Source organism: Enterocloster sp. OA13 (assembly GCF_022440595.1).
Classification (GTDB): Bacteria; Bacillota; Clostridia; order Lachnospirales; family Lachnospiraceae; genus Enterocloster; species Enterocloster hominis.
On the sequence record NZ_JAKNTF010000001.1, the window covers coordinates 1557132 to 1672474 of the forward strand.

A 115343-nucleotide genomic window follows, 5' to 3' on the forward strand; every position below is an offset into this window, starting at 1 on the left:
AATGGAAAAAGGAAGAAGGAGTCCGGCAGCCATCCAGGTATCATGAAGGCCGTCCAGCTTTTTCAGAGGTGGAAGCCATTCAGAGGGCCGTTCTGTTTTCCAAGGTATATGGAACGGATTTGCTGATCTGCCATATGAGCGCTGCGGAGGGAGTGGATGCAACCCTGGAGGCCAGAAGGCAGGGGCAGCATGTATATACAGAAACATGCCCTCATTATCTTGCATATGACAATACCCGTATGGATGAGTGCGGTGCATTTGCAAAATGCAATCCGCCAATCAGGCCGAGGGATAATCTGGAGCGGTTATGGGAACATGTACTGAACGGTAATATTGATGTGATTGGAACAGATCATGGGCCGTATTCTAAGGAAGAAAAACTGGAGGCGGATAATATCTGGGATGCATTGCCGGGATTTGGCGGTGTTGAACTTATGCTCACCATCATGATTACAGAAGGATATGTAAAACGCGGCCTGCCTTTGCACCAAATTGCCAGGATGACATCGATTAATGCAGCCAGGATTTTCGGCCTGCAGCAAAAAGGGGCAATAGAAGTGGGAAAGGATGCAGATTTTGCTATTGTGGACTTAAACAGGAAGTGGGTTTATGAAGGAATGAAATCATTTTCCAAAACATTACTGGATTGCGGGATATTTGAGGGGTATCATTCTGAAGCAGCTGTCTGCGAGACCATTGTACGAGGTTCCACTGTTTATAAGGATGACACAATTACCGTGGATTCAGGCTATGGTATGTTCATACCACGCCAAATTTAATATATTCCAAGGAGGAAAAAGAATATGAAGAAAACAAAGAAGTGGCTCACGTTAGTTATGTGTATGGCAATGCTGGCAGCATCCATGGGCGGATGTGGAGGATCAGGTACAGCCGCTACCCAGGCACCGGCATCAGCCGCGGGTACGGAAGCAAAACCAGACAACCAGGAAAAAGAAACTGAGAAGAAAACAGAGGATAAAAAGAGCATGAAGGCTGCTTTGGTAACCGCTCAGAAATTGGGGGACCAGGGTGTTACGGACCTTTGCCACAGTGGATTCATGAAGGCGGCAGATGAATATGGTATGGAGACCCAGATAGTGGAGGTACAGAAGGGCGAATATGAGGAAAGTATAAGGGCACTTTGTGAAGATGGATATGACATCGTTGTTGCATTGAATGTGGAACTGGTAGATGCAACTTCAAAGGTGGCGCCGGATTATCCGGATGTGGATTTTGTACTGACCTTAGGTGAGGTAGAACTGGATAATTTAAAGTGTCTGTTAGGACAGGAACATGAAGGCTCTTATCTGGCAGGAGTAGAAGCGGGTATGATTACCAAGACAAACCATATCGGTTTTATAGGCGGACAGGATAACGCTGAGATTAACCGTTTCCTGGCAGGTTATGAGCAGGGAGCCAAATCCGTGAATCCTGATATCGTTGTGGATCCTGTGTATGTAGGTTCCTTTGAAGATCCCACAAAGGGGAAGGATCTGGCATTAATGCTGTATAACCAGGGATGTGATATTGTATATGCTGCGGCGGCTAAATCCGGTCTCGGGATGTTTGACGCTGCAAAGGAAACAGGAGGACTGTGCATCGGTGTTGATGTTAACCAGAATGATGTGCTTCCCGGACAGGTCATCGGTTCAATGGCAATTGCATATGACCAATGGATATACAATGCCATGAAGGAAATTGCAGAAGATAAATTTGAAGTTGGCGTGTTCTGGTATGGATTGGAAAATGATAATGTGTATCTGGCGCTTCCTACCAAAGAGCAGTATGATTTGCCAGAAGATGTGCTGAAAGCAGTTGAGGATGCCAAAGAAAAGGTGGTATCAGGAGAAATAACAGTAGACCCTGTTGCTGAAAAAGATAAATAGAACCTGGATGACGTTTTGCGGCAATGAAAAACAGCATTGCCGCAAAAATGACACTATGGTGAAAGGGGAGCAAAAAAGTGGCATTAGCAGTTGAAATGCAGGATATTACCAAAAAGTTTGGTAATTTCACTGCCAATGATAAAGTGAACCTCCAGTTGAAGTGGGCTGAAATCCATGGCATTTGTGGTGAGAACGGGGCAGGAAAGACCACGCTTATGAACACTCTTTACGGTCTGCATCAGCCTACTGCCGGGGATATATATATTGATGGGAAACGGGTAATTATCCACAGTCCCAAGGACTCGATTGCCCTGGGGATTGGGATGGTACAGCAGCACTTTAGCCTTGTCCCGTCAATGACAGTGGCAGAAAACATAGTAATGGGAAAACCTCCTCACGCAAAAAATGGTTTGATTGATAAAAAGAAAAGCATTGAAATCGTAGAAGAAATCAGCAAGAAGTACAATCTGATAGTAAATCCGTCCGCTTTAGTCAAAGAATTGCCGGTAGGCCTGCAGCAGAGGGTAGAGATTTTAAAAGCATTATATCTGGGAGCAAATATATTGATTATGGATGAGCCCACGGCAGTATTGACGCCACAGGAAATCAATCAGCTGTTTATTACCCTGGATGAATTAAGAAATCAGGGAAAATCCATTATTTTAATCACACATAAGCTTTCGGAAGTCACAGCCATTACAGACAGGATAACTGTTATGCGGCTGGGCAAAACAGTGGGGACCATAGATACAAAGGAAACCACGGAACATGAAATCGCCCGGATGATGGTGGGGCGTGAAGTGTTGATGAACGTTGAAAAAGACATATCTGAGCCAAAGGAAATCGTATTAGATGTGAATCATATATCCTGTAGTAATGACCAGGGCATTCCTGCTGTGAATGATGTCTCCTTTTGTGTGCGGCAGGGGGAAATAGTAGGCATAGCCGGGGTTCAGGGGAACGGCCAGACCGAACTGATAGAAGCAATCACAGGGTTGCGGAAAATACGCAGTGGCAAAATCAGCATAGGCGGCAATATCCTGGGTGGAAAGAACACATCCAGACAGTGCAGGGACCTTCATGTGGGGCATATCCCAGAGGACAGGCAGGAGGTGGGGGCTGCCAGATATGCAAGCATAAGGGATAACTATCTTCTGTATCTGCACACACTGAGACGGTTCCATAAAGGGATATTCCTGAACTATAAGGAATTTGACAAGGCTTGTATAGAGGGGTTGGCTGAGTATGATGTGAGATACAATAAGATTCAGGATAATGCCAGCTCACTGTCAGGAGGTAATCTCCAGAAACTGATTATTGCAAGGGAAATGTATACCAAGCCTCATTTACTGGTTGCGGCACAGCCCACTAGGGGAGTTGACATAGGAGCCACGGAATTCATCCATAAACAGATTGTGGCTCAGAGGGATGCGGGAAGCGGGGTTTTGCTGTTTTCCAATGAACTATCAGAGATAATCAGCCTTAGTGACCGGATTCTTGTTATGTACAGGGGACAGATAATAGGTGAAGTGGACCAGATCCATGCAACGGAAGAAAAACTGGGTCTGTGGATGGCTGGAATAAAAGATGAAAGATGATAGGAGGATAATGATTTGAGCTTGGAGTTTAAATTAAGACCGGTTAATATAAAGACAATCATATCAGCCATCATAATCTCTTTTCTGGTAGGCGGTTTGATTGTGCTGGGCAGCGGATATAATCCTGCGGAGGTGTATTATAAACTATTTAAAGGAGCTTTGGGGAGTAAATTTGCGATTGCATCCACTTTAAGATGGATCACGCCCCTGTTGTTTACTTCTGTTGCATCCGCTATTGCGTTTAGAGGCGGTATGTTTAACATGGGAGTTGAGGGCCAGCTGTATATAGGGGCACTGGCTGGAACCATTGTGGGGGTTTCCTGCAAGGGCCTTCCGCATCTGGCACATGTTGCCCTTTGTTTTTTGGCTGCCATGACGGCTGGTATGTTTTATGCCATGATACCTGCATTGATGAGGGTCTATCTGAATGCCAGTGAGGTAGTTACAACCCTGATGTTGAATTATATGATAATAAATTTAAACAATTTTATCATTCAGGAGTATTTCCTTGCAACAGACAGCATGGTTTCGACCATTGCCACCAATGAGATTGAGGCGAGTGCAAAGCTGACGTCTATCATGCCGCCTTACTCAGTCAATACCGGACTTATAATCGGAGCGTTCATGATTGTCCTGTTTTATATACTGTTCAATAAGAGTAAACTGGGATATGAGTTCCATATATCTGGCGTAAATCCACAATTTGCAAGATATGGGGGAATCCAGGTGGACCGGGTAAGGATAGGTGTCATGCTGATTAGCGGATGTATTGCCGGATTAGGCGGAGCTGTTGAAATCATGGGGGTTCAGGAACGTCTGATGGCAAGCTTTTCTCCAAATTTCGGATTTGACGGGATGCTGGCCGCCTTGCTTGGTAATAGCACTCCTCTTGGGGTAACATTATCTTCCGTATTCTTTGGGACGCTGAAAGCAGGGGCATTATCCATTGAAAGAACTACAGATGTATCCAGGGCTTTGGCTGATGTGATTAAGGGTATCATTATCTGTTTTGTTTCTGTCAGGACGCTGGGGTTACTGGACAGGATTTCGTTTAGATGGCCGGGAAACCGCGTATTGCGAAATAAGGGGGAAGGAACAAAGGAGGTAAAAAATGTTTATTAATGCTACACTTTTAGCGGTAGTTGCACGAGTTACAACCCCTATTGTTCTTTGTGCTTCCGGCGGATTGTATTGCCAGCTGGCAGGGACTCCGAATATAACGTTGGAAGGGGCCATGTTGATGGCTGCATTTGCTGGAGTGGCAGGCAGCTATTATACAGGCAGTGCCCTGGTGGGGTTGTTATGTGCTATATTAGGTTCGCTTTTAATTAATCTTTTATTTGGCTTCCTGCATCTTAGGCTGGGCGGAGAAGGAACCATTACAGGATTCGCTATTAATTCCCTGTGTCTTGGCCTTACCACATTCCTTTTACGGTCCATGTTTAATGTTACAGGAACACTGGTGGATGACCGCATCGTAGGATTACCAAAGTATAGTATCCCTATCCTGAAGGATATCCCCATCCTGCAGCAGCTGTTCACCAACCATACCCTGTGTACCTACTTTTCCTGGATATTTATTATATTGACATATATCATTTTTTACAGGACAAAATATGGTATGAATATAAGGGCCTGCGGTGAAAATCCCACAGCAGCCTCATCTGTTGGTGTGTCTGTTACAACCATAAGGTGGAGTACTATCATGATTTCAGGCATTATGAGCGGGCTTGCAGGCGCACAGATATCCCTGGGGTATCTAAGCATGTTTTCTGAGAATATGACATCAGGCAGGGGATTTATTGCTTTGGCTGCCATCATGCTTTCTGGCGGAAGGCCCATTGCCATGTTTGTAGCTGCCTTGCTGTTTGGCGTGGCGGAAGGTCTATCTAACCAGGCACAGCTGACAGCGATATCTTCGCACTTAATCCTGACATTGCCATATCTCATGGTAATTGTTGTGCTGTTGCTGCAGCCGGAGCAGATGAAGGCTTTAAAAATGCGGATCAGACAGATGAAAGGATAAGGGAAGGATATGCGTTTAGATGGGAAATGTATCATAATAACAGGGGCAACAGGAGGGATTGGCAGGGCGGCAGCAGAGTTGTTCCATGAAGAGGGGGCAAGGCTGGTCCTGTCAGATATAGATGTGGATAAGGGGGAAGCGCTGGCATCACAGTTATCTGGAAGCCATTTTGTTCCCGCTGATATCTGCGATTCGGGACAGGTGAACCGACTGTTCGAGGAAGCGGTGGACTTTATGGGTAAGATAGATGGCCTGTTTCACACTGCCGGAATTGTTTCTTCCTCTGACCTTTTTTCCTGCACAGAGGAGCATTTTGAGAAAATCATGAATGTTCATCTTAAGGGGACGTTTCTTTGTCTGCAAAAAGCAGCGCTGAATATGATGGAACAGGGCGGTTCCATCGTGCTTACGGCATCGCAGCGTGGAATCCTGGGTGCCACTGGCTCCATTGCATATAATGCGGCTAAAGGAGGTATTGTAATTATGGGAAAGAGTGCGGCAATGGAACTGGGAAAATATAATATACGGGTAAATGTCCTTTGTCCAGGTGCGACAGAAACTCCGATGCTCAGGCAGGATATTGCAAACAGCCCGAATCCGGAGGAATTGGAGCAACGCATGCTCAGTACATATCCTTTAGGGCGTTTTGGGACATCAGAGGAATCCGCTTATGGTGCTCTTTATTTAATCAGTGATGAGGCGGCATTCACGACGGGTACGACATTAGTGGTTGACGGAGGCAATACTGCAGGATAATCAGGAGGTTGAAATCATGAGGATTTTATTGGTAGGGGGAAGCGGGCTGGTTGGCACCAGACTCGCATCCTATCTGGCAGAACAGGGGAATGATGTGATATGTTTTAACCGCACCATACCGCGCGGCGTATCGGAACAGTGTATATATGAGACAGGTGACCTGGGTGAATATGGCCTCTTGTATCAAATCATGAAAAAATACAGGATAGAACAGGTCATACATAATGCGGCTATTTCCCATCCCATGCTGTATAGGGACAATCCTTATAAGGTTTACCGTGTAAATGTGACAGGAACCTTAAATGTATTAGAGGCAGCAAAACTCTTTGATGTCAGCCGTTTTATCTACATTAGTTCCGGTGCTGTATATGGAAACACGGATGCCCCTGTGGTGTATGAAGAACAGAAGCTTCATGGGGAAAGTCCTTATGGCGCTTCCAAAGTGGCTTGTGAGGAGATTGTGAGGAACTATGGGGTGCAGTCAGCTTCTCTAAGGGTAGCCTTTGTATACGGTCCTGGAAGGAGTATGTCATGTCCGGTTGAACAGGCTTTGCGCCATGCTGTAAAGGGAGAGGAAATGCTGCTGGATAAAGGCGCTGACCAGAAGATGGATTACATTTATATTGATGACTGTGTGGAGGCAATCGCCCGGATTGTCAGCAGCCGTACATTACACTATGATGCCTATAATATAGGCGGAGGACAGCTGGTACCTTATAGCCGGGTGATTGATAAAGTAAAGGCACTGTATCCCCGGTCCCGGATTGAAGTGGGGGCCGGCGGCCTTGGTTATGATGATTTGGGAGCAATGTCAATCCGGCGTATAGAAGAGGATACGGGTTGGAAACCTGGCATATCAATTGAGGAAGGGATAGAAAGATATGCTTTATGGATGGAGAAGAATATATAAACTGACGGATGACAAGAATGTGATATGACCGAACAAAAAGAAAGGGTTGGATTTTGGCAGTGCGGCCAAACATCCAACCTTTTTAAATCCTTATTTATCCTCCACCAAAGGAATCGGAGTCTCATCCTTCTCATCCAGATGCGCCAGATAATACTTCGTATCCTTCACAATCACGCCGGACAGCAGCAGCACGGCAATCAGGTTAGGAATCGCCATCAGTGCATTAAGCGTATCCGCAATACTCCATACAAGCTCCAGCTGGATTACAGGGGCAGCCACCAGCACCACGGCCCAGGCCACGCGGTAAGGAATCAGCCCTTTCTTGCCCATCAGGTATTCCAGGCACCGTTCGCCGTAATAGGACCAGCCCAGGATGGTGGAATATGCAAATGTGATGATACCCACGATGAGGATGGGCTGCCCGATATAAGGAATCAGGGCAAATGCCGCATTGGTCAGTTCTCCGCCGGACAGGTTGGTGACGCTGATGGAATCATAGCCAATGATGCTGCTGACCAGGACAAGGCCGGTCATGAGACAGACCACGACGGTATCCCAGAAGGTTCCGGTTGCAGATACAAGGGCCTGGCGCACCGGATTGCGGGTCTGGGCAGCGGCGGCCACGATGGGGGCGGAACCCATACCGGATTCATTGGAAAAAAGCCCGCGGGCAATTCCGTACCGGGCCGACATCATGATACCCGAGCCAACCAGACCGCCTGCGATGGAGCGCATTTCCGTAAAGGCGCTGCGGAATATGATGGAAAATGTCTCACCCAGGAATGCCCGGTTGATGAAGAGGATGAAAATGCAACCCACAACATAGAAAAACGCCATGAAAGGCACCAGCTTTTCGCACACCCTTGCAATGGATTTCACCCCGCCGAAGATAACCAGGCAGGTAACCCCGCTTGTGATAAGGCCCACTGCAAGGCTGATGATCCAAGGATATGTATCCAGCAGGGCCTTAAGGCCGCCGGATGTCATAAGCGGTTTCACATTGCTGTTTACAATACTGGAAATGGCGTTGACCTGGACGCCGCATCCGATTCCAAAGGATGTAAGGGTGCCCAGCACTGCAAAGATGATGCCCAGCCACTTCATGCCCAGTCCGCGCTCCAGGGCATACATGGCGCCTCCCAGCATGGTGCCGTCCTTGGTGCGCACGCGGTACTTGACGGCTATGAGGGATTCACCGTACTTGGTGGCAATCCCGAACACGCCGGTGAGCCAGCACCACAGTACGGCGCCTGGACCGCCAAGGGCAATGGCGGTCCCCACGCCAATGATGTTGCCGGTTCCTATAGTGGAGGCAAGGGCGGTTGTAAGGGCTGCAAACTGGCTGATGTCGCCGCTGGAGTCGGGATCTTTTGTGACAGAGAGCCGGATGCCGGTCAATGTTTTCCTCTGGATGAATCCCGTACGGATCGTGAGAAAAAGATGTGTTCCAAAAAGAAGTGCAATCATGGGAATCCCCCAAAGATAGTTATTGATGGTTTCCACAATGGTGCTAAACAGTTCCATATCAAATCCCCCGTTTTCTGAGTCAATAATATTAATAATTTAGCACAGTAAAATGGAAAAAGCAAGAAAATATGTTTTCAGGCCAAAATAGAAGGGTAAAACAGAAAATATTTTGAAAAAATATAAGGTAAACAGAAAAAGTTACGGAAGGATACGAAAACACGGATACATGGCTACCTTGCAGGGAAATGGAAAATCATAGAACGGGAGGGGAGGGAAAAGATAAAAAAGTAAGAAACTGACCGAAACAAGCAAGAAACTGACCAAAAAAATCAATTGGCATAATGCGGCAGGGCATTATATAATAAAGGCAGTGTATGAATCCGGAAAAGAATGGGGAGTGATAAGCATGATGCTTTTTTACAGAATGTGTCTGTTCTAGGTATGGAGTAAGTACCCGAAAGGGTAAATCTAAAGCCCATACCAGGGATAAGAATGGACAGAAGTTTACAAAAGGAGTTTAACGGACAGGTCAGCGAATGGGAATGGGAGCTGTACAGGCGCAATATGAAGCGGATGTACAAGACTGCCAGGAACTGCCGTGACCCCAGGGAAAAGGCCCTGGAAGACTACCGCCACCGCCGCGGCACCAAATGGTTTTATAAACATGAGTGCAAGGAAGTAAGAAGGCAGACCAGGAGAAGCCTGCGCACAAAACTGAAACGGGAACTGTATAACGAGGCATATTACAGGGTTGTCCCTCATGACTATAAGACATATGGATGGCTTACCTGGTGATGGAAAAGCGCTTGTAATGAAGGAGGGAAATCATGAGACTGAAAAAAGCAGCATTAACGGCATCCGTCATGATTTCCTGCCTGTCCTTCCTCCAGCCGCCGGAAACAAAAATCTATGAGGAAGACCTGGCGCTCCGTTATGGGCGGCAGCTGACAGCGGTTTTCGGGGAGGACAGCCGGATTTCTCCCGGGGAAACCATCACAGGGTATTTCTGGAATAAGGATACGGATAAACCGGATTGGAACAAGCCATACAGATATACCAGGTGGGAACTGGATTACACGGATGCCTACGGATGTCCGGCCGCTTTTGTGTTCAGCAATTCTGCGGAAAATATCACAGGGGCTGTCCGCAGCCACCTTAAGGCCAGGGTAGAAGCCTACTATGATGAGAATTTCCTTCAGCCATATATCGTACCATATGTGGATGAGGACAGTGTTTCAATGTACTGCAGCTTTTATTCGCTGTTTTCCGACCGGAAACGTCCGGAGACAAGTATAATGTTTGAGGAACGGCTTCAATATGAAATGGATATACTGGAACATGCCAGACTGGATGAAATGCGGTATGAAACCGTATTTGATGAGTATCCGGTAACCCTTTCCATGTACGGCTATGTCCGCTACGGGGACCTGTCCGCGGCAGAACGGCAGGAGAAAGTGGATTTCCTTGAGGCGCAGCTTAATAAAATGACGGATGCCATGGTCCGGTATACCGGCGGCTGCTTAAACGGCAGCGTCGGCATCACGTTTCTGGATGGGGATGGGCCTGATGCCGTCATCGGTTACCAGATTCTTAAAGGAGAGATTTATACAGGTGAAGATTTTGAGGTGGACCTGCACCAGGCATTTTTCGGCCCTATTGACCTGGATGGGGCATGAGGGATGCGGATCATGGTGGCAGCGGATTATGGTGACAGTGAATCATGGTGACAGCGTATCATAATGGTACCGTACAAATCAAAAGCCGGTCCCCTGAAGGGAATCCAGCCAGGGCATTTTAAGACATGCCCTGACGGTTACCCGTTTTCAGGGGACCGGCTTTGATATTGGTCTTATACATTAAAACGGAAGAGAACCACATCCCCGTCCCTCATCACATATTCCTTGCCTTCTGAGCGGACCAGGCCTTTTTCCTTAGCAGCGCCCATGCTGCCGCAGTTCATCAGGTCGTCGTAGTTCACCACCTCGGCGCGGATGAAGCCGCGCTCAAAGTCGCTGTGGATCTTGCCTGCTGCCTGGGGCGCCTTGGTGCCCACCTTGATGGTCCATGCGCGGCTTTCCTGAGGACCGGCCGTCAGGTAGCTCATAAGGCCCAGGATACGGTAGCTGGCGGCAATCAGCTTCTCCAGTCCGGATTCGGTAAGGCCAAGGTCATCTAAGAACATTTTCTTCTCATCCTCATCCAACTCTGCGATTTCCTGCTCAATCTCAGCACAGATGACAAATACCTCACATCCATTTTCGGCAGCAAAACCGCGTACGGACTGTACGTAGCTGTTGTCAGCGCCGTCATTTGCCAGGTCGCCTTCCGCAACATTGGCAGCGAATATGACGGGCTTCCAGGTGAGCAGGTTCAATGTTCCGATGAATTCGCGTTCATCCTCATCCTCTGTCTCGTAGCTGCGGGCCAGCCTGCCTTCTTCCAGGTGGGCTTTCATGGCCTTTAACAGTTCCACTTCCTTGGCCAGATCCTTATTGTTGAAAGCGCCCTTGGACTGCTTTGCAATGCGGCGTTCCAGAATCTCGATATCAGAGAAAATCAGCTCCAGGTTAATGGTTTCAATATCCCTTAAGGGGTCGATACAGCCGTCCACGTGGATGACATTGGGGTCGTCGAAGCAACGGACCACATGGACAATGGCGTCCACCTCGCGGATATTGGACAGGAACTGGTTGCCCAGGCCCTCGCCTTTGGATGCCCCCTTTACAAGTCCTGCAATGTCCACGAATTCGATGACGGCGGGAGTGGTTTTTTCAGAGTTATACATTTCAGTGAGCCTGTCCAGACGCACGTCAGGAACAGGCACCACGCCTACATTGGGGTCAATGGTACAGAACGGATAGTTGGCTGATTCCGCGCCTGCCTTGGTCAATGAATTAAAAAGAGTACTTTTTCCGACATTGGGAAGTCCTACGATACCTAATTTCATATGATTACCTTCCTATTATAATAAGTAATTACAGCCTTATTATCATATCATAAAACATGGGGGAATGAAAGCAGAAAATGTTTAACTGCCAAATGTCAATAAAATCAGGTTTGGCGGGAAGAATATAAGCACAGGCACATGAAGGACATGAAGCAATCCAAAACAGTTTAAGGAGATACAAGATGGGAGAGACAATCGTAGTAATCGGAGCCAACCACGCGGGAACAGCCGCCATCAATACAATACTGGACCAGTTTCCGGGCAACCGCGTCATTGCATTTGACATGAACTCAAATATCAGTTTCCTGGGGTGCGGCATGGCCCTTTGGATTGGGAAACAGATCCAAGGCCCGGACGGCCTGTTCTATTCCAGCAAGGAAATATTCGAGGAAAAGGGCGCGGCCATCCACATGGAGACCAGGATTACCCACATTGACTATGACAGGAAGATCGTGCATGCGCGGGACAGCGCCGGAAAGGACTTTGAACAGTCCTATGATAAGCTGATACTGGCCACAGGATCCATACCCATCCGCCCGGAGATAAAAGGCATGGACCTGGAAAATGTCCAGTTCGTAAAGCTGTTCCAGAATGCCCAGGACGTGATTGAGAAGTTAAAGGATGGATCCATCCGCAGGATTGCCGTTGTGGGGGCAGGATACATCGGGGTGGAACTGGCCGAGGCTTTCAGGCGGAATGGGCGTGAGGTGGTGCTGATTGACTGTGCGGATACCTGTTTATCCGGATACTATGACAGGGAGTTTTCCGATATCATGGCAAAGAACCTTGAGAGCCACGGCGTAAAGCTGGCATTCGGGGAAACAGTAACGGGACTGGAAGGCGGCGGGAAGGTCCAGAACGTCATCACGGACAAGGGAAGCCATGAGGCTGACATGGTGGTTTTCGGCATTGGATTTAAACCAAATACAGTGCTGGGGCAGGGACAGCTCAGGCTTTATAAGAATCATGCCTTTTTGGTGGACCGGAAGCAGGAAACCAGTATTCCGGGAGTCTATGCCATCGGTGACTGCGCCACGGTCTACAATAATGCCATCCAGGCCACGGACTATATTGCGCTGGCAACCAATGCGGTCCGCTCGGGTATCATTGCGGCCCACAATGCCTGCGGCCGGCTGCTGGAATCCCCGGGCGTGCAGGGATCCAACGGCATCAGCATATGGGGGCTTCACATGCTCAGCACGGGAATCAGCCTGGCCAGGGCAGGACGGATGGGATATGCGGCTGCCGTGACGGATTACGAGGACTGGCAGAAGGCGGAGTTCATGGAGGATGGGAACAACCGTGTGAAGATACGCATTGTCTATGACAAAGATACCAGGATCATACTGGGGGCACAGATGTGTTCAGACTATGATATTTCCATGGGCATCCACCTGTTCTCCATGGCCATAGAAGAGCAGGTGGACATTGATAAACTGAAGCTCTTCGACCTGTTTTTCCTGCCTCATTTTAATAAACCCTATAATTATATCACCATGGCAGCCCTGGCAGCCAGATAAAAGGCAGATGAAAGGTTGATGAAGGGCAGATGGAACGCGGATGAGAGGCAGGGAAATCCCTTCTTGCATTTTAGGTTACTTCGGGGTAAAATGGGAAAGTATAGCATCAGGTGTCCCAAGGACAGACATGCCCTGGTGCAGGATGTAAGGAAGGAGATTTTTCTATGGAAGCAGTGACAGGAGCAGATTTAAGCTTTGTGAACCTGGGCATTACCATACAGCACCTGCCGAACAGTATCACGGTGTTTGGTTTCAGGATTGCATATTACGGGATCATCATCGGGCTGGGGATGCTGGCCGGGATGGCCGTTGCATTTAGGGACGCAAGGCGCAGGGGCCAGGATCCGGATGTCTATCTGGATTTTGCCTTGTACGGCATCATATTTTCCATTATCGGCGCCAGGGCTTATTATGTGATTTTTGACTGGGATAACTATAAGAATAACCTGCTGCAGATATTTAACACCCGGGGAGGCGGACTGGCAATCTACGGCGGCGTCATCGGCGCGGTCATTACCCTTATCGTGTTTACCAGGGTCAGGAAGATGTCCTTTTTCTCCATGGCGGACAGCGGCGTGCTGGGGCTGATAACGGGCCAGATCATCGGCCGGTGGGGGAATTTCTTTAACTGCGAGGCGTTCGGGGGATTTACCAACAACCTTTTTGCCATGCGCATTAAGAAGAGCCTGGTGAACCCGTCCATGATCTCACAGCAGCTGATTGACCATGAGATTGTGGAGAATGGGATTGCCTACATCCAGGTCCATCCCACCTTCCTCTATGAGTCGGTATGGAACCTGTGTGTCCTTGGTTTCATGCTGTGGTACAGGAAACACAAGAAGTTTGAAGGGGAAATGCTCTGGATTTATTTCCTGGGTTACGGCCTTGGCCGGGTCTGGATTGAGGGCCTGCGCACGGACCAGCTATTGATTCCCGGCACAGGATTCGCGGTGTCCCAGCTGCTCTCGGCCGCCCTGGTACTGATATCGGCCGGAATTATCATTTATAAACACCAAAACCTGAAAAAGGGGAGGAAAGTGGGGGATATTCCAGGGGGGATTAAGTAAAAAAATCAATATTTAGTACTTGTAAGTGGGGGTATCCCACATGTAGAGGCAGTTGCGAAAAACCACGCAGCTGCCTTGTTTTTTTGAAATTTTTTTATAAGAAATTCGTAAAAACTCCTTGCCATTTCCCAATTTCTGTACTATGATGGACATACAAGTGGTAGAAAGTGGTGCAAAGTGGTAGAGGATGGTTGTTATGTGGATGAAGTGGGGGTTTCGGATTCCCCCATGGGCATCCACGGGACATCACTGACGTACGGCAGGTGATAAGTTATGTTCATGGGTGAATACAATCATACAGTAGATGCGAAGGGACGCCTGATCGTGCCTTCCAAGTTCAGAGAGCAGTTAGGCGACGAATTCGTTGTTACGAAGGGCCTTGATAACTGCCTTTTTGTGTATGAGAATTCCGAATGGACTGCCCTTGAAGAGAAACTGCGCACACTGCCCCTTACCAATGCCGCCGGACGTAAGTTTTCACGTTTCCTCCTGGCAGGCGCTACCACCTGTGAAGTGGACAAGCAGGGAAGAATCCTTCTTCCGGCCATCCTTAGGGAGTTTGCCGGAATTGAGAAAGACGCAGTACTGGTAGGTGTGGGAAGCCGTATTGAAATCTGGAGCAAGGATAAGTGGATTGAGGCGAACACCTTTGATGATATGGAAGAGATTGCAGAACACATGGAAGGTTTGGGAATTTAATGGAGGAACAAGCATTTGTACACAAGTCCGTACTTTTATATGAAACAGTGGGCAGCCTGAATATAAAGCCCGGAGGAATCTATGTGGACGGCACGCTGGGCGGAGGCGGACATGCCTATGAGGTATGCAAGCGTCTGGGAAGCGGACGGCTCATTGGGATTGACCAGGACGCGGACGCCATAGAGGCGGCAGGCAGGCGGCTGGAGCATTTTAAGGATAAGGTTACCATTGTAAGAAGCAATTATGAGAATATCAGGACAGTGCTGAATGAACTGGGGCTATTAAAGGTGGACGGGATTTACCTGGATCTGGGGGTTTCCTCCTACCAGCTGGACACGGCTTCCAGGGGATTCACCTACAGGGAGGACGCGCCTCTTGATATGAGGATGGACCAGAGGAATACCACCACGGCCGCAGACATTGTCAATACCTACACCGAGATGGAGCTGTACCGGATCATCCGGGATTATGGTGAGGACAATTTTGCGAAGAACATAGCAAAGCACATTGTAAGGGCAAGGGGGGAACACCCCATTGAGACAACAGGAGAGCTGGCGGAGATAATCAAGGCGGCCATTCCGGCCAGGGTAAGGGCCACGGGCGGACATCCGGCCAAGCGTACCTTCCAGGCCATAAGGATTGAGTGCAACCATGAACTGGATGTGCTGGAACAGTCCATTGATACCATGATTGAACTCTTAAACCCGGGAGGACGGCTCAGTATCATCACCTTCCATTCGCTGGAAGACCGGATTGTGAAGAACCGGTTCAGGACCAATGAAAATCCCTGTATCTGCCCCCATGAGTTTCCTGTATGCGTGTGCGGCAGGAAGAGTAAGGGGAAGGTGGTTTCAAGGAAACCCATATTGCCGTCCAAAGAAGAACTGGAAGAGAACAGCCGTTCAAAGAGCGCAAAGCTGCGCGTGTTTGAGCGGGGTGAGATGTAGATACCATGATTTTAAGCGTCTAAAATACAGACGCTAAGTGCCCAATGCGTACAAAGGATGACAAGACTAAGACAGAAGGGAGGAATAAGGCCATGGCTGCAAGAAGACAGGCGTCAGCAGGACGCACACACACACAGACAAACCGCAGGCCGGCACAGAGGCATGATTATGTGTATGGTTCGGCGGCACCACAGCTTAAACCACAGGAAGCTCCAAGACCGGAGCGGCCGGCAAGGAAACCGGCAGGCAGCCAATCCGTCCGGCATAACCACCGGATACGCCGCAATCAGGAACGTGCATTGTATATGGACCTTCCATATGTGATCATGCTTACCATTGCGTCAGTGTTTACCTTATACCTCTGTATCAATTACCTCCATGTGCAGTCATCCATTACGGCAAGAATGCATCATATCGAGACCATGGAGGCCCATTTAGAGAAGCTTAAGGCGGAGAATGATGCCCTGGAAACCAGTATCAACACCAGCATTGACCTGAATAAGATTTATGAGATTGCAACAAAGGAGCTGGGCATGGTATACGCCAAGAAGAACCAGGTGCTGCTGTATGATAAGACAGAAAGTGAGTATGTAAGACAATATGAAGACATCCCGGAACACTAATGGAAACGGCCGTTCCCAGAACAAGGGAAGTGGAAACGGCCGCGACGGACATAACCAGAAAGGCAAATATTTTTACCCCAAGTACCTGCAGGAAAAGCTGGCAATCACCGTATTGGTGATTACGCTGGCTTTATTTGCATTAATAATGGTGCTTTACAGAATCATCAGGGACAACAACGAGCAATATAATAAGATCGTGCTGACCCAGAGACAGCAGGAATACGAGAGCCGTGTCATACCCTACAGGCGGGGGGATATCGTGGACAGGAACGGGACCTATCTGGCTACCAGCGAGAAGGTCTATAACCTGATCATTGACCCAAGGCAGATCATGTCGGCCCCGGAGCGCTATCTGGAACCCACGGTGGATGCCCTTGTGACCACGTTTGGCTTTGACGCAGGGGAACTGCGCGCCATGATTGAGGAAAAGAAGGATTCCGCCTATCTCAGGTACAGCAAGGGGCGACAGCTCAGCTATGACCAGAGGACTGCGTTTGAACAGCTGGCAAAGGAAAAGAACGATGCCTACATCAAAGATAAGGATGAGGTGGAGGGCAAGAAGCGGGTTAAGGGAATCTGGTTTGAGGATGAATATAAGCGGATTTACCCCTATAACTCAATGGCCTGCAGCGTGATTGGGTTTACCAGCAGTGACGGAAGCGTTGGCAACGGCGGTATCGAGCAGTACTATAACAGCAGCCTGATTGGGGTGAATGGACGCGAGTACGGTTATCTGGACGAGAACTCCAATCTGGAGGGCGTGGTGAAATCCGCAACCAACGGCAAGACCGTGGTAAGCACCATTGACGTGAACATCCAGAACATCGTACAGAAATATATCAATGAGTGGCAGACAACCGTGGGCAGCAAGGTCACGGCTGCCATTGTCATGAATCCCAATAACGGTGAGATACTGGCCATGGGCACCAGCAGTGTGTTCGACCTTAATAACCCCAGGGATGTAAGCGGATACACCCAGGAAGACCTGATGGCCCTGGGCAAAAAGGAAGCCGCCCATGTATACAGAAGGGAAAACAACGGGGAAACCATCACGGAAGACCAGGTCCTTGACCATTACAGCCGCGAGGAGGTGCTGTCCTACGGCCAGCAGGTCGCATGGAACCAGATTTGGAGGAACTTCTGCGTCAGCGATACGTATGAACCGGGATCCCCGTCCAAGATATTCACGGTTGCAGCCGGTTTGGAGGAAGGGGTAATAAAGCCCACCGACAGTTTTGAATGTACCGGTTTCCTTCATGTGGGGGATTGGGACATTAAGTGTACGGCATACCGCAGGGGCGGGCATGGGTGGCTGAATGTCCAGGAATCGCTGATGCAGTCCTGTAACGTGGCCATGATGCGCATCGGAGCCATGATAGGAAGGGAACGGTTTACGAAATACCAGTCCATCTTCGGCTTTGGCGACAAGACCGGCATAGACCTGCCGGGCGAGGCAGATACCAGCAGCCTTGTGCACACGGCGGATGATATAGGGCCTACGGATCTGGCCACCAATGCCTTTGGACAGAACTATAACTGTACCATGGTACAGATGGCGGCTGCATTTTGCTCCGTACTCAACGGGGGATCCTATTATGAGCCTCATGTGGTAAAACAGATACTGAATGAGCAGGGCTCCGTGGTGGAGAAGAAGGAACCGGTCCTGGTGCGGGAAACCGTATCCCGGTCCACGTCCGACTTCCTTAAGGAGGCCATGTTCCAGACCGTTGAGGTGGGAACCGGAAAAGCGGCCCAGGTAGCGGGGTACGATGTGGGCGGCAAGACGGGAACAGCGGAAAAACAGCCGCGTTCCGCCAAGAATTATCTGGTATCCTTTGCAGGCTTTGCGCCGATTGAGGATCCCCAGATATTTGTCTATGTGGTGATTGATACGCCCAACTATCCTCCCGGGGAACAGCAGGCCCACAGCTCCTATGCAAGTACGGTTTTTTCAAAGATCATGACAGAAACACTTCCTTATTTAAATATATTCCCAACCAATGATCTGGATGAGGATGAATCCATCCAGGAGAACCTGCCATCCTCCGAGGGCATCAATGAAGCCGGTACAGAGGAAAGCGGCGAGGGCCAGGGGGATTTGGTGGAAGAAACAGAAAAACAATATGAGACAGACGAGTACGTGCCGGATGACGGCGGTGCCGGAAGCGGCGTACCGGACGCGGTCCCGAAAGACCCGTCGGGGCCGGAAGAAGCGCCTGCGCAGACTGGCCGGACCCAGCCAGTAAAGACGTCCGATGGCAGTAATCAAGGCCGGGACGGCCAGGATGCGGCCTTGGACAGCACAGCCGCCAGCACGGAAGAAACGCAGTAAATGGTACAGACCATATAGAAAGATTCATAAAATGACACCGGCTCCAATATATTATTAACAATGATGGACGCTGGAGACAATCATGAATTCAAATCTTACAAAGCACAGAAAGAATATAGCCGTCCTTGCACTGCTCATTGCCATTGTCATGGCGAGTCTCTCAGGGCGGCTTGCTTATCTTATGATATTCCGTTCCGGGCATTACAGCGCAATGGCAGAGGACCTGCACCAGAGGGAGCGTACGATTAAGGCTGCCAGGGGCCGCATCATAGATGCCAACGGGGTGGTTATTGCTGACAACCACACGGTGTGTACGATTTCCGTCATCTACAACCAGGTGACGGACCGGGAGCATGTGATCCAGGTCCTTTGCAGTGAGCTGGGGATGGATGAGGAACCGGTGCGTAAGCGGGTGGAGAAGCGCAGTTCCAGGGAAATCATAAAGACTAACGTGGATAAGGAGATGGGCGACAGGATCCGCGCCTACCGGCTGGACGGGGTAAAAGTGGACGAAGATTACAAGCGTTATTATCCTTACGACAGCCTGGCGTCCAAGGTGCTGGGATTCACCGGAGGTGACAACCAGGGCATCATCGGCCTGGAGGTAAAGTACGAGAAGTACCTGAAGGGAATGAACGGCAAGATCCTTACCATGTCGGATGCAAAGGGAGTGGAGATTGAGAATGCCGCCGAGGACAGGATTGAGCCTATTGCGGGCAATGACCTGCACATCAGCCTGGATGTCAATATACAGAAATACGCGGAGCAGCTGGCCTACCAGGTGCTGGAAAAGAAAAATGCAAAAAAGGTGTCCATCATTGTCATGAACCCCCAGAACGGCGAGCTGATGGCCATGGTCAACGTGCCGGAGTTCAACCTGAACGACCCGTTTACCCTGAACCAGAACCTGCGCAGCCAGAGCCTTCAGGAGATGGCTACCCAGGCAGACGGCCTGCCTGCGTCCAAGAAGCAGGAGCAGCTGAACCAGATGTGGAGGAACACCTGCATCAATGATACTTATGAACCTGGTTCCACCTTTAAGATCATCACGGCCGCGGCCGGGCTGGAATCCGGCGTGGTAAAACTTACGGATCAGTTTTCCTGCCCCGGATTCAGGGTTGTGGAGGACCGGAAGATACGGTGCCATAAGGTGGGGGGACACGGCGCGGAGACATTCCTCCAGGGCGCCATGAATTCCTGCAACCCAGTGTTCATCGATGTGGGCCAGAGGCTGGGCGTGGATGGATATTATAAATATTTCACCCAGTTCGGACTGAAGGGAAAGACGGGAATCGACCTGCCGGGCGAGGCGGCCACCATCATGCACAAAAAAGAGAACATGGGTCTTGTGGAGCTGGCCACGGTATCCTTTGGCCAGTCCTTCCAGATCACGCCGGTCCAGCTGATCACGACGGCTGCTTCCATTGTCAACGGAGGGAACCGCGTCACGCCCCATTTCGGCGTGGAGGCTGTCAGCGCGGACCAGTCCTCGGTCCATGGGTTCAAATATCCCAGCAAGGGGCGTATCCTTTCTGAGGAGACCAGCGCCACCATGCGGTATGTGCTGGAACAGGTGGTATCGGAAGGAAGCGGTAAAAAAGCAAAACTGGAAGGATATAAGATTGGGGGAAAGACAGCTACCTCTGAAAAGCTTCCAAGAAGCCTTAAAAAATACATTTCGTCCTTTATCGGCTTTGCCCCGGCGGACAATCCGCAGGTCATGGCCCTGATAACAATCGATGAACCGGAGGGCATTTATTACGGCGGGACCATCGCTGCTCCGGTAATAGGAGATTTATTTAAGAATATACTTCCTTATCTGGGAATTCAGGCAACAGAGGAAGAAACTGCTGTGCACGTTTCTAATCCATAGTTGATTATTCCCGGAAAAAGACGTATACTAATTACCAAATAAGACATACATATGAGATTGAGGTGCCCTTATGATTCATGAAACCATACTAGCTATCATTATTGCATTTGCCATCAGCGCACTGCTATGTCCCATCATCATCCCTTTTCTGCACAAGCTGAAATTCGGCCAGCAGGTAAGGGATGACGGACCGCAGACACATCTGAAGAAGCAGGGAACGCCCACCATGGGCGGACTGATCATCCTGTGCAGCATCATCATTACATCCATCTTTTATATCCCCAGTTATCCCAAGATCATCCCGGTCCTGTTTGTGACCGTGGGATTCGGCATCATCGGTTTCCTGGATGATTATATCAAGATTGTGATGAAGCGCTCCGAAGGCCTGAAGCCGATGCAGAAGTTAGTTGGACAGTTTGTTATTACAGGCATATTTGCCTGGTACCTGTTAAACAGCGGGGAAGTGGGGACGGATATGCTCATCCCTTTTACCGGCGGGTTTGACGGGGGCAAGTTCCTTTCACTGGGAATCCTTTTTATCCCGGCCCTGTTCTTCATCGTGCTGGGTACGGATAACGGGGTGAATTTTACGGACGGACTGGACGGACTCTGCACCAGCGTCACCATCCTGGTTGCCACCTTCCTTACCATTGTGGCAATCGGCGAGGATATGGGCATCAGTCCCATGACGGGAGCCGTGGTCGGAAGCCTTCTGGGATTCCTTCTGTTCAATGTGTATCCCGCCAAGGTGTTCATGGGGGACACGGGTTCCCTGGCGCTGGGCGGTTTTGTGGCGGCGTCGGCCTATATGATGCGCATGCCCCTGTTCATCCCGATCATCGGCCTGATTTACCTTGTGGAGGTATTGTCTGTAATCATTCAGGTAACATACTTTAAACGCACCGGAGGAAAGCGCATATTTAAGATGGCGCCAATCCATCATCACTTTGAATTGTGCGGATGGTCGGAGACCAGGGTGGTGGCTGTATTTGCCATTGTGACTGCCATATTATGCATGGTCGCCTATCTTGGACTGTAGCCGGGCGTATTTACGCAAGGTTGTACCAGTGTTCGTCCAGTACGGTTTCTGGCTGGATGGAGCATTAGACGTGTACCGTATTGGAGATGTAAGGAGGTTAATTGACAAATGAACCAAAGTCAGAAAGTATTAGTTGCAGGAACAGGCTTAAGCGGAACCGCGGCGGCCAGGCTCGTGCTTGACAGAGGCGGGGAGGTAGTGCTCTATGACGGCAATGCCTCGTTAAAGGAAGAAGAGATTAAGGCTAAGTTTGATAAGGAGGCAAAGGTCAGCGTGGTGCTTGGCGAGATGAAGCGCTCCGACCTTCTGGGGGTGGAGCTTTGCATCATCAGCCCCGGCATACCCCTTGACAGTCCCTTCGTGGCCGTGGTGGACGATGCCAAGATCCCCATCCTTGGGGAGATAGAGCTGGCGTACCAGTGCTCCCTTGGAAGGCTGGCAGCCATCACGGGAACCAACGGCAAGACGACAACAACAGCCCTGACAGGGGAAATCCTCAAGGCAAAGTATGAGGAGACCTTCGTGGTGGGCAATATCGGCGACCCATACACCTCCAAGGTGCTGGAGATGACGGAGGATTCCGTCACCGTGGCAGAGGTATCCAGTTTCCAGCTGGAGACCATCATGGATTTCCGCCCGGATGTAAGCGCCATACTGAACATCACCCCGGACCATCTGAACCGCCACGGCACCATGGAGAACTATATACGCATCAAGGAATGCATCACCCTGAACCAGACGGAAAAGGATGCGGTGGTGCTCAATTACGATGACCCGGTGTTAAGGGAGTTTGGACAGGACCCGGAGCTTAAGCCAAGGGTAATCTGGTTCTCCAGCCGGGAAAAGCTGGCTGACGGCTTCTGCATGAGCGGGGATAACATTGTATACTGCCAGAAGGGGCGCGAGACCATCCTGGTGAATGTCCGGGACATGAAGCTTCTGGGCCGCCATAATTACGAGAATGTAATGGCCGCGGCTGCCATTGGTCTTGAAATGGGCGTTGCCCTGGCGGATATCGGCCGGGCGGTGGAAAGCTTTAATCCGGTTGAGCACAGGATTGAATTCGTCCGTGAGAGGACTGGGGTCAGGTATTACAATGACTCCAAGGGAACCAACCCGGATGCAGCCATACAGGCGCTTCGGGCCATGCCGGGACCGACCCTTCTGATTGCGGGCGGTTATGATAAGAACAGCGAGTACGATGACTGGGTGGCTGAGTTTGAAGGCAAGGTGCGCTATCTTGTCCTTATCGGGCAGACCAGGGATAAGATTGCCGAGTGTGCCAAGAAGCATGGATTCACGGAAATCATGTATGCGGAAGATATGCAGGAGGCGGTGCAGGTGTGCGCGGTTTATGCGGACATCGGGGATTATGTGCTGCTCAGCCCGGCCTGTGCAAGCTGGGGAATGTTTAAGGATTATGAAGAGCGCGGGCGCGTCTTTAAGGAGTGCGTCATGGCGCTGTAGGAGGTAATTGCGTATGGCGGGAAAGGTGCAGACGGCGGCCCGGCCTGAAAGACAGGCGGGCCGCCCGGCCGGGACACAGGACATAAGAGAACAGCAGATGCCAAAGAAGAAAAAGAAGGCGAAACATTTCTATGATTACAGCCTTTTATTCTGCATCATTTTCCTGACATCCTTTGGATTGGTCATGATTTACAGTGCCAGCTCCTATTCGGCCCAGCTGAACTATAAGGGGAACGGCGCATACTTCATGGAACGTCAGGCCATGATTGCGGCAGCCGGGTTTGTGGGCATGCTCATCATTTCCAAGATAGACTACCATATCTTTGCCCGGTTTTCCGTCGCAGCCTATCTGATGTCTTACATACTCATGATAGCGGTAAGCTTTGTGGGCAAGGAGGTAAACGGCAAGAAGCGCTGGCTTCCGCTGGGACCCTTCAGCTTCCAGCCCACGGAGTTCGTCAAGATTGCCCTAATCGTGCTTCTGGCGGCCATGATTACCACCATGGGTATGAAAATCAACAAATGGAAGAACATGGGCTATATCGTAGCCCTGACCCTTCCCATTGCAGGCCTGGTTGCCATGAACAACCTGAGCTCCGGCATCATTGTCTGCGGTATTGCCTTTGTCATGCTCTTTGTGGCATGTAAGGTCAAATGGCCCTTTTTCACCATCGGTGCGCTGGGCCTTGGTACCCTGGCCTTTGCCGGTCCCATCGGTAAGTTCCTGATGACCATCAAGCTTCTTCAGCCATATCAGTTCCGCCGGATTGAGGCGTGGCTGAATCCTGAGTCAGACCCCACGGACAAGGGGTTCCAGGTGCTTCAGGGGCTGTATGCCATTGGCTCCGGCGGCCTGGTGGGACAGGGGCTGGGGGAGAGCATCCAGAAGCTTGGCTTCCTCCCCGAGTCACAGAATGATATGATATTTGCCATCATATGCGAGGAACTGGGGCTGTTCGGGGCGGTATCCATCATCCTGATATTCCTGTTCATGATATACAGGTTCATGCTCATTGCCAATAATGCCCCCGACCTCTTTGGAGCGCTTTTAGTGGTCGGTGTCATGGGACACATTGCAATCCAGGTCATCCTGAACATTGCGGTTGTCACCAATACCATTCCCAATACAGGAATCACACTGCCCTTTATCAGTTACGGGGGCACGTCGGTCCTGTTCCTGCTCATGGAGATGGGGATTGTCCTGAGCGTGTCCAATCAGATTAAATTGGAAAAGTGACGCACAAGCGGGCGCGTCCCGGCATATGCTTTAAGTAGATCGTGTTTTCTGCGGAAGGCATATATACCAGGAGGTGCCCCTATTGTCTGTTATTCAGGTTTTTGGTCTTACTCCCTTGGAAGGGGAGATATCCATACAAGGTTCTAAAAATGCAGTCCTGCCCATGGCGGCAGCATCGCTGCTTCACAGAGGTATCACGGTGCTGACCAATGTCCCGGTCATCCGGGACGTGGCCTGTATGGTGGACATACTGGAGTATCTGGGAGCCAGATGCTGCCACAAAGGCGACTGCCTTGTCATCGACGCCCGTCATATCACCGGGACCAGTATCCCGGAAAAGTATGTGACGGCCATGCGTTCCTCCATCGTGGTACTCAGCGCGCTGCTGGGACGGATGGGCGAAGGCAGGAGCTGTTATCCGGGCGGATGCCTCATCGGCGCGCGCCCCATCGACCTGCATCTGATGGCCCTGGAAGCCCTGGGAGCCGAGATAAAGGAACATGACGGGCTGATTGAAGCCAGGTGCAGGAATAAAGAAGGGCTTAGGGGAACGGAAATCCATCTGCCATATCCAAGCGTGGGCGCAACGGAACAGGCCATCCTGGCCTCCGTGCTGGCAAAGGAGGTTACGGTCATCCATGGAGCTGCAAAGGAGCCGGAAATCAGCCAGCTGTGCCGTTTCCTTAATAATATGGGGGCGGTCATCTGCGGCATGGGCACGGACCATGTGATGATACAGGGAGTGGAGGAGCTCCATGACAGCAGCTTCCGCGTCGAAGGGGACCGGATCGTGGCAGGAACCTATGCAGCGGCAGTCATGGCCGCCACGGGAAGCATTACCCTGAAAGAGGTGAGGGCAGCGGAACTGGAGCTTCCATTGGAGCTGCTTAAGCGTTCAGGCGCATCGGTCCGGAAGGACAGCTGCTGCAGGCAGATCCGCATTGAGATGAAAAAGCGTCCCCAGCCCCTGGATATAAGGACTGGTCCATATCCTGAATTCCCCACGGACCTTCAGTCACCCTATATGGCCTTCCTGGCATCGGGCCAGGGAACCAGCACCATTGTGGAGCAGGTGTTTGAGGGAAGGTTTGCCACTGCAAAAGCCCTGGGACAGATGGGGGCCGTGGTGGAGACAGAGGGGCAGCGGGCCGTGATAAAGGGCAGCTATCCTTTAAAGGGTGCAGACGTATATGCCTCTGATTTAAGAGGCGGGGCAGCCCTGGCAGTGGCGGCCCTAGCAGCAGAGGGGGAAACCCTTATTAATGACTGCCGGCATATTGAGCGGGGGTATGAGGATATATGCCGGGATATGGCGGCTCTTGGCGCTGATATCCGGTGGCTGGATAAATAAATTCATAACCAGGTGAGGTACTGCATGAGGAATTTTTGGAGAAAACATCACACGGGAGCGGGAATTGCCGTGACAATCATACTGCTTGCGGCAATCCTGCTTCTGTCTGTGCACATACAGAATGTCTCGGTCACGGGAAGCAGCCGGTATAACGCGGAACAGATGGAGGAATTCCTGTTTTCCGGCAGATGGGGGAAGAACTCGGCTTACGCATATTTTGCGGACAGGTTCCGCCCGCACCGCCAGATTCCTTTCGTGGAGGATTATAAGGTGGTGTTCCACGGCCCCTTTGACGTGGAGGTCATCATATATGAAAAGAGCATTGTGGGATACGTTTCGTATATGAGCAGCTACATGTATTTTGACAAGGACGGAATCGTGGTGGAGAGTTCCAGCAGCCAGCTGGAGGGGGTGCCATGGGTTACGGGGCTTAATTTTGGACAGATTGTACTCCACAAGGCCCTTCCGGTGGAGGATAAGAATATTTTCGAGGAAATCCTCAACCTGACCCAGCAGCTGTCCTCCTATGAGATTGCAGTGGACAGGATACAGTATGATGCCCGTGGACAGGCTTCCCTTTTCATCGGCCAGATGGAGGTTACCCTGGGAAGCAATACGGATATTGACGGCAAGATTTCCACACTCAGCGACATCCTCACGGCCCAGCCCCAGCTTACCCAGATAAGCGGGACCATGCGGCTGGAAAATTATTCAGAGGCGGACAGCAGGGCAGGAATTACCTTTAAAAGAAAGTGATGTTGTGTTTATAAAAATATTACGGAAATGTGAAAAAAGCTATTGATATTTTTTGTAAAATCAAATATAGTATTAGTTAGACCAGAAATCAAAGAGAAATTGATATGATAATAGAAGTACAGGCATGGCTTAAAGTGGCAGTATGGGAATAAAAGGAGGATATGAATCTTGTTAGAGATTAAGATAAATGAGTCGGACAACGCCGCCAGGATCATAGTAGTAGGAGTGGGTGGCGCAGGCAACAACGCAGTGAACCGTATGATTGATGAGAACATTGCAGGGGTAGAGTTTATTGGTGTGAATACCGATAAGCAGGCCCTTCAGTTTTGTAAGGCGCCTACTGCCATGCAGATTGGCGAGAAGCTGACCAAGGGATTAGGCGCAGGTGCCAGACCTGACATCGGCGAGAAGGCGGCTGAGGAAAGCTCAGAAGAGATTTCACAGGCCCTTAAGGGTGCGGACATGGTGTTCGTGACCTGCGGCATGGGAGGCGGTACCGGTACGGGCGCGGCTCCTGTGGTTGCCAAGATTGCAAAGGATATGGGTATCCTTACGGTAGGCGTTGTTACCAAACCGTTCCGTTTTGAAGCTAAGACGCGTATGAGCAATGCTCTTGAAGGTATCGAGAATCTGAAGAACAGTGTCGATACCTTAATTGTGATTCCCAACGACAGGCTGCTTGAGATTGTGGACAGGCGTACCACCATGCCGGATGCCCTTAAGAAGGCAGACGAAGTGCTTCAGCAGGCAGTACAGGGAATTACCGACCTGATTAACGTTCCCGGCTTAATCAACCTGGATTTTGCCGATGTACAGACCGTCATGATTGACAAGGGTATCGCCCACATCGGTATCGGTAAGGCCAAGGGAGACGACAAGGCCATCGAGGCTGTTAAGCAGGCTGTGTCCAGTCCTCTGTTAGAAACCACCATTGAAGGTGCAAGCCATGTCATCATCAATATATCCGGCGATATCAGCCTGATTGAAGCCAATGAGGCTGCAAGCTATGTCCAGGAGCTGTCAGGGGATGAGGCCAACATCATCTTTGGCGCCATGTATGATGAGAATGCCCAGGATGAGGCGACCATTACCGTGATTGCAACCGGTCTGGACGAGCACGGCGCCAATGCGTCCGTGTCCAATGCCATGAAGGGCTTTACCAGCTTCAAGGGCAAGACAAGCCCGGCGGCTTCCGTTGCCCAGGTTCCTCACGCAGCAGCGCCTGAGGCTGCAGCAACCGCCTCCACACCATACAACAGACCGGTCCAGGGATATACACCAAGCTACAATCCAGCTGGTTCCGCAAGCCAGGGCGGATATACCGCGCCTAAATATAACCCAAACCAGGGGTATTCTGCCGGTAATACACAGGGCCAGGGCCAGAATCCGAATCCGGCACCCACACATTCCTTTAGGCCGGCGGCCAATAAGGAGATGCAGATTAATATACCGGATTTCCTGAAGAATAAGAGATAATAGAGAATGATTGTGTACAGGGGCATGTAGGGATACATGCCCTTTTTTCAGTTGTCATAAAAAGCTTGTAAACCACATAAAAACCTTATAAACAAAAGAATCCGGGCATGGTTCCATCACAGGGAGCAGGCTGTCATTACACTGACAGCCTGCTCCCTGCCGATTTTTGTCGATAAATTTTCCCCTCTTCCTCTGTTCTTTCGACACCATTCGTACTTCAGAATAGCTATAATGGCTTTCAGAAAGTTTTTCAAGGAGGTGAGGCCGGACTGAGTGGTTTATACAGTATACATAGACGTGGTATTTGCGGTCAATACCATCATGGACATGGTGGTGCTGGCCATATTGAACAGGGTGTTGTCATACAGGACTACCAAGAGCAGGCTGTTTGCAGGCGCTGTAATCGGCGGGATATGGTCCTGTGTGGTGAGTGTGGTTCCCGGTCTTCCTCCCGCAGTGGAGATACTGGGAACCTACGTGGCAGTGAGCAGTCTTATGGCGGTGGCTGCCTATCATCTCAAAAGTTTTAGGGAAGTAGTTAAATCCGTGGCAGGCATTTATCTTGTATCCGTGGTGCTTGGGGGTGTGATGCTTGTGCTGTATGAGCATACACGGGCCGGATATTATGCATGGAGGATCATGGAGGCGGGAAGGGATACAGGAATCCCGGTCATGGCCTGGATTTTGATGATGATAGGGGCTGCACTGGCCTGCTATGGCTTTTCAGGAGGTATAAAGGGGCTTATCTGTTCCATGGCCCGGAGAAAAGACCTTTGCAGGGTCATATTAAAATACGGGGAAAGAGAAGAAACAGTTACTGGATTAATTGACACAGGCAACCGCCTGAGGGAACCAGCCAGCGGACAGCCGGTACACGTTGCCACAGCCGGGCTCATGACCCGGCTGTGTCCGGCGGTAAAGGGTGTGGTATATGTGCCGTACCAGTCCGTGGGAACCAGCCATGGAGTACTTCCGGCTGTGTTCATTGACCGGATGGAGGTGGAACAGGAGGGAAGGGCATATTGCCTGGAAAAACCTTTGGTGGCCATCACGAAACAGAGTTTGTCTCCCTCAGGAGAGTATCAGATATTGATACAGAAAACCGATGAAGGAACCTAAATAACACGCAGCTTACAACGTACAGGAGGACATTTCCATGATTATAAAAGTATCCATACCAAACCGCTTTCAGTTAAAGACCGTGCCCAGCTTCAGGACCGTCCTGATGCCCAAGCAGGGCGAGGTCCACTATATCGGAGGCGCCGATATACTCCCTCCTCCTCTTGAATCAGAGGAAGAGAGCAGGATGATAGGGCTTCTGGGAGGAGAAGACGACAAAGGCGCCAGGTCAACCCTGATTGAGCACAACCTGAGGCTGGTGGTTTACATAGCAAAGAAATTTGATAATACCAGCGTGGGCGTGGAGGACCTGATATCCATCGGTACCATTGGCCTTATCAAGGCAATCAATACCTTTAAGCCGGATAAGAACATCAAGCTGGCCACCTACGCATCCAGGTGTATTGAAAACGAGATACTCATGTATCTGAGAAGGAATAACAAGACACGGCTGGAGGTATCAATCGATGAACCGTTGAATGTGGATTGGGATGGAAATGAACTTCTGCTTTCGGATATTCTTGGGACGGATGAGGACGTGATATACCATGATATTGAGGATGAGATAGAGAAAAACCTGCTGAACAATGCAATCAGCCGGCTGAACCCGCGGGAGCGCAAGATTGTGGAACTCAGGTATGGCCTTACCAATGAGGACGGGGAGGAGATGACGCAGAAGGAAGTGGCTGATTTGCTGGGAATTTCCCAATCCTACATTTCCAGACTGGAAAAGAAAATCATGAAACGTCTTAAAAAAGAAATTGTAAGATTTGAATAGGGTGGAAAAGTCAGCCGCGGCGCTGGCTTTTTCTTTTGCCTTTTTCACTGATTTTATGACCGGGTACTTGCCATGGGGAGGAAAATGGACTAAATTATAGATATAGAAATATCTGACCGGCATTGCAGTGCGCTTTGGGACATCAGGGTTTGGAAGTCAGATAGGGGCAGGGGGGAAGGTAAATGTCAGGAGATATGGAACAGACAGTGGAGGCCGCAGTATCTTACCGTCTGGATAACAGGGAACAGAAGGAGTTTAACCAATGGTTCAGCCGGTCGTTCCTCAAAAGGAAAAAGGTGCGTACTGCCAGGCCGGATGTGTCGAACCTGCAGGAGGATACAAAAATCCGGATGGAACCCGGGTGTATTCATATATGGTCAGGACAAAAGGAACTGACACTTTTGTATTCCGCCTTGACGGAGCTGGAAGAGACAGGGACATTGATTATATTCTTTGCCCAGAAGGAATTCTGGGCAATACCCAAACGCGTATTTGGGGATGAGGTTGGCGCAGGGAGGTGGTTTGGGCAGTTAAAGGCAGCCTGTGGCCAGGGGATATCTGACCGGACGGATTTTGATGTAATAAGGGAGCGGTGCACCAGGAATGGAAGCTGCTGCTTTTATTATACCAGGACCGTGGACCAGGTTTTGGAAGCATACGTGGACCTTGGCAGGAAAGAAAAGGATTTGCAGAACCTGAGGAACCTGGCAGTATTTCCCTACCGCTATACAGGTGTCCAGGCCCTTACCCTGGAACCGGACGGGATCCATGAATATGGGGAGCGCTCCATGGCAAGGCATCTGTACGGGGATTTGGAATCCGTGGTTTATACCCGGGACTTCCTGTATCTGATAAAGGGGGACGGGGAAGAAATCATACTGCCTGTGGAATGTCTGGACGCTCTGGAGGAAGCAGGGCAGGAGCGGACGGAAGGCTGGAAGGAAGCAGGGCCGGAGTGGCCGGAAGGCCGGAAGGAAGCGGATCAGGAGCTGCTTTGGCGTATCAATCAGTTCCTGGCGGCATGTAATGGACGGCGTCCGTCTGGCCTTCCAAAACTGCATCCTGAAAAGCTTGACACACCAGAGGCACAGGCGCGGTCCAGGCAGCGCGTACGGATGCAGTCCAAGCAGAATACGGATAAACTGATTGTGATGAACCCTTACAGAAAGCACAGGAAATCCGGCGCGGGCAGGTTTTCAAAACATGGAAAAGGAGAACAATCCGGCCGTCGTTGGTGGAAACAACAGAAAAAGCGGAATAAACAAAAGGGGTTCAGGGGGATTGGCAATCCGGTCAGCGGATACATACTGATTGGAACGGCGGCCCTCATCACACTGGCCATTGCAATCTGGGGACGGAGCATGGCGGTGAGTCTCAGGGCTGGCGGTCATCTGGATTATTTCTATAACCCCGGAGTATTTTTAAGTGGTGCTGAGTATGCCGATATGATAGCGGAAGTGTCTGCTGAAGCAGAGCGTATGCGGGCGGAAATCCTGCAGATAGATGGGAAGGACGCGGACAGCGGTGGGATGGATGATTCCTGGAAGGAACAGTATATGGTGACTGTGCCGGATGATACGGTCTTTGACCAGGTGGGCAGGGATGGAACCTATGTGTCCTCCAAACAGTATTTTACCATCCAGCTTCCGCCGGGAGATTGGGAAGACCGCAGCCTGTCAAGTGATGATGACCGTCTGGCTTCCTCCTGGGGACAGGTCATGGTCAGCGGTTACCGCACCGAGGGCAGGCCTCATAAGATGGCGGGAACAGGAATCCCAAAGACAAAGGATGAATATGTGAAGCAGATGAAAGCCAATATAACAGGCAGCGGAAATCTGTTTAAGCGTGAGGTGCCCATACCCCAGGTGGAAGGATATGCATACCAGGAAAAGGATGGCTGTATCCTTATCAGGAAGGAAATCCGCAGTACGGAGGGCGATGGGGGCTATAGCCTGGATTTAAGCCTGATGGCCCCTGAGTATTCCTACACGGTAAATATCTGGCTGGAAGAGGAGACGCAGGAAAATATCGAAAAAGCCAGGACGGCCCTGGATACCTTCCGTCTCCTGGACATTTCCACGGGAATCTGTAAGCAGATGGAGGATGAGGTGTTCCACGGTTATTATGGAAGGAACACGGTCATGACCAGCTGTCTGGTACTTATGGAAGAGGACATGGAGGAGGATGATATCAGGGAATGCCTGGACAAGGTAAAGGAGATAGATAAGGGGCTTTTCGGGTCAAGGGAGGGACAGGCCCTGGCTGTCCGGAGTGAAAACAGCAGATGGCTGGGAATCGACTGTCCCAGCCTGCAGCAAAACTGTTTTGAACCAAATGCAAGGAAGGTGTCAGAAATCTTTCAGGCGGATGTGATCCTGTATGATGAATTTGACGGGGACCTGCTCATGGTGGCTTATTGCAGTAAGGACCAGAAGGACTCCTGCCAGAGGGCCACGTCGTTTAGTAAAGGAATGCTGGAGCAGGAGTTCCAGTGCTATGGCGAGGAACAGAAATTCCCGGAGGGACTGCTGCAATATATGGACCTGACCAGGGAAGAGGCTTCTGCCATATGGGAGGGGATGGATGTGGTATTCCAGATAGAGAAATGGGAGGCGCTGACCAGTCATATGACCAGGATGCCGATACCACAGGAGTTCGTCGGTATGTGGGATATTGCTGTGTTTGGGGATGGTTTTGAGGTGATACGGCAATAGCGGTGAAAGATGTGGTATGCAAAGATGTGGTATGCAAAGATGTGTATGCAAAGGTATGTATGGAAAGACATGTATGCAAAGATATGTATTGGAAGATATATGGAAAGAAAGGGGCATGTGTGATGGAAAAGCAAAGAAACGGATTATCAAAAGCGGCGGGTGGAAAACGGACCACGGAGGATGGAAAATGGATTATGACGGGTGGAAAACGGACCACCGCCGTAGTGAAGCGTACCGCGGCGTTTGCGGTGGCAATTGTATTGGCAGCCGCGCCGGTTACTTCCTATGGGTTTCAGATGAAGGGGGAGTACTATGAAATCAGCTGCCAGGAAGCCAATGCGTTCATGTTTGACGGCACCACGGCAGAGGCAGGAACCACAGGACAGCTGGTGCTGTCCAAGCTGGAAAGCAGCTGGGCGTCTGAAAGTTCCATAAGGACCACGGATATAAGCGTCATAACCGCGAAAGTGGTACCGGGAGATAACGGGCTTAATGTAATCGAGTACACGGCCAAATCACCGGGAACGGCCCAGCTCATTGTGGTGGTTGAGAGCGGGGCAGCGGTGAATATGGGGAATTTTTATGTGACAGCTGCTTCTGGCGGACAAGGTACGGACATTGGCTGGATTCAGGAGAATGGCCAATGGAAATATAAAATGGGCGATGGTACCTATAAGGACAATGGATGGTTTGCGGATAACGGCAAATGGTATTACCTGGGACCGGATGGGACCATGTATGCCAGCCAATGGCTTCAGGATGGGGAATGGTGGTATTACCTGGGGGCGGACGGCGCCATGCTTAAGGATACAGTGACGCCGGACGGATACCAGGTGAATGATTATGGGGTCTGGGAACCGTGAGGCCGGGAAGGATTGGGGTATCCAGGCGGACGATATCAGGGCCTGTTTGAAAATTCATTCCCGCCATCTGCCCTAAGGAATCCACCAGAGGTACCACCTTAGGACTAAGCACGCCCCACTTTGCGGCATATTTGGATAAAAAGACAAAAAACACCCGCAGGACATGGATTGCTTTGAATCCCCTGTCCGCGGGTGTCGCTGCGTTACCGCATCTGTATCATATTATCCTTAATCTTAAATGTGCCGAAGCTGCGGATGAAGCTGGATATACGGCTGAATCCATACTGCTTGACATCGAAGGACGGGAATGCCTTTTTAAGCTCGTCATGGACAATGCTCAGGTTGTCCACATGTCCCTTATTCTCCCGTATCATACGGATGATTTCCTTTTCAATCTCAGCCTTGGAGATGCTGGCGCTTTTCTCCTGAACAAAGTAACCGCCGTGGAGTTTCACCACCTGGAAATCATTGTTGTCCAAGCTTTCCAGGAAGGTGGAAAGCTTGGAATAACCGTAGTTGCGCACGTCAAAATCCGAGAAACGCTTGGTCAGGAAATTGCCTACGCGGGCCAGGATGATGGGCTGGTTCTGGCTGTTATTCTCTATCAGCAGCTTGGTGATGGCTTTCTGTATCTCATCGATACTTGTAATGGTCTTCTGGTTCTCAATCACGGTGGCCTCAGGCGCATCATCGGAAGAGATGATTTCCAGAAGCTTGAAGGTGTCACAGGCAGCCCTGAACGGCTTGGGGGTCTTCTGTTCGCCGATTCCCATTACAAACATCCCGGCCTCCCTGAGGCGCTGGGCAAGCTTGGTAAAGTCCGAGTCACTGGATACCAGGCAGAAGCCGTCCACATTGCCGGAATAGAGGATGTCCATGGCATCGATGATCATGGCTGAATCCGTGGCATTCTTTCCCGTGGTATAGCTGTACTGCTGGATGGGATTCACGGACCAGTCCAGTAAAACGTTCTTCCAGCTGCGTTTCTCATTGTCCGTCCAGTCCCCGTATATTCGCTTGTAGGTGGCGATTCCCTGGTCTGAGACCTCGTCCAGGATATACTTGATATACTTAGGTGATACGTTGTCCGCATCAATTAATACTGCAAATCTTCTTTCACTCTGCTCCATAGATATGTTCACTTTCTTATTTATTTCTTAACATATCCAGTTTAACACATCACGGGAGGGGCTTCAAGGAGAAGTGAGCGACAAACGTATATATTTTGTACATGCTCAGCTCAAATAGGTCTTCATGCTCTTTAACGCGTTTTTTTCCAGGCGGCTGACCTGGGCTTGGCTGATGTGGATTTCCTCGGCCACCTCAGTCTGGGTCTTTCCTTCGAAAAAACGCATATCGATGATATGGCGTTCCCGCTCCGGCAGGCGTTTCATGGCTTCCACCAATGACAGGTCCTCCACCCAGTTTTCCTCCAGGTTTTTCTTGTCACTGATCTGATCCATTACATAAAGCGGGTCCCCGCCGTCCGTGTACACAGGCTCGTAGAGGCTGACGGGTGTCTGTATGGCATCCAATGCATAGGTGATATCTTCTTTGGATACACCGATTTCCTGGGCTATTTCCACGAGGGTGGGTTCCTTGGAATTGACCCTGGTCAGCTGCTCCCTTGCGTAGAGGGCTTTATAGGCCGTGTCCCTTAAGGAACGGCTTACGCGGATGGAGTTGTTGTCACGCAGATACCTGCGGACCTCGCCCAGTATCATTGGGACTGCATAAGTAGAAAACTTGACATTCTGGGTGATATCAAAATTGTCAATGGCTTTGATAAGGCCGATGCAGCCAATCTGAAACAGGTCGTCTATGTTCTCCTGGCTGTTTGAAAAACGCTGTATCACGCTGAGTACCAGGCGCAGGTTCCCTTTGATGTACTGCTCCCTGGCATCTTTATCCCCGTTCAGTATCCTCTTGAATAGTTCCTCTTTTTCTTCATTACTCAGTAAAGGCAGCTTGGCGGTATTGACTCCGCAAATCTCAACTTTGTAGCCCGACATAATCCTTACCTCCGTTATATTGCCATACATCCTGACATAAAAAAATGGCAGGACTGCACTGGATGAATCTGCTATAACGAAATGATGTACTGATTCGGATGGTTTTATACGATTTGGGGGCAGAAAAAGATTTCCATTTTTTGTATTTTGAGATTTTAAAACTATTATTGCTGATTTCCTCGTTGAATTTATATCCAATCAGAATACAGATGGTCATATATTCCTATTTAGGGGGATAAAGAGGTATATGGTAGATACTGTGAATACAGGGAGGGAACTGAGAGATATCCCTCCTTCCGCGGTCCACAAAAGAGAGGGACTTGATGTTTGAAATCAAGTCCCTCTCTTTTTGACTGGTAGTATATATCTTATAACTTCATTTAAATCTGCTGTTCCCTGTCCTTATTGCAGCATGTCAGATAAATCTTGATGCATTCTGGTGTGGAATTCATGGCATATCTTGCCATATCCCTGGGTAGGACCGTCATACCGTCACAGGCCCATTTGACATACATATTAGAAGCACCATGTGCATTAAAAGCCAGGGCATACAGACATTCATCTGTAAGCACATGTTCTCCAAAATGGTTGGATATATAGTCTTTATAGTAATTATAGGTCTGGTTGTATATTGCTTCCAGAAGACAGTTCTGGCCTTCCAGATGGCATGCCTGAGTAAAAAAAGGCTGATTTAGTTTGGCATTTTCATAGATGCTTAAAAGATAGGTGTAAAAACCACTGGATTCAATTATTTTCTTTTCGCCTCTCAGTGTTCTGAGGAAAATCCAGAATATCAAATCATTTTTATCTAAAAAATGGTTGTAGAATGTCTGGCGCCCTGTGCCAACATGTTTGACAATGTCGGTAACGGTTACTTTGCTTAATGGTTTTTCATTACTCAATTCAATGATTGCATCAGCAAATAATTTTTTTACATCAATAGCCATAAAAATCCCCTTTGTGTAAGTTGTTATTGTACCCATAAAGATAAAATAATCATTCGGAATCGTCATGAAATTCAAGATTAGTAAATCAGAATAAACGGGTTTTAAGATACTCTTACCCACCATGATAATCTATATTTAGAAAATGTCAATATGTGCATTATTACATATTAGTAAAGGTGATTTTGGGTGCAGGGAGGGGGATTAAACGACAATAAATTCACAATAATGATAAAAATATTAATATTTTAGTACATGAAAATAGATTTCCAGTCCAAAGTACAGTCAAAATAGAATGTCCATATTTAGACAAATATATAAAAAAGTCCATATTTGTACACTATTAACTGATTATAAATTTAAATAATGCTATTTTTAGTATATAATTCAATTAATAAAAAATTAACAAGGCGAGATATACGAAATTATAATGGAATAATGGATAAAAATATAGTTTTTCAGTAAAACAGGAGGGAGATAATGGGGAAGCTAGTAGTTGAAATTGACAAAAGACAGGTAGAAAAGTACCGAAAACAGGGACTATGGGGGGATGCAACCTTACTGGACTACTGGTTATTGTCAGTTAAATCATATGCTGACAAAACCATGGTCGTAGATGACCAGGATTCGTCCTATACATACCGTGAACTGGACAGGGCGTCTGATTGTCTGGCCGTCTATTTAAAGGAAGAATGTAATCTGGAAGAAGGGGATATTGTCTCTGTCCAGCTGCCTAACTGGGCTGAGTTCACCCTGATCCTGATTGCCTGCCTGAAAATTGGTGTTGTGGTCAATCCATTATTGACAGGATTCAGGGAAAGCGAACTGATTCACCGGTTATCAAAATGTTCTGCCAAAGTCATGTTTGTTCCGGGGGAATTCAGAAATTGCAATCATGTGGTGCTGGCTGAAAAAGTTGCTGAAAGTGTTCCCAGCCTGCAGAAGATTGTGATTGTGGACAAACATTCTCCTTACAATGGACAAGGTAAGGGATGGGACCATCTTTCAGATATTCTGGAGAACGGAGGTCTGGTTAAGGAATACTGTCAGGGCAAAGCAGAGGATGTGGCAATTGTATTATTTACATCAGGTACGGAGAGTGTTGGAAAGGGTGTCATGCTGACCCACAATAATCTCATTGCCAATATGAAGGGCTATATTTCCATGACTGATCTGCACAGCTTTGATTCCATGATAATGCCTGTTCCACTGGCTCATGCCACAGGGTTGATGTACGGAGTCATAGTTCCGTTCATCAACGGAATGACCAGTGTTCTTTTGGAACGGTATACAGTGGACCGGTGTCTTGATATGATTCAGCAGGAAAAGTGCACTGTGATAGAAGGGCCAACAGTAATTGCTTATGATGTAATACGCCGGATTGAAGAGCGCCCTGAAGTAGATATCTCATCACTCAGGTTCTTTTACTGCGGTGGAGCGCCTGTGCCGCGTACCCTGGTGGAAAAAGCTTTAAAAAAGGGAATCAAGGTATTGGGGGTTTACGGCTCCACAGAGAGCGCTCCCCACTGCGTTGTATCCCCTTGGTTCCCTACTGAAAAGGTACTGACAACGGATGGACTTCCCGTTCCTGGTACAGAAGTAAAGGTGGTGGATGAACGGGGAGATACGGTAGGACCTTGGATTGAGGGGGAGGAATTATCAAGAGGCCCCGGCGTTTTCATGGGATATATTGATGAGCCGGAAATGACGAAAACAGCAATTGATAAAGATGGATGGTACCATAGCGGGGATTTATGCATCATGGATGATGACGGTTTCATACGTATCACAGGGCGGAAGAAGAACATCATCATAAGAGGTGGGGAGAATATCAGCAGTGTGGAAATAGAAGGTATCCTTATGCTTCATGAGAATATCATTGAGGCAGCTGTGGTGTCTTATCCTGATGAACGCATGGGAGAAAAGGCCTGTGCGTACCTGGTATTGAAGGATAAGGGTCAGACCATGAGTCTGGCAGAGGTTCAGGCCCATATGGAAAAGAATGGAACAGCAAAGTACAAATGGCCGGAGAGGATAGAGCTGATTGACCATCTGCCCAGAACAGAAACCGGAAAGGTACAGAAGTTCAAACTTAGGGAGGATATCAGACGGAAAATAAAATGTCAAGCAAAGGGGATGGAGGTGAAATGATTCCGGAAAGGCAGAATTATACAACAGCCTGTATGGTAAGCCGCTGCCCGGCAATGAACAATGACCGTCCGGTATTTTTCCGGTGCGGAATCTGTGGCAGCATCAGTATAGTGTATGGGGATTGTTCTCTTACTGAATTCAAGTGTGGGTGTAATGGAACACGCCAGCGCTTGGAGACGCCTGGTTCAGAAGAGAAGGATGGAATCCATGCGCTGTCCTATGTATTTTTTGGGGGAGCGGAACATAATGCAGTGCAGATTTCAGTTGGGGACGGAAACCATCCTATGACAGAGGAACATCGTATCCAATGGATTTATCTGCTTACCTATGAAGGCGGGCAGCTAAAATACCTGGATACATCCTTAAAGGCGCGGACTACGTTTGCCATGGCTGGAATGGATGCCTATTCATACTGTAATCGCCATATATGCCATATGGGACATAAACACTGCCAGTTTCAGTGCAAGAGAGGCTGGGAAATTTACGCATACTGTAGCCTGCATGGTCTAAGCCGTCTGATATTATGACCATGCGGGGTTAACAGGAGAAGGAGGGTGAGAATCCATGAAGAAACTTTACACCCCGGGTACGATAGGAACCCTTGAGATTAAAAACAGGATAGTTATGGCTCCTATGGTAGACGGATATAGTGAAAAGGGGGCGCCTACTGAACGAAGCCTGGAATATTACCGGGTCAGGGCGGCCGGGGGAGTAGGTCTTATTATTGTTGGTAATATACATGTAGATCCTGCCCATAGGCATGTGATGCCTGGATTTAATTTATATGAGGATAGTTTTACAGAAAAACTTCGTCCCCTAGTGAATGTAATCCACGAGGGTGGGGCAAAAGCCTTTGCCCAGCTGATTCATCAGGGAAGATATGCAAAAACCCGTGATTACATAGACGGGGTACAGGCAGTAGCGCCTTCTGCCATTTTCACGCGCATGACGGGAGAAACACCCAGGGAGCTCACTGTCGGGGAAATCCTGTACTTGGAGAATGCCTTTGCAGAGGCTGCCAGACGGGCAGTAGAGGCAGGGTTTGATGGTATAGAGATATGTGCCAATTCAGGATATCTCTTTGGACAATTCCTATCACCCCTGACTAATATACGGGCAGACCAGTATGGGGGGAATCTGGAGAACCGTACACGTTTTCTTGCAGAAACCATTGCAGATGTACGGGAAAAGGTGGGTAAGGATGTTCCTGTTACTGTACGTATTGGGGGCAGTGACTTTGTTGCAGGAAGCAACACCAACAAAGAGGCATGTCAGATATCAGTCATGATGGAACAGGCGGGAGTGGATGCAATCAGTGTTACAGGAGGATGGCATGAAAGCGGTGTGCCGCAGGTGACCATGGATTTGCCTCATGGTATATACAGCTATCTGGGAAGGAACATACGCAGGTATGTCAATGTTCCGGTCATGATGAGTAACCGTATGGATGTGAAGACGGCAGAAGAGTTGATTGAACGGAAAGATGTGGATTTTGCAGTATTTGGCCGGCCTATGCTGGCAGACCCGGAATTTCCGCGCAAGGCTTCGGAGGGGAGACTGGAAGATATCAGGCCCTGCCTGGGATGCAATCAGGGATGTCTGGACCACTCCATGAGCGGAAAAAGTATTCAGTGCCTATGTAATGCGGAGTGTGGCCGGGAAAGCAGTCTGATGGACGACGAAGGACGGCTTCCCACTGAGAAAAAAGCGGGACATGTAAAGAAAATCCTTGTCATTGGAGCTGGTGTGGCGGGAATGGAGTTTTCCAGAACAGCAGCTATGAGGGGACACTCCGTGGTTATATGGGAAAAGGAAACCTGTTGCGGAGGGCAGTTAAACCTGGCTGCGGCTCCTCCGGCCCGGCATGATTTCATATATCTGACAGAATACCTAAGGACAGCCTGTATAAAAGCAGGCGTGGAATTCTGCTTTGGGAAACAGGCAGATGCTCAGTCCATTTTAAAAGAGGTAAAGCAGAATCACTTTGATCATGTGGTAATAGCCACGGGAGCGGCGCCTCAAGTTCCCAGGATTCCTTCAGATGCAGGAGCTTATGTTGTGCAGGCATGGGACGTGCTTAAGGGGAATGTACAGACCGGTACAGAGGTAGTGGTCGTTGGCGGCGGGGCAGTGGGGATTGAGACTGCCATCCTTTTAGGTGAAGATGGAACCTTGACTCCCGAGGCTCTTAGGTTTCTTACTTTATATCAGGCAGAATCACAGGAAACCTTGTGTGGGATGCTTAACAGCGGCAGCAGGAACATAACTATTGTGGAGATGCTTGATAAAGCCGGAAAGGATATAGGAAAGACTACCCGATGGATCATGATGGACCGTCTGAGAAAACTGGGAATCAGAATCTATACCAGTACATGTCTGGAAGAGATAAAAAAAGACAGGGTAGTGGTGAATGGTCCTGATGGAATAAGGGAACTTCCTGCTGATACTGTAGTTCTGGCCATTGGTTCAAAATCAGAGAGCGGCCTGTATGGGCAGATAAAAAATGAATTTCATGAGGTTTCTGTTATCGGTGATGCCGTTACGCCCAGAAAAGCCATGGATGCTGTCAGGGAGGCGTACGACTTGGGGATTTCAATTGGCTAAAATTGAATCCTCCGGCAGATGTGTTACAGAACGGAACCCTATAATAAAAGGAATGCATAATTATGACAGAAAATGTTTTTTCCGGTTTGACAATACTTGATCATACGCGCTATCTGTTGGGCGGTTATGCGACTCAGGTTTTTGCAGACCTTGGTGCAGAGGTTATTAAAATTGAAGAAATATCAAAAGGAGATTTATGCCGGGATGATATCCCAAGGATAAACGGAGTCAGTCATTACTTCTCAGCGCTGAACCGGAATAAAAAGAGCCTTTCCCTTAATCTGAAAGACCAGGGGGGAAGGGAAGCCTATATCAAATTATTAGAGAGGGCGGATGTGGTCATTGAAAATTTCCGGCCCGGAGTCATGAAGCGTCTGGAACTTGATTATAGCATTGAAAAAAAAATCAAACCCGATATCATACACTGTTCATTGACTGGTTTTGGGCAGGATGACCCCAGAAGCTTAAAAGCTTTTCATGATATAAATTTTCAGGCTCTCAGCGGATATCTATCCCTGAACGGAGGGAAGACAAGTCCTATTCACTTTGTGGATATTTCCACAGCCATGGTAGCGGTGCAAAGTATTATGGCGGCCCTGCTACAGCGTAAGGAGACCGGTCAGGGAGCGTTTTGCGACATCAGGATGTTTGATTCCTTTGTGTGGTGGAATTCCATCCTGGATGCCAGGTATCAGTTTTCTGGAAATAAGTTGACAGAGGACACTTTGGACTTCCCGGTCCTGGCATACAATGTGTATGAAACAGCAGACCATGGAAGCATATCCGTGGGTATGCTGGAAGATAAATTCTGGAATCAGTTTCTTTCGCTGAACGGTCTTGATGAATTGAAACCTTTTAAGTTAAGCCGTCCTAAAGAAGCCCCAAAAGCATTTGATACATTGAAGAAACTTTTTAAAAGCCGGACCATGGACCAGTGGAAGAAATGGCTTAAGGATAAAGACATCTGCGCCATGTGGGTCATGGACAAAAAAGAGGCAGTAAACTACATAATATCAAAGGATACAGGCCTGATGGAATATTGTGATTTTCCATGTACGGGGGAGACTCTTCAGACTAGGATACCACAGCTTATAAGTTCCATCCCTGTTTCCCTGAAAACTGCAATACCAGCCCCAAAACTAGGTGAGCACAATCACAAGATCCTTAAAAGCTTGGGGTACTCGGAAGTGGAAATAATAAAAATGTCTGAAACAGGAGCTTGTGGAACACTCTGGCCCTGTATATCAGCAGATAAAAAGGAGGAAGAAAAAGAATGTTAAACAATCAGAGAATCAGTGAGAAAGAACTCTATGACCTGAGAATGAAAATTCGAAATGTGGTTGAAAACGATTTGGAAGCCCTTTCGGCAGAAATGGAAAAAAGTAACGTTTATCCGCCTGAGATGTGGGAAATTGGAAAGAAAAATGATATGTTCCGCCTTTCTCTTCCAACGGAGTACGGCGGTATGGGATTATGTCTGGAACAATATTTTACAGTTCTTGAAGAAATTGGAAGAGGAAATCAGGCTATCCGAATGTTTTTCCATGTGGCCAATGGACTTAGCTGGGAAATCATGGCAGAGCATGGCAGGGAAGAGATGAAGCAGGAGTATCTTCCTAAGATGGGAACCGGAGATTATTTTGTAGCATTTGCCCTGACTGAGCCTGACTGTGGTTCTGGCGTTGATATCCGCAGCACTGCTGTGAAAAAGGGGGATAAGTGGGTTCTCAATGGACGTAAGACGTTGATTTCCTTTACAGATATCTGTGATGCATACTATATCATTGCTGTATCAGATGAAGCTAAACGCAAAAAAGGCGGACATACTGCCTTTTATGTCCCGGCGGGAACTCCTGGAATGAGGATTGAAAATATGCCTCATATGATGGGATGCAGGGGGACCGGGCATGGGGATGTGGTAATGGAAGACATGGAGATTCCTGATGAATACCGCCTGGGGAAAGAAGGCGAAGGGCTGACAGTATTCCTTCATGCACTTGCCATATCACGCGCTTCCATAGGTGTCTGCCTTCTGGGACTTTCACAGCGTATGTTGGAATTAGCCATTGCCAGGGCAAAGGACAGGGTGACATTTGGAAAATCGTTGATTCAGCGTCAGGCAGTCCAGCAGATGCTGGCAGATATGGCCACACAGGTTCACGCACTGCGTCTGCTGGTACGTGACTGTGCCCAGAAAGCGGACAGGGGAGAGGACATTGAGATGATTTCCTCCATGCTCAAGCTTCACGGGATTGATACGGTCCGCACTGTATCGGATGGATGTCTTGAGATTTTTGGTGGTATTGGATATTTTGAAGATAATCCATATGGTCCGGTGGAACGCCTTTACCGCGACGCCCGCGCCATGTGGTTTGAGGAAGGTCCACGGACAGTACAGCGCCTTACATTGGTCCGTAGGGTGATTGATGCGGATGGGGAGATTAGGACATCCAATTATTGCTGACGAAATTAAGCTGACAAAGAGAGGTATCCAGACTATGAAACCATTAGAAGGCATAAAAGTGATTGAACTTGCAGAATATGTTGCTGTTCCGGGAGCCCCCCGGCTTCTGGCGGACTGGGGGGCAACCGTATACAAGATTGAGAGGCCCCAGGGAGATCCCAGCAGACACTTGGGTCCGTCTTTCAAAATGATTGATTTTATGAAAGAGGATTATAATCATTGCGTGGATATGATGGTAGGAGGAAACCGCCAGTATATCTGCCTGGATTTGAAAAAACCGGATGGGATGGAGGCTCTTCACAAGCTGTTAGAGACAGCGGATGTGTTCGCCACCAGCTGGCGTCAAAAGGCACTGGACAAGCTGCACCTGGATTATGATTCCTTAAAAGAAAAATATCCCGGGCTTATCTATGCCCAGGTTACGGGCTATGGAGACTATGGACCGGAAAAAGACAGTCCGGGCTATGATACCATATGCTATGCGGCAAGGGGCGGATGGTTCCGCTCCCTGCCCCAGGAAGGCGATGCTCCTATGAACTGGCCTAATGCCCTTGGTGACCTTCCGACATCAGTGGCCCTGGCTGCGGGAATCTGCGGAGCGTTGGTTAAAAAAGCAAAAACAGGACTGGGTGACCGTGTATTCATCAGCTTGTACCACACGGCGCTGTATTTCCTGACCGTGGGTATTGTGACCAGCACATATGACAACCACTATCCCAGTTCCAGAAAGAATCCTCCAAGCCCATTGAATAACACCTATCCTACCAGGGATGGAGGATGGATTTATCTTTGTATGCCGGTATATGATGCCGAATTTAACAAATGTATGGATTTGATTGGGCGGAATGACCTGATAGATTCTCCTGAATACAGCAATTATAGTAAGGTGCTGGCAGAGGGTCGTGTTGCGGAAGTGGTAAATATTATTGAAGAAGGCTTTATGGAAAAGGATGCAGATGAATGGGTACGTATTTTCAAGGAAAAAGATATCCCGGCAGGAAAATGTTTTACTGTGGATGATATACTGGAAGATCCTCAGGCCTGGGAAAATGATTTCCTCAGGAAAATCCACTATGATAATGGCGTTGACGGTATTGTAACAGATACGCCGGTACGGTTCCAGAGCATGGGACTTCCGCCGCTGGAGCAGTCAAAACCAATCGGTTATCATACAGAAGAGGTCTTAAGCCAGTACGGTTATACTAAAGAGCAGCTGGATGAGATGAAAAAAAACGGTGTAATCACAGTAAATAAACGTAACTGTGAATGATTAAGTGAAAACTTGTGAGGTGAACGGATATGACAATGATTTATACGGAAGACCAACTGGCCATCAGGGATTTGGTCCGTGACTTTATGGCAAGGAGAGTGAAACCCCACCTGAGAGAGCTGGATGATAAAGGGGAATTTCCACAGGATATATACAAAGAGGCGTTTGAAATGGGGCTTCACTGCCTTCAGATACCGGAGGAGTTTGGGGGGGCAGGTCTTGATTATGTGACTATGGCAGTGGCCTTGGAAGAAATGGGAAGGTGCGATCCTGGTTTTGCCATTACCATGCTCAGCACATCCATGACCCTTAAATGTATCCTTTTGGGCGGCAATGAGGAACAGAAGCAAAGGGCGGCTGATATCCTTATTCCAGGCGCACATGGCAGTTTCAGCATGACAGAGCCAAATGCGGGTTCTGATACACTCAGCCTCCGTACCACAGCCAGGAAGGATGGCGATGATTACATTTTAAACGGTACTAAGTGCTTTGCAACCAATGGGGCATACAGCGATTTATATGTGATTATTGCAACTGTGGACAGGTCCCTGGGATCAAAGGGAACGGTTGCATTTATGGTAGAAGGAAAAACACCTGGTCTCAGTGTGGGCAAGCATGAGAATAAGATGGGACTTCGTCTTTCCAATACCTGCGATCTGTTCCTGGAGGATGTGAGGGTGCCTGCTGCCAACATGCTTGGTTCTGTGGGGGATGGTATTAAGATTGCCCTGGGCGGTTTAGATACAGGACGTATCTATAATGCAGCGGTAGCAGTGGGAATTGCCCAGAATGCATTGGAAGAAAGCGTGGCTTATGCAAAAACCAGGGAGCAGTTTGGTAAACCCATCATAGAAAACCAGGCGATTAAGATGATGTTGGCAGATATGCAGATTGGCACAGAGGCAGGACGGCAGCTGGTATTCGGTGCCATGCGTCTTTTGGATGCAGGGGTGAAGAAAGTCAGCATGGAAGCATCCTGTGCAAAAACTTTCTGTAGCGATAACGCGGTGAAGGTGACAACAGACGCGGTACAGATATTTGGGGGTTATGGTTACAGCAAAGAGTATCCGGTGGAGAAGATGATGCGCGATTCAAAGATATTCCAGATATTTGAAGGAACGAATCAGATTCAGCGTCTGGTGGTGTCCAGGGAACTGGCCAAACTTTACTAAGTTTCTTTCTTGATTAAACAATAGGAGGGTTTCAATATGGCAATGAAGAGACCATATGGTGGGGAGCAGCCATATATAAAAGTGGGGATGTTTAAAGTACGTATTCCGTTTATTCATTGTAATCCTACATTTCCTGAGGCAATTCAGGGTATGTGTAATGGCGTGCTGTGTTTTGGGGCAATAGCAACCGTCATGCTATGTACAGGAGTAAGTGAGGAGGCTGCCTATGGGGCCGCTTTTCTCAGCACCTTTCTCTATATCATCAATTCCCTGGCAGGGGATCCGACTGTCTGTGGCTGGATTATGCCGGCAGTACCGCTTGTTGTTGCATTCTGCCAGGGCTATCCGCCGGAACAGCAGGTTCAGGCTATGGCTGCGCTGCAGTTGATGCTGGCGGCAATCTTCCTGTTCTTAGGAGGAACCGGACTTGCAAAGAAGGTAATTACCTTTGTTCCCCCAAGCATCAAGGGCGGGATTGTCCTGGGGGCTGCCATTGCTTCGATTTTTGGCGAGTACAAAACCGGTGGACGTGTGGGGACCTACCCCATTACAATCATGGTTTCGACCGTCGCAATGATCTTCCTTCTGTACAGCCCGGTTTTCAAAGGGTGGGTTAAGAAAGGGAATCCTGTGGCAAAGATGCTGGCCAGCCTGGGGCTGGTGCCGGCAGTCATACTTGCCATGATTCTGGCGGCTATCACAGGAGAGAGCCCCATGGAGTTTTCCATATTCCCAATCATTACCCTTCCTAATTTTGCTACGATGTTTAGGGAATTATCACCATTCTCTGTAGGATTTCCAAGTCCGGCCATATTGATATCCGCTATTCCCACTGCATTTGCCATTTATATTGTTGCATTTGGGGATACCCTGGTACTGAAGGAAATCGTCAGGGACGGAACAGCATCCAGAAAAGATGAGTATTGCGAACTGAATGTAAACCGTGTAAGTATCACTGCTGGTTTGAGAAACCTGATTCTGGGCTGCATCTGTCCTTTTGGACCACTTGCATCTCCGCTGGGAGCAGCCTTTACCATCTCCATGCTGCAGGGGTATGAGGACCGTGGGGAAAAAGGATTCTATAGTGTACACGGCGGCGCCATGTCAGGTAACTATATGCCATTCATTACCATGATTTTCACACCGATTGTAAGCCTTGTGCGTCCAATCGCACCTATCTGTATGAGCCTTTGCCTTGTCTCACAAGGCTTCACCTGCACCGCCAGCGGTATTGGCCTGTGCCGGGAAAAAACTGATTTGGCCATTGCCGGGGCAATTGCGGCAGTTATGGTTGCCAGAGGCGCTGCATGGGGATTTGCAGTGGGCATTGTATGCTACATATTTATTGCATCCAGGGATAAGCGTAAGGACGATCTGGCATATAACAGATCCGTTATTGCAGCTGAGGATGAAGAAGAGCGTAAGGCGCGGGAATTAAGGGAAAAAGAGCGTAATGCAGCCGCATAGGCAGGAGTGGGCTGTCACTATATAATATTGAAAATGAGGGATGAATCATGAATATTTTAGTATGTATCAAGCAGGTGCCGGATACTACGGAAATAAAAATAGACCCGGTTACCAATACATTGATTCGGGACGGTGTTCCCAGTATCGTTAATCCATATGACGGATATGCACTGGAAGCAGCCGCGCGCATCAAGGACGCGGATCCGGATACAAAGATAGTAGTTGTGTCCATGGGCCCTAATCAGGCAATAAAGGCATTAAAGGAATGTCTTGCAATTGCAGCGGATAAGGCATATCTTGTATCGGACCGGGCGTTTGGCGGCTCTGATACGCTGGCTACCAGTTATATTCTGTCGAATACCATTAAAAAGCTTGAAGAAACAGAGGGAAGATTTGACGCGGTTTTCTGTGGCAAGCAGGCTATCGATGGAGACACGGCCCAGGTTGGACCTGAGATTGCAGAGCATTTGGGACTGCCGCAGGTAACCTATGCACTGGAAGCAGAAACAGATGGGGATTCCTTCCGGGTCCTGAAAGAAGGGGCGGATTACAATATGATGATAGGAATTGCCATGCCCTGCCTTATTACGTTTACGAAACCAGGCTTTGAACCACGCTTTCCTTCCATTAAAAGGAAGATGGCGGCCAACCGCGCCGTTATTCCTGTATTGACTGCGGCTGATCTGCCGGATATTGATCTTACGCGTGCAGGGCTTAAAGGTTCGCCTACCAAGGTAAAGAAATCCTTCTGCCCGGAGCAGAAAAAGGGCGGAATTATCATTATGGAGGACAGTGAACATGCATCGGCAGCAAAGCTGGTTAAGATGCTTAGCGCTGCCTGCCTGATATAAGAAGGAGGGGAGACCGCAGATGGACGCAAAGACAAAGGATTTATGGGTATTTATTGAAACAAAGGAGGACGGAACCCCTAGAAAGGTGGGACTGGAACTGTTGAATCCGGGCCGTGACCTGGCTTACAAGCAGGGAGGGAAGCTGGTAGCTGTCGTAATCGGATACCATACAGATGAGTCAGTTAAGGCAGCAGGGGAATATGGAGCAGATGAAATCATTGTTGTGGATGCAGAGGAGTTTAAAGAATATTCCACTGATGCATATACAGCAGCCCTGACATTTCTCATAGAGAAATATGGTCCTACTACCATGCTTATTGGTGCAACACCCACGGGCCGTGACCTGGGACCAAGGCTTTCATGCCGGTTAAAGACAGGCTTGACTGCTGACTGCACCAGACTGGATGTGGACATGGAAACCGGCAATATGGCATGGACACGCCCTGCTTTTGGCGGAAACCTGATGGCAACCATTCTCTGTCCGGATTGCAGGCCGCAGTTAGGTACGGTGCGCCCTGGTGTCTTTAAAAAACCTACAGCTGGAATATCAAGAGCAGGCATTATTAAAGAGGAGTATTCCTTCCCCAAGGAAAAAATACGTACAAAAATTCTGGAAGTGATTCAGGAAGCAGCCAGTGAGCTGGTTGATTTGGAAGGGGCAGAAATCATTGTGTCCGGTGGACGTGGAGTAGGGGGACCGGATGGTTTTAAGCTGATTGGTACCCTTGCGGATTCACTGGGAGCTACTGTGGGCGCATCCAGGGCCGCAGTGGATGCGGGCTGGATTAGCCATTCCCACCAGGTGGGTCAGACAGGTAAGACCGTTGCTCCTAAGATTTATATTGCCTGTGGTATATCAGGAGCTATACAGCACTTAGCAGGTATGAGCGGTGCTGACTGTATTATTGCCATTAATAAGGATTCAGATGCGCCTATATTTGGGATTGCAGACTATGGCATAATAGGTAACCTGTTTGAGGTTGTGCCTGCCATGGTGGAGGAAATCAAAAAGGCCAAAGGGTAATAAGGAAAGAGTGCCGTTCATATATTATAAAAAACATATATGAGGTTTCCATGCAGACCATAACACAATACACGTTGACGGACCAGATGGATTACCAGGGGACCCCGGTCTTGAACTGTCAGATCCGCTATCCACGGTTTGACACTGCCTGCGGCCAGGATGCCCAATGGCAGGTGAATGAATTCTATCGTTCCATGTCAGAGGAAAAGGGGGCGTACTGCCGCAGCAGCCTGTATCCTGAGGCGGTCAGCGGATTAGAATACAGCCGCGCCGGGAATTTCCCCTTTTTCCCTTATGAGTTTGATGTGGGTTATAACGTGACCTTTAATGAGGAATGTTTTGCCAGCCTGTATTTTGACCAGTATGAGTTCACAGGAGGCGCACACGGCTCGACCATACGCACCTCCCAGACCTGGGATTTTGAAACCGGCAGGCAGCTTACGCTGGGTGATTTTTATCCGGATGACCCAGACTACATTAAAGAAATCCAGGAATGGATTGAGTATGAGATTGCTGGGAGGTTAAAGGCAGGGCCTTCCACGTACTTTGATGATTACCCCGAGCTGCTGCGAAGCACATTCCAGGCAGGGAATTTCTATCTTACGCCGGAGGGGATAGTGATTTATTACCAGCAATATGACATAGCCCCTTATTCCAGCGGCATAACGGAATTCCTCCTGCCCTTTTCAGGGACAGACTCATAAAAAGGCTTTAGACAGGGAAACAGCGCCGGGATTGAATTCCTGGCGCTGTTTCCCTGTCTAAAGCCTTTTATGACGTACTGTTACGCATGTATCCTTCTGGTATCCTACCTTTCTGGTATCTACCCTTCCGGCATCCTACTGCGCGTTCTTCCGGTATAATATCAATAATCCCTTCAGCAGAAGCGCATCATCCACGATGATCCTGTGGCGGCACAGGGGAGTGATGAACTTGGCCAGACCGCCTGTGGCGATAATCGTTGGCTCCTCGCCCAATTCCAGGGCCATGCGGTCCAGGATGCCGTCTATCATGTCCACGTTGCCGTAGATAATGCCGGACCTCATACAGTCAATGGTATTCTTGCCGATGACGTGGCCTGGTACCTCCAGGCTGATGTAGGGAAGCTGGGCCGTCTTGCTGCTCAGGGAATTAAGGGATACCTTGAGGCCGGGAAGGATGACGCCGCCAATATAATTGCCCTTCTTGTCCACCGTGCAAAGGGTGGTTGCAGTGCCCATGTCAATGACCACCAGCGGAAGGGGATGCTCATGGCTGGCAGCCACCGCGTCCACAATCTGGTCGCTTCCAACGGTCTTTGGGTTGTCCATGATGATGTTCATGCCGGTCTTCATGCCGGAACCCACAAGAAGGGGAGAAATGCCGGTGACCTTTGTAACGGCGCTCATGATGGTGGAATTAAGGGGAGGGACCACGGATGACAGGATGGCTCCCTCAATGGAACCGATATCAATCTGGTTCATCTCCAGGATGTTCTTAAAGCTTACTGCGTATTCCGTATCCGTGCGGCCCTGGTCCGTGGTGACACGCTCTATAAAATAGGTCCTTTCTTCATCAATACCACCGATTACCGTGTTGGTATTGCCCATGTCAATGGCTAAAATCATGCGGGGGAACTCCTTTCCATTGGAAAAAATATATGATATACTTTACCATGGATTGTATCATAGAACAATCTGAAAAACAACAGTCTTGGTTCCAAGGGAGGAAGTTATGTTAAAAGGAAAAACCGTACTTCTCGGAGTAACAGGCAGCATTGCCGCATATAAAATAGCCAGCCTTGCCAGCATGCTGGTTAAGCAGGGGGTGAAGGTGCATGTCCTCATGACAAGGAATGCCACGAATTTCATCAACCCCATAACATTTGAGAGCCTTACCGGCAATAAGTGCCTGGTGGACACCTTTGACCGGAACTTTGAATTCAGCGTGGAGCACGTGGCCCTTGCAAAGCAGGCGGATGTGGTCATGGTCGCCCCTGCCTCGGCCAATGTCATCGGCAAGATTGCCCACGGCATTGCGGACGATATGCTGACCACGACCATCATGGCCTGCAGGTGCAGGAAGATCATTGCCCCGGCCATGAATACCAACATGTATGAGAACCCAATCCTCCAGGATAACCTGGACATCTGCCGCAGGTACGGCATGGAGGTCATTGCCCCGGCCTGCGGTTATCTGGCCTGCGGGGATACGGGGGCAGGTAAGATGCCGGAGCCTGAGGTGCTGTTCCAGTATATTCTGAGGGAGGCCGGATACCCCAAGGACCTTGCAGGAAAGAAGATCCTTGTAACCGCCGGGCCGACCAGGGAATCCATTGACCCGGTGCGTTTCATTACCAACCATTCCACAGGTAAGATGGGATATGCAATTGCGAAAGCGGCAGCATACCGCGGCGCGGATGTCACGCTGGTAAGCGGGCCGGTGGACCTTGCCCCGCCCATGTTCGTGGAGGTGGTGCAGGTTAAGAGCGCCCGGCAGATGTATGAGGCTGTCACAGGGCGAAGCAGCGGACAGGACATAATCATAAAGGCGGCGGCCGTGGCGGATTACCGTCCCGCAGCCGTTGGAACGGAGAAGATTAAAAAGTCTGACAGCGACCTTTCCATTGCCCTGGAGCGCACGGATGACATCCTTGGCTGGCTGGGCAGCCACCGGGAAGAGGGCCAGTTCCTGTGCGGCTTTTCCATGGAAACCCAGAACATGCTGGAGAATTCCAGGGCAAAGCTTAATCGGAAGAACATCGATATGATTGTGGCCAACAACCTGAAGGTTAAGGGCGCGGGATTCGGGACAGATACCAACGTGGTGACCATCATTACCAGGGACCGTGAGAAGGAGCTTCCCCTGATGGGCAAGGATGAGGTGGCGGATGCGCTGCTGACCGAAATCATGGCCTGCCGGGAACCGGGCCGTATCTGATGGTTCCTGGGGCTGGATGGAGTATGACAAAAAGACAGGAGCTGTGTCCATGAAACGTAAATTCCGCTTGCTGGAACATTTCAACAATATGAAAATAGGCAGGAAAATCATGTCTGCTTTTGTCCTGGCTTCCATCGTGCCTATCCTGACCATTCAGTTTATTGGCTATAATATGAACGCCAATTCCCTGAAACGCAAGATTGACACGCTGATGGTGGACAACCTGACCCAGCTTTCGGAACGGGTGGATCTGACCATGGATATATACTCTAACCTGGTTTATCAGATTTATGTGGATGATAAGATCATAGAAAATGTCAACATCCTTCTGGACGGCAATGGGGAGGGCCGGGAGGTGGCCTTCCATTCCATCTACAACCGTCTGCAGCAGGCGGAAAAGTCCGTCAAGGGCATCCGCAGCATCAGCGTGATCTGCGCCAACGGGCAGTCTGTCACCTATGATGCCGGCACGGGTTCTTCCATCGAGAACCTGTGGGATGATTACAGGGACCTGCGGGAGATAGAGCCTTACCAGGCAGTGCAGGGGCTGCCCGGCATGTTGGTGACGCCTACCACCAGACATAAGGGATATGATGGGGATGCGTATTATTTCCATATTTCCAAGTGCATGTATGATTATAATAACCTGGACAGGGGAACCATTGCCACCATTGTCATGAGTGTGGATGAGGGGGTGCTGCGGGACATATGCGCGGTTGCCATTGCAGAGGATGAGGCTGAGTACAACATTAATTTCATTACGGATACCGATGGGTTCGTCATATCCTACCCCAATCCCTTCTATACCGGAATCAACATGAATCCAAGGCTGACGGTTCAGGAATTCGTCCAGGTCACCGGCCTGCTGAAAGGGCAGAACACAGCGGTCAACAAGTATGTCAACCAGAACCGCGGATGGGTCTATTATAATGTCTACAACAAGGATTACATGATGCGGGATATCAGGAATAACCAGATCATGTTCATCCTTATCAGCCTGGCGGCCATCCTGTTTTCCAGCATCCTCATCAGCTATATCGTGCGCAGGATCGGCAGCTCGGTGGCCCTGATCACAGACGGCATTGACCAGGTAAAAGAAGGAAACCTGAACGTATCCGTTGCGCTGGAGAGCAGGGATGAGCTTGGACAGATTGCCAGCAATTTCAACGACATGACAGGGAAGGTCAGGAATCTGGTTGCCGAGGTATCGGAGGCAAAGGATAAGCAGAAAAATGCGGAGATCCGCGCCCTGGAAGCCCAGATTAACCCGCATTTCCTGTATAATACCCTGGATTCCATCAACTGGATGGCAATTGAAAAGGAAGAATACGAAATCAGCCGCATGCTGCGCAACCTGGGGGTCATACTGCGCTACAGCGTGAACCGCAGCAACCAGATGGTCAGCGTCACGGAGGTGGCTGACTGGCTGGAGAAGTACATAAGCCTCCAGCAGATGCGGTTTAACCAGTCCTTCCGGTTTGAGCTGAATGTGGCGGAGGCAGCCGGGAAGGTCAGGATATATAAGCTATTGCTGCAGCCATTTGTGGAAAACGCCATTATCCATGGGTTTAAGGATACGGAGAAGGGCGGTGTGCTGCGGGTGGATATATTCCTGTCCGAGACAGGGGAGCGGCTTAACATCATCATAGAGGACAACGGGAAGGGGATGCCCCGGGACATGGCGGAGTCCTTTAATGTGCGCGAACAGGCAGTGAAGGATGAGGGCGGAAGCATTGGACTGCACAATGCATTTGCAAGGATGGACATGTATTATGGCAGGGAAGCTGTGTGGAATGTGAACAGCATCGAAGGCATGGGGACGGTCGTTACCCTGACATTGCCTGTGGAAACAGATTTCTGACAGAGGAAATGCTTACTGTAAGGCTGTACGATGGACCGGGAGGGTGTTATGAGGATACTGATTGTAGAAGATGAAGTGATGATAAGGGAGGGCCTGGCAAAGCTTATTAAATTCCATACCGGGCACACGGTAATCGGCGAGGCTTCCAATGGACAGGAGGGCTTGAACCTGGCAGTCAGGTTCAAACCGGAACTGGTCATCACGGATATCCGCATGCCGGTCATGGACGGACTTCAGATGATAGAAAAGTTCCATGAGATGAACCTGAACATCCGGGCTGTGATACTAAGCGGTTATTCTGAATTTGAGTATGCCAGGAAGGCAATCTACTACGGGGTGGAGGACTATCTGCTAAAGCCCCTGGCAGCCGAGGACATCGTGGATGTGCTGGAGCGCATCGAGAAGAAGATGGAGGAGGAGGAACAGAAAAATGCAGGCACGCCCGGGCAGTGCATAAAGGAACTGGTGTACGGCGGTCCCCTGACAGAGGAGGAGGACCGGCGTATCCGGTCCATCTGCGGCTTTGGCATGACCAGTCATTATAAGCTGTATCTGGGATATACAGGGGAGGCCCCCATTGGCTATGAGGAAGAGATAAAGGAGAAATGGGAGCAGATAAAAGACCAGCTGCCTTCCATTACCATGCATGTGGCGTCTGATAAGGTGCGGCGGCAGATTATATGCTTGGCGGCGCTTCAGGAGGGAACGGATGGGGAAGGGGACCTTGTCCCGTGCCCGCTCAGGCAGGCAGTGGAGCGCAGGATTGTGCGGCCGTACAAGCAGAGAAGCGGACGGGCTGTCTGGGCGGAGGTGTCCGCAGGCAGATGGGAGGACATACCGGCAGCGGCCAGGGATGCGGAGGCCCTGTTAAAGGAAGCCATGCCCGTGACGGACGGCGGGCTTCTCACAAGGGAGCGCATGGACCGGATCCAGTGGAAGGAGTTCCATTTCCCGGCGGATATCAGTATGGATATAAAGAACGCCCTGTGCCGCGGATTGCCGGAGGATGTGGGGAAATCAGGGGAACTGTTCATCCGGTATATGGAGGACGGGCCATACAAGGAGCAGGAAATCCGCCAGGCGTATCTGAAGGCGGTTTACCTGCTGTTAGACACAATCCGGGAAATCGACGGCACGGCCTATACGCAGATGCAGAATGCGGACCTTCTGTCCAAATGTACGGAAGCAGTCACCCTCCGGGAAATGGAGCAGAGCTACCGGGATGGCCTGGCCCTCCTGTGCAGTCCGCGGCGCATGAAAGAGGATATCAGCAATTACACCATCAAGCGGGCCATCAACTACATCAGGGAGCATTACAAAGAAGGGATATCCCTGGAGGAAGTGGCTGGAAGGCTGGGTATCACGCCGGAGTATCTGAGCACCCTGTTTAACCGGGAGATGGGGGAAAACTTTTCCACGTTCCTGAGAAAGTTCCGTATCAGCCATGCCAAGCGGCTGTTAAAGGGCACGGATATGAAGGTGTATGAAATCGCGGAGGAAGTAGGATATACGGATCCCAAATATTTTGCCAGGGTATTCAAAGAGGAACTGGGCATATCACCGGGAGATTACAGGCAGCAGTGACAGGAGGAAGGATACATGAAGGATGGTGTGGGAAAATGGAGGGCCGCGGACGGATTGGTACCGGCCATTTTAGTTCCGGTTGTCCTGGTCCTGGCTGTTTCGCTTCTGCTTAACGGCTGTGGGGGACGGCCGGAAGCCGGAACAGGGAATGCGGATGCCGGGGCAAGGGAAGTGGTCATCTGGTCCTACTATGAGACAAAACAACAAAAAGAAGGCCTGGACCGGCTGGTGGAAGGTTTTAACAACCGGCAGAAGGACTATGTGGCCCGGTGGGAGTACCAGGGGCCTTCCTCGGAATTTAAAAAACTGCTTTCCATCGGTGTGGCGGAGGGAAGCCTGCCGGATGTTGTCATCATTGATAATCCGGACATGAGGAAATATGTGGAGCTGGGCATTTTCGAGGATATAACACGGACCGTGGAAGCGGATTATGACCTGACGGAATTTTATCCCGAGGTCATCTCATCCGTGCGGTATGACGGCAGGTATTACGGGGTGCCCTTCTGCTGCAATAATGTGGGCCTTGTGTATAACAAGGACATGTTCCGGGAGGCGGGGATGGAGCCGCCGGGGAACTGGGAGCAGTTCCTCCATGCGGCAGAGGTGATGACTACAAAAGAACGGTATGGTTTTGCCATGTCCGCAATACTGGAAGAACAGTCCTCCTTCCAGCTGGCCCCATGGCTCCTGTCCACAGGTGAGGACATGGAGGACCTGGGCGGGGAAGGGACGGTGGAGGCCCTTTCCATGATTAAGGAGATGGTGGATAAGGGGTATATGCCCAGGGACTGCATCAACTGGTCCCAGGTGGACGTGGCCAGACAGTTTGCGGCGGGGAAATGCGCCATGATGGAGAATGGTCCATGGGCCCTTCCTCTGGTGGAGGAGGCAGGAATCGATTACGGGGTGGTGACACTGCCTGTGGATGAGCGGAGCATCGTGGTAACCGGAGGAGAGAACTTCGGGATCATCAAAGGAAAAAATGTGGATGGGGCCATGGCGCTGCTGGCCTATTATTATGAAGATGACGTGATGCTGCGGCTCAATGAACAGATGTATGCCCTGCCTCCTGTGAGACGGCTGGCCGTAAGGCTTCAGGAGTCCAATCCTGCCTACCAGGTGTTTGCACAGCAGATGGAGCACTGCATCACCAGAAGCGCCTATCTTTACTGGCCAAAGATAACAGGGGTTTTATCGGAAAGCCTGTACGGGGTAATCGTGGGTGGGACATCGCCGGAGGAAGCGGCAGATGACATCCGTGACAGGATACAGGCATGCATGCAGGAATGAATTTTCAAACACGCTTTAGGTAGAGAAAATTAAAGAGGGTGGATAATTTTAAACCGTTTTTTTGCCGGATTTAAAATATGTCCACCCTCTTTAATATTTTCCCCTAACAAACAACAAGGCCCCCTCTTATAATGAAATCACCAAAAGCAATACAATATTGAGAGGGAGGTTTTTAGAATGAAGAAACGGTTCGTCAGTACATTATTATGCGCAGCCATGGCTGCTTCACTGGTTACGGGATGCGGTTCGGGGACGGCGTCCGGCGGCGGAAACACACAGGCTGCAGCGGATACGGGCAGCAAAAAGGAAGTGGTCATCTGGGATTATTTTGAGACGGATGCCCAGAAGGCAATGATGACCACCTTACTGGACGGATTCAATGCATCCCAGGATGAATTCGTGGCAAGCCATGTGTACGTGCCATTCTCTGATTATGAGAAACAGCTTACTTTGGGAATCGCGTCAGGAGAGCTTCCTGACCTGGTCATCCTGGATGGCTGCTCCATGGCGTCCTTTATCTCTTTGGGACTGTTCGGCGACATCTCGGATGCCGATATTAAATGGGATGAATACATAGCCGGACCAATGGAATCCACCATGGCCGACGGCAGGCATTACGGCATCCCGTTCGCAACCAACTGTACGGCCCTGTTCTACAATAAGGATATGTTTGACGCGGCCGGGCTTGCATACCCGGATGAGAATACCACATGGGATGATTTCCACGAGATGGCGAAAGCCCTGACCAAGGATGGGGTAACCGGTTTTGGCAATGCGGCCACCAACACGGATGAGGGTACGTTCCAGTGCCTGCAGTGGCTCTATACGGCCGGAGGGAGCTATACCGACATCAAGGGCGGCACCGAGGCGTATGAACTGATGCAGGAAATGATTTCAGACGGTTCCTGGACCAAAGAGGTGGTCAACTGGACGCAGTCGGATGTTAACAACAACTTCATCGCAGGCAACCTGGCCATGCAGCAGAACGGACCATGGCAGATTCCCGGCATAGCAAAGGATGCCCCGGACTTAAACTACGGCGTGACCGTGCTTCCGAAAAAGGACGCCGCAAGCGGGCAGGCCACCTCTATCCTGGGAGGCGAGAACATGGGCGTGGTTGCAAAGGACGACACAGCGGGCGCGGTTGCATTCCTCAAATACTATGACCAGACCGATGTGATGGTGGAAGCCATGAAACAGTACGGCTCCTTCCCTCCAAAGACAGAAGCCGCCAAGGACGCATACTGGACCGAGGATCCGGTCCAGGCAGAATTCATCACCCAGCTGGAGACATCCATACCAAGAGGACCGTCCGCATCCTGGCCATCCTATTCATCCGCAATCCAGAAGGGCTTCCAGGAAGCGCTTACCATGGCAAAGACGCCTGAACAGGTGGCAGAGGATACACAGGCCGCAGTGGATGCTGTTAAGTAGGGAAATGGCGCGTTCATAAAGACACATGTTTAAAAGAAAATGGCTTTCATGCCAGGGCGTGTTTGAAAATGGCTTTCCGTCAGCTGTGCAGATAGCGGGATGAATGACCAGACACGCCCTGGGGCGCCGCGGATGACGCGGCGTCGGTACGGTTCACGGGCCGCCGGTACGGTTCACGGACCGCCGGTACGGTTCACGGACCGCCGGTATGGTTCACGGGCCGCCGGTATGGTTCACGGGCCGCCGGTACGGTTCACGGACCACTGACACGATTCACGGGCCACGGCCTGTTTTATGTCCGCCCCACAGGGGGCGCAGGTGTGTTTGGACATTCATTTCCATAAACAGGGCAGCTTGGCTTGTGGGAAGCAATGTTTAAATACACCGCCAGATGGAGAGGGAGGATCCGGATGAAGGGAAATAAGAGAATGGACACGGCTGCCAAGATGGGCTTTCTGTTTGCAGCCCCGGCAGTGCTGTATATGCTTGTGTTCATCGGCTATCCGATGATACAGAATATCATACTGAGTTTTAAGAATGTGGATGTATACACATTTTCAGACGCCACAAAACAGAATTTTGTAGGGTTCCGTAATTACATGGAACTGTTTACAGGAAAGAATTCCATCCTGTCAAAGGCCATCATGAACACCCTGATTTTTACGGTGGGATCGATTTTTTTCCAGTTCATCATTGGCTTTGGCCTGGCCCTGCTGTTCAATAAGAAATTCCCCGGCTGTTCCTTTTTCCGCGGCGTGACCATGATATCCTGGCTTCTGCCCGTGACGGTTGCCGGGCTTTTATTCAAGTTCATGTTTGCCAGCAGCGGAGGCATCGTCAACCAGTTCCTTATGGGGCTTGGGCTTGTAAAGGAACCCATGGACTGGCTTTTAAAGCCGGGCCTTGCCATGACTGCGGCAGTGGTGGCCAACATATGGATTGGGATCCCGTTTAACATGATGCTCCTCATCACGGGGCTGACCACCATTCCGGGAGACATATATGAGAGTGCCAGCCTGGACGGGGCGGGCAAGCTTCAGACCTTGTTCCTGATCACCATTCCCATGATCAAACCGGCCATCATGTCGGTCCTGACCCTTGGATTTGTATACACCTTCAAGGTATTCGACCTTGTATGGGTAATGACAAAGGGCGGGCCGGTCAATTCCACGGAGCTGGTGTCCACCTACGCCTACCGTCTGTCCTTTGAGGAATTCCAGTTCAGCCAGGGCGCGGCTGCCGCCAATGTGCTGTTTTTAATCCTGCTGGTGGTGGGATGTTTCTATATTAAGACAATCAGCGATGATGAGGTGATGTGATATGAAGAAAGAGAATAGGAGTAAACTGATTTCATTCCTGTTAGGCGGTCTGGTGTTCCTGATTTTTATTTTCCCGCTGTACTGGATGATTGTCACTGCCCTTAAGACCCAGGTGGAGATATTCTCCATACCGACCCCGCTGTGGCCAAAGAACCTGACCTTTGAGGCGTTTGCCAAGCAGCTGTCCACTTCAGGGGATACCCTGAGGGGATTTAAGAACAGCCTGATCATATCCTGCGGCGCGACGGTCATTGCAACGGTGCTTTCGATTCCGGCTGCTTACGGCCTGGCCCGGTTCCGGTTCGGGGCCAGGAGGGGACTGGTGCTGTTCTTCCTGATTACCCAGATGCTTCCATCCACCCTGGTACTGACCTCCCTCTACATCATGTTCTCTAAAATGCATCTGCTGAACACATACTGGGCGCCCATCCTGGCCGACGCCACCCTGGGCATCCCCTTCAGCATCATCATCCTGCGCACGTATTTCGTATCCATACCAAAGGAACTGGATGAGGCGGCCAAGATTGACGGCTGCGGTCATGTGTCTGCATTTACCAAAATCATGCTGCCCATTGCCAAACCGGGAATCGTGGTTGCAGCTGTGTTCTCATTTGTATATGCATGGGGCGATCTGATTTACGGCATCACCTTCATCACGAACCCCAATATGAGGCCCATTACCTCCAGCATCTATAATTATGTGCAGCAGTACCAGACCTTGTGGAATTCCACCATGGCATTTGGGATCATTGCCATTTCGCCGGTGGTGCTGATATTCATCTTCATGCAGAAGTACATTGTAAGCGGACTGACCAACGGCGCGGTGAAGGCGTGATGGACCTGCGGGAATAAAAAACAAAAAAGGAGAGGGATAATGAAACTGCATCCGGTAGATTTAAAGAAAATACATATCAATGACCCATTCTGGTCAAAACATGTTTCCCTTGTAAAGGAGGCGGTCATCCCCTATCAGTGGGATGCCATCAATGACAGGATAAAGGACGCGGAGCCAAGCCACAGCCTGATGAATTTCAAGATTGCGGCGGGCCTGTGCGAAGGGGAATTTTACGGGGCCGTGTTCCAGGACACGGATGTGGCCAAATGGCTGGAGGCAGTGGGGTTCGCCCTTGCGGCACAACCGGATGGGGAGCTGGAGCGCACCGCGGACCAGGTCATTGACATCATTGCAAAGGCCCAGTGCCCGGATGGTTACCTAAACACCTACTTTACCATCAGGGAGCCGGAAAAACGCTGGAGCGATTTGTGCGAGGGGCATGAACTGTATACGGCAGGCCATATGATGGAGGCGGCCGTGGCCTATTATATGGGAACGGGCAAAAGGAAGTTCCTGGATGTGGTGCTGCGGTTTGCGGATCTGATCTGCGATACCTTCGGCTTTGAGGATGGTAAAATCCATGGATACCCTGGCCATCAGGAGGTGGAGCTGGGCCTGATTAAGCTGTATCAGGTGACGGGGGAATCCAGATACCTGGAGCAGGCAAAATACTTCATTGACGCCAGGGGCGTGGGGGAGAACTATTTCCTGAAGGAACTGAACCGTCCGGGATTCCGGTACATTTTCCCGGAATTCAAGGATTATGAGCCAATCTATTCCCAGTCCCACCTGCCGGTCCGTGAACAGAAGACGGCGGAGGGCCATGCGGTGCGGGCCATGTACATGTATAGCGCCATGGCCGACCTGGCTGAGGCCTGCGGGGATGATTCACTGATGGAGGCCTGCCGCACCCTGTGGGACAACATGACCCAGAAGCGCATGTATATCACGGGCAGCATCGGTTCATCCGGTATCCTGGAACGGTTTACCACGGATTACGACCTGCCCAACGACTGCAATTATTCGGAATCCTGCGCATCCATCGGCATGGCCATGTTCGGCCAGCGCATGGGCAACATCACCCGGGAGGCAAAATACTATGACGTGGTGGAGCGCGCCCTGTACAACACGGTGCTGGCAGGCATTGCCCTGGACGGAAAAAGCTTTTTCTACGTCAATCCCCTGGAAGTGTGGCCGGATAACTGCCTGCCCCGCACGTCAAAGGAGCATGTGAAACCCATCCGCCAGAAATGGTTCGGCGTATCCTGCTGTCCGCCCAATATTGCAAGGACGCTGGCGTCCATGGGGCAGTATATCTATGGCGTGGACGGGGAAAGCATCTATGTGAACCTGTTCATTTCCAATGAAACCACGGTGGATATGGGCGGCAGCGAAGTGTCCGTGACCATGGAGACCAGGTTCCCGTGGAAGATGGAGGTGGACATTACCTTAAGGGGAGTGCCTGAAAGCGGCATGAAGCTGTCTGTAAGGATACCGGATTATGCCGGGAATTTTGCGGTAAGGTATGTTGGGGATGTGGGGCAGGCAGATGGATATGGCCCTGCATTGGTCCGGGAAAAAGGCTATGGGATCATTTCCCTTACAGGGGATGTGTGCCTGCATGTGACATGGGACGCGCCGGCCAGGTTCGTGCACAGCAATCCGCTGGTCCGGGCCGACAGCGGCAAAGTGGCCCTTGTCCGAGGCCCCATCGTATATTGTCTGGAGGAGGCTGATAACGGCTCCAACCTGGCGGCGGTTTATGTGGATCCCGGCACTCCCGTGGCGGAGGAAGAAAAGGATTTGTTCGGAGGAATCATCGGGCTGTCCTTTGCCGGTAAGAAGATATCCGGCCGTGAATGGGGAGGGGACGAACTCTACGGCCTGCACCCCGTCACCTGGGAGGACGTGAAGCTGAAGGCGGTTCCCTATGCCTGCTGGAATAACAGGGGAGTGGGGGAAATGGTTGTGTGGATGAAGGAGTTATTTAAAATGTAATTGAATCGATTGGATTGTTATAAAATGCCGGAAACTCAAAAAGATTGGGACTCTGGCATTTTTTAGTTTGGATTATGGATGTGGAAATATTTCGTGAAATCATCATAGTCATCATAGACATGCTTCTGCTTTAGGGATATGATTAAGATACCATTGCTTCCCTTTCCTCAATCATGGCAGATTGTATGATTCATCTGCAAAAAGGAGTCTGGAATGATGAATGCCCTGACAAAGAAACTATTAGCCCTATTCCTTCCGGGGCTGGCCTGCATGAATTTATTATCATGCTGTTCTGTCCCGTCTGCCCCAGATTATTCGGACGAAGCAGCACAACCGGCTGACATGTATACCATAGATACCATAGATACCATGGATGAAGCCCGGGAAGCCAAAAACCAATACAATGCCTTTCTGGAACAGGAGGATATGTATGCACTCACTGCCACTGCAGCATATCCGCGGGGAGACAGCCGTGCAAAATATGCAATTGGTGACTGTACAGGAGATGATGTGCCGGAACTCCATTTGACCTTTGGGACAAACTATTACATTTATACATACCGGGATGAGGAGGTTGTACTTCTGCGGGATTTCTCCCGGTATCCCCTGGTAATTCCGGCTGAAAATGGGGCAATCATAGTATCGGAACGCTCTGAAACCGGAGATGATACCATCCAGTCCAGCTATCGGATACCACAACCGGATGACCCTTTTGCCGAAACATTGCGGGTGGAAGGAAGCAGGGACTATTATGGTTACCTGGTACTTGATGAATACGGCTATCCAATGGATTCCAAATCCCAGTCTTTTACCAGTACCTATCAGGGAAATCAAAGTGATGGGAAGTATCTCTATCATATGAATGAAAAGGAATGTACAAAGGCAGAATGGGAAAAAGAAGTGGGAATCTGCCTTGAAATCATGGAAGATGAGTCAAAACAGATGGCATGGGAGTATATTTTCCCCAAAGAAGAATGGGACTATTTAGATGCCATGGAAGAAGGAAATGGTGTCCAGGAGGATATGGACAGCGGGGAATGGGCGTTCTATCAACGGCTGCTATCCGGTGAATATCAATGGTTTGATGCGGCATCCCAGTCCAGGTTCCATTCCAGATATATGGCCAGTCTGGATGAAACTACCGGAAGAAGTAACTTAAAATATATTTTGATGGACTTTAATGGCGATGGCAGCCAGGATTTATTCATTCAGTATGATCCATTCCCTGCGAATTATACCACAGCTGACTTTTCCTATGAAAACGTAAGCAGATGCATCGGTTTTTTCAGCTATGCAGATGGAAAACCCTATGGATGGATCAGCGATGGAGCTACAGGCGTACGCTTCATACCACTGCGGAATGGACAGATGATTCATATGGAAGGTTATGCTGTTACAGAAGACCTTTATCTTGGCGCGTCCCATTCCAGATACTCCGGCTTGAGTGAAATTGAAAAAGCATATCACCTGGTATATGTAGATCTTTCTAACGAAGATTACTTTTATGACAGGGATTGGTACGAAAATTCATATGGTAAGGACAGGGTGTTCCATCAGGGTGAGACCCTTCATTTTGTGCAGGAGTATATGGATGACCACCCTGCTGGTGGACAAAAAGAACTTTCAGAAGAAGAGTGGGCGGCTGTTGAGGAAATGATTGGGGAACTTCTGATTCCAGACAGTGAATGGAAACCAGCTTCCGTATTTCCTCCCAACCGTTACCCGGCCGGTTTTTCTCAGGGATGAGGGGAGGGAGTGTCTGATTCCTTATCTTTGTATACCCAAATGCCTTGACTTCTGTTTACAACCATAATAAAATAAAGAATGGATGATTTTGGGCGTACTTCCAAGGTACGTCCTATTTTACACAATGGAAAACGGAGGACGAACATTTTGTCAAAGATAGATAGCCAGCTGGCAGAAGAGATAAAAAAGCGGAGGACATTTGCAATCATATCCCACCCCGATGCAGGTAAGACCACACTGACTGAGAAGTTCCTGCTGTACGGAGGCGCCATCAACCTGGCCGGTACGGTCAAGGGGCGCAAGGCAGCCAAGCATGCTGTTTCGGACTGGATGGAGATAGAGAAGGAGAGAGGTATCTCCGTCACCTCTTCAGCCATGCAGTTTAATTATGAGGGATTCTGCATCAATATACTGGATACGCCGGGGCATCAGGATTTCTCAGAGGACACATACCGTACCCTGATGGCGGCTGACTCAGCAGTCATGGTAATTGACGGTTCCAAGGGTGTGGAGGCCCAGACCATCAAGCTTTTTAAGGTCTGCGTCATGCGCCATATCCCTATCTTCACATTCATCAATAAGTTTGACCGTGAGGCCAGGGACCCATATGAACTGATGGACGAGATTGAAAATGTCCTGGGCATCCGCACCTGCCCCGTAAACTGGCCCATTGGCTGCGGAAAGAATTTTAAAGGCGTGTATGACCGCTTTACCAGGAAGATAACCACCTTTACGGCTGCCATGGGCGGCGCCAGGGAGGTTGCAAGCCAGGAGTATGGGCTGGACGACGGGAATCTGGAGGATGTAATCGGTTTTTCCTACCACCAGCAGCTGATGGATGATATCGAGCTGCTTGACGGGGCCAGCGACGAGATGGATATGGAACGTGTACAGCGGGGCAACCTGTCTCCTGTATTCTTTGGTTCTGCTTTGACAAACTTCGGTGTGGAGACATTCCTGGAGCATTTCCTTAAGATGACCACCCCGCCCCTGTCCAGAAGGACGCTGGATGGGGAAATCGACCCATTCCGTCCGGATTTCTCGGCCTTTGTGTTTAAAATCCAGGCCAATATGAACAAGGCCCACAGGGACAGGATTGCGTTCATGCGTATCTGCTCCGGCAAGTTTGAGGCGGGGATGGAGGTCAACCATGTCCAGGGCGGCAAGAAAATCCGTCTGACCCAGCCCCAGCAGCTCATGGCCCAGGACCGCAAGATTGTGGAGGAGGCATATGCAGGGGATATCATCGGTGTGTTTGACCCGGGCATCTTCTCCATCGGCGATACGCTGTGCAGTTCCAGTGAGAAGTTTGAATTTGAGGGCATCCCTACCTTTGCGCCGGAGCATTTTGCAAGGGTGCGCCAGGTGGATACCATGAAGCGCAAGCAGTTCATCAAGGGCGTGAACCAGATTGCACAGGAGGGCGCCATCCAGATATTCCAGGAATTCAATTCCGGCATGGAGGAGATCATTGTGGGCGTGGTGGGCGTGCTTCAGTTTGAAGTGCTGACCTACCGTCTCCAGAATGAATATAATGTGGAGGTCATACTGGAGAAGCTTCCGTTTGAGCATATCCGCTGGGTGGAGAATCCGGGCCAGGTGGATGTGGCAAGGATCCAGGGCACTTCTGATATGAAGCGTATCAAGGATTTAAAGGACAATCCCCTGCTCCTGTTCATCAACAGCTGGAGCGTGGGCATGGTCCTGGACCGCAATCCGGGCCTTGAACTCAGCGAATTTGGCAGGGCGTAATATAAGCATGCCCTATTAGCGGCATGTGGACCATCATGAAGTATTCCGGTCCATCGTACCGGGGAAAGCAGGAGGTATCTGACATGAGTAAGATTGACATTGTAAGGGCCGCCATGGTAGAAGCCATGAAGGCCAAGGACAAGGCAAGGAAGGATTCCCTTTCCATGCTGCTGTCAGCACTGAAGAATGCTGAGATAGATAAAAGGGAGCCTCTCACGGAGGCGGAAGAAAATGCAATCGTGAAAAAGGAAATCAAACAGACCCAGGAAACCTATGACCTGGCTCCGGCTGACCGTGAGGACATCCGGGGGGAGGCAGCTGCCCGTCTGGCCGTTTACAGGGAATTTGCACCGGCTGACATGAGCGTGGAGCAGATCACCCAGGTCATCCGGTCCGTACTTGACGAACTGGGCCTGACCGAACCCACGGCCAAGGATAAGGGCGCCATCATGAAGGTGCTGATGCCCAAGGTAAAGGGCAAGGCGGACGGCAAGGTGGTCAATGAGACGCTGGCCTCCATGCTTAAGTAGGAAGGCAGATATTGTTATGACCTGTAAAATATAATAACGCGGAGCCGTCTTCGCGGATGAAGGAGATTTGACATGGATTACAGAAAAGAAATTGAAGGATTTATGGATGCCCACAGGGATGAGATGATTGAGGATATCTGTACGCTCTGCAGGATTAACAGCGAGAAGAAACCCTATGTGGAGGGAAAGCCCTATGGGGAGGGAACATTTGAGGCCCTGAATGCAGCACTTACCATGGCTGAGGGATATGGATTCTCCATCAACAATTATGACAATTATGTGGGGACAGCCGACTTAAATGACAAGGAAAGGCAGTTGGACATCCTGGCCCACCTGGATGTGGTCCCGGCAGGAGAGGGATGGGTTGAGACGGCTCCCTTTGAACCGGTGGTAAAGGACGGCAGGCTTTACGGACGCGGCACCGCGGATGACAAGGGTCCGGCGGTGGCAGCGCTTTATGCCATGAGGGCTGTTAAGGAACTGGGAATCCCGCTGTCTAAGAATGTACGCCTGATCCTGGGCACGGATGAGGAGTGCGGAAGCTCTGACATTGAATACTATTACGGCAGGGAGAAGGAAGCGCCCATGACATTTTCACCGGACGCTGAGTTCCCTGTAATCAACATTGAGAAAGGCCGTCTGGAGGGACATTTTAACGCATCCTTCCAGGCCTCTGAGGCAGTGCCCAGGCTTGTGAAGGTGGAAGCCGGAATCAAGGCCAATGTGGTCCCAGGCAAGGCAAAGGCAGTGGTGGAGGGCGTTGACCTTGCAACACTGGAAGGGACTGCCAGGGAAGTGGAAGCAGGGACAGGGGTATCCTTTGGCTTTGAAGGCAATTTCCCTGTAATACAGATTACGGCCCAAGGTGACGGCGCGCATGCATCCACGCCTCAGGAGGGCAGGAATGCGCTGACCGCACTGCTCTTATACCTGACCCGGCTGCCTCTTGCGCAGTGCCCGCAGATGGACGCCGTAGGCGCCCTTGTGGAACTGTTCCCTCATGGCGATACCTGCGGAAAGGCTGCCGGCATTGCCATGGAGGATGAGCTGTCCGGTGCCCTGACCCTGGCATTCAGCATGCTGACCGTATCCTCAGACAGCCTGGAAGGCGTATTCGACAGCCGCTGCCCAATCTGCTCCAATGAGGATAATGTGCTGAAAGCGGTTAAGAAGAACATGGCTGCCAAGGGCCTGACACTGGAAAATGAAACCATGGTCCCGCCTCATCATGTGGACGGCAACTCCCATTTTGTCAGGACACTTCTGGCCGTATATGAGGAGTACACCGGACTTAAGGGAAGCTGTGAATCCACAGGCGGCGGCACATATGTACATCATCTGGCGAACGGCGTGGCATTTGGCGCGGCGCTTCCGGGAACCGATAACCATATGCATGGCGCGGATGAGTTTGCGGTTGTGGATGAGCTGCTGGTGAGCGCAAAGATATTTGCACAGGTCATCGTGGAACTGTGCAGCTAGTGTGCTATCAGGAAAATAGACAAGGAGGTTTGCCTGAATGTCATCGTGTCAGTACACTAGTTTTAAATACTAAAATATATGCATGATCATGACCCCCTTGCTGACTGGATGACTGGACCTGATGACCGGATTGATATGGATTCATGGAAAGGAGAAAGCAGCATGGGCGGTTTAATCGGATTATCGGGACAGCCCTTTAAAGGTATGGAAAACAGCCTTTTGCGGCTGTCCCGTCTGCGTGGTGCGAAGGAAGGAAATCTGCAGGGGCAGGATGCACTGGGGAAGAAAGCACAGGGGCAGGATGTACTGGGACAGAAAGCACAGGGGCAGGATGTACCGGGACAGAAAGCGCAGGGGCAGGATGTACCGGGAAAGAAAGTACAGGGGCAGGATATGCCGGGGCAGAAAGTACAGGGGCAGGATGCACTGGGACAGAAAGTGCCGGGGCAGAAAGTAAACGGTGAGATGTCTGAGACAGAAGGCAATGCCCGGACGGACCGGTTCCAGTGGTCCGGGAATAGGGGACTGCCTGAGGATATGCTGTCCGGGAACCTGATGGGAAGCAGTGGGAAGACATTGGATGAATCCGCTGTGAAGGCTGGTGTGATCCAGGTTTCTACACAATCATCGTTCCAGGTATCCAAACAGTACGGCAAGATGGCATCTGCCCGTTCCACCGCCCAGGTACAGCAGGTCATGGGGGATATACAGCAAAGCATCATACGTCTTAAGACAGCAGCGGTATATGGTGATGATGAGCAGAGGGTTAAAGCCGCCAGGGCTGTCCGTTCCCTTCAGAAGCTGTTGGGCAGAGGCGGCAGGAAGCTAAGGCGGTTAAACCGGGAAAAGCTGAAGCAGTGTGCGCAGAAAAAGGCGCAGAAGCAGAGGGAAGAGCGGAAAAGCCGCAGACTGAAGCTGGAATTAAAACGCATGCGTTCAGCTGGAAAAGGAAGTGATTATACCCTGGTGCAGGAGGGGATGGCGGATGAGGCATATATCCGTGGTTACCGCAGATACAGGATGGCAAGGGATGCATACAGCCAGCCGGTTCCGGGGACAGGGTACATGACTGCCCCGGTATTGCCCGGCGGCATGGGCAATGGCACTGACAGTGGTATGGGCAGCAGCGTGGGCAGCGGCGTGGCAGCTGAAAGCGGCGGGGAAATCATTCAGGGAGAGGTTGTGGTTTCCAGCGATTCCTCCTTATAGGGAAATGGGGGCCGCTGTGTCATGGGGCAGGCAGGAAGAAGATGGAGGATGTAAAGACGGGTATGAAAATGATGAAATTATTGCCGGTACTATTAGCTGCAGCTATTGTCATGACAGCGGCGGCTGGCTGCGGTTCCAGGGATGACAGCCAGGCAGTAAAGGAAACTGAGGCAGGGGCTGCGGTCACGTCTTCCCCGGCAGCCAATCCGGCCGGTGGGGCAGGGGATGGATCCGGTGAGGAAGATGGGGCTGGGAATGCAGATGCAGCCAATGGGGCAGATAAAGCCGGAGCAACAGATAAAACTGAAACGGAAGATAAGACCAAGGATACGGATCCATCCGGCCAAACAGGAGAAGGCGGCGCGGAGGAGGCCTACAGCAGGATACCGGATCCTCCCGCCTCAGACGGAAGTAAGATACTTTTCGTGGGCAACAGCCATACCTACACCAATGACCTTCCCGGCATGTTCTATTCAATGGCAGAGGCAGGAGGACACAAGGTAGATGTATACGACCTGACGGAAGGCTACTACACGCTTAAGATGTACTCTGATCCTGAGGATGAACTGGGAAGCGTGCTGACGGAAGCGCTTAAGGGTGAAAGCTGGGATTTTGTTGTATTACAGGAGAATACCAATGCCTCCATTGCCCTCAATGCAAAGAAGGATATGTATCCATACGCCCGCCAACTGGATGGGATGATACAAAAGGCAGGCGGACAGACCGTATTCCTGATGACCTGGGCGCCAAAGGACGGGGCCGGCGTCCTCAGCCATGAGATGGTACAGACCCAGCTGTCACTGGGATACAGGACCATTGCTGAGGAGCTGGATGCCCTGTTGATTCCCGGTGGGGAAGTATTTGAGGCAGCAAGGAAGCAGGTGGAAGGCCTGGAACTGTGGGGTGAGGACGGACAGCACCCATCGGAGGAAGGCACATATCTGGCCGCATGCTCGGCTTACGCGCTGCTGTTCCAGGAGTCGCCAGTGGGCAATTCATTTGTGTCGGACCTGGACCAGGCAGTGGCAGGGGAACTGCAGGAAATTGCAGATGCTTACATACTGGGTACAAAAAAGTCTTGACAAATGAGTATGAGTGATGTATCTTCTTAACTAAGACAAATCCTAGTTGATTAATAGAGAATAAGTACAGGAGGATCTTATGAATCAGTTCAAAGCCATGCAGATGAATATGGATATGATGAACGGCATGTACATGATGATGTGCTGTGTATCCGCATGGGCAAAAAACTGAATGTAAGTTTCATCTGTATGGATTGTGATTAATTGAGATTGAGTTGCATTGAGGAAAATGCTTCGAGGCCGCAAGTCCGTGCAGGACGTGCGGCTTTTTTGGAGTGCAGGCGGTCCACAAGGTCAGGATCCAGATGAACGAAAGAAAGGAAATGAAATCATGGAAGAGAACAGAGAAAATCCCATTATCCGGCTGGAAGGGCTGGGTAAGCAGTTCCAGACATCCGGCGGTCCGGTCACGGCGCTGGAGGATATCAACCTGGAGATACGCTACGGGGAGGTATTTGGAATCATCGGACTGTCCGGGGCCGGCAAAAGCACCCTTGTACGCTGCATCAACTATCTGGAGGTGCCCACATCGGGCAAGGTAATATTCGAGGGAGAGAACCTGTCAGCCATGAAGGACAGGGAGAAGCGCCTGGCAAGACGCTCCATGGGAATGATATTCCAGCAGTTCAACCTTCTGGCCCAGAGGAATGTGCTTCAGAATGTGTGCTTCCCGCTGGAGATATCCGGGGTATCCAAATCAGAAGCAAAAAAACGGGCGGAAGAGTTACTGAGGCTGGTGGGGCTTGAGGACAGGATGAAGGCATATCCGGCCCAGCTCTCAGGCGGCCAGAAGCAGAGGGTGGCGATTGCACGTGCCATGGCCACCAACCCCAAGGTGCTTCTGTGTGACGAGGCGACCAGCGCCCTGGACCCCAACACCACCAAATCCATCCTGGAACTTCTTAAGAAGATTAACCGGGAAATGGGAATCACGGTGATTGTCATAACCCATGAGATGGCTGTAATCGAAGCAATCTGCGACAGGGTGGCAATCATTGACCACAGCCATATTGCGGAAGTGGGAAAGGTGTCTGAGATATTCTCAGGACCCAAATCAGATATCGGCCGCCAGCTGATCCTGGGGGATGTGGGAGCCCAGGGAACCAGCTTCGGACAGTCCCGGCAGATCCGCATTATCTTTGACGGAAGGGAATCCTCGGAACCCGTCATCGCCAACATGGTCCTGGCGTGTAAGGTCCCGGTCAACATCATGCATGCGGACACCAGGGATATCGAAGGAAAAGCCATGGGCCAGATGATCATCCAGCTGCCGGAGGACGAGACGGATGCCGGAAGGATCTGCAACTATTTAAAAACAGCCCACGTGGCATTTGAGGAGGTGCGTTAAGATGCAGTTTGATTCAACAACCATTAACATGCTCATAAAGGGAATTGGGGAAACATTCTATATGGTGCTGCTGTCCTCTGCCCTGTCCTATATCATAGGCATTCCGCTGGGAATTGCACTGGTCGTCACGGACAAGGACGGAATCAGCCCGGTTCCTGTTTTCAACAAGGTTCTTGGAGTGGTGATCAACCTTCTGCGTTCCGTGCCTTTCATCATCCTGTTAATCATGGTAATCCCCATCACCAGGCTGATTGTAGGTAAGATATATGGCTCCAACGCAACCGTTGTCCCGCTGGTGATTTCAGCATCCCCTTATATTGCGCGCATGGTGGAGTCTTCCCTGAAGGAAGTGGATGCAGGCGTCATCGAGGCGGCCAAATCCATGGGGGCCTCCACCTGGCAGATCATCGTGAAAGTCCTGCTGCCGGAGGCAAAGCCGTCCCTGTTGGTGGGGGCAGCCATTTCCGTGACAACAATCTTAGGATATTCTGCCATGGCGGGATTTACCGGCGGCGGCGGACTGGGAGATATCGCTATCCGCTATGGTTACCACCGGTACCAAACGGATATGATGCTGGTGACCGTAGTGCTTTTGGTCATCATCGTACAGCTGATTCAGGAGATATTCATGCGCATGTCCAGGAGAAGCGACAAGAGGATCCGATAGGTTTTAAAGGAAGTCAATCCGGCGGAACAACTGTGTACCGCCGTTGCCGGAATGATCCGGCAACGAAGGGAACACCTGCCGGCTGATGATAAAATGCCCGTAAAGGGTAAATAAGGGGGCAGCCCCGAAATGAGGAGGAAATCATTATGAAGAAGAGAGTATTAGGCGCAGCCGTACTGGCAGCAGCACTGGCAGCAGGGGCACTTACCGCCTGCTCAGGAACTGCAAAGGAAACCACGGCAGCTGAGACAGCGGCAGGGACATCAGCAGAAACAACAGCAGCCGGAGCAGACGCGCAAACCACTGAGGCAGGTTCTGAAGCAGCAGATACCACAGCTGCCGCGGATCTTCAGAAAATCATTGTAGGCGCAAGCCCTGCACCCCATGCTGAGATCCTGAATGCAGCCAAGGAAGTGCTGGCATCCAAGGGTTATGAGCTGGAAATCGTTGAATACACGGACTATGTACAGCCGAACAACGCACTGGACACAGGCGACCTGGATGCAAACTATTTCCAGCATAAGCCATACCTGGATTCCTTCAATGCACAGAACGGAACCAAGTTAGTCAGCGCAGGAGCCATCCACTATGAGCCGTTCGGCATCTATGGCGGAAAGGTGTCTTCCCTGGATGAACTGCAGGACAAGGCAGCCGTGCTGGTACCTAATGATGTGAGCAATGAGGCAAGGGCGCTTTTACTTCTGGAAGCCCAGGGCTTAATCAAGCTGAAAGAGGGCGTGGGCCTGGAAGCAACCAGGAATGACATTGTGGAGAACCCGAAGAATCTGGAAATCGTGGAGATGGAGGCGGCGCAGCTTCCCCGTTCCCTTCCGGATGCGGATATTGCTGTCATCAACGGCAACTACGCAATTGAAGCAGGGCTTAAGGTAAGCGATGCACTGGCAACCGAAGACTCCCAGTCCCTGGCAGCAACCACTTATGGAAACATTGTGGCTGTAAAAGAAGGCGAGGAAAACAGCGATGCCATCAAGGCGCTGGTAGAGGCGCTGACCAGCCCGGAGGTAAAGCAGTTCATGGAGGAGAGATACGAAGGGGCAGTTGTTCCTCTGTTCTAAACCAACCTTATAATATGTGGTGTGTAAGCCGTAATCCGCCGGGACAGGTTCCCGGCGGATTGTATTTTTTTGTAAGTTATGATATACTCTTCACGTATGATTGGACCGGATTGTACCGGCATAAGAAAGGGGACTATACATGGATTACGGACATGGTAATACCAGCCAGTCAGGGGAAGGCAGTGCCCCTGATTCAAATAGGACAGACAGAAACCAGGCACCCAATGAACCGGTGGTCGTGGCGGAACAGCCGGCATGTCCGGTGGATCCCGACACGGATGACAGCGGCAATGGATGGAGCCAGCCAGGTCCCCGTGGATATGAGGAAAGCGCTTGGAGCCAGCCGGGAGAGGTACCGCCCCGGCAGGAAATCTGGAGCCGCCCGGAGGACAGGCAGAATTGCCCGGAGGACAGCCGGAACCGTTCAGAGGCCAGCCAGAACAGCCCGGAGGCCAGCTGGAACCGTTCAGAGGCCAGCCAGAACAGCCCGGAGGACAGCCGGAACCGGAACAGTTCCAGCGGGCAGTCTGATGGCCCTTGCCAGTCAGGCGCACTGGATCAGGGAAGGAACCAGGACAAAGGACAGCCGGAACATAAGCCGGAGTACAAGACAGCGCCTCCTTCCTATTCAGGACAGGCCGGGAACCAGTATTACGGGCAGGGAAGTGCAGGCCGGTCACAGAACCGCTCCCAAAGCCAGTATCAGGGGCAGGATGAATATCAGACCCAGTATCAAACTCAGTATCAGACCCAGACCAGCGGCCGGAACCAATATCAGAAACCGTCTGAAGAAAAGAATGGGATGGCAATCACTTCCCTTGTCATGGGAATCCTGTCCCTTGTCACATGCTGCTGCGGCTGGATTGCACTTGTGCTGGGGATTCTGGGCATCATATTCGCCATCTTATCAAGGGGTGAAGACAGTATGTGCAGCCAGGCCAAGGCGGGATTGATTCTTTCCATAATAGGCGTTTCAATTGCAATCCTTGTAATCCTTGTATATATTGGGCTGCAGATGTTATCCATCATTCCGGATACGTTTTAAACCGTTGTCCAGGTCCGTGTCCTGAAAATCATCCTGAACCGGATCCGGGATTCTAATACCCGTAACGGCTGCATATATAAGTAGTAAGAAGCTGCCGGAGGGATAGTTACGCGAATTTATGATCTCAAACAGAAAGAAGTTATTAATGTGAAGACCTGCAAACGTCTGGGGTTTGTGGGGGATGTGGATTTCGATATGGAGACTGGCTGCATGCTGGCCCTTATCGTACCCGGTCCCGGATGTATCTGCGGTTTCCTGGGCAGGGAAAAAGAGTATATAATTCCCTTCTGTGATATCTGTCAGGTTGGAAATGATATTATACTGGTGGATATAAAAGAAAAAGATGTGTCGGAAAATATAAAATGCTGAATCCCGCCGCCAGGCACAGAACCATCTGATGTCTGGCGGTATTTGCATGAAAGGGAGGAGTGGCCGGCAGGATTCATCCTGCCGGCCGGTTTGTGAGAAAAAGTTGTATGAAAAGCATTAGCTTTTTTACATTTTCAAGGATACATAAAAAATGTGATGATTCTATGTGGAAAATGTGAAAAAAATGTGAAGCTGCATTAGAGCATGTCTATATGCTGGGATTCCCACACACGCCTATGAGGGCAGGCACCCCTGGCGCCGCCATCACTGCGTAGATAAAGGGGCGGTTCAGTATCATTTCCCCTGACGCTTCCCCTGGAAGGGAACCGTCCAGCGGGGGGATGACAAGGCAGGAGGCGGCATTGATGCCATTTTCATCCATCCGGATGCCGGATGCCTGGCTAATGCCTGACAGGCAGGCGGGGCTGTCAGCAAGGCCGGAAAAATCAGCCTGGCCCGGCGTAAATACCTGACTTACCCCAAGATCTTCCAGGATTGGACGCAGTTCCAGACAGGTGCCGTACTGGAATTTGGGGATGTTTAAGGTTATCCGCCCATAAGGTTCATTGATAATATGCCCGAACATCTCCGCCATCCGTTCCTCAGATGACAGCAGGGCCTGAGGGGTAAAGCCCTCATCAGGCAGTACGAGGATCAGGGTACTGTTTTCTTTCAGGGAAATGACGGCCCTCATGAATCCCTGACCATGGTAGTAGCTGCAGTTCCTGCTGTCCGTCATATATTCACATGTGACTGCCTGGCCGTCCGCAGGATGGAATTGGCCGGATACATTCTTTGAACTGTCAAAATGAAATACCCACTGGCTGCTGTAGGACATGGTATCCAACATGTGCATGGTTTCATCCTGCGACAGTACAAGCCCGGGGGAAATGCCCTGGTTTCCATGATCCATCAGCCAACGGTTCATGACTGCGGCTGAATTGGCATGGGTCAAATCCATGCGGAAGACATCAGAATGGTATTGCTGTTCAATCATCCTTCTGAGATTGGAATCCAGGGGACTTCCATCGTTCAGCCACATGGAACTGACTGGTTTAATCATGCTGGCTTCGTTGTCACGGTACATGAGCCTGTACAGGCTGCCGCATTCAGCCGCCATCTGGCTGGCATCTTGACCGGGGGATGTGAGCAGTCCGTATAACTGGTTCCTGGTACTGCCGCCCGCGGCCTGGGCCGCCAGGGCCAGGGAGTAGTAGAGGCTGACTGGCGAGTAACACTGGTTTACCTGGCTGTCCTTTAACACGGCGGAGGCTGTCTTGTATGAAAAGCTTGTGATTCCAGCCAGGAATCCATCGCTCAGCGTGCTATTTTGCTGGATGGCCCGCTGGCTTCCGGCATCGCCATAGGCAGCGGCAGCCGGACGGGCGGCAAATGCCTCCTGGCGGTAAGGGATGCCAGCCTCCTGCTGTACCGGAGGACGGCCGGAACCGGCAGCGCCAGGTCCGGCTTCTGCTGATACGGGAATGGCGGGGATGAGCATAAAAGAGACGGCCAGAAGCCCGGCCGTCATTTGGGTAATTGTATTCCTTATCATATTGCAATCCCTCCTGACATGATGGTAACAGGGTTCTTATAATATCATTGTATCAGATTCAGGAGGAGGGCGTATTTCATTTTCCTTAATTAAATCATACAAAAACCGCATTGCATATGGCACGGCTGCAGGAACAGGCAAATGACCAGAAAAGCGGCGGGCCGGATTACAGGTTCCTGTGGATGGTTTCCAGAATCCCGCGCAGTTCCCCCACATCAATCTGTCCGGGTGCCGAGGCCCCGCCCGCAGAGCCGAAGGTCAGGCAGGAACCAAAGACCTCGCCGCTTAAACGGCTGATGAGCCCGGTGCCTTTCATGGACATGGAAATGACCTGGCAGGAAAGTGTGCGGGAAGCTTTTTCCGTGGCTGACAAAAGGGTCAGTACATCGCTGGCCGAACCCGGCATCACGGCAATCTTGGCAATATCAGCGCCCAGGAAGTCCATCCGCTCCAGACGTTTTAACAGCTCCTTTTCATCGGGCGTTGCGGTAAAGTCGTGGTTGGAGAGGATGACGCCCACGTTGTTTTCGTGGGCCAGCCTAATCAGGTCCCGGACCGCATGGTCATCGGAAAACAGCTCTATGTCCACCAGGTCGGCTGAGCCGGAACAGATGGCGCGTTCAAGGAGGGTCCGGTAATCGGCCGCGGATGCAGGCAGGTTCCCGCCCTCCCCATGGGTCCGGAAGGTAAAGAGCAGGGGAATCCTGCCAAGGGTCCGGGCCAGGACGGGCATCACCCTGTCAACGGCGCCGGGGTCCAGTATGCCGACATACCAGTCAGCCCTCCACTCAGCCACATCCACAGGAAGGGTGGTAAAACGTCCGGCTTCCCGTATAAGGGAATCAAAGCCGGTTTCCACCAGAGGCGCGCATATCTTGGGAATCCCTTCCCCCAGTATTACATCTTTTATCTTCACATTATTCATATGGAACCAGCCTTTCTTTGTTCTGCTATGGGTCTTATTATAAAACGGGGAGGGAGATTCGTCCATACAGTTATGAAAATAAATACAAAGTCCTTGCGATTCATAGATGATTCGGTTAAAATAAATGCAGCACGAAAGCCGTGAATAGAGGAAAGGAAGTATTGAAAAGATGAAATGCCCTTATTGCAACGAATCAGATACAAAGGTTATCGATTCCAGGCCTGCCGATGACAACAGCTCCATCCGCAGGCGCCGCCAGTGTGAGAGCTGCGGCAAGCGTTTTACCACATATGAGAAGCTGGAGACCATGCCCTTAATGGTGATTAAGAAGGACGAATCCAGGGAGACGTATGACCGCTCCAAGATTGAAGCCGGAATCATCCATTCCTGCCATAAGCGTCCCGTGTCCACCCAGCAGATCAACACGGTGATTGACGAGATTGAAAACCAGATATTCAACATGGAGGAAAAGGAAGTCCCCACCTCTGTCATCGGTGAGCTGGTCATGGAGAAGCTTAAGATGCTGGATGAGGTGGCATATGTGCGTTTTGCTTCCGTATACAGGGAATTCAAGGATGTGAACACATTTATAGATGAGATTGGAAAACTGCTTAAAAAGTAGACAAGGAAGGATTAACGCGGATTATGCTGGAAATGTTTTATCCACAGCGGTATGAGGTTTCTGCCTATGTGATTCCATATGCCCATTACCATGCCCAGGGAATCAGGGGCGTCATATTTGATATTGATAATACGCTGGTTCCCCATGACGCGCCGGCTGATGACCAGGCCAGGGAACTGTTCAGGCATCTTCATGAGATGGGGATGGATACCTGCCTGCTGTCCAATAATAAGGAACCAAGGGTCAGGGCCTTTGCGGAGGATGTGGGTTCTGCCTATATCCATAAGGCCGGGAAGCCGGGGACAGCCGGTTATGGGAAGGCCATGGAGCGCATGGGCACGGACCGGGAGAGCACGCTTTTTGTGGGGGACCAGCTGTTTACGGATGTATATGGGGCCAACCGGGCTGGTATCCTGAGTATTTTAGTTAAACCCATCAATCCAAAAGAGGAAATACAGATTGTCCTGAAACGGTACCTGGAAAAGCCGGTACTGTATTTCTACAAAAAGCACCGCCGCAGGAAGCCATGAGGCAGGCGCCGGACCGTGACAGATCATGTTATTATCATAGAATGAACAGCAGGGAGCGAGACGGAAAATGGACGGAAAGACAAGAGTATGCGGACTGATAGCAAACCCGGTGGAGCATTCCATGTCACCACTGATGCAGAATTTTTATGCGGAGCGCACAGGCGTGAACCTGGCATATGTGCCGTTTAAGGTGGAGGATGAGGGGGTAGGCGATGCGGTCAGGGGTGCATTTGCCCTGAATATCCTGGGACTGAACGTGACGGTACCCCACAAACAGCGGGTGATGGAATACCTGGCGGATATTGATGAGGATGCCCGGGCAATCGGCGCTGTCAATACCCTGGTGCGGGTACAGGACGGATATAAGGGTTATAATACGGACGGTGCAGGTTTAAAACGCGCCCTGGATACGGCTGGTATCGGGATCTGCAATGAAAACTGCATCCTGATTGGGGCGGGAGGCGCTGCCAAGGCCGCCGCTTATGTGCTGGCCAGGGGAGGCGCCAAGTCCATCTTCATACTGAACCGGAGCCAGGAAAAGGCCGGTGAGCTGGCGGATTACATCAACGGGCTGATGGGCCGCGCCATAGCGTCCGCCCTGCCGCTTGACGGATATGGCGCCCTGCCCCGGATAAGGTCCGGTTATCTGGCGGTACAGTCTACCAGTGTGGGCATGTATCCCCATGGGGACCAGGTGGTGATAGAGGACCCGCGTTTTTATGAGCTGGTCCACACCGGTGTGGATATTGTGTACACACCTGCCAGGACCAGGTTCATGGAACTGGTGGAGGAAGCTGGAGGCAAGGCGGTTAATGGCCTGGATATGCTGCTGTACCAGGGAATCATTGCTTATGAACTGTGGAATCCCCAGGTGCGGGTGGATGAGGAAACCATATGCATGGCAAGACGGTTGATCGAGGAACAGCTGGCCGGGGCCAGGTCCAAGCACAACCTGATCCTCATCGGGTTCATGGGTGCGGGAAAAACCAGTGTGGGACTGGCCTATGCCAGGCAGTACGGAATGCCCATCATTGACACGGACCAGAGGATTGAGGAGGCTGCGGGCATGGCCATTGCGGATATATTCGCCACCCAGGGCGAGGATGCGTTCCGAAAGCTTGAGACAGGGGTCTTAAACCAGCTTCTGGCCCACACGGACCATGCCATCATATCCGTTGGGGGCGGACTTCCCCTGCGGGAGGAAAACCGGGCCCTTTTAAAACAGCTGGGCTGCGTGGTCTATCTGGATGTATCGCCGGAGACCGTGATGGAGCGGATTGGAAGGGATGTGTCCGACCGCCCCATGCTTCAGTCGGAGGATGTGGAGGGAAGGATCCGCGAACTGCTTTCCTATCGGCGCCCGGTCTACGTGGATGCCTCCCATGTGATTGTGGATGTAAACGGCCGGAAGGTGGAGGAAATTGTGGGGGAAATCCATAAAAGGGCAGGGATTTAGAAGAAATTTGGAGAAATTTACACTGCCAATAAAAAAAACCTTGAAAATGCTGTCTACATAGTATAGAATATAAAAGATTAAAGACTTATTGGGCGCTGTGTCTGGCGCCGTGAACGAACTCAAGGAGGAATATCTTTATGATATCAGCAGGTGATTTTAGAAATGGTGTTACACTGGAAATTGATGGACAGGTTGTTCAGATATTGGAATTCCAGCATGTTAAGCCAGGCAAGGGCGCTGCCTTCGTGCGTACCAAACTTAAGAATGTAATCAACGGAGGCGTTGTGGAGCGCACCTTCCGTCCAACAGAAAAATTCCCGGCAGCAAGGATTGACAGGGTTGACATGCAGTACCTTTATGCTGACGGCGAGCTGTATAACTTCATGAACCAGGAAACATACGACCAGGTAGCGCTGAACAAGGATATCATCGGTGATGCCCTGAAGTTCGTTAAGGAGAATGAGGTATGTAAGGTTGTTTCTTACAACGGCAGCGTATTTTCCGTGGAGCCTCCCCTGTTTGTAGAACTGGAGATTACCGAGACAGAGCCTGGATTCAAGGGTGATACGGCACAGGGCGCCAACAAGCCTGCCACCGTGGAAACCGGTGCGACCGTGTATGTGCCTTTATTCGTGGAGATTGGCGACAAGATTAAGATTGATACCAGGACCGGCGAGTATCTCTCACGTGTATAATGGTCTGTAGAGAAAGAGCTTAAAGATTGCTCCGGCGTCAGCCGGGGCACTTTTAGCTTTCCCGGAAGGAAATGTTAGAGCAAAGGAGAACGTGAATCGTGAAGAAAATTCTGGACTTAATGGAGCAGGAACTAAGACAGGCCTTTGAAGCCTGCGGGTATGAAGCGAAGTTCGCCAAGGTCGTACTGTCCAACCGCCCGGACCTGTGTGAATACCAGTGTAACGGCGCCATGGCAGCGGCCAAGGCCTATAAGAAGAAGCCCATTGACATTGCCACCGCAGTGGTGGAGAAGCTGACTGGCGCAGGCGCGGATGCGGCTGGTGCACAGACAGGCGGCGCGGATGCGGCCGGTATGCAGTCAGGCAGCGCCCATCCCGTATTCAGCGAAGCAGTGGCTGTGATGCCGGGCTTCATCAACCTGAAGGTGTCTGGGCAGTTCCTTGCTGATTATATGGTGCGCATGGCTGCGGCGGATAAGCTGGGGCTGGAAGCCCCGGAAAAGCCTGAGACCGTGATGGTGGACTACGGCGGCGCCAATGTGGCAAAACCCCTTCATGTGGGCCATTTAAGGGCGGCCATCATCGGCGAGAGCATTAAGCGCATGGGCCGTTTCCTGGGACACAGGACAATCGGGGACGTGCATCTGGGGGACTGGGGCCTTCAGATGGGCCTTATCATTGAGGAGCTGAGGGACAGGAAGCCGGGGCTGGTGTATTTTGATGAATCCTTTACAGGGGAATTCCCGGCAGAGGCGCCATTTACCATCAGTGAACTGGAAGAGATATACCCGGCTGCCAGCGCCAAGTCAAAGACGGATGAGGCGTTTAAGGAAAGGGCCCACCAGGCAACCCTGAAGCTTCAGAAAGGGTATGCCCCGTTCCGGGCCATCTGGCAGCATATCATGTCCGTGTCAGTGGAGGACCTTAAGAAGAATTATTCCAACCTGAATGTGGAATTTGACCTGTGGAAGGGCGAAAGCGATGCCGAGCCTTATATTGCGGACATGATCCAGATGCTGGTGGATAAAGGCCTGGCTTATGAGAGCCAGGGCGCCCTTGTGGTGGACGTGGCAGAAGAGACGGACAGCAAGGAAATCCCTCCCTGCCTCATAAGGAAATCCGACGGCGCTTCCCTGTATGCCACCTCCGACCTTGCCACCATTGTTGAGCGTGAGCAGGATTTCCATCCGGACCGCTATATCTATGTGGTGGATAAACGCCAGGGCATGCATTTTGAACAGGTATTCCGGGTTGCCAAGAAGGCCGGGATTGTAAAACAGGACACCCCTATGATATTTCTGGGCTTCGGCACCATGAACGGCAAGGACGGAAAGCCTTTTAAGACCCGTGAGGGCGGCGTCATGCGCCTGGAGACCCTGATTGCAGAGATTAACGAAGCAGTGTATGCAAGGATAATGGAGGATGAAGAGCGCACTGTGTCCGAGGAAGAAGCCAGGAGGACGGCGGGCATCGTGGGCCTGGCAGCCCTTAAGTACGGGGACCTGTCCAATCAGGCTGTCAAGGATTACGTGTTCGACATTGAGCGTTTTACCGCATTTTCAGGAAATACAGGACCTTACATCCTGTACACCATTGTGCGTATCAAATCCATCCTTAACAAGTACAGGGAAAATGGCGGCATTGTCAGTGAAGATGCGCTGGAGAAGAATATCCTGCCGGCGGCCAATGACTCGGAGAAGGCGCTGATGCTTCTGATTTCCAGGTACAACGAGGTGCTGGAATCCGGTTTCGCTGAGACAGCGCCCCATAAGATATGCCAGTACATCTATGAGCTGTCCAATGCATTTAACAGCTTTTATCATGAAACCAAGATTCTGACAGAGCCGGATGAGGCCAGGAAGGACAGCTTCATCGGTCTTATAACCCTTGCCAAGCGGGTACTGGAAACCTGCATCGGCCTGCTGGGAATCGAGGCACCGGACCGCATGTAGAGGAACGCCGAAAGGAAGCGTCAGTCCAATGAAAATAGTCAGGATGAACACCAGCAGCTTCTGGAAAGGGGAGGCTGGTGTGAAAGGCCTGGTGGAAGACCAGGGCAAGACATATAATGTAACTTTATATTTAGGGAGTGGCCGTGTAAAGGATTACTCTTGTTCCTGCGCAAAGGGCAATTCTTATAAGGGCATGTGTGCCCATGGGGAGGCCCTTTTTGCGTATTATAAGCAGCAGAAGGAAGAGGAATCAAAGCCGCCGGTCCATACATCCAACCAGGCCCACACCATGATCCGTGAATACACCAACCGGGAGGTGGCCCAGATACTGGCTGAGGATGAGGCCGGGCGCGTGGGGCTGGAACCGGTGCTTATCATAAGCAGCCGGGAGATGCGGCTGGAATTTAAGGCCGGTATCAGCCGCTTTTATGTGCTGAGGGATCTGGGCGCGTTCAGGGAAGCGGTGGAAAACGGGACGTATGTTGAATACGGTAAGGATCTGGGGTTCCATCATCAGAAATCAGCCTTTGCGAAGGAGAGCCAGGGCCTTTTGTCCCTGCTTCTCGGGGTGACGGAAAACCAGAAGGCTGTGCGGGATATCGTACTCAGCCGTATGGACAGGGACCGTTTTTTTGAAATGTTCACCGGACGGGAGATGGATGTGCAGCTGGCAGGAGGACTGCGCACCAGGATGGCTGTCCTGGATGGGGACCCGGTCATGGTCATCCGGGTGTCCCGGTATGGAAGGGACGGACTGAAGGTTGCCTTTGAGGGGCTTTCCCAGGAAAAAAAGGGACAGCCAAAGAGGATGAATGCCTGTTTCAAAGGGGAACGCCGCCTCTATGCCATCACGGGAAGCGCGGTTTACTGCTGCAGTGAGGCATTTACCATAACAGCAGGTCCTTTCCTGGAACAGATATCCAAGGAACGGGAGGGATATGTGCTCATTGGGCAGAAGGACATCCCTCTTTTTTACGAGCGTGTGGTGAAACATATAAGCCCTTACAGCCGGCTGATCCTGGAACAGGTGGATTTTAGGGAGTATGAACCGGAGCCCCTCAGGGCGGCCTTCCGGTTTGACACCGGGGAACAGGGGGAGCTTCTCATGGAACCAGAGCTTTCGTACGGTGAGTACGTGTTCCATCCGCTGGAGGATGAGAACCTGCCTAAGACCATCTGCCGGGATGTGCCGGGGGAGTTCCGTGTGAGCCAGCTGATCCAGAAGTATTTTAAATATAAGGACCCGGAGGGAATCAAGCTGCTGATTAAGGAAGATGAGGATGCCATGTACCGTCTTCTGGACGTGGGACTGGAGGAATTCCGTCTGATGGGCCAGGTCTATATATCAGAGAGCCTGAAACAGTGGAAGGTGGCCCCGTCCCCCAAGGTAAGCGTGGGAGTGGGGGTGTCCTCGGGGTGGCTTGAGCTGTCTGTGGACATGGGGGACCTGCAGAATGAGGAACTGTCCAGGATCCTGGCCGCCTACAGCCAGAAGAAAAAGTATTACAGGCTGAAAAGCGGCCAATTCCTGAAACTGGAAGAGGGCGGCCTTTACGCGGTCAGCCGGATGGCCTCCGACCTGGGAGTCAGCCGCAAAGACCTGCAGAAGGGGAATTTCCGGCTTCCGGCTTACCGCGCCCTGTATCTGGACCACCTGATGAAGGAAAGTCCCGGGGTGGCATACTACAGGGACCAGATGTTAAAGGCCATGGTCCGGGGGATTAAGTCCGTGGAGGACAGCGACTATCCCGTGCCGGAGAGTCTGCGGGGTGTGCTGCGGGAATACCAGCGGGTGGGCTACTGCTGGCTTAAGACGCTGGACAGCTATGGATTTGGCGGCATACTGGCAGATGACATGGGACTGGGGAAGACAATCCAGGTCATAACGCTTCTTGAAGATGCTTACGGCACAGGGGAACGGCAGCCCTCCCTGATCATATGCCCGGCCTCCCTGGTGTATAACTGGGAACATGAAATCGGCAGATTCGCACCGGATCTGCGGGTGCTTTCCATTGTCGGGAACGGGCCGGAGAGGGAAGCAAGGCTTTCAGCCGTCCGGGAGCAGCTTTCAGGAGAAGCAGGGGATGGTTATCAGGTGTTGGTCACGTCCTACGATTTACTGAAACGTGACATCCGGTTCTATGAGGACATCCATTTCAGATACCAGGTCATTGACGAGGCCCAGTATATCAAGAATGCAGCCACCCAAAGCGCAAAAGCAGTCAAAGCCATTGATGTCAGGACCCGCTTTGCCCTGACAGGTACGCCGGTGGAGAACCGGCTCAGCGAGCTTTGGAGCATATTTGATTACCTGATGCCGGGGTTCCTGTTCGGGAGCCAGTACTTCAAAAAGGAGTTTGAGACCCCGATTGTCAGGGATGGGGATGAGGATGCCCTTTTCAGGCTGAGACGGATCATCGGCCCATTTGTGCTCAGAAGGGTGAAAAGGGATGTGCTGAAGGAGCTTCCTGACAAGCTGGAACAGGTGGTATATTCAAACTTTGAGGGAGAGCAGAAGAAACTGTATGCAGCCAATGCCATGAAGCTGAAGGAAAAGCTGGAATCAGGAGGATTTTCCGAATCAGGGGACGGCAGGCTTCAGATACTGGCAGAGCTGATGCGCCTGAGGCAGCTTTGCTGCGACCCGCGCCTGTGCTACGAGAATTATAAACATGAATCGGCAAAGCTGGAGACCTGCATGGACCTGGTCCGAAGGGGAATCTCGGGAGAGCACAAAATCCTTCTGTTTTCCCAGTTCACCTCCATGCTGGAACTGATTGAGAAGAGACTTTCAAAGGAAGGCATGGCCAGCCATAAGCTTACAGGGGCCACGTCCAAGGAAGAGCGGATCCGCATGGTGGGGGAATTCCAGCGGGATGATGTCCCGGTATTCTTAATCAGCCTGAAGGCGGGAGGCACGGGCCTTAACCTGACCGCGGCTGATATTGTCATCCATTATGACCCATGGTGGAACGTGGCGGCCCAGAACCAGGCCACGGACAGGACCCACCGGATCGGCCAGGAAAAACAGGTTACGGTCTATAAACTCATTACGCGAAATACCATAGAAGAGAATATCTTAAAGCTTCAGGAATCCAAACAATACCTGGCCGACCAGATCGTAACCGAAGGCACGGTCAGCTTTGGCAGCCTGACAAAGGAAGATATCCTGAACATAGTAACCCAGGAGGTAGAGGAATGAAAGTATTGATGTTAAACGGAAGCCCTCATGAAAAGGGCTGTACCTACACAGCGCTCATGGAAGTGGCGGGAGAACTGGAGAAAGCCGGGATCCAGACGGAAATCATGCATGTGGGCGGGGATCTGGTCCATGGCTGCATGGGCTGCGGCGCCTGTTCCAAGCTGGGAAGATGCATTTATAACGATGACAAGGTCAACGAGGCAGTGGGGAAGATGAAGGAAGCCCAGGGACTTATCGTTGGCTCCCCGGTGCACTATGCGTCCGCGGGAGGCGCCATCACCTCCTTCTTAGACCGGTTCTTCTATTCAGGCGGCGCATATGCCGCCCATAAGCCGGCGGCAGCAGTTGCCTCCGCCCGCCGGGCAGGCACCACGGCCACCCTGGACCAGCTGAATAAATACTTCATGATCTCGCAGATGCCGGTGGTTTCTTCCCAGTACTGGAACATGGTACACGGAGGATGTCCGGAGGATGTGAGGAAGGATGAGGAAGGCCTGCAGATTATGCGGGTCCTGGGCCGCAACATGGCGTGGCTGATCCAATCCATTGAGGCGGGTAAGGCATCGGGCATCACTGTGCCGGAGATGGAGAAGGAAAAGAAGAGGACGAATTTCATAAGGTAGCTGATAGTGGATTTTTATGGCAGGGGCCGCGGCCATTGGGGGGCGGCCCCTGCCTTTTCCTGCCTTTTGCATCCTTTTGTTTCAGGAGATGGCGGGGATTCCCGATGGATGCTCTTGATTTTATTTTTCAACTGAGTTATACTATGAAAATGATTAATTAGCTAATCATATTATAGCTAACTATTAACCGGCTAACTATTAACCGGATAATCACCAACCCAATCATAAACAAATAATATGGAAAAGGAGGAATCATCCCATGAAAGAACCAGAATGCAGATGGCCCTTTGACTCGCCGCAGCACCGTCTGATTGAGAAGTATATCCGTGTGACACGTTTACACCGAAGTGTGATTGAGCACCAGCTGGAGGGGACCGGGGTATACCGCAGCCAGCATCAGATACTCATGTACGTGTCCAATAACCCGAATGTTTCCCAGAAGGACCTGGCTAAGATGTATGGTGTCTCAGGGGCCACCATAGCTGTATCGCTTAAGAAGCTGGAAAAGGGAGGCTATATTAAGCGGCTGGTGGACCAGGATGATAACCGCTGCAACCAGATATGCATTACGGAAAAGGGCAGGACGGTCGTGGAGGAAAGCGTTTTGATATTCCAACGTTTGGAAAGCTGTATGTTTGAAGGGTTTTCAGAACATGATATGAATGTATTGGGGAACCTGCTGGACCGGATCTACGGCAATCTGGACCGGGACCTGCAACCTGTTCCATCTGAAGCAGAAAGAGAGGAGAATTAAGTGAAGCGGTATAAGAAATATATGACTCCCTATCTCAGCGCCTTTATCATAGGCCCCCTGCTGATGCTCACGGAGGTAGTCGGGGAAATCATGCTGCCAAAGCTCATGTCCCTTATCATTAACAATGGGGTCGCGGGACGGGATATCCGTTATATCATGACCATCGGTATCGTCATGGTGCTTACCACCTTCGTGATGGCTTTAGGGGGAATCGGCGGCGCCTATTTCTCGGCCAAGGCATCCATCTGTTTTACAAGCGATTTAAGGGAGGACCTGTTTGCCAAGGTACAGGAGTTTTCCTTTAAGAACATCGACAATTATTCAACCGGCTCCCTGGTCACAAGACTGACCAATGACATCCAGCAGATCCAGAATGTGGTCATGATGGGGCTGCGCCTGATGCTCCGCGCCCCGGGGATGTTCGTGGGCGCGCTCATCATGGCATTCATCATGAACGCCAGGCTGGCCATTGTCATACTGGTGGTCATCCCACTTTTGAGTCTTGCCATTGCCCTTATCCTGCGGACGGCATTTCCCAGGTTTACCATCATGCAGAAAAAGCTGGACCGCCTCAACTCCGGCATCCAGGAGGCACTGACCAATGTGCGTGTGATCAAGTCCTTTGTCAGGGAGGATTTTGAGGAAAATAAATTCAGGGAAATGAACCAGGACCTTAAGGAGTCCAGCCTCAATGCCATGAAGATTGTCATTGCAACCATGCCCGTCATGATGCTGGCCATGAACATCACCACCCTGGCCGTGGTGTGGTATGGGGGAAATATCATCATTGCAGGGGATATGCCGGTGGGAAACCTGACTGCATTTACAACCTATATCGTACAGATCCTCATGTCCCTGATGATGCTTTCCATGGTGTTCCTCCAGAGTTCCAGGGCCATGGCAAGCGTGAAGCGCGTGAACGAGGTCATGGACACACAGATTGACCTGACGGATGATCATGCGTCCCACAAGGACCTTCAGGTGACAGAGGGCAGGGTGGAATTCCGGCATGTGGATTTCAGCTATTCGGGCAGCGGGGAGGAACTGGTCCTGGAGGACATATGCTTTACAGCCAGGCCGGGGCAGACTGTTGGCATCATCGGTTCCACGGGCAGCGGCAAGACCTCCCTGGTGCAGATGATCCCAAGGCTTTACGATGCCACGAAGGGCCAGGTCCTTGTGGACGGGGTGGATGTAAGGGAATATTCCCTTAAGAACCTGCGCGAAGGCGTGGGCATGGTGCTGCAGAAGAATGTCCTGTTCTCCGGGACCATAGAAGAGAACCTGCGCTGGGGCAAGGAGGATGCCACACAGGAGGAGATACGGGAAATGGCGGCAAGCGCCCAGGCAGACGGCTTTGTCACCTCCTTCACCCATGGATATGATACCGATATGGGGCAGGGCGGCGTTAATGTATCCGGCGGACAGAAGCAGAGGCTCTGTATCGCAAGGGCATTGCTGAAACGTCCGAAAATCCTCATACTGGATGACAGCACCAGCGCCGTTGACACTGCCACCGAGGCGAAGATCAGGGAATGTTTCCGCACCACCTTAAAGGATACCACCAAAATCATCATCGCCCAGAGAATCGGCTCAGTGGAAGAGGCGGACCTGATTTTGGTGCTGGACGATGGAAGGATCATCGGCCAGGGCACCCATGAAGAGCTGCTTAAGGACTGCGAAGCATACCAGGAAATCTATTATTCCCAGAGGGACCGGGAAACAGAGGAGGTGAGTGCGTCATGAGCGGAAAAGAAACAATTGCGCAGGATAAAACAGAGCAGCATAGGATTGAAAGCTTAAAACGGCGGTATGGGCGCACTCCTGCGGCGGCTCCCAGGCGGGGGCCTATGGGAGGCCGCCACGGAGCTGCCAGGATGGCTTCCATGGGAAAACGGATGCCCCGCAACAGCGGACGGACCATAGGACGTCTCATGCATTATCTGAACGAGGATAAACCTAAGATGATGCTTGCATTTTTCTGCGTCATCGTGAATACGGCGGCCACCCTGGCCGGATCCTATATGCTGCGGCCCATCATCAATACCTTCATCGCGCCCCTTGACGGCAGCCCGGGCAATCCGTCAGGGCTGTTCAGGGCCTTAACGGTCCTGGCCGTCATCTTCGTGGTGGGTGTCATTGCAAACTACGCCCAGGCCAGGGTCATGCTGACTGTTGCCCAGAATGCCCTGCAGAAGATCCGTAATGATTTATTCGGGCAAATGCAGAAGCTTCCGGTCCGTTTCTATGATACCAATTCCAACGGTGACCTGATGAGCCGTTTTACCAATGACGTGGATACCATCGGGCAGATGCTCAGCAGCACCCTGGTCCAGCTATTTTCCGGCGCACTAAGTATCGTGGGCACCCTGGCGCTGATGCTTTATACCAATGTCATACTGACCCTGATCACCCTGGTCCTTATCCCGCTCATGATGAAGGCGGGCGGGGCGGTGGCAGGACGGAGCCAGAAGTATTTTACGGCCCAGCAGACCTCCCTGGGCGCTGTGAATGGTTATATAGAAGAAACCGTGACCGGACAGAAGGTGGTTAAGGTGTTCTGCCATGAGGACACGGCAAAGGAGGAATTTAGGATCTTAAACCAGGACTTGAGGAATAACCAGATCCGCGCCCAGTTTTTTGGCGGTATCATGGGGCCGGTCATGGGCAATCTAAGTCAGATTAACTATTCGCTGACAGCCTGTATCGGCGGGCTGCTGTGTGTGCTCAGGGGATTTGACGTGGGAGGGCTTACGGTATTCCTCAACTTTTCCAGACAGTTTTCACGTCCCATTAACGAGATTTCCATGCAGGTGAGCAACGTGTTCTCGGCCCTGGCAGGAGCGGAGCGGGTATTTGCGGTCATGGACCAGGAGCCGGAACCGGCCGACCACGGGGATGCGGTGGTCCTTAATCCCATGGAAGGCCATGTGGTCCTTGACCATGTGACCTTTGGATATGAGCCGGATAAGATAATCCTTAAGGATATTAACCTTTATGCCGAACCGGGACAGAAGATTGCCTTTGTGGGTTCCACAGGGGCCGGTAAGACCACCATCACCAACCTGCTCAACCGCTTCTATGATATACAGTCAGGCGCCATCACCATTGACGGGGCGGACATACGTCACATGAAGAGGGATGAGCTGCGAAGGAACATTGCCATGGTGCTCCAGGACACCCATCTGTTTACAGGCACTGTCATGGAGAATATACGTTATGGCAGGCTGGATGCCACGGACGAAGAGGTAATCCAGGCGGCAAAGACTGCCTCCGCCCACTCCTTCATCATGCGCCTTCCCCATGGATACGATACCATGCTGGAAGGGGACGGGGCCAATTTAAGCCAGGGACAGAGGCAGCTGCTTAATATAGCCAGGGCAGCCATCTCCAAGGCTCCGGTGCTCATAATGGATGAGGCCACCAGCTCCGTGGATACCAGGACGGAAAAGCATATTGAACACGGCATGGACCGGCTTATGGCTGACCGCACCACCTTCGTCATTGCCCACCGACTGTCCACGGTCCGGGGGGCCAATGCCATCATGGTCCTGGAACAGGGGGAAATCATTGAACGGGGAAGCCATGATGAACTCCTGGCCATGAAGGGACGGTACTATGAATTGTACACGGGCATGAAAGAACTGGATTAATTGCCATGAAATTAACATATAAATTAAAAAAATAACGATTAAATTCTGTATTGTATACAATGTATATTTATGCTATACTAAGTTGGTGAATTCGGGAAGGGACCAGGCAGCTCTTCCCGTATTCCGGCGTTTTACCGGCGGCATTGCCGCCAAAGGAATATTATGAAAGAAAGAGGGAGAGAATCCATGGGTTTGGCGACTTTTATAGGCGGCATCCATCCGTATGAGGGAAAAGAGCTGTCAGAGAACAAACCGGTACAGGTTCTGATGCCAAAGGGCGATTTGGTGTATCCTATGTCACAGCATATCGGTGCACCTGCAAAGCCGTTGGTGGCAAAAGGGGACCATGTACTGGCAGGCCAGAAGATTGGAGAAGCAGGCGGTTTCATATCAGCCAATGTCATTGCTTCCGTATCAGGAACAGTGAAAGCCATTGAGCCGAGACGTATGGCAAACGGAGCAATGGTACCCTCCATTATCGTGGAAAATGATGGGGAATATAAGACAATCGAGGGAGTGGGGGAGGACAGGGATCCGTCCACGCTTTCCAAGGAAGAAATCCGTAGTATTGTAAAAGAAGCAGGTATCGTAGGCCTGGGCGGGGCAGGTTTCCCCACGCATGTGAAGCTGACCCCCAAGGACGAGAACGCCATTGAGTACATACTTGTAAACGGCGCGGAGTGCGAACCGTACCTTACCAGCGATTACCGCATGATGCTTGAGGAGCCGGAGAAGATCGTGGGCGGCTTAAAGGTCATCCTGCAGCTGTTTGACAATGCAAAAGGCGTAATCGGCATTGAAAACAATAAGCCCGAGGCCATTAAGATCTTAACGGAACTTGTTAAGGACGAGCCGCGTATCACTGTTTGTCCCCTTCTTACCAAGTATCCTCAGGGCGGCGAGCGTTCCCTGATTTATGCGGTCACAGGAAGGAAGGTCAACTCTTCCATGCTTCCGGCCGACGCAGGATGTATTGTGGACAATATCGACACCGTGATTGCCATCTACATGGCAGTGTGCAAAAGAACCCCTCTGATGCGCAAGATCATTACCGTTACCGGCGATGCAGTGACAGACCCCAGGAACTTTAGCGTGAAACTGGGAACTAATTACCAGGAACTGTTAGAAGCAGCCGGCGGTTTTAAGACAGAGCCGGAGAAAATCATATCCGGAGGTCCCATGATGGGACAGGCGCTGTTTGGCCTTGATATACCGGTAAGCAAGACTTCATCCGCCCTGACCTGCTTCACAAAGGACCAGGTGGCAGAGATGGAGCCTTCTGCATGCATACGCTGCGGCAAGTGCGTCAGCGTATGTCCAAGCCATATCATTCCCGTGATGATGATGCAGGCAGCCCTCAGGGATGACTGTGACACCTTTGAGAAATTAAACGGTATGGAATGTATGGAATGCGGAAGCTGTACCTATGTATGTCCGGCTAAGCGTCCGCTCACACAGGCATTTAAGGAAATGCGTAAGACGGTTGCGGCTAACCGCAGGAAGAAAGGGTAGGAGGGGACATAAGAAATGACTAAATTATTAAATGTATCATCATCCCCGCATGTGAGAAGCCATGAGACCACCCACAGCATCATGCTGGATGTGGCCATTGCCATGTTGCCTGCATCTGCGTTCGGCGTATATCATTTCGGCTTACATGCATTATTAGTATTGATTGTCACGGTTGCGGCCTGTATGCTCAGCGAGTACGTATATGAGAAGCTGATGAAGAAGCCCAACACCTTATATGACTGCAGCGCCCTGGTAACAGGTATGATCCTGGCGCTGAACATGCCTCCGGAAATCCCGGTATGGATACCGGCCCTGGGCGGCATATTTGCCATCATCGTGGTTAAGCAGCTGTATGGCGGCCTGGGACAGAACTTCATGAACCCGGCCCTGGCGGCAAGATGCTTCCTCCTGATATCCTTTGCAGGCAAGATGACCAACTTCAGCTACAGCGGCTTTGACGGCATCTCCGGCGCAACGCCCCTGGCCGTGCTTAAGAGCGGCGGGACAGTGGATATCCCTGCCATGTTCGTGGGCAACATCCCGGGAACCATCGGAGAGGTATCCGTCATCGCCCTGCTTGTAGGCGCTGCCTATCTTCTGGTCAAGAAGGTAATCTCCATCCGTATTCCGGCGGCATACATATTGACGGTTGTTGTATTTGCAGCCCTTTTTGGCGGACATGGATTCGATGTGAATTATATCCTGGCCCATCTGTGCGGCGGCGGTCTTATCTTCGGCGCGTTCTTTATGGCCACCGACTATGTGACCAGCCCGATTACACCAAAGGGGCAGATTGTATTCGGTATCCTTTTAGGCGTACTGACCGGACTGTTCCGTATCTTCGGCGGTTCCGCGGAAGGCGTTTCCTATGCAATCATCATCAGCAACATCCTTGTGCCGCTGATTGAAAAGATTACCCTTCCCAAGGCATTTGGAAAGGAGGGCAGGTAATTATGAGTAAAGCAGGATTTATGAAAGACGCGGCCATCCTTTTTGCCATCACACTGGTTTCCGGCTGCCTTCTTGGCGGTGTATACCAGGTGACAAAGGAACCCATTGCAATGGCCACCATCGCGGCCAACAATAAGGCGTATAAGGCTGTGTTTAACGAGGCTGAGACCTTTGAGACCGACGAAGCCCTGACAGCTGCCATCGAGGGCTGCAACGCAGACCTGGCAGGCATGGATTTCGGCGGGGTGGAAGTGGAGAATGTGTTAAAGGCAGTGGACGCATCCGGCAATGAACTGGGGTTTGTGGTCACCTCCCTTTCCAATGACAGTTACGGCGGGGTGGTGAAGCTGTCCGTGGGCCTTAAGGATGACGGCACCATCACGGGAATCGAGTTCCTGGAAATCAACGACACCCCGGGCCTGGGTCTTAAGGCCAAGGAACCGGCGTTCAAGGACCAGTTTACCGGCAAGAATGCCCAGTCCTTAAGTGTCACCAAGTCAGGTAATGCAGATGACACCCAGATTAATGCAATCAGCGGCGCCACCATTACCAGCAATGCAACAACCAACGCAGTCAATGCAGCCTTATATTATCTGCATAACTGTGTCAATGAATAGGAGGTGGGATGATGAATAACTGTTCAGAACGTTTATATAACGGTATTGTGAAAGAAAACCCTACCTTCGTCCTGATGCTTGGTATGTGTCCGACCCTGGCCGTCACCACATCAGCGGTCAACGGTCTTGGTATGGGACTTTCCACCACCGTGGTTTTACTTTTTTCCAACATGATAATTTCAGCCCTTCGTAAGATCATACCGGACCGTGTGCGTATTCCGGCCTACATCGTTATCGTGGCTTCCCTGGTTACCATCGTGCAGCTGCTGCTTCAGGCCTATGTGCCCAGCCTTTACGCTGCCCTGGGTATCTATATCCCATTGATAGTGGTTAACTGTATCATCCTTGGCCGTGCAGAGTCCTATGCGTCCAAGAACGGGCCTGTCATATCAACATTTGACGGTATCGGCATGGGACTGGGCTTTACCATCGCCCTTACCTGTATCGGTGTTGTCCGTGAAATCCTTGGTTCCGGCGCCGTGTTCGGCAACGTGGTCATCCCTGAGGATTACCATATCGCCATCTTTGTACTGGCTCCTGGCGCATTCTTTGTGCTGGCAATCCTGACAGCCCTTCAGAACAAGTTCAAGGCGCCGTCTGCAACCAACGGTTCCGTGCCACAGTCCAAGCTGGCCTGCGGCGGCAACTGTATGGAATGTTCCGGTTCCTCCTGCATGTCCAACCATGAAGTCCTGGAGACCAGGAAGCGTCAGGCAGAGGAGAAGGCACTGGAAGCCAGGAAGGCAGCCGTAGCTAAGAAGGAAGCAGAGCTTAAGTCAGCTACTTCCAAAAAAGAGAATTAGGAGGGTGGATAGATGAAAGAATTATTATTAATTGCCATTGGTTCCGCTCTGGTCAATAACGTTGTTTTGAGCCAGTTCTTAGGACTTTGTCCATTTCTCGGTGTTTCAAAGAAGGTGGAGACCTCAGCCGGCATGGGTGCGGCGGTTATATTCGTCATTACCATTGCATCCGCTGTGACCAGCCTGGTTTACACCGGTATCCTTGTGAACCTGCACCTGGAATATCTGCAGACCATTGTATTCATCCTGGTCATTGCGGCCCTGGTCCAGTTCGTGGAGATGTTCTTAAAGAAATCCATGCCGTCACTGTATGAGGCCCTGGGCGTGTACCTGCCTCTGATTACCACCAACTGTGCGGTTCTGGGTGTGGCTCTTACCAATGTGCAGAAGTCTTATAACTTCGTACAGAGCGTTGTAAACGGTATCGGTATCTCCGTTGGTTTTACCATTGCTATTGTCATGTTAGCTGGTGTCCGCGAGAAGATTGAGCATAATGACGTACCATATTCCTTCCAGGGGTCACCCATTGTTCTGATTACCTCAGGTCTTATGGCAATCGCATTTTTCGGATTTTCCGGATTAATTTAGAAGGAGGAGAAGGAAAATGGTAACAGGTATTATTATAGCGGCAGCAGTGGTAGGTATCCTCGGTATCCTGATTGGTATCTTCCTGGGCATTGCCAGCGAGAAGTTCAAAGTAGAAGTAGATGAAAAGGAAATCCTGGTCCGCAACGAACTGCCCGGCAATAACTGCGGCGGCTGCGGCTATGCGGGATGTGACGCCCTGGCAAAGGCCATTGCGGCAGGCCAGGCAGACGTAGGCGCATGTCCGGTGGGCGGCGCTTCCACAGCAGAAAAGATTGGGGCCATCATGGGCGTTGCCGGCGGCTCTGCTGAGAAGAAGGTTGCATTTGTCAAATGTAAAGGCACATGCGATAAGACAAAAGTGCAGTACAACTACTATGGCGTGGATGACTGTAAGAAAGTATCGGTGGTGCCTGGGGCAGGTGAGAAAGCATGTACCTACGGATGTATGGGGTACGGCTCCTGTGTAAAGGCCTGCGCCTTTGACGCCATCCATGTGGTGGACGGCGTGGCAGTGGTTGACAAGGAGAAGTGCGTTGCCTGCGGCAAGTGCGTGTCCTCCTGTCCCAACCACCTGATTGAGCTGGTTCCCTACAAGGCAGGGCATCTGGTACAGTGCAGTTCCCATGCCAAGGGCAAGGATGTGAAGTCCGTATGTGAATCCGGCTGTATCGGCTGCACCCTGTGTACAAAGCAGTGTGAGTTTGACGCCATCCATATGGAGGATAACCTGGCAGTGATTGATTATGAGAAATGTACCAACTGCGGCAAGTGCGCAGAGAAGTGCCCGGTTAAGGTGATTCAGTAAGGAATTTAATATGCAGTATGAAAGGCGGTCTGCCGGTGTGATACCGGTGGACCGCCTTTTTGTATGGGATGGGATTATGGACATATCTGATTTTATGTGCTGGCAGAAGCAGCTTTTGCTTTGACCATACCTACCATATAATCACTGATTTCTTTAACAGGGACCTGGTTATCAGCCTGGAAATCAGGTTCTGTTTTAAGCCACTCCATGAAGCCGCTGCGGTTAAAGACAAGGCAGTCTTTTGGAACGCTGAGTATCAGATTATGACGGGTAAATACAGAGGCGGCATATATGGGGATGTTTTCATAAGGACTATCCATAAGGGCTGACTCCATAAGCCTTTTTTCCTGTTCCATGGAATCCTCTGGATTGGGGATTTCCTTGATGGATTGATTCATGTCCTGCACCCAGCGGACCGGACTGCCTTTTGTATAGACATGTCCGCCAAAACCATAACAGTGGATCAGAAGCAGGCCAAAACTGCCGGCCAGGATCATGGTAGTTGGGCTGATGGTGTCTTTATATTGGAAGCTTCCTGGGAAAATGATTTTCATCCCATGTTTGAAGGCATGGCTTTTCAGCTTTACCAGCAGTTCCTCAATTTCTTTTGAAGTGCCGTTGTGGGTATGGAATGGTTTTTGCTTTTCGGATAAATCCTCCGGGGCAATGGTTTCCCCGCACCTTATTTTATGGTAGATTTCCTTTTTTATCCTCCGCATGCGGATTAACCGGGGAAAGATAAGTATACAGGCAAAGATGATTAGACAGATGGTAAGGATATCCCCATTTGTCAGAGTGTTAAGATAGTCCATAAGCAATCCTCCATGAAATAAAAAAAGATAGAAAATAATTTGAAAATATTATATAATAGATATTGAAAAAATGCAAAGAAAATGTTATTATGTAGGCAACTGATATATCTGTTGCTTTTTCTTTTTGTATGAGCAGACAGAGGAATATTTTTGTTCCAGACTTCCGGGAAACGGTATATCAGATTGAGGGAAATGGAGAACGATTTTGGGAAAAACAGATAGTGCATACGATTATATAAAAGAAAAGATAATAAGTGGCGAATATCCGCCTATGAGTGATTTGTCCGAGGATAAGCTTCAGAAGGAACTGAATATCAGCAGGACCCCGGTAAGGGAGGCAATCCTGCGCCTGGAGAAAGAGGATTTTGTATATGTCTATCCCAGAAAAGGCACCATCATAACAGATGTCACACAGGATTTGATAGAGGATATTTATCAGGTCCGCCGCCTGATTGAACCTGAGATGGTTGTAAGTTCCATGCATCAGATTGATAAGAACTGGCTAAGGGATATGCGGCGCCGCTTTTTGGAACCGGATCCGGACCTAAAGGGGGAGCAGCTTAGAAGATACTACATAGACCTGGACACGGAGCTGCACAGCTATATCATGGCAGGATGCCCCAACCGTTATATGCGCAGGATGATGAGGAATATATATGACCAGAACCAGCGCCTGAGGATTGCGTGTTCCCGCGCCGATGCCATGGATGACAGGACCACAGAAGAACATGTGGCAATCCTGGATGCGCTTTTAGAGGGGGACAGGGAAGAACTGGAGAGGACACTGGCCATCCATCTGGAGCAGTCCAAGGAGAGGACAATCCGCAGTTTCCGTTAACCCAGTGCCTTAAAACACACTTCAGGATAAAGATGGGACAACCATATCACTTGGGTAGAACCGAAAGGATTATATCCGGGTGATATGGTAAATATTTATCATATTAGATATATCAGTTAGATATAATATATATATTATATAAATATCAATAAAATATAAGGAGGAACTATGGACACAAAAATCAAGAAAGCAAGGATTTACCGGGCCGTATCCAAGATTACGAAACCCATTGCTGATTCCACCCACACAATCAGTAAGATTGCTTTTTATGTGGCGGAGGTGGAGACCGCAGACGGAGTGAAGGGACAGGGTTATCTTCTTTCGTTCCATTACTCACCAGGCGCCATTGAGGGAGCATTAAAGGACTGCTGCAGCTTCATTCTTGACAGGGAATACCATGTATACCAGACCGTCCTTGCCAAAAAAGAGTGGGATATGGAGGCAGAGTATTTTGGCAATACAGGACTGAATACCTGTGCGGTTGCCGCATTTAACGTTGCAATGTGGGATGCATGGGGACATTGCATCGGACAGCCTGTCCACAAACTGCTGGGCTGTAACCAGAACAGGGTTCCGGTATACGGAAGCGGCGGATGGATCAGTTATACGGATGAGGAACTGTTGGATGAGGTGCTGGATTACAAGAGCCGTGGATTTACCGCTGTCAAAATTAAAGTGGGGCATCCTGACGGGATTGAACGGGATCTGCACCGGTTAAGTATCTGCCGTGAAAGGCTTGGGAGCCGTGTGAAAATCATGATGGATGCCAACCAGGGCATGGATGTGGTGGACGCCCTTGAACTGTCAGAGCAGGCAAAGGGTATCGGACTCCAATGGTTTGAAGAACCCGTACCCCATACGGACTTTGCAGGATATGAACTGCTCAGGCAGAAATGCGGCATTGCCCTGGCCATGGGGGAACGTGAGTATGACTGTGAGGCATTGAAAAATCTGATTGCAAGAAATGCCCTGGACTTATGGCAGCCTGACCTGATCCGTTTAGGCGGCGTGGAAGAGTGGCGCAATTCCGCGGCATTGGCATCCGCTTACCAGCTGCCGGTACTTCCGCACTATTACAAGGATTATGATGTTCCCCTGCTGTGCACTGTTGCAAGGCCCTATGGCGCGGAATCCTTTGACTGGATTGACGGAATCATCGACAATACCATGCGGATTGAGGACGGATATGCTTACCCAAGAGAAGGCGCAGGCTGGGGATTCAGATTTAAAGAAGAAGCATTGGAGGAGGTTAGGTAGATGAAAGCAGTATATGTATCAGAGCCAGGTAAACTGGAAGTAATTGAAAAGGAAATGCCGCAGATCCAGAGCAGTACACAGGTGCTGGTGAAGATAACCGCGGCAGGTATCTGCGGAAGTGACATACATATTTTCCATGGAACCCATGCCTATGCCACCTATCCACGTATCATCGGACATGAGGGATGCGGCATTGTTGAGAAGACAGGGGATGATGTCACGGGCTTAAAAGCCGGGGATCCTGTCATCATTGAACCCATACATGGCTGTAATACCTGCTATGCCTGCCGCAATGGACGGTATAACTGCTGCCCGGATATTGTGGTAGCCGGTGTCCATGCAGACGGTGTGATGGAAGAATATATGGTAGTTGAAAGCCGGCAGCTTTATAAATATGACCCGGCGCTTACACCTGTCCAGGCAGCCACGGCAGAGCCATATACCATAGGCGCCCAGGCCAATGCCCAGGCTGGCACCATGCCGGGAGATCTGGTGCTGGTCCATGGCGCAGGACCCATTGGGATGATTATCTGTGACATGGCGGAGAGCCTTGGTGCAACCGTCATTGTCAGCGAGGTAAATGAGGCAAGGCTTGAAATCGCAAAGAACTTTGGTGCAAAACATACCATCAATCCAGGCCGGCAGGATTTGAGGGAGGCTGTGATGGATATCACGGATGGAAAAGGCGTGAATGTGGTATTTGAGACAAGCGGCGTCCCGGCCCTGACCAGTCTTTCAGTGGAACTTTTGAGTCCCCATGGACGCCTGGTCCCTCTTACGTTCGCACCCGAGCCGGTACCTATTAATTTCAGGCTGGTAAACAAGAATGAGCTGATTATTGCAGGAACCCGCAACCAGAACAGCAAATTTAAAGAGGTGGTGGAAAGCCTTCCGGGGCGCAGGGACAGGATTGACAGGCTTGTTACCCATGTGTTTCCTGTGGAGGAAGCCAAAAAGGCATTTGAAACAGCCATGGATAAAAACAGCGGGGCCTGTAAGGTGATAATTACGTTTTAGGAGGGGATGAAATGACTTCACAGGAATATGTTGCAGATCTGTTTGATCTGACTGGTCATGTGGGCATCATTACCGGAGCCAGCCGGGGATTAGGGCTGGGACAGGCAAAGGTACTGACGGATGCAGGGGCCACAGTGTATAATTTTGACATTGCGCCTCATTCCAATGAGGAAATAATCCGTGATGGAAGCCTGATTGATGTAATATGCGATGTGACGGATCATGACAAAGTAAAAAGAGAAGTAGGGGAGGTTGCGGCAAAAGAAGGGCATCTTGATTTCCTGATAAACAATGCTGGAATCACATTTAAATGCAGGGCAGAGGATTTTCCTGAGGAGCGGCTGGATAAAATTCTCGATATCAACCTGAAGACACCTCTCATGATGGCCAAAATCTGCTATCCGTATTTAAAGGAATCAGAGTATATCGGACGGGTCATCTCCATTTCCTCCATGGCTGCATATATGGGTTTTACAGAGGTACTTCCTTATGATATGACCAAATCAGGTATCCTCGGACTAACCCGGGGGCTGGCGGAAGAGTGGAAAAATGATAATATATTGGTTAACAGTGTGGCGCCGGGATGGTTCCTGACAAAACTGAATGAGGGGATGTTCGGACAGAATCCTGACCGCAAGGCGGCAGCGCTCAGTAAACCCATGCTTCCCAGGTTCGGAAGGCCGGTGGAGATTGGCTATATGATGCTGTTCCTTTTATCCGGAGCATCCACTTATCTTACGGGCCATGATTTTACCGTGGATGGCGGGGCCACGTCCCATGGATTTTAATGCGGAGGAATTATAAGATGAACACTTCCATAACAGCGGTTGAGCGGGCCGGATGGAGTACCCCTTTGGTCATTCACGGTAATTTAGAACATGGTATCGCCTGTGCGTCACAGTGGGGATATGACGGCATTGAACTGCATCTGCTGGATTCAGATGCAGTGGATAAAAGGGCGCTTATCCTATCGCTGAAATCCCATGGCATTTCCCTTACATCCATAGGCACTGGTCCGTCTTACAGCCAGCAGGGGATATTCCTGACCAGTCCGTTTTCGGAAAAACGCAAGGAGGCAGTGCGGCGTATGACAGGCCATATCCGGTTTGGGGCAGAAACCGGGGCAGTGGTGATTATTGGCCTGATAAAGGGTCAGAAAAAGGACTGTGCGGATTCGGGACACTATATGGATTACTTTAATGACGGGATGGAAGCCTGTATCAGGGAGGCTGGACGGCTGGGGGTGAACCTGGTGTTTGAGGTCATTGACCGTTTTGAAAGCGACTGGCTGAATACGGTGGACGAGGGGCTGGGGCTGCTGCATGCCCTTGGCTCAGATAACCTTTTGCTGCACCTTGATACATTCCACATGAACATAGAGGAACCTGACTGCGCGGACAGTATCCGCAGGGCGGGAGGGAAGGTTGGGCATATACATGTAGCGGACAGCGACAGATGGTATCCGGGTCATGCCCATTATGATTTTGAATCCACGTTCCGGGCATTGCAGGAGATTGGATACAGGGGAGCAGTGGCCCTGGAGTCGTTTCAGTACCCTGATCCGGAAACAGCAGCCAGGCGTTCCCTGGAGGTGATTAAGCCCTTATGCCAGTGAATCCATGAAGGATACAGAAAAAACGAAAAATTGGAAGAATAATACAAGAATACGGGGATTGACAGATGAAATGTGTGAAATAATTAACGTTTTCCGGCTGACAAATTAAAATTATTAAAAAGTTAGATAAAAACTATTGATTTTATTGTGATATATATGTATAATATCACATATAAAAAGTGTGATATATCAATAGTATTTAAGTTTTATATCACTGCATCATCTAAAAAAGGAGAGCAAATATGAAAAAAGTATTGGGAATTTCAATGGCGCTTATTTCAGCAGTTTCACTGACAGCATGCGGCGGGGGAGCGGCAGCTACGACAGCAGCAACAACGGCAGCACCTTCAGGTACTCAGGGACAGGGCGCAGGTGAAGGGGCATCCGGCAGCTGGGATAATTACGAACTGAAGCTGGCCACGAATCTGGCTGAGGACCATGTGGCCTGTAAGGGGTATTATGCATTTGCAGATGCAGTGGAAAAAGCAACGGATGGACATGTAAAGGTGACTGTTTATTCAGGAGAGCAGCTGGGTAAGGAAAGCGATGTGACTTCCTCCATTTCCATGGGAGCAGGTACCTGTGATTTTACAATGTGCGGACCGTCCGAACTGTCCAAATATGACCCTGCGTTTTCACTGTTTGACGCCCCCTATGTATTCAATGACGGGGATGCCATGACTGCTTTTGCCAATAGTGATGAAGTACAGAAGCTTTATGATGGTTTGGCAGAGTCCAGTAACCTGAGGGTGTTAGGCATGTATTATTATGGCTCCAGGGAGGTGACTGTCAAAGGGTTCCCTGCCACAGAACCATCTGGTTTAAAGGGATGCAAACTTCGTGTGCCGGACTCAGAGATGGCCATGGCATATGGCGCTGCCTTAGGGGCAACCCCTACTGTCATGTCTCTTGGCGAGGTGTATATGGGCATCCAGCAGGGCGTTGTCGATGGACAGGAGAACCCGCTTCCAACCATTGATGCCAATGCGTTTTACGAAGTGTGCGATAATCTGCTGATGACCGACCATGTCATTGCAGCCGTCACCTATACAATGGATGAAAAGGTATGGCAGAGTATGCCGGCAGACCTGCAGGAAATCGTGCAGAACTGTGTATACGAGAGCTGTGAATCCATTACCCAGGCAATTGAGGACCAGGAAGCCGGCCTGGTAGACACGATGAAAGAGAAGGGCATGAACGTAATTGAGGTTAACAAGGATGCGTTCAAGGAAAATGTCCAGGGTATTTATGAGAAATATGCCGATACCTGGGGTGATTGGCTGGCAGTTGCACAATCCTATAACAAGTAATAGCGGATAAATGATGGCAGATTCCCCCGGTTATTGTAACGGATACGATAATTGGGGGAATTACATATCAGGAAAATGTGTCAGGAGGATATAAGTTGAAAGCAATAATGAACCGAATTAACAGGATTTATGACAAATTTAACAAGATGAATGAGTATTTTATCATCGGGCTGATGGCTGCCATGTGTCTGGTCCTGCTGGCCCAGGTCATATCCAGATATATTTTTGGGAAGCCGCTGACCTGGTCCGAGGAACTGGCAAGATATATGTTTGTATGGCTGGCTTTGCTAGGTTCCGCATGGTGTGGCAGAGGACATATCCATGTACGCATGACTGCCCTGGTAAACCGTTTTCCGGCGCCTGTAATCCATGGATTGCAGATTGCCATCAGCCTGTTGATTTCCATTACCTGCTTCTATCTGTTTCCGCATGCCTGTGAGATATTCATGAAGCAGAGTAAACTGAAAGCAGTTACACTGGGGGTCAGTTTGGGGATTGAGTATATAGCGGCACCAGTAGGAATCCTGATGATAGCCATACAATGGTTTGTGGACTTCCTTTTTGCCGCTTTGGACTGGGAAGGCTATCAGGCCCGTTATATGAAACAGGAAGGAGAGTAGGAGATGGCTGTATTACTGATAAGTTTCTTGGTGCTGATGATATTGGGATGCCCGATTGCATTCTGTCTTCTGTGCAGCGGTACTTTATATTTTGTAACCAATGACATGGCGTTAATCATGCTGGTGCAGCGCCTTACCGAAGGCGCCAATACCTTTACCCTTCTGGCAGTGCCTGGCTTTATCCTGGCGGGCAACCTGATGAACAGCGGCGAGGTGACAGACCGCATCTTTGACTTCTGTGGGAAGCTGGTGGGGCATATTACAGGAGGCCTGGCCCATGCCAACATCCTGGCATCCGTTGTTTTCGCAGGAATGTCCGGGGCGGCGATTGCAGATGCGGGCGGCCTTGGGGCCATTGAACTGAAAGCCATGCATGACGCTGGTTACGACGATGATTTTTCACTTGCGGTTACGGGGGCTTCCTCGCTGGTTGGGCCAATCATCCCGCCCAGTGTTCCAGCGGTTGTATACGGTACGGTTGCATCTGTTTCTATTGGACGGCTGTTTATAGCAGGGGCTGTCCCGGGAGCCATCATGGCTACGGCCATGTGTATCATGGTATATCTTATAAGCAGGAAACGGGGCTATGAGAAAGAAGGATGGTGCGGGTTCCGCGCTCTTTTACACTCCTTCAGAAGGGCATTTCTGTCCCTGCTGACTGTGGTGGTCATCCTGGGCGGTATCCTTGCAGGTATCTTCACACCCACCGAGGCGGCCATGATTGCAACCTTCTATGCAATTTTCCTGGGATTCTTCTACCATACGCTGACACCTAAAAAACTGGTGCTGGCCCTTAAGGAGGCAAGCGAGACAACCTGCACGGTCATGATGATTGTGTGCGGGGCAACGATTTTCTGCTGGATCCTTTCTTTTGAACGGTTTCCCCAGTTTGTGGCCAACCTGTTCCTTATGTACTGTAACAACAAATACATCGCATTACTGTTAATCAATATGTTCCTGGTATTTGTGGGGATGTTTATGGATTCCACCCCGTCCATCATCATCCTGACTCCGGTATTCCTGCCGGTTGTCACGGCCATGGGCGTGGACCCGGTCCATTTTGGCATTATCATGATACTGAATCTGATGATAGGCCTTCTGACACCTCCGGTAGGCATGGTGCTGTATGTTTTGTCCAAGGTATCCAGTGTTCCCTTTGAACGCATATGCAAGGCTACGGTTCCATTTATCATCATGTTCTATATCCTGCTGCAGTTCATTACATATATTCCGCAGATATCGCTTATGCTGCCGTCCCTGATGTATGGAGCGGGATGATGTACATGATGGGAGGGCAGGAAGGATGGAGGACAATAAGCTTTTGCTGATACATCCGGATGACAATGTGGCCATAGCGCTGACCAGGCTGAAAGGCGCCGGGGTTTACCGGGCAGGGAACATGCAGGTCAGGATTACAGAGGATATAGAAGCGGCGCACAAAGTTGCTTTAAAACGGATTGAAAAAGGAGGGCAGGTCATCAAGTACGGTCTGCCCATAGGAAAGGCAGCCAGGGAGATACAGCCGGGGGAACATGTCCATATACACAATGTGGTTACAAATCTGGATGGCCTGATTGATTATGAGTACAGGCCGCTCCCCAATGTCTGGTCCGCCTTTTGTCCGCAGGAAGAGGCCTGGTTTGACGGTTACCTGAGGGAAGACGGAAGGGCCGGTACAAGAAATGAAATCTGGATCATACCCACAGTCGGGTGCGTGAACCGCACGGTTCGCATCCTTGCCCGGAAGGCGGAAGAACGGTATGGGGGCATGGTGGACGGAATACAGGCCCTGACACATAATGCGGGGTGCAGCCAGCTGGGGGAGGATATGCTGATTACCCAGAAGCTGTTAAAGGGCCTGATTTGCCATCCGAACGCAGGGGCAGTCCTGGTGGTCAGCCTGGGCTGTGAGAATAACTGCCTGGAGTATTTTAAACCCGTATTAGGTGAAGTGGATCCTGACAGGGTAAAGTTCCTGGTGACCCAGGATTGCGGTGACGAATATGCTGAGGGAATGAGGCTTTTGGATGAGTTGGCCGGATATGCCGCTGGATTCAGACGTCAGAGACTCAGTGCGTCCCTTTTACAGATTGGCTTAAAATGTGGCAGCTCCGACGCATTTTCAGGGGTGTCGGCCAATCCGCTCTGCGGGAGGATTACTGACAGGCTGGTACGGTGTGGAGGCAAGGCCATACTGACGGAAGTATCGGAGATGTTTGGGGCGGAGGCCCGTCTGATGGAACGGGCGGAGGACAAGGAAGTATTCCAGGAAATAGTGGGCCTTATAAACAATTTCAAAGAATACTTCATGCGTTACGGACAGCCCATAGACAGGAACCCATGTCCGGGTAATATACGCAGCGGGATATCCACGGATGAGGATAAGTCCCTGGGTAATATCCAAAAGGGAGGGTCTGCACCTGTGGTGGATGTGCTGTACTATGGTGACCAGGTATGCAGGGCAGGGCTGAGCCTTCTGACCGGAAGCGGGAATGACGCGGTTTCCGTTACCAACCTCACGGCCAGCGGTGCAAATCTGGTGTTGTTTACCACCGGAAACGGCAATCCCTTTGGCGCGGTGGTGCCGACCATTAAAATATCCTCAAACACGGCGCTTTCGCATAAAAAGCCGGATTGGATTGATTTCAATGGGGGACAGGTGTTGGACGGACTTGGATTGGAAGAGACCGCAGAGGAGCTGTTTGGCTTTATGCTGGAAGTGGCCAGCGGTAATCGGCAGACAAAAAATGAGCAATATGGATATCAGGAGATATCTATTTTCAGGGATGGGGTAACCCTGTAAAAGCAGGACATAAATTGATTGGAGGAATAGATTGATATGAAATTCAGCGCAACCGTTACATTACAATATGATACTATATTTTCATCCTTCTCCCATGAGGATTACCTGAAAGGGCTGGATTGGATGCAGCAGAGCCGCCTGGACGGCGCAGAGCTGTGTATCAGCAGCTATTCGGATATTGACCTGGGGAAGGTGAAGGCAGAACTGGATGAGAGGGGGTTGGGCTGTTCCACCCTTTCCACAGGCCAGGCCAGGGGGCTTGAGGGCCTTTCCCTGATCGGGGTTCCCGCGGATATCACGAAGAAGACCCAGGAACGGTTCATGCAGCACATTGACGCGGCTAAGATCCTGGGCAGCAAGGTTACCATAGGGCTGATGCGGGGGCTGGGGTCACTGGAAACCATGGATAAGGATCTGGGGGATTTAAGCGAGGCCATGAAGCCGCTTATTTCATATGCAGACCAGAAGGGGGTCACCCTCTGCCTGGAGGCAATTAACCGCTATGAAACAGCCCTCCTTAATTCGGCAGAAGCCACCATGGATTTTATTGTGAATGACCTTGGCAATCCAGATTGTGTAGGCATCCTATGGGATCTGTTCCACGCCAATATTGAGGATATCGGATTTAAGCGAAGCATTGATATTATGGGAAATAAGCTGCAGCATGTGCACCTGGCTGATTCCAACCGGATGTTCCCGGGCTATGGACATACTGATTTTGCAGCCATATTGAAGGCAGTTAAGGATTCCGGATATTCCCAGTACTGTTCCTTTGAGTGCCTGAACCAGCCTTCTGCGGATATCATATTGAAGGATACGGCGGCCTGGGTACAGTCCATGAGGGAGCTGTAAAGGCAGGGAGGTTAAGATGGATGTATTGGAACGGATTTTAGAGAAGAAGATAATTGCCATCATACGTGGCCTTAAACTGGAGGAGACACTTAAGACAGCGGATGCGGCAGCGGCAGGCGGCCTGAGTCTTGTGGAAGTTCCATTTGACCAGAGACAACCCCTGGCATATACCACAGATAAAATAAAGGCGGTTGCTGACAGATACCCGGATGGCCGGGTGCTGGTTGGGGCCGGGACCGTACTCACCATCCAGCAGGTACAGGCGGCTAAGGCGGCAGGCGCAGGATATATCATCACCCCCACTTCCCGTGAGGATGTGATAAAAGAGACAAAGGCCCTGGGAATGGTGGCAATGCCGGGAGCCATGACACCCAGTGAAATCGAACAGTGTTACAGGTGGGGAGCCGATATTGTAAAAGTTTTCCCCTCCGATAATCTGGGTGCCGGTTATATCAAGGCACTGCAGGGACCATTGTCATACATACCCATGGCAGCGGTGGGAGGTGTGGACCTGGATAATATACTTGACTTTTTTGATGCCGGTGTATGCGCTGTGGGAATCGGCGGGAATATAGTGAACCGGAAGATGATAGAAACAGGGGATTACAAGGGAATTGAAAACCTTGCCGCGGAATATACAGCAAAAATCAGATAAAAGGACAGAAAACCATATGTATATTGTTTATTATGACTCAGGAACAACCAATACCCGGGCTTATCTGATAAAAGATGGTATGATTACAGCGCGGCTGGAGCGGCAGATCGGCGCAAGGAATTCCGCTCTTATGCAGGATAATTCAGTGTTGGTCAGGGAACTGCGGAACATGCTTGATGTCCTGATGGAGGATTCCCATATACATAATGAAGATATTGCCCACATATATCTGTCCGGAATGATTTCCTGCCCGTCGGGGCTGGTGGAAATTGAGCATCTCCCTGTTCCGGTGGATTGGAAAAAACTGCGGGATTCAATTGTCTGTTATGAGGAGGAACGGTTCTTTAAAAGAACGCTTGAAATCATCCCTGGTATCAAAACCGTTCCTTATAATGCACAGGTCATTCCGGAAACCGCGGACAGGGTCAACATGATGCGCGGGGAAGAAATTGAGGTATTTGGGGTACTGCGTGGGAATCATGACCTGGAACAGGGAACAGCTGTCCTGATACTGCCAGGAAGCCATACCCAGGCCGTACTGCTGGAGGATGGATGTATAAAGGATATATCTTCCAATATCACAGGTGAATTATTCAAGGCGGTTGTCTGCGAGACTATTTTGGGGGCAAGTATTACCGGGGAAGAGGAATGGGAGATAGATGAAGGGATGGTATGTCTGGGGGCTTTCAATGCGCATCTCCATGGATTCAACCGGGCATTGTATATCCTTCGCATTTTAGATCTGTTCACAGAAGCTTCCCTGAACCAGAGACGCTCTTACCTGGAAGGCGTATTGAATACAGGGGTAATGGATGCGGTAACGGAAGCCTTTGGCTTTAAAGAAATCAGGAATCATAGGGGACAGGATGGCAGACCTGTAATCAGGCTGGCAGTTGCCGGGGACAGGATTCAGCAAAAGATATACCATGGACTTTGCCTGAAGGAATATCCCGGATTCAATATGATTCCGGTCAGCCCGGTTAGGGATATGCCGTTCTCTGTCAGTGGGCTTCTACGCATTGCGGGAATCGGGGACACGAATTAAATCAGTAAATCTCAGAAGTATCATATTGGAAAGGGCGATATGGAATAAGCCTGGCAATTAACGCGTCTGAATGCGTATTGCCAGGCTTATTCCATCGGTATATCTTAACGTTTTTTCTTCTTTTTCTGGAAAGCCGGGGAGTCAAAGGACCTGTCATCGGGCAGCACCTTGCGGCTTGTGGCCTCCACCAGATCGTCATAACATGCAAATATCTTATCCACATGTGCAGGCTCCATCCCCGGGGTGAGTAGCGACACGATTGGGACAATGATGAGTCCGGCTACCATGGCAAATGCACCTGCGTTGATGGGGGATTCAATATAATGAAGGAACATATTGGATACCGTGATACCCACACCGGCTGCAAAGCTGGCCCACACAGCGGCCGGGGTCACCTTTTTCCAGTACAGGCCGTACAGGAATGGCGCCAGGAATGCGCCGGCCAGCGCGCCCCAGGAAATCCCCATAAGCTGTGCGATGAAATCAGGCGGGTCCAGTGCCAGGACAACGCTGCTGATGATGAAGACCACAATCAGGGCCTGCATCAGGATGAGCTGGGTCCTGTCCTTCATGTCCTTTACCAGGTTTCCTTTGATGAAATCCAGGGTGAGGGTGGAGCTGGAGGTGAGTACCAGGGAGGACAGGGTGGACATGGAGGCGGACAGCACCAGCATTACCACAATGCCAATAAGGATATCTGGCAGGCCGGAAAGCATGGCCGGGATGATGGTGTCGTAGGCAATGCCCCCATTACCGTTGTAGATGGCCGGACCGTCAAAGAGACGGCCGAATCCTCCCAGGAAATAGCTTCCCCCGGATATGACGATGGCGAATATGGTGGAAATGACCGTGCCGGTCGCAATTGCCTTTTCACTGCGTATGGTATAGAACTTGTGGATCATCTGCGGCAGTCCCCAGGTGCCCAGGGAAGTCAGGATGACGACACCCAGAAGGTTCATGGGGTCAGGCCCGAAAAAGGAGGTATAGGCGCCGGGCTGTCCCATTGTGAGAGGCACCTCGCTTGGAATCCTGGCCAGATTGCCGACAGCGGCCGTAAACCCTCCCTGGCCGCTTAACACGCTGAGGATGACGGCAGTAATCCCGGCCAGCATGATGATACCCTGGATGAAGTCATTGATGGCAGTGGCCATATAGCCGCCCAGGATGACATACACGGCGGTCAGGACCGCCATGCCCAGCACACAGACGCCGTAGGGGATATCAAAGGCCATGCCGAAGAGGCGGGACAGGCCATTGTATACGGAAGCAGTATAGGGAATCAGGAACACGAAAATGATTACAGAGGCCACAATCTTAAGCCACCGGCTGTTAAAACGGCTTCCGAAAAATTCGGGCATGGTTGCGGAGGACAGGTGTTTACTCATGACCCGGGTGCGCCGTCCCAGTACGACCCATGCAAGAAGGCTTCCGATAAGGGCGTTGCCAATCCCAATCCATGTGGAGGCCAGGCCGTATTTCCATCCGAACTGTCCGGCATAACCGATGAAGACAACCGCGGAAAAATAGGATGTGCCGTAGGCAAAAGCGGTAAGCCATGGCCCAACCCCCCTGCCGCCAAGGACAAAATCATTGACATTGGTGGCATGACGCCTGGAATAGAACCCGACTCCAATCATAATGGAAAAGAAGATGATCAGCATCAGCAGTTTGATTGTCATTTTATTAACCTCCGGGAGTATTTTATTATTACTTTACTAATTAAAACTTCTGAACTTTAATGTATCAGAGCAAAGGCGGAAAGTCAAAGAGATTTTTGCTGTTTTCCATTCTTTGGTTGAAATGCACATATAAGGATGGGATGATTTGCACTTAAAACAGGTTTTTTTAGCCAAAGTGGGGGAAGGACGCTATAATTCGACAAAAAATATGCTTCAATGTGCTTGTGTATTAAAATAAATAATGGTATAAAAAGTTAAATATAAGTAAAAAATAATTTACATAACACAAATTACAAAAAAAGGAAAAGAAAGTATGTGTTTAAAAATTAATAATAATGTAACATAAATGTAAAAATAAAAAGGTCAAATTATACAATTATGTAATTAAAACCACTGGAAAAATATAACTAATATATAAAAATAATTACAAATATTTCAAATATAATAAAAAATGTAACAAAGATGTTAAATCTCCATTGACGGCAAAAGTTAAATCCCATATAATTAGCCATACATCCCGGAAAAACATGCACAAAGTGGGGATTGACCCACTGGAACAAAAACAAGAATTGGGCTCCGGCATGTTGAGATAGGGGAGTCCAGGAAAGAGGAGTATGTATGCTTACATTACATTCATTCCTTCAGTCGGTTGTCCTCTTTGTTAAATCACTTACAGTGAAAGTCACAAAGCAGATGTACCGATCCTCGTCAGTCCTGCTGACCGGCATGATGGTTGTTGCCATCATTGCATTTTCAGCCGAAGGGTTTGGCGGCGGGGGCAAGAATGCCCTGGCAGCGCCCATTGCGGATGAAAGTCAGGAGGAGGTACAGACAGAGGAACCTGAGGGAAGCGGTCTGGTTACGGAAGCAAAAGTACAATTCGGACTTTTAGATACTGACAGCGAAGGCCAACAACTGGCTGGTGCGCTGTTAGAAGCAAATGTCCGTGAAAAGCAGAGACAGCAGGCAGCTGCACAGACCCAGATTGAGACACTTCAGAAACAGATATTAAAAGAGAAACAGGAAGAGGAAGCAAGGAAGAAAGCTGAGGAAGAGCGCAGGGCATCCAGAAGGATCCGCTATACGGATGAGGATTACCAGGTCCTTTTACGTATTGTCCAGGCAGAGGCAGGCATCTGTGATAAGAGAGGCAAGATACTTGTGGCGGATGTGATCATTAACCGTGTATTGTCAAAGGAATTCCCAAACAGTGTAAAGGCAGTTGTATACGAGCCATCCCAGTTTCAGCCCGTTTCCAACGGCGCCATTAACTCTGTGAAGGTCACGGCCGAGACAATCGAGTGCGTGGACCGCGCCCTGGATGGAGAGGATTATTCCAACGGTGCGCTGTATTTCATGAACCGGAGAGGTTCCGGCAGCGCGGCGGCCTGGTTTGACAGGCACCTTACCTATCTTTTTGCCCATGACGGCCATGAATTCTTCCGATAGTGGAGGGACAGGGACCGGATAAAAAAATGATTGAGTTTCCCATGGCTTTAGGTGTATACTTGTAATGGAAAATAATCACACAAAGGAGAATGGGATATGATATTTGATGAGAAAAAAAATCTTGATTTTTACAGAAGCCTGGGCGTGGACGGCAGGTATGCAAAAGCAGTGGATTTCCTGCAGAATACGGACCTGAGCGCATTGGAGCCGGGCAAGTATGAGATTGACGGCAAGAATGTTTATGCCAATGTAACGGCTTATACCACCATTCCATGGGAAGAGGCAAAGTATGAGGCACATGAGCATTATACGGATATCCAGTATGTGATTGAGGGAAGTGAGGTCATGACCTATGCACCTGTCCATGAGATGACGGTGAAGACCCCATATAATCCTGACAAGGATGTTGTGTTTTTTGAGAATACCACCCCAGGGCTTCAGATTGTGACAAAGGCTGACCAGTACCTGATCTTCAATCCATGGGATGCCCATAAGCCAAAGGCAGCTGACAAGGAGCCGGCGCCAATTAAGAAAGTGATTGTGAAAATCAAGGAAGATTAATCCGTTTCAGCGGACCCGGCGCCACGGGGGATTGTACCCGGCGGTACCGGCCATGCCCGGCAGTGTGAAAGCTGCCGGGCTTTTATGATTGCCAGGCATTGGCCCGGGTTAATATTTCCCTGTGGACCATCCTGTAAAACAGGGGTTGTTACAGGCGGGTTTCTGGCGTATACTCTATAGAAAGAACACATGACTTTCATGGGCGGAGGTAACCATATGCAGCTCACCTATCTACATATACGCAATTTCAAATCCATCCGCGACCTGGAAATCCGCGATATTGACAGGGCGCTGATCCTGGTTGGGAAAAACAACACAGGGAAAACATCGGTGCTGGACGCGGTATGTGCTGTGTGCGGCTGCTATGAAATCCAGGAAGAGGACTTTAATGAGAAACGGCAGGCCATCCGCATTGACGCTGCGTTCCGCATTGAGGAGGAAGACCTCAGGCTGTTCCACCGCAGGGGGCTTGTGAGCCAGTACCGGCGTTTTGATGTGTGGAGGCGCGTGTTTGGGGAACGGCTTCCCTCCTTTAAGGATGGAGGGCTGTCCTTCACGTTCCACGTGAACCTGGACGGCAGGGTGCGCTATGAGGATCCCTACAGGAAGAATAACCCATACATTCCCATGGTATTGCCCCATATTTACCGGATTACGGCGGACCGGGAATTAAGGCAGCTGCAGAACGACCTGCTGATGTTCCAGGAGGATGAGGAATTAAGCCGTCTGCGGTCCGGAAGATGTATCTTTGAGGCATCTAAAACATGCAACCACTGTTTCCAGTGTATCGGCCTGATTAATAAGAAAAAGCCGGAGGAGCTGACTGCCTTTGAGACGGCCCGCCTGCTGGAACATAAGATCTACCAGCTGAACCTCAGCGGCTTCTCCCGGAAGGTGAATGAGAATTTCTTCAAGAACGGAGGCTATGAGGAAATTCAGTACACTTTAAACTGTGACATAGACCAGATGTTTTCCGTTGAGGTGACGGCCCACAACCGGCAGCGGGGCAGTGTGAAGCCGGTGGAACTTATGGGCAAGGGCATGAGGAGCATCTACATGCTTTCCCTCCTGGAAACCTATATCAGCGAACAGAGCCGCATTCCCAGCATCATCGTGGTGGAGGACCCTGAGATTTTCCTGCATCCCCAGCTCCAGAAGTCCTGCAGCGAGATATTATACCGTCTGTCAAAGAAAAACCAGGTCATCTTTAAGACACACAGCCCGGACCTGCTGTTTAATTTCAGCATCCGCCAGATACGCCAGGTGGTGCTGGACGGGGAGAGGTATTCCGTTATCCGGGAAAGGACAGACCTGGGCCAGATACTGGATGACCTTGGGTACGGGGCCAATGACCTGTTAAATGTAAGCTTTGTGTTCATCGTGGAAGGAAAGCAGGACAAAAGCCGCCTGCCCTTGCTTCTGGAAAAGTATTATTCCGAGATATACGATGATAAGGGCAACCTGACCAGGATATCCATCATCACAACCAACAGCTGTACCAACATCAAGACATATGCCAATTTAAAGTATATGAACCAGGTCTATCTGCGGGACCAGTTCCTGATGATACGGGATGGGGACGGCAAGGATCCGGAAGAACTTGCATCCCAGCTGTGCAGGTATTATGATGAGCGGAGTCTGGAGGATGCGGACCGCCTGCCCAAGGTCACAAGGCGTAACGTGCTCATATTAAAATATTATTCCTTTGAGAATTACTTCTTCAATCCGTCCATTATGGCAAAGCTGGGCATTGTGGATAGCGAGGACGCATTCTATGACACGCTCTATGATAAGTGGCATGAATACCTCTACCGTATCCGCAGCGGCCAGCAGCTTATGGAGGTCATGGGACGGGATTTCACTTCGCCGGAAGACATGAAGGCACATATGGAAGAAATCCTCACCTATATGAGGGGCCACAATCTCTATGACCTGTTCTACGGCCCTTTCCGCGACAGGGAGCAGGAGATATTGAAAGCATATATTGATATGGCCCCAAGGGAGGAGTTTAAGGATATACTGGATGCAATTGACCGGTTTGTGTATTTTGACAGCAGGAAGAAGGGGTGAGGACACGGCCCGGCGGGCATGGGGTGGATGCGGGGATATATCCGGGAAGCGGGCCGGGGCGGGTGGCGGCCTGGATACATGGCGGCTTGGATACATGGTCTAGGAGGGAGCAGCTTTAAAGGTTCTGATAACCTTAAGAAGCTGCTCCCTCCTTTTTATCCTATATTTAATTGGCCGGTTACACGGAATATGCCTCTTCGGCTGTGTCGGCTTCTGCATTTTTGCCTTTGCCCAGGACACAGGTGAAGACGAAGGTGCCGAGGCAGACAGCCGCGAATATGATTCCTGCCGGGTATGCAAAGGATGTGGGGAGCTGGAAGCCTTCCTTGGCAATCAGGATGTATGTACAGGATACGGCTGACATGAAGGTTGCGGGAAGGGCCGTAAGCCAGTAAAAGCGTTTTTTGCGGAACAGGTATACGCTTGCGGACCACAGTGCAATCATGGCCAGGGTCTGGTTGCTCCAGGAGAAGTATCTCCAGATTATCTGCACATCAATCTGGGTCAGTACGGAACCGACTGCCAGCAGGGGAACTGTGAGCATCAGACGGTTCTTGATGGGCT

At 50.5% G+C, this 115343-nt stretch carries 99 protein-coding genes (2 of these 99 cut by a window edge); 88 read left to right on the forward strand and 11 right to left on the reverse strand.

Annotated elements, in window-relative coordinates:
* The 7 genes from allB to MCJ35_RS06910 form a co-directional block, all read left to right on the forward strand.
* On the forward strand, window positions 1–779 hold the 3' portion of the coding sequence (gene allB, locus MCJ35_RS06880) for an allantoinase AllB (RefSeq protein ID WP_025482297.1). It extends 589 nt beyond the left edge of the window; only the last 779 of its 1368 coding nucleotides appear in the window; its start codon lies off the left edge, out of view; it ends in the stop codon at window positions 777–779.
* A gap of 24 nt (window positions 780–803) precedes the next feature.
* A complete protein-coding gene (locus MCJ35_RS06885) occupies window positions 804–1886 on the forward strand; it encodes a BMP family ABC transporter substrate-binding protein (RefSeq protein ID WP_025482295.1) in 1083 nt (360 codons plus the stop codon).
* Between the two features lie 77 nt (window positions 1887–1963).
* Window positions 1964–3484 carry an ABC transporter ATP-binding protein gene (locus MCJ35_RS06890; RefSeq protein WP_025482294.1) on the forward strand — a complete coding sequence of 507 codons (1521 nt, stop codon included), beginning with the start codon at window positions 1964–1966 and terminating at the stop codon, window positions 3482–3484.
* 15 nt (window positions 3485–3499) lie between these two features.
* Window positions 3500–4606, forward strand: coding sequence for an ABC transporter permease (locus tag MCJ35_RS06895; RefSeq protein WP_025482293.1), 1107 nt, complete (start codon window positions 3500–3502; stop codon window positions 4604–4606).
* Entirely contained in the window at window positions 4596–5510 is a 915-nt protein-coding gene (locus MCJ35_RS06900; RefSeq protein WP_227795064.1) for an ABC transporter permease, read from the forward strand. Before MCJ35_RS06895 ends, MCJ35_RS06900 begins: the two co-directional genes overlap by 11 nt.
* A 9-nt stretch (window positions 5511–5519) precedes the next feature.
* Window positions 5520–6266 carry an SDR family NAD(P)-dependent oxidoreductase gene (locus MCJ35_RS06905; RefSeq protein WP_025482292.1) on the forward strand — a complete coding sequence of 249 codons (747 nt, stop codon included), beginning with the start codon at window positions 5520–5522 and terminating at the stop codon, window positions 6264–6266.
* A 16-nt stretch (window positions 6267–6282) separates the two neighbouring features.
* On the forward strand, window positions 6283–7176 hold the full coding sequence (locus MCJ35_RS06910) for an NAD-dependent epimerase/dehydratase family protein (RefSeq protein WP_025482291.1): 894 nt from the start codon (window positions 6283–6285) through the stop codon (window positions 7174–7176).
* Between the two features lie 90 nt (window positions 7177–7266).
* Here MCJ35_RS06910 and MCJ35_RS06915 read toward each other — a convergent pair whose 3' ends face one another.
* Window positions 7267–8700: an alanine/glycine:cation symporter family protein gene (locus MCJ35_RS06915; RefSeq protein ID WP_008715949.1), complete on the reverse strand. Its 1434-nt coding sequence runs from the start codon at window positions 8698–8700 to the stop codon at window positions 7267–7269.
* Window positions 8701–9135: 435 nt separating this feature from the next.
* On the opposite strand from MCJ35_RS06915, the gene MCJ35_RS06920 reads away from it, so the two are divergent.
* Both MCJ35_RS06920 and MCJ35_RS06925 read left to right on the forward strand, forming a co-directional pair.
* The gene (locus tag MCJ35_RS06920; protein ID WP_025482290.1) at window positions 9136–9438 is read left to right on the forward strand and encodes a hypothetical protein; all 303 of its coding nucleotides are present in this window, start codon (window positions 9136–9138) and stop codon (window positions 9436–9438) included.
* A 32-nt stretch (window positions 9439–9470) separates the two neighbouring features.
* On the forward strand, window positions 9471–10319 hold the full coding sequence (locus MCJ35_RS06925; RefSeq protein WP_025482289.1) for a hypothetical protein: 849 nt from the start codon (window positions 9471–9473) through the stop codon (window positions 10317–10319).
* 173 nt (window positions 10320–10492) lie between these two features.
* Here MCJ35_RS06925 and ychF read toward each other — a convergent pair whose 3' ends face one another.
* A complete protein-coding gene (gene ychF, locus MCJ35_RS06930) occupies window positions 10493–11590 on the reverse strand; it encodes a redox-regulated ATPase YchF (protein ID WP_025482287.1) in 1098 nt (365 codons plus the stop codon).
* Between the two features lie 182 nt (window positions 11591–11772).
* On the opposite strand from ychF, the gene nox reads away from it, so the two are divergent.
* From nox to MCJ35_RS07015, 17 genes are all read left to right on the forward strand, one after another.
* Window positions 11773–13110: a H2O-forming NADH oxidase gene (gene nox, locus MCJ35_RS06935; protein WP_025482286.1), complete on the forward strand. Its 1338-nt coding sequence runs from the start codon at window positions 11773–11775 to the stop codon at window positions 13108–13110.
* 164 nt (window positions 13111–13274) lie between these two features.
* Window positions 13275–14177, forward strand: coding sequence for a prolipoprotein diacylglyceryl transferase (gene lgt, locus MCJ35_RS06940; RefSeq protein WP_120058764.1), 903 nt, complete (start codon window positions 13275–13277; stop codon window positions 14175–14177).
* A 273-nt stretch (window positions 14178–14450) separates the two neighbouring features.
* On the forward strand, window positions 14451–14876 hold the full coding sequence (gene mraZ, locus MCJ35_RS06945; protein ID WP_008724812.1) for a division/cell wall cluster transcriptional repressor MraZ: 426 nt from the start codon (window positions 14451–14453) through the stop codon (window positions 14874–14876).
* Window positions 14876–15823, forward strand: coding sequence for a 16S rRNA (cytosine(1402)-N(4))-methyltransferase RsmH (rsmH, locus tag MCJ35_RS06950; protein WP_008724813.1), 948 nt, complete (start codon window positions 14876–14878; stop codon window positions 15821–15823). The genes mraZ and rsmH overlap by 1 nt, the downstream gene beginning before the upstream one ends.
* A 92-nt stretch (window positions 15824–15915) precedes the next feature.
* The gene (locus tag MCJ35_RS06955) at window positions 15916–16446 is read left to right on the forward strand and encodes a septum formation initiator family protein (RefSeq protein WP_008724815.1); all 531 of its coding nucleotides are present in this window, start codon (window positions 15916–15918) and stop codon (window positions 16444–16446) included.
* A complete protein-coding gene (locus MCJ35_RS06960; RefSeq protein ID WP_034575967.1) occupies window positions 16424–18778 on the forward strand; it encodes a peptidoglycan D,D-transpeptidase FtsI family protein in 2355 nt (784 codons plus the stop codon). Before MCJ35_RS06955 ends, MCJ35_RS06960 begins: the two co-directional genes overlap by 23 nt.
* Before the next feature lie 82 nt (window positions 18779–18860).
* Window positions 18861–20651: a peptidoglycan D,D-transpeptidase FtsI family protein gene (locus MCJ35_RS06965; RefSeq protein WP_025482282.1), complete on the forward strand. Its 1791-nt coding sequence runs from the start codon at window positions 18861–18863 to the stop codon at window positions 20649–20651.
* A gap of 70 nt (window positions 20652–20721) precedes the next feature.
* A complete protein-coding gene (mraY, locus tag MCJ35_RS06970; protein ID WP_008724821.1) occupies window positions 20722–21690 on the forward strand; it encodes a phospho-N-acetylmuramoyl-pentapeptide-transferase in 969 nt (322 codons plus the stop codon).
* A gap of 108 nt (window positions 21691–21798) precedes the next feature.
* On the forward strand, window positions 21799–23157 hold the full coding sequence (murD, locus tag MCJ35_RS06975; protein WP_120058758.1) for a UDP-N-acetylmuramoyl-L-alanine--D-glutamate ligase: 1359 nt from the start codon (window positions 21799–21801) through the stop codon (window positions 23155–23157).
* A gap of 13 nt (window positions 23158–23170) precedes the next feature.
* Window positions 23171–24394 carry an FtsW/RodA/SpoVE family cell cycle protein gene (locus MCJ35_RS06980; RefSeq protein WP_025482279.1) on the forward strand — a complete coding sequence of 408 codons (1224 nt, stop codon included), beginning with the start codon at window positions 23171–23173 and terminating at the stop codon, window positions 24392–24394.
* 82 nt (window positions 24395–24476) lie between these two features.
* Complete coding sequence (gene murA / locus MCJ35_RS06985) at window positions 24477–25745, forward strand: UDP-N-acetylglucosamine 1-carboxyvinyltransferase (protein WP_120058756.1); 1269 nt, start codon at window positions 24477–24479, stop codon at window positions 25743–25745.
* A 24-nt stretch (window positions 25746–25769) separates the two neighbouring features.
* The gene (locus MCJ35_RS06990) at window positions 25770–26501 is read left to right on the forward strand and encodes a cell division protein FtsQ/DivIB (protein WP_025482278.1); all 732 of its coding nucleotides are present in this window, start codon (window positions 25770–25772) and stop codon (window positions 26499–26501) included.
* 168 nt (window positions 26502–26669) lie between these two features.
* Window positions 26670–27977, forward strand: a complete 1308-nt coding sequence (gene ftsZ, locus MCJ35_RS06995; protein ID WP_025482277.1) for a cell division protein FtsZ — start codon at window positions 26670–26672, stop codon at window positions 27975–27977.
* 273 nt (window positions 27978–28250) lie between these two features.
* Entirely contained in the window at window positions 28251–29096 is an 846-nt protein-coding gene (locus MCJ35_RS07000; protein ID WP_120058754.1) for a sigma-E processing peptidase SpoIIGA, read from the forward strand.
* A 37-nt stretch (window positions 29097–29133) separates the two neighbouring features.
* The gene (gene sigE / locus MCJ35_RS07005; protein WP_008724837.1) at window positions 29134–29874 is read left to right on the forward strand and encodes an RNA polymerase sporulation sigma factor SigE; all 741 of its coding nucleotides are present in this window, start codon (window positions 29134–29136) and stop codon (window positions 29872–29874) included.
* Between the two features lie 182 nt (window positions 29875–30056).
* On the forward strand, window positions 30057–32588 hold the full coding sequence (locus MCJ35_RS07010; protein ID WP_025482276.1) for a YcxB family protein: 2532 nt from the start codon (window positions 30057–30059) through the stop codon (window positions 32586–32588).
* Window positions 32589–32710: 122 nt separating this feature from the next.
* Window positions 32711–33451, forward strand: coding sequence for a hypothetical protein (locus tag MCJ35_RS07015; RefSeq protein WP_240299419.1), 741 nt, complete (start codon window positions 32711–32713; stop codon window positions 33449–33451).
* Window positions 33452–33654: 203 nt separating this feature from the next.
* Here MCJ35_RS07015 and MCJ35_RS07020 read toward each other — a convergent pair whose 3' ends face one another.
* From MCJ35_RS07020 to MCJ35_RS07030, 3 genes are all read right to left on the reverse strand, one after another.
* On the reverse strand, window positions 33655–34581 hold the full coding sequence (locus tag MCJ35_RS07020; RefSeq protein WP_008724842.1) for an NYN domain-containing protein: 927 nt from the start codon (window positions 34579–34581) through the stop codon (window positions 33655–33657).
* A 105-nt stretch (window positions 34582–34686) separates the two neighbouring features.
* On the reverse strand, window positions 34687–35463 hold the full coding sequence (gene sigG / locus MCJ35_RS07025; protein WP_008724845.1) for an RNA polymerase sporulation sigma factor SigG: 777 nt from the start codon (window positions 35461–35463) through the stop codon (window positions 34687–34689).
* A gap of 380 nt (window positions 35464–35843) precedes the next feature.
* The gene (locus tag MCJ35_RS07030) at window positions 35844–36410 is read right to left on the reverse strand and encodes a TetR/AcrR family transcriptional regulator C-terminal domain-containing protein (protein ID WP_240299420.1); all 567 of its coding nucleotides are present in this window, start codon (window positions 36408–36410) and stop codon (window positions 35844–35846) included.
* Window positions 36411–36887: 477 nt separating this feature from the next.
* Between MCJ35_RS07030 and MCJ35_RS07035 the strand changes: the two genes are divergently transcribed.
* The 11 genes from MCJ35_RS07035 (at window position 36888) to MCJ35_RS07085 (ending at window position 50114) form a co-directional block, all read left to right on the forward strand.
* Complete coding sequence (locus tag MCJ35_RS07035) at window positions 36888–38558, forward strand: AMP-binding protein (RefSeq protein ID WP_034575964.1); 1671 nt, start codon at window positions 36888–36890, stop codon at window positions 38556–38558.
* On the forward strand, window positions 38555–39085 hold the full coding sequence (locus MCJ35_RS07040) for a desulfoferrodoxin family protein (protein WP_227809316.1): 531 nt from the start codon (window positions 38555–38557) through the stop codon (window positions 39083–39085). Before MCJ35_RS07035 ends, MCJ35_RS07040 begins: the two co-directional genes overlap by 4 nt.
* A 37-nt stretch (window positions 39086–39122) precedes the next feature.
* Complete coding sequence (locus MCJ35_RS07045; RefSeq protein ID WP_240299421.1) at window positions 39123–41162, forward strand: oxidoreductase; 2040 nt, start codon at window positions 39123–39125, stop codon at window positions 41160–41162.
* A gap of 62 nt (window positions 41163–41224) precedes the next feature.
* Window positions 41225–42442: a CaiB/BaiF CoA transferase family protein gene (locus MCJ35_RS07050; protein WP_025482269.1), complete on the forward strand. Its 1218-nt coding sequence runs from the start codon at window positions 41225–41227 to the stop codon at window positions 42440–42442.
* Entirely contained in the window at window positions 42436–43626 is a 1191-nt protein-coding gene (locus tag MCJ35_RS07055; RefSeq protein WP_025482268.1) for an acyl-CoA dehydrogenase family protein, read from the forward strand. The genes MCJ35_RS07050 and MCJ35_RS07055 overlap by 7 nt, the downstream gene beginning before the upstream one ends.
* Before the next feature lie 34 nt (window positions 43627–43660).
* Window positions 43661–44896 carry a CaiB/BaiF CoA transferase family protein gene (locus MCJ35_RS07060; RefSeq protein WP_025482266.1) on the forward strand — a complete coding sequence of 412 codons (1236 nt, stop codon included), beginning with the start codon at window positions 43661–43663 and terminating at the stop codon, window positions 44894–44896.
* Window positions 44897–44925: 29 nt separating this feature from the next.
* Window positions 44926–46068 (forward strand): acyl-CoA dehydrogenase family protein, encoded by a 1143-nt coding sequence (locus MCJ35_RS07065; protein ID WP_025482265.1) that lies wholly within the window; start codon window positions 44926–44928, stop codon window positions 46066–46068.
* Window positions 46069–46104: 36 nt separating this feature from the next.
* Window positions 46105–47535, forward strand: coding sequence for a hypothetical protein (locus MCJ35_RS07070; RefSeq protein ID WP_025482263.1), 1431 nt, complete (start codon window positions 46105–46107; stop codon window positions 47533–47535).
* 47 nt (window positions 47536–47582) lie between these two features.
* Window positions 47583–48386, forward strand: coding sequence for an electron transfer flavoprotein subunit beta/FixA family protein (locus MCJ35_RS07075; protein WP_025482262.1), 804 nt, complete (start codon window positions 47583–47585; stop codon window positions 48384–48386).
* A gap of 19 nt (window positions 48387–48405) precedes the next feature.
* Entirely contained in the window at window positions 48406–49410 is a 1005-nt protein-coding gene (locus MCJ35_RS07080) for an electron transfer flavoprotein subunit alpha/FixB family protein (RefSeq protein ID WP_025482261.1), read from the forward strand.
* Window positions 49411–49460: 50 nt separating this feature from the next.
* Window positions 49461–50114, forward strand: coding sequence for a DUF3298 and DUF4163 domain-containing protein (locus MCJ35_RS07085; protein WP_025482260.1), 654 nt, complete (start codon window positions 49461–49463; stop codon window positions 50112–50114).
* 135 nt (window positions 50115–50249) lie between these two features.
* Here the strand turns inward: MCJ35_RS07085 and MCJ35_RS07090 are convergent, their stop codons facing one another.
* Entirely contained in the window at window positions 50250–51017 is a 768-nt protein-coding gene (locus MCJ35_RS07090; protein ID WP_008724848.1) for a type III pantothenate kinase, read from the reverse strand.
* A 106-nt stretch (window positions 51018–51123) separates the two neighbouring features.
* Here MCJ35_RS07090 and coaBC point away from each other — a divergent pair, with 106 nt between their 5' ends.
* From coaBC to MCJ35_RS07185, 20 genes are all read left to right on the forward strand, one after another.
* Complete coding sequence (gene coaBC, locus MCJ35_RS07095) at window positions 51124–52329, forward strand: bifunctional phosphopantothenoylcysteine decarboxylase/phosphopantothenate--cysteine ligase CoaBC (protein ID WP_025482259.1); 1206 nt, start codon at window positions 51124–51126, stop codon at window positions 52327–52329.
* Window positions 52330–52378: 49 nt separating this feature from the next.
* Window positions 52379–54190, forward strand: a complete 1812-nt coding sequence (locus tag MCJ35_RS07100; RefSeq protein WP_025482258.1) for a sensor histidine kinase — start codon at window positions 52379–52381, stop codon at window positions 54188–54190.
* Between the two features lie 48 nt (window positions 54191–54238).
* Window positions 54239–55774, forward strand: coding sequence for a response regulator (locus MCJ35_RS07105; protein WP_025482257.1), 1536 nt, complete (start codon window positions 54239–54241; stop codon window positions 55772–55774).
* A gap of 15 nt (window positions 55775–55789) precedes the next feature.
* Window positions 55790–57064, forward strand: a complete 1275-nt coding sequence (locus tag MCJ35_RS07110) for an ABC transporter substrate-binding protein (protein ID WP_025482256.1) — start codon at window positions 55790–55792, stop codon at window positions 57062–57064.
* A 177-nt stretch (window positions 57065–57241) separates the two neighbouring features.
* Window positions 57242–58498, forward strand: coding sequence for an extracellular solute-binding protein (locus MCJ35_RS07115; RefSeq protein ID WP_008724857.1), 1257 nt, complete (start codon window positions 57242–57244; stop codon window positions 58496–58498).
* Window positions 58499–58630: 132 nt separating this feature from the next.
* Window positions 58631–58765, forward strand: coding sequence for a hypothetical protein (locus MCJ35_RS31600; RefSeq protein ID WP_275891628.1), 135 nt, complete (start codon window positions 58631–58633; stop codon window positions 58763–58765).
* Window positions 58766–58908: 143 nt separating this feature from the next.
* Entirely contained in the window at window positions 58909–59817 is a 909-nt protein-coding gene (locus MCJ35_RS07120) for a carbohydrate ABC transporter permease (protein WP_025482255.1), read from the forward strand.
* 1 nt (window position 59818) lies between these two features.
* Window positions 59819–60652 (forward strand): carbohydrate ABC transporter permease, encoded by an 834-nt coding sequence (locus MCJ35_RS07125; protein ID WP_008724861.1) that lies wholly within the window; start codon window positions 59819–59821, stop codon window positions 60650–60652.
* A 39-nt stretch (window positions 60653–60691) separates the two neighbouring features.
* A complete protein-coding gene (locus MCJ35_RS07130) occupies window positions 60692–62650 on the forward strand; it encodes a glycoside hydrolase family 127 protein (RefSeq protein ID WP_240299422.1) in 1959 nt (652 codons plus the stop codon).
* 270 nt (window positions 62651–62920) lie between these two features.
* Window positions 62921–64396 carry a hypothetical protein gene (locus MCJ35_RS07135; RefSeq protein WP_155858374.1) on the forward strand — a complete coding sequence of 492 codons (1476 nt, stop codon included), beginning with the start codon at window positions 62921–62923 and terminating at the stop codon, window positions 64394–64396.
* A 147-nt stretch (window positions 64397–64543) separates the two neighbouring features.
* Entirely contained in the window at window positions 64544–66148 is a 1605-nt protein-coding gene (locus MCJ35_RS07140; protein WP_025482251.1) for a peptide chain release factor 3, read from the forward strand.
* Between the two features lie 83 nt (window positions 66149–66231).
* A complete protein-coding gene (locus MCJ35_RS07145) occupies window positions 66232–66678 on the forward strand; it encodes a GatB/YqeY domain-containing protein (protein WP_240299423.1) in 447 nt (148 codons plus the stop codon).
* Window positions 66679–66750: 72 nt separating this feature from the next.
* A complete protein-coding gene (gene pepV / locus MCJ35_RS07150) occupies window positions 66751–68157 on the forward strand; it encodes a dipeptidase PepV (RefSeq protein WP_025482249.1) in 1407 nt (468 codons plus the stop codon).
* A gap of 162 nt (window positions 68158–68319) precedes the next feature.
* Complete coding sequence (locus MCJ35_RS07155; RefSeq protein WP_025482248.1) at window positions 68320–69366, forward strand: hypothetical protein; 1047 nt, start codon at window positions 68320–68322, stop codon at window positions 69364–69366.
* Between the two features lie 62 nt (window positions 69367–69428).
* Window positions 69429–70448, forward strand: a complete 1020-nt coding sequence (locus MCJ35_RS07160) for a DUF4886 domain-containing protein (protein ID WP_051400526.1) — start codon at window positions 69429–69431, stop codon at window positions 70446–70448.
* 331 nt (window positions 70449–70779) lie between these two features.
* Entirely contained in the window at window positions 70780–71796 is a 1017-nt protein-coding gene (locus MCJ35_RS07165) for a methionine ABC transporter ATP-binding protein (protein ID WP_040382320.1), read from the forward strand.
* 1 nt (window position 71797) lies between these two features.
* Window positions 71798–72463 (forward strand): methionine ABC transporter permease, encoded by a 666-nt coding sequence (locus MCJ35_RS07170; RefSeq protein ID WP_025482246.1) that lies wholly within the window; start codon window positions 71798–71800, stop codon window positions 72461–72463.
* A gap of 146 nt (window positions 72464–72609) precedes the next feature.
* Window positions 72610–73539, forward strand: a complete 930-nt coding sequence (locus tag MCJ35_RS07175; RefSeq protein WP_025482245.1) for a MetQ/NlpA family ABC transporter substrate-binding protein — start codon at window positions 72610–72612, stop codon at window positions 73537–73539.
* Between the two features lie 139 nt (window positions 73540–73678).
* Window positions 73679–74584 (forward strand): hypothetical protein, encoded by a 906-nt coding sequence (locus MCJ35_RS07180; RefSeq protein ID WP_025482244.1) that lies wholly within the window; start codon window positions 73679–73681, stop codon window positions 74582–74584.
* Between the two features lie 102 nt (window positions 74585–74686).
* Window positions 74687–74953: a YlmC/YmxH family sporulation protein gene (locus MCJ35_RS07185; RefSeq protein ID WP_120058343.1), complete on the forward strand. Its 267-nt coding sequence runs from the start codon at window positions 74687–74689 to the stop codon at window positions 74951–74953.
* 208 nt (window positions 74954–75161) lie between these two features.
* Here the strand turns inward: MCJ35_RS07185 and MCJ35_RS07190 are convergent, their stop codons facing one another.
* Together MCJ35_RS07190 and aroD are read right to left on the reverse strand one after the other, a co-directional pair.
* The gene (locus tag MCJ35_RS07190; protein ID WP_240299424.1) at window positions 75162–76508 is read right to left on the reverse strand and encodes a serpin family protein; all 1347 of its coding nucleotides are present in this window, start codon (window positions 76506–76508) and stop codon (window positions 75162–75164) included.
* Between the two features lie 166 nt (window positions 76509–76674).
* Complete coding sequence (aroD, locus tag MCJ35_RS07195; protein ID WP_025482242.1) at window positions 76675–77433, reverse strand: type I 3-dehydroquinate dehydratase; 759 nt, start codon at window positions 77431–77433, stop codon at window positions 76675–76677.
* 169 nt (window positions 77434–77602) lie between these two features.
* On the opposite strand from aroD, the gene nrdR reads away from it, so the two are divergent.
* The 16 genes from nrdR to MCJ35_RS07275 all read left to right on the forward strand — a co-directional run bounded on the left by nrdR (window position 77603) and on the right by MCJ35_RS07275 (window position 96196).
* A complete protein-coding gene (gene nrdR / locus MCJ35_RS07200) occupies window positions 77603–78055 on the forward strand; it encodes a transcriptional regulator NrdR (RefSeq protein ID WP_008724885.1) in 453 nt (150 codons plus the stop codon).
* Between the two features lie 23 nt (window positions 78056–78078).
* On the forward strand, window positions 78079–78585 hold the full coding sequence (locus MCJ35_RS07205) for a YqeG family HAD IIIA-type phosphatase (protein WP_008724887.1): 507 nt from the start codon (window positions 78079–78081) through the stop codon (window positions 78583–78585).
* A 67-nt stretch (window positions 78586–78652) separates the two neighbouring features.
* A complete protein-coding gene (aroE, locus tag MCJ35_RS07210) occupies window positions 78653–80041 on the forward strand; it encodes a shikimate dehydrogenase (protein WP_025482241.1) in 1389 nt (462 codons plus the stop codon).
* A 137-nt stretch (window positions 80042–80178) separates the two neighbouring features.
* The gene (efp, locus tag MCJ35_RS07215; protein WP_008724890.1) at window positions 80179–80736 is read left to right on the forward strand and encodes an elongation factor P; all 558 of its coding nucleotides are present in this window, start codon (window positions 80179–80181) and stop codon (window positions 80734–80736) included.
* Window positions 80737–80834: 98 nt separating this feature from the next.
* Window positions 80835–82688: an arginine--tRNA ligase gene (argS, locus tag MCJ35_RS07220; protein ID WP_025482240.1), complete on the forward strand. Its 1854-nt coding sequence runs from the start codon at window positions 80835–80837 to the stop codon at window positions 82686–82688.
* Between the two features lie 28 nt (window positions 82689–82716).
* Complete coding sequence (locus tag MCJ35_RS07225) at window positions 82717–85890, forward strand: DEAD/DEAH box helicase (protein ID WP_025482239.1); 3174 nt, start codon at window positions 82717–82719, stop codon at window positions 85888–85890.
* Window positions 85887–86513 carry a flavodoxin family protein gene (locus MCJ35_RS07230; RefSeq protein WP_008724895.1) on the forward strand — a complete coding sequence of 209 codons (627 nt, stop codon included), beginning with the start codon at window positions 85887–85889 and terminating at the stop codon, window positions 86511–86513. Before MCJ35_RS07225 ends, MCJ35_RS07230 begins: the two co-directional genes overlap by 4 nt.
* Before the next feature lie 259 nt (window positions 86514–86772).
* Window positions 86773–87267 (forward strand): MarR family winged helix-turn-helix transcriptional regulator, encoded by a 495-nt coding sequence (locus tag MCJ35_RS07235; RefSeq protein ID WP_008724899.1) that lies wholly within the window; start codon window positions 86773–86775, stop codon window positions 87265–87267.
* Window positions 87268–89013: an ABC transporter ATP-binding protein gene (locus MCJ35_RS07240; RefSeq protein WP_240299425.1), complete on the forward strand. Its 1746-nt coding sequence runs from the start codon at window positions 87268–87270 to the stop codon at window positions 89011–89013.
* Complete coding sequence (locus MCJ35_RS07245; RefSeq protein ID WP_051400524.1) at window positions 89010–90920, forward strand: ABC transporter ATP-binding protein; 1911 nt, start codon at window positions 89010–89012, stop codon at window positions 90918–90920. Before MCJ35_RS07240 ends, MCJ35_RS07245 begins: the two co-directional genes overlap by 4 nt.
* 186 nt (window positions 90921–91106) lie before the next feature.
* Window positions 91107–92432 (forward strand): electron transport complex subunit RsxC, encoded by a 1326-nt coding sequence (gene rsxC, locus MCJ35_RS07250; protein WP_008724905.1) that lies wholly within the window; start codon window positions 91107–91109, stop codon window positions 92430–92432.
* Window positions 92433–92447: 15 nt separating this feature from the next.
* Entirely contained in the window at window positions 92448–93383 is a 936-nt protein-coding gene (locus tag MCJ35_RS07255; RefSeq protein ID WP_025482237.1) for an RnfABCDGE type electron transport complex subunit D, read from the forward strand.
* A gap of 2 nt (window positions 93384–93385) precedes the next feature.
* Window positions 93386–94000 carry an RnfABCDGE type electron transport complex subunit G gene (locus MCJ35_RS07260; protein ID WP_008724909.1) on the forward strand — a complete coding sequence of 205 codons (615 nt, stop codon included), beginning with the start codon at window positions 93386–93388 and terminating at the stop codon, window positions 93998–94000.
* An 11-nt stretch (window positions 94001–94011) separates the two neighbouring features.
* A complete protein-coding gene (rsxE, locus tag MCJ35_RS07265; protein ID WP_008724911.1) occupies window positions 94012–94803 on the forward strand; it encodes an electron transport complex subunit RsxE in 792 nt (263 codons plus the stop codon).
* Window positions 94804–94815: 12 nt separating this feature from the next.
* Complete coding sequence (gene rsxA, locus MCJ35_RS07270) at window positions 94816–95391, forward strand: electron transport complex subunit RsxA (protein ID WP_008724912.1); 576 nt, start codon at window positions 94816–94818, stop codon at window positions 95389–95391.
* Window positions 95392–95407: 16 nt separating this feature from the next.
* Window positions 95408–96196, forward strand: coding sequence for an RnfABCDGE type electron transport complex subunit B (locus MCJ35_RS07275; RefSeq protein WP_008724915.1), 789 nt, complete (start codon window positions 95408–95410; stop codon window positions 96194–96196).
* A gap of 92 nt (window positions 96197–96288) precedes the next feature.
* Here the strand turns inward: MCJ35_RS07275 and MCJ35_RS07280 are convergent, their stop codons facing one another.
* On the reverse strand, window positions 96289–97008 hold the full coding sequence (locus MCJ35_RS07280; RefSeq protein ID WP_025482235.1) for a hypothetical protein: 720 nt from the start codon (window positions 97006–97008) through the stop codon (window positions 96289–96291).
* A 205-nt stretch (window positions 97009–97213) separates the two neighbouring features.
* On the opposite strand from MCJ35_RS07280, the gene MCJ35_RS07285 reads away from it, so the two are divergent.
* From MCJ35_RS07285 to MCJ35_RS07340, 12 genes are all read left to right on the forward strand, one after another.
* A complete protein-coding gene (locus MCJ35_RS07285) occupies window positions 97214–97846 on the forward strand; it encodes a GntR family transcriptional regulator (RefSeq protein ID WP_227795038.1) in 633 nt (210 codons plus the stop codon).
* A 168-nt stretch (window positions 97847–98014) separates the two neighbouring features.
* On the forward strand, window positions 98015–99103 hold the full coding sequence (locus MCJ35_RS07290) for a mandelate racemase/muconate lactonizing enzyme family protein (RefSeq protein WP_025482233.1): 1089 nt from the start codon (window positions 98015–98017) through the stop codon (window positions 99101–99103).
* On the forward strand, window positions 99104–100120 hold the full coding sequence (locus tag MCJ35_RS07295; protein WP_227809349.1) for a zinc-binding alcohol dehydrogenase family protein: 1017 nt from the start codon (window positions 99104–99106) through the stop codon (window positions 100118–100120).
* A gap of 11 nt (window positions 100121–100131) precedes the next feature.
* Complete coding sequence (locus MCJ35_RS07300; RefSeq protein WP_051400521.1) at window positions 100132–100908, forward strand: SDR family NAD(P)-dependent oxidoreductase; 777 nt, start codon at window positions 100132–100134, stop codon at window positions 100906–100908.
* 17 nt (window positions 100909–100925) lie between these two features.
* Window positions 100926–101735, forward strand: a complete 810-nt coding sequence (locus MCJ35_RS07305; protein WP_025482231.1) for a TIM barrel protein — start codon at window positions 100926–100928, stop codon at window positions 101733–101735.
* A gap of 242 nt (window positions 101736–101977) precedes the next feature.
* The gene (locus MCJ35_RS07310; RefSeq protein ID WP_025482230.1) at window positions 101978–103045 is read left to right on the forward strand and encodes a DctP family TRAP transporter solute-binding subunit; all 1068 of its coding nucleotides are present in this window, start codon (window positions 101978–101980) and stop codon (window positions 103043–103045) included.
* 95 nt (window positions 103046–103140) lie between these two features.
* Window positions 103141–103665, forward strand: coding sequence for a TRAP transporter small permease (locus tag MCJ35_RS07315; RefSeq protein ID WP_025482229.1), 525 nt, complete (start codon window positions 103141–103143; stop codon window positions 103663–103665).
* A 3-nt stretch (window positions 103666–103668) separates the two neighbouring features.
* Entirely contained in the window at window positions 103669–104943 is a 1275-nt protein-coding gene (locus MCJ35_RS07320; protein WP_025482228.1) for a TRAP transporter large permease, read from the forward strand.
* Window positions 104944–104968: 25 nt separating this feature from the next.
* Complete coding sequence (locus MCJ35_RS07325) at window positions 104969–106468, forward strand: UxaA family hydrolase (RefSeq protein ID WP_025482227.1); 1500 nt, start codon at window positions 104969–104971, stop codon at window positions 106466–106468.
* Window positions 106469–106504: 36 nt separating this feature from the next.
* A complete protein-coding gene (locus MCJ35_RS07330; RefSeq protein ID WP_025482226.1) occupies window positions 106505–107320 on the forward strand; it encodes a sugar phosphate isomerase/epimerase family protein in 816 nt (271 codons plus the stop codon).
* A 16-nt stretch (window positions 107321–107336) separates the two neighbouring features.
* On the forward strand, window positions 107337–107975 hold the full coding sequence (locus MCJ35_RS07335) for a bifunctional 4-hydroxy-2-oxoglutarate aldolase/2-dehydro-3-deoxy-phosphogluconate aldolase (protein ID WP_025482225.1): 639 nt from the start codon (window positions 107337–107339) through the stop codon (window positions 107973–107975).
* Window positions 107976–107991: 16 nt separating this feature from the next.
* On the forward strand, window positions 107992–109020 hold the full coding sequence (locus MCJ35_RS07340) for a 2-dehydro-3-deoxygalactonokinase (protein ID WP_025482224.1): 1029 nt from the start codon (window positions 107992–107994) through the stop codon (window positions 109018–109020).
* A 104-nt stretch (window positions 109021–109124) separates the two neighbouring features.
* Here the strand turns inward: MCJ35_RS07340 and MCJ35_RS07345 are convergent, their stop codons facing one another.
* The gene (locus MCJ35_RS07345) at window positions 109125–110699 is read right to left on the reverse strand and encodes a sodium:solute symporter family transporter (protein ID WP_025482223.1); all 1575 of its coding nucleotides are present in this window, start codon (window positions 110697–110699) and stop codon (window positions 109125–109127) included.
* Window positions 110700–111317: 618 nt separating this feature from the next.
* Between MCJ35_RS07345 and MCJ35_RS07350 the strand changes: the two genes are divergently transcribed.
* From MCJ35_RS07350 to MCJ35_RS07360, 3 genes are all read left to right on the forward strand, one after another.
* Window positions 111318–112148, forward strand: a complete 831-nt coding sequence (locus tag MCJ35_RS07350) for a cell wall hydrolase (protein WP_025482222.1) — start codon at window positions 111318–111320, stop codon at window positions 112146–112148.
* A 96-nt stretch (window positions 112149–112244) separates the two neighbouring features.
* Window positions 112245–112709, forward strand: coding sequence for a NanQ anomerase/TabA/YiaL family protein (locus MCJ35_RS07355; protein WP_025482221.1), 465 nt, complete (start codon window positions 112245–112247; stop codon window positions 112707–112709).
* A gap of 216 nt (window positions 112710–112925) precedes the next feature.
* Window positions 112926–114779 carry an ATP-dependent nuclease gene (locus tag MCJ35_RS07360; protein ID WP_025482220.1) on the forward strand — a complete coding sequence of 618 codons (1854 nt, stop codon included), beginning with the start codon at window positions 112926–112928 and terminating at the stop codon, window positions 114777–114779.
* A gap of 178 nt (window positions 114780–114957) precedes the next feature.
* On the opposite strand, the gene MCJ35_RS07365 is transcribed toward MCJ35_RS07360, so the two are convergent.
* A protein-coding gene (locus MCJ35_RS07365) for a carbon starvation CstA family protein (RefSeq protein ID WP_025482219.1) crosses the window boundary here: on the reverse strand, window positions 114958–115343 show its final stretch. It continues 1054 nt past the right edge of the window; only the last 386 of its 1440 coding nucleotides appear in the window; the start codon falls outside the window, past its right edge; its stop codon occupies window positions 114958–114960.

Bases quoted from the DNA above. Each gene is read 5' to 3' on its own strand.
- aroE (WP_025482241.1), top strand. From the start codon at position 78,653: ATGGACGGAAAGACAAGAGTATGCGGACTGATAGCAAACCCGGTGGAG.
- aroD (WP_025482242.1), bottom strand. From the start codon at position 77,433: ATGAATAATGTGAAGATAAAAGATGTAATACTGGGGGAAGGGATTCCC.
- MCJ35_RS07085 (WP_025482260.1), top strand. From the start codon at position 49,461: ATGCAGACCATAACACAATACACGTTGACGGACCAGATGGATTACCAG.
- MCJ35_RS07175 (WP_025482245.1), top strand. From the start codon at position 72,610: ATGAAGAAGAGAGTATTAGGCGCAGCCGTACTGGCAGCAGCACTGGCA.
- MCJ35_RS07080 (WP_025482261.1), top strand. From the start codon at position 48,406: ATGGACGCAAAGACAAAGGATTTATGGGTATTTATTGAAACAAAGGAG.
- rsmH (WP_008724813.1), top strand. From the start codon at position 14,876: ATGGAGGAACAAGCATTTGTACACAAGTCCGTACTTTTATATGAAACA.
- MCJ35_RS07245 (WP_051400524.1), top strand. From the start codon at position 89,010: ATGAGCGGAAAAGAAACAATTGCGCAGGATAAAACAGAGCAGCATAGG.
- MCJ35_RS07290 (WP_025482233.1), top strand. From the start codon at position 98,015: ATGGACACAAAAATCAAGAAAGCAAGGATTTACCGGGCCGTATCCAAG.
- MCJ35_RS07045 (WP_240299421.1), top strand. From the start codon at position 39,123: ATGAAGAAACTTTACACCCCGGGTACGATAGGAACCCTTGAGATTAAA.
- MCJ35_RS07355 (WP_025482221.1), top strand. From the start codon at position 112,245: ATGATATTTGATGAGAAAAAAAATCTTGATTTTTACAGAAGCCTGGGC.
- MCJ35_RS07325 (WP_025482227.1), top strand. From the start codon at position 104,969: ATGGAGGACAATAAGCTTTTGCTGATACATCCGGATGACAATGTGGCC.
- rsxE (WP_008724911.1), top strand. From the start codon at position 94,012: ATGAATAACTGTTCAGAACGTTTATATAACGGTATTGTGAAAGAAAAC.
- coaBC (WP_025482259.1), top strand. From the start codon at position 51,124: ATGTTAAAAGGAAAAACCGTACTTCTCGGAGTAACAGGCAGCATTGCC.
- MCJ35_RS07135 (WP_155858374.1), top strand. From the start codon at position 62,921: ATGAATTTATTATCATGCTGTTCTGTCCCGTCTGCCCCAGATTATTCG.
- MCJ35_RS31600 (WP_275891628.1), top strand. From the start codon at position 58,631: ATGACGCGGCGTCGGTACGGTTCACGGGCCGCCGGTACGGTTCACGGA.
- ychF (WP_025482287.1), bottom strand. From the start codon at position 11,590: ATGAAATTAGGTATCGTAGGACTTCCCAATGTCGGAAAAAGTACTCTT.
- MCJ35_RS06910 (WP_025482291.1), top strand. From the start codon at position 6,283: ATGAGGATTTTATTGGTAGGGGGAAGCGGGCTGGTTGGCACCAGACTC.
- MCJ35_RS07075 (WP_025482262.1), top strand. From the start codon at position 47,583: ATGAATATTTTAGTATGTATCAAGCAGGTGCCGGATACTACGGAAATA.
- MCJ35_RS07115 (WP_008724857.1), top strand. From the start codon at position 57,242: ATGAAGAAACGGTTCGTCAGTACATTATTATGCGCAGCCATGGCTGCT.
- MCJ35_RS07260 (WP_008724909.1), top strand. From the start codon at position 93,386: ATGAGTAAAGCAGGATTTATGAAAGACGCGGCCATCCTTTTTGCCATC.
- mraY (WP_008724821.1), top strand. From the start codon at position 20,722: ATGATTCATGAAACCATACTAGCTATCATTATTGCATTTGCCATCAGC.
- nrdR (WP_008724885.1), top strand. From the start codon at position 77,603: ATGAAATGCCCTTATTGCAACGAATCAGATACAAAGGTTATCGATTCC.
- MCJ35_RS07310 (WP_025482230.1), top strand. From the start codon at position 101,978: ATGAAAAAAGTATTGGGAATTTCAATGGCGCTTATTTCAGCAGTTTCA.
- MCJ35_RS07015 (WP_240299419.1), top strand. From the start codon at position 32,711: ATGGAAAAGCAAAGAAACGGATTATCAAAAGCGGCGGGTGGAAAACGG.
- MCJ35_RS06900 (WP_227795064.1), top strand. From the start codon at position 4,596: ATGTTTATTAATGCTACACTTTTAGCGGTAGTTGCACGAGTTACAACC.
- MCJ35_RS07125 (WP_008724861.1), top strand. From the start codon at position 59,819: ATGAAGAAAGAGAATAGGAGTAAACTGATTTCATTCCTGTTAGGCGGT.
- MCJ35_RS06905 (WP_025482292.1), top strand. From the start codon at position 5,520: ATGCGTTTAGATGGGAAATGTATCATAATAACAGGGGCAACAGGAGGG.
- rsxC (WP_008724905.1), top strand. From the start codon at position 91,107: ATGGGTTTGGCGACTTTTATAGGCGGCATCCATCCGTATGAGGGAAAA.
- MCJ35_RS07010 (WP_025482276.1), top strand. From the start codon at position 30,057: ATGTCAGGAGATATGGAACAGACAGTGGAGGCCGCAGTATCTTACCGT.
- MCJ35_RS07320 (WP_025482228.1), top strand. From the start codon at position 103,669: ATGGCTGTATTACTGATAAGTTTCTTGGTGCTGATGATATTGGGATGC.
- lgt (WP_120058764.1), top strand. From the start codon at position 13,275: ATGGAAGCAGTGACAGGAGCAGATTTAAGCTTTGTGAACCTGGGCATT.
- nox (WP_025482286.1), top strand. From the start codon at position 11,773: ATGGGAGAGACAATCGTAGTAATCGGAGCCAACCACGCGGGAACAGCC.
- MCJ35_RS07105 (WP_025482257.1), top strand. From the start codon at position 54,239: ATGAGGATACTGATTGTAGAAGATGAAGTGATGATAAGGGAGGGCCTG.
- efp (WP_008724890.1), top strand. From the start codon at position 80,179: ATGATATCAGCAGGTGATTTTAGAAATGGTGTTACACTGGAAATTGAT.
- MCJ35_RS07160 (WP_051400526.1), top strand. From the start codon at position 69,429: ATGAAAATGATGAAATTATTGCCGGTACTATTAGCTGCAGCTATTGTC.
- MCJ35_RS07065 (WP_025482265.1), top strand. From the start codon at position 44,926: ATGACAATGATTTATACGGAAGACCAACTGGCCATCAGGGATTTGGTC.
- MCJ35_RS06960 (WP_034575967.1), top strand. From the start codon at position 16,424: ATGAAGACATCCCGGAACACTAATGGAAACGGCCGTTCCCAGAACAAG.
- MCJ35_RS07120 (WP_025482255.1), top strand. From the start codon at position 58,909: ATGAAGGGAAATAAGAGAATGGACACGGCTGCCAAGATGGGCTTTCTG.
- MCJ35_RS07060 (WP_025482266.1), top strand. From the start codon at position 43,661: ATGAAACCATTAGAAGGCATAAAAGTGATTGAACTTGCAGAATATGTT.
- rsxA (WP_008724912.1), top strand. From the start codon at position 94,816: ATGAAAGAATTATTATTAATTGCCATTGGTTCCGCTCTGGTCAATAAC.
- MCJ35_RS07275 (WP_008724915.1), top strand. From the start codon at position 95,408: ATGGTAACAGGTATTATTATAGCGGCAGCAGTGGTAGGTATCCTCGGT.
- MCJ35_RS07305 (WP_025482231.1), top strand. From the start codon at position 100,926: ATGAACACTTCCATAACAGCGGTTGAGCGGGCCGGATGGAGTACCCCT.
- MCJ35_RS07035 (WP_034575964.1), top strand. From the start codon at position 36,888: ATGGGGAAGCTAGTAGTTGAAATTGACAAAAGACAGGTAGAAAAGTAC.
- MCJ35_RS07225 (WP_025482239.1), top strand. From the start codon at position 82,717: ATGAAAATAGTCAGGATGAACACCAGCAGCTTCTGGAAAGGGGAGGCT.
- MCJ35_RS07020 (WP_008724842.1), bottom strand. From the start codon at position 34,581: ATGGAGCAGAGTGAAAGAAGATTTGCAGTATTAATTGATGCGGACAAC.
- MCJ35_RS07255 (WP_025482237.1), top strand. From the start codon at position 92,448: ATGACTAAATTATTAAATGTATCATCATCCCCGCATGTGAGAAGCCAT.
- MCJ35_RS06885 (WP_025482295.1), top strand. From the start codon at position 804: ATGAAGAAAACAAAGAAGTGGCTCACGTTAGTTATGTGTATGGCAATG.
- MCJ35_RS07295 (WP_227809349.1), top strand. From the start codon at position 99,104: ATGAAAGCAGTATATGTATCAGAGCCAGGTAAACTGGAAGTAATTGAA.
- MCJ35_RS06980 (WP_025482279.1), top strand. From the start codon at position 23,171: ATGGCGGGAAAGGTGCAGACGGCGGCCCGGCCTGAAAGACAGGCGGGC.
- MCJ35_RS06915 (WP_008715949.1), bottom strand. From the start codon at position 8,700: ATGGAACTGTTTAGCACCATTGTGGAAACCATCAATAACTATCTTTGG.
- MCJ35_RS06990 (WP_025482278.1), top strand. From the start codon at position 25,770: ATGAGGAATTTTTGGAGAAAACATCACACGGGAGCGGGAATTGCCGTG.
- MCJ35_RS06955 (WP_008724815.1), top strand. From the start codon at position 15,916: ATGGCTGCAAGAAGACAGGCGTCAGCAGGACGCACACACACACAGACA.
- MCJ35_RS07155 (WP_025482248.1), top strand. From the start codon at position 68,320: ATGGGCGGTTTAATCGGATTATCGGGACAGCCCTTTAAAGGTATGGAA.
- MCJ35_RS07360 (WP_025482220.1), top strand. From the start codon at position 112,926: ATGCAGCTCACCTATCTACATATACGCAATTTCAAATCCATCCGCGAC.
- pepV (WP_025482249.1), top strand. From the start codon at position 66,751: ATGGATTACAGAAAAGAAATTGAAGGATTTATGGATGCCCACAGGGAT.
- MCJ35_RS07040 (WP_227809316.1), top strand. From the start codon at position 38,555: ATGATTCCGGAAAGGCAGAATTATACAACAGCCTGTATGGTAAGCCGC.
- MCJ35_RS07340 (WP_025482224.1), top strand. From the start codon at position 107,992: ATGTATATTGTTTATTATGACTCAGGAACAACCAATACCCGGGCTTAT.
- MCJ35_RS06920 (WP_025482290.1), top strand. From the start codon at position 9,136: ATGGACAGAAGTTTACAAAAGGAGTTTAACGGACAGGTCAGCGAATGG.
- MCJ35_RS07055 (WP_025482268.1), top strand. From the start codon at position 42,436: ATGTTAAACAATCAGAGAATCAGTGAGAAAGAACTCTATGACCTGAGA.
- murD (WP_120058758.1), top strand. From the start codon at position 21,799: ATGAACCAAAGTCAGAAAGTATTAGTTGCAGGAACAGGCTTAAGCGGA.
- MCJ35_RS07110 (WP_025482256.1), top strand. From the start codon at position 55,790: ATGAAGGATGGTGTGGGAAAATGGAGGGCCGCGGACGGATTGGTACCG.
- MCJ35_RS07170 (WP_025482246.1), top strand. From the start codon at position 71,798: ATGCAGTTTGATTCAACAACCATTAACATGCTCATAAAGGGAATTGGG.
- sigE (WP_008724837.1), top strand. From the start codon at position 29,134: ATGATTATAAAAGTATCCATACCAAACCGCTTTCAGTTAAAGACCGTG.
- MCJ35_RS07280 (WP_025482235.1), bottom strand. From the start codon at position 97,008: ATGGACTATCTTAACACTCTGACAAATGGGGATATCCTTACCATCTGT.
- MCJ35_RS06925 (WP_025482289.1), top strand. From the start codon at position 9,471: ATGAGACTGAAAAAAGCAGCATTAACGGCATCCGTCATGATTTCCTGC.
- MCJ35_RS07145 (WP_240299423.1), top strand. From the start codon at position 66,232: ATGAGTAAGATTGACATTGTAAGGGCCGCCATGGTAGAAGCCATGAAG.
- MCJ35_RS07090 (WP_008724848.1), bottom strand. From the start codon at position 51,017: ATGATTTTAGCCATTGACATGGGCAATACCAACACGGTAATCGGTGGT.
- sigG (WP_008724845.1), bottom strand. From the start codon at position 35,463: ATGTCGGGCTACAAAGTTGAGATTTGCGGAGTCAATACCGCCAAGCTG.
- MCJ35_RS07300 (WP_051400521.1), top strand. From the start codon at position 100,132: ATGACTTCACAGGAATATGTTGCAGATCTGTTTGATCTGACTGGTCAT.
- mraZ (WP_008724812.1), top strand. From the start codon at position 14,451: ATGTTCATGGGTGAATACAATCATACAGTAGATGCGAAGGGACGCCTG.
- MCJ35_RS07100 (WP_025482258.1), top strand. From the start codon at position 52,379: ATGAAACGTAAATTCCGCTTGCTGGAACATTTCAACAATATGAAAATA.
- MCJ35_RS07230 (WP_008724895.1), top strand. From the start codon at position 85,887: ATGAAAGTATTGATGTTAAACGGAAGCCCTCATGAAAAGGGCTGTACC.
- MCJ35_RS07335 (WP_025482225.1), top strand. From the start codon at position 107,337: ATGGATGTATTGGAACGGATTTTAGAGAAGAAGATAATTGCCATCATA.
- MCJ35_RS07235 (WP_008724899.1), top strand. From the start codon at position 86,773: ATGAAAGAACCAGAATGCAGATGGCCCTTTGACTCGCCGCAGCACCGT.
- MCJ35_RS07050 (WP_025482269.1), top strand. From the start codon at position 41,225: ATGACAGAAAATGTTTTTTCCGGTTTGACAATACTTGATCATACGCGC.
- MCJ35_RS07190 (WP_240299424.1), bottom strand. From the start codon at position 76,508: ATGATAAGGAATACAATTACCCAAATGACGGCCGGGCTTCTGGCCGTC.
- MCJ35_RS07345 (WP_025482223.1), bottom strand. From the start codon at position 110,699: ATGACAATCAAACTGCTGATGCTGATCATCTTCTTTTCCATTATGATT.
- MCJ35_RS07165 (WP_040382320.1), top strand. From the start codon at position 70,780: ATGGAAGAGAACAGAGAAAATCCCATTATCCGGCTGGAAGGGCTGGGT.
- MCJ35_RS07205 (WP_008724887.1), top strand. From the start codon at position 78,079: ATGCTGGAAATGTTTTATCCACAGCGGTATGAGGTTTCTGCCTATGTG.
- MCJ35_RS06965 (WP_025482282.1), top strand. From the start codon at position 18,861: ATGAATTCAAATCTTACAAAGCACAGAAAGAATATAGCCGTCCTTGCA.
- MCJ35_RS07350 (WP_025482222.1), top strand. From the start codon at position 111,318: ATGCTTACATTACATTCATTCCTTCAGTCGGTTGTCCTCTTTGTTAAA.
- MCJ35_RS07180 (WP_025482244.1), top strand. From the start codon at position 73,679: ATGGATTACGGACATGGTAATACCAGCCAGTCAGGGGAAGGCAGTGCC.
- MCJ35_RS07330 (WP_025482226.1), top strand. From the start codon at position 106,505: ATGAAATTCAGCGCAACCGTTACATTACAATATGATACTATATTTTCA.
- MCJ35_RS07130 (WP_240299422.1), top strand. From the start codon at position 60,692: ATGAAACTGCATCCGGTAGATTTAAAGAAAATACATATCAATGACCCA.
- MCJ35_RS07070 (WP_025482263.1), top strand. From the start codon at position 46,105: ATGGCAATGAAGAGACCATATGGTGGGGAGCAGCCATATATAAAAGTG.
- MCJ35_RS07030 (WP_240299420.1), bottom strand. From the start codon at position 36,410: ATGGCTATTGATGTAAAAAAATTATTTGCTGATGCAATCATTGAATTG.